General features: G+C 70.5%; 95 protein-coding genes, 2 tRNA genes and 3 pseudogenes (2 of these 100 running past the window's edge). 40 read left to right on the plus strand and 60 right to left on the minus strand.

Features of this window, described 5'->3' with window-relative positions; all coding sequences use genetic code 11:
- Together PXH83_RS11205 and PXH83_RS11210 are read right to left on the minus strand one after the other, a co-directional pair.
- Positions 1-106: the beginning of a hypothetical protein gene (locus tag PXH83_RS11205; RefSeq protein ID WP_274559384.1), read on the minus strand. Its footprint begins 473 nt before the window's first position; 106 of the gene's 579 nt are visible here — the first part of the coding sequence; its start codon is at positions 104-106; its stop codon lies beyond the left edge, outside the window.
- 183 nt (positions 107-289) lie between these two features.
- Positions 290-2,356 (minus strand): N-6 DNA methylase, encoded by a 2,067-nt coding sequence (locus PXH83_RS11210; RefSeq protein WP_274559387.1) that lies wholly within the window; start codon positions 2,354-2,356, stop codon positions 290-292.
- A gap of 195 nt (positions 2,357-2,551) precedes the next feature.
- Here PXH83_RS11210 and PXH83_RS11215 point away from each other — a divergent pair, with 195 nt between their 5' ends.
- Positions 2,552-3,355 (plus strand): DUF4190 domain-containing protein, encoded by an 804-nt coding sequence (locus PXH83_RS11215; RefSeq protein ID WP_274559389.1) that lies wholly within the window; start codon positions 2,552-2,554, stop codon positions 3,353-3,355.
- A gap of 72 nt (positions 3,356-3,427) precedes the next feature.
- On the opposite strand, the gene PXH83_RS11220 is transcribed toward PXH83_RS11215, so the two are convergent.
- Positions 3,428-4,186: an HNH endonuclease family protein gene (locus PXH83_RS11220; protein ID WP_274559391.1), complete on the minus strand. Its 759-nt coding sequence runs from the start codon at positions 4,184-4,186 to the stop codon at positions 3,428-3,430.
- Positions 4,187-4,335: 149 nt separating this feature from the next.
- Between PXH83_RS11220 and PXH83_RS11225 the strand changes: the two genes are divergently transcribed.
- Together PXH83_RS11225 and PXH83_RS11230 are read left to right on the plus strand one after the other, a co-directional pair.
- Positions 4,336-5,775, plus strand: a complete 1,440-nt coding sequence (locus PXH83_RS11225) for an ATP-binding protein (RefSeq protein WP_274559394.1) — start codon at positions 4,336-4,338, stop codon at positions 5,773-5,775.
- A 45-nt stretch (positions 5,776-5,820) separates the two neighbouring features.
- Positions 5,821-6,207: pseudogene (locus PXH83_RS11230) on the plus strand (GDSL-type esterase/lipase family protein); the annotation flags it as partial.
- 137 nt (positions 6,208-6,344) lie between these two features.
- On the opposite strand, the gene mfd reads toward PXH83_RS11230, so the two are convergent.
- The 3 genes from mfd to PXH83_RS11245 form a co-directional block, all read right to left on the minus strand.
- The gene (mfd, locus tag PXH83_RS11235; RefSeq protein ID WP_274559396.1) at positions 6,345-9,875 is read right to left on the minus strand and encodes a transcription-repair coupling factor; all 3,531 of its coding nucleotides are present in this window, start codon (positions 9,873-9,875) and stop codon (positions 6,345-6,347) included.
- A gap of 212 nt (positions 9,876-10,087) precedes the next feature.
- The gene (locus PXH83_RS11240; protein WP_274559398.1) at positions 10,088-12,679 is read right to left on the minus strand and encodes an ABC transporter permease; all 2,592 of its coding nucleotides are present in this window, start codon (positions 12,677-12,679) and stop codon (positions 10,088-10,090) included.
- Positions 12,676-13,482, minus strand: a complete 807-nt coding sequence (locus PXH83_RS11245) for an ABC transporter ATP-binding protein (protein ID WP_274559400.1) — start codon at positions 13,480-13,482, stop codon at positions 12,676-12,678. The genes PXH83_RS11240 and PXH83_RS11245 overlap by 4 nt, the downstream gene beginning before the upstream one ends.
- A 262-nt stretch (positions 13,483-13,744) precedes the next feature.
- Here PXH83_RS11245 and PXH83_RS11250 point away from each other — a divergent pair, with 262 nt between their 5' ends.
- The 3 genes from PXH83_RS11250 to PXH83_RS11260 all read left to right on the plus strand — a co-directional run bounded on the left by PXH83_RS11250 (position 13,745) and on the right by PXH83_RS11260 (position 17,575).
- Positions 13,745-15,364, plus strand: coding sequence for an MFS transporter (locus tag PXH83_RS11250; RefSeq protein ID WP_420803147.1), 1,620 nt, complete (start codon positions 13,745-13,747; stop codon positions 15,362-15,364).
- Between the two features lie 223 nt (positions 15,365-15,587).
- A complete protein-coding gene (locus tag PXH83_RS11255; protein WP_274559402.1) occupies positions 15,588-15,974 on the plus strand; it encodes a DUF485 domain-containing protein in 387 nt (128 codons plus the stop codon).
- Positions 15,971-17,575, plus strand: a complete 1,605-nt coding sequence (locus PXH83_RS11260; RefSeq protein ID WP_274559404.1) for a sodium/solute symporter — start codon at positions 15,971-15,973, stop codon at positions 17,573-17,575. The genes PXH83_RS11255 and PXH83_RS11260 overlap by 4 nt, the downstream gene beginning before the upstream one ends.
- Positions 17,576-17,747: 172 nt before the next feature.
- Here the strand turns inward: PXH83_RS11260 and PXH83_RS11265 are convergent, their stop codons facing one another.
- The 3 genes from PXH83_RS11265 to PXH83_RS11275 all read right to left on the minus strand — a co-directional run bounded on the left by PXH83_RS11265 (position 17,748) and on the right by PXH83_RS11275 (position 22,874).
- Entirely contained in the window at positions 17,748-18,641 is an 894-nt protein-coding gene (locus PXH83_RS11265; RefSeq protein WP_274559406.1) for a coiled-coil domain-containing protein, read from the minus strand.
- A gap of 238 nt (positions 18,642-18,879) precedes the next feature.
- Complete coding sequence (locus PXH83_RS11270) at positions 18,880-21,885, minus strand: SUKH-4 family immunity protein (RefSeq protein ID WP_274562777.1); 3,006 nt, start codon at positions 21,883-21,885, stop codon at positions 18,880-18,882.
- Positions 21,886-21,890: 5 nt separating this feature from the next.
- Positions 21,891-22,874 (minus strand): SMI1/KNR4 family protein, encoded by a 984-nt coding sequence (locus tag PXH83_RS11275; protein ID WP_274559408.1) that lies wholly within the window; start codon positions 22,872-22,874, stop codon positions 21,891-21,893.
- Between the two features lie 238 nt (positions 22,875-23,112).
- Between PXH83_RS11275 and PXH83_RS11280 the strand changes: the two genes are divergently transcribed.
- The gene (locus PXH83_RS11280) at positions 23,113-23,736 is read left to right on the plus strand and encodes a YwqJ-related putative deaminase (RefSeq protein ID WP_274559410.1); all 624 of its coding nucleotides are present in this window, start codon (positions 23,113-23,115) and stop codon (positions 23,734-23,736) included.
- Positions 23,737-23,746: 10 nt separating this feature from the next.
- On the plus strand, positions 23,747-24,262 hold the full coding sequence (locus PXH83_RS11285; protein ID WP_274559412.1) for an SUKH-3 domain-containing protein: 516 nt from the start codon (positions 23,747-23,749) through the stop codon (positions 24,260-24,262).
- A gap of 191 nt (positions 24,263-24,453) precedes the next feature.
- Here the strand turns inward: PXH83_RS11285 and PXH83_RS11290 are convergent, their stop codons facing one another.
- Positions 24,454-25,776, minus strand: coding sequence for a sensor histidine kinase (locus PXH83_RS11290; protein ID WP_274559414.1), 1,323 nt, complete (start codon positions 25,774-25,776; stop codon positions 24,454-24,456).
- 161 nt (positions 25,777-25,937) lie between these two features.
- On the opposite strand from PXH83_RS11290, the gene PXH83_RS11295 reads away from it, so the two are divergent.
- From PXH83_RS11295 to PXH83_RS11325, 7 genes are all read left to right on the plus strand, one after another.
- Positions 25,938-26,009 (plus strand) — tRNA-Gln (locus PXH83_RS11295).
- A 131-nt stretch (positions 26,010-26,140) separates the two neighbouring features.
- The gene (gene glmU / locus PXH83_RS11300) at positions 26,141-27,586 is read left to right on the plus strand and encodes a bifunctional UDP-N-acetylglucosamine diphosphorylase/glucosamine-1-phosphate N-acetyltransferase GlmU (protein ID WP_274559415.1); all 1,446 of its coding nucleotides are present in this window, start codon (positions 26,141-26,143) and stop codon (positions 27,584-27,586) included.
- A 121-nt stretch (positions 27,587-27,707) separates the two neighbouring features.
- Positions 27,708-28,685: a ribose-phosphate diphosphokinase gene (locus PXH83_RS11305; RefSeq protein ID WP_274559417.1), complete on the plus strand. Its 978-nt coding sequence runs from the start codon at positions 27,708-27,710 to the stop codon at positions 28,683-28,685.
- A gap of 192 nt (positions 28,686-28,877) precedes the next feature.
- Positions 28,878-29,462 carry a 50S ribosomal protein L25/general stress protein Ctc gene (locus PXH83_RS11310; protein WP_274559419.1) on the plus strand — a complete coding sequence of 195 codons (585 nt, stop codon included), beginning with the start codon at positions 28,878-28,880 and terminating at the stop codon, positions 29,460-29,462.
- A 121-nt stretch (positions 29,463-29,583) separates the two neighbouring features.
- Positions 29,584-30,174, plus strand: a complete 591-nt coding sequence (pth, locus tag PXH83_RS11315) for an aminoacyl-tRNA hydrolase (RefSeq protein WP_214919621.1) — start codon at positions 29,584-29,586, stop codon at positions 30,172-30,174.
- Between the two features lie 57 nt (positions 30,175-30,231).
- Positions 30,232-30,702, plus strand: a complete 471-nt coding sequence (locus tag PXH83_RS11320; protein ID WP_274559422.1) for a hypothetical protein — start codon at positions 30,232-30,234, stop codon at positions 30,700-30,702.
- A 171-nt stretch (positions 30,703-30,873) separates the two neighbouring features.
- Positions 30,874-31,572 carry an LPXTG cell wall anchor domain-containing protein gene (locus tag PXH83_RS11325; RefSeq protein WP_274559424.1) on the plus strand — a complete coding sequence of 233 codons (699 nt, stop codon included), beginning with the start codon at positions 30,874-30,876 and terminating at the stop codon, positions 31,570-31,572.
- Between the two features lie 76 nt (positions 31,573-31,648).
- On the opposite strand, the gene ppc is transcribed toward PXH83_RS11325, so the two are convergent.
- Entirely contained in the window at positions 31,649-34,375 is a 2,727-nt protein-coding gene (gene ppc / locus PXH83_RS11330; protein ID WP_274559426.1) for a phosphoenolpyruvate carboxylase, read from the minus strand.
- 212 nt (positions 34,376-34,587) lie between these two features.
- Between ppc and PXH83_RS11335 the strand changes: the two genes are divergently transcribed.
- Together PXH83_RS11335 and PXH83_RS11340 are read left to right on the plus strand one after the other, a co-directional pair.
- Positions 34,588-35,571, plus strand: a complete 984-nt coding sequence (locus PXH83_RS11335; RefSeq protein ID WP_274559428.1) for an acyl-CoA desaturase — start codon at positions 34,588-34,590, stop codon at positions 35,569-35,571.
- Positions 35,568-36,257, plus strand: a complete 690-nt coding sequence (locus PXH83_RS11340) for a TetR/AcrR family transcriptional regulator (protein WP_274559430.1) — start codon at positions 35,568-35,570, stop codon at positions 36,255-36,257. The genes PXH83_RS11335 and PXH83_RS11340 overlap by 4 nt, the downstream gene beginning before the upstream one ends.
- An 18-nt stretch (positions 36,258-36,275) precedes the next feature.
- Here PXH83_RS11340 and PXH83_RS11345 read toward each other — a convergent pair whose 3' ends face one another.
- From PXH83_RS11345 to PXH83_RS11370, 6 genes are all read right to left on the minus strand, one after another.
- Entirely contained in the window at positions 36,276-37,364 is a 1,089-nt protein-coding gene (locus PXH83_RS11345) for a serine hydrolase domain-containing protein (RefSeq protein ID WP_274559433.1), read from the minus strand.
- 5 nt (positions 37,365-37,369) lie between these two features.
- Positions 37,370-38,302, minus strand: a complete 933-nt coding sequence (locus PXH83_RS11350; protein WP_274559435.1) for a DUF6895 family protein — start codon at positions 38,300-38,302, stop codon at positions 37,370-37,372.
- The gene (locus PXH83_RS11355; protein WP_274559437.1) at positions 38,299-39,276 is read right to left on the minus strand and encodes a DUF6895 family protein; all 978 of its coding nucleotides are present in this window, start codon (positions 39,274-39,276) and stop codon (positions 38,299-38,301) included. Before PXH83_RS11355 ends, PXH83_RS11350 begins: the two co-directional genes overlap by 4 nt.
- Positions 39,273-39,935, minus strand: a complete 663-nt coding sequence (locus PXH83_RS11360; protein ID WP_420803217.1) for a hypothetical protein — start codon at positions 39,933-39,935, stop codon at positions 39,273-39,275. The genes PXH83_RS11355 and PXH83_RS11360 overlap by 4 nt, the downstream gene beginning before the upstream one ends.
- Positions 39,936-39,985: 50 nt before the next feature.
- Positions 39,986-40,171: a hypothetical protein gene (locus PXH83_RS11365; RefSeq protein ID WP_420803148.1), complete on the minus strand. Its 186-nt coding sequence runs from the start codon at positions 40,169-40,171 to the stop codon at positions 39,986-39,988.
- A 187-nt stretch (positions 40,172-40,358) separates the two neighbouring features.
- The gene (locus PXH83_RS11370) at positions 40,359-41,150 is read right to left on the minus strand and encodes a trans-aconitate 2-methyltransferase (RefSeq protein WP_274559442.1); all 792 of its coding nucleotides are present in this window, start codon (positions 41,148-41,150) and stop codon (positions 40,359-40,361) included.
- A gap of 89 nt (positions 41,151-41,239) precedes the next feature.
- Here PXH83_RS11370 and tamR point away from each other — a divergent pair, with 89 nt between their 5' ends.
- On the plus strand, positions 41,240-41,737 hold the full coding sequence (gene tamR / locus PXH83_RS11375) for a MarR family transcriptional regulator TamR (RefSeq protein WP_214919609.1): 498 nt from the start codon (positions 41,240-41,242) through the stop codon (positions 41,735-41,737).
- On the opposite strand, the gene PXH83_RS11380 is transcribed toward tamR, so the two are convergent.
- Complete coding sequence (locus PXH83_RS11380) at positions 41,696-42,469, minus strand: LuxR C-terminal-related transcriptional regulator (RefSeq protein WP_274562779.1); 774 nt, start codon at positions 42,467-42,469, stop codon at positions 41,696-41,698. The two genes, tamR and PXH83_RS11380, sit on opposite strands and share 42 nt — an antisense overlap.
- Positions 42,470-42,748: 279 nt before the next feature.
- On the opposite strand from PXH83_RS11380, the gene PXH83_RS11385 reads away from it, so the two are divergent.
- Positions 42,749-43,192: a GNAT family N-acetyltransferase gene (locus tag PXH83_RS11385; RefSeq protein ID WP_274559446.1), complete on the plus strand. Its 444-nt coding sequence runs from the start codon at positions 42,749-42,751 to the stop codon at positions 43,190-43,192.
- Between the two features lie 38 nt (positions 43,193-43,230).
- Here the strand turns inward: PXH83_RS11385 and galK are convergent, their stop codons facing one another.
- The 14 genes from galK to rsmI form a co-directional block, all read right to left on the minus strand.
- The gene (galK, locus tag PXH83_RS11390) at positions 43,231-44,385 is read right to left on the minus strand and encodes a galactokinase (protein ID WP_274559449.1); all 1,155 of its coding nucleotides are present in this window, start codon (positions 44,383-44,385) and stop codon (positions 43,231-43,233) included.
- Complete coding sequence (gene galE / locus PXH83_RS11395; RefSeq protein ID WP_274559451.1) at positions 44,382-45,365, minus strand: UDP-glucose 4-epimerase GalE; 984 nt, start codon at positions 45,363-45,365, stop codon at positions 44,382-44,384. The genes galK and galE overlap by 4 nt, the downstream gene beginning before the upstream one ends.
- On the minus strand, positions 45,362-46,414 hold the full coding sequence (gene galT, locus PXH83_RS11400; protein WP_274559454.1) for a galactose-1-phosphate uridylyltransferase: 1,053 nt from the start codon (positions 46,412-46,414) through the stop codon (positions 45,362-45,364). Before galT ends, galE begins: the two co-directional genes overlap by 4 nt.
- 122 nt (positions 46,415-46,536) lie before the next feature.
- Complete coding sequence (locus PXH83_RS11405; protein WP_274559456.1) at positions 46,537-47,220, minus strand: helix-turn-helix transcriptional regulator; 684 nt, start codon at positions 47,218-47,220, stop codon at positions 46,537-46,539.
- A gap of 242 nt (positions 47,221-47,462) precedes the next feature.
- On the minus strand, positions 47,463-49,253 hold the full coding sequence (locus PXH83_RS11410) for an outer membrane protein assembly factor BamB family protein (RefSeq protein WP_274559458.1): 1,791 nt from the start codon (positions 49,251-49,253) through the stop codon (positions 47,463-47,465).
- Between the two features lie 58 nt (positions 49,254-49,311).
- Entirely contained in the window at positions 49,312-51,135 is a 1,824-nt protein-coding gene (locus PXH83_RS11415; RefSeq protein WP_274559460.1) for an outer membrane protein assembly factor BamB family protein, read from the minus strand.
- A 228-nt stretch (positions 51,136-51,363) separates the two neighbouring features.
- Positions 51,364-53,160, minus strand: a complete 1,797-nt coding sequence (locus PXH83_RS11420) for an ABC-F family ATP-binding cassette domain-containing protein (protein ID WP_274559462.1) — start codon at positions 53,158-53,160, stop codon at positions 51,364-51,366.
- Positions 53,161-53,238: 78 nt separating this feature from the next.
- Complete coding sequence (locus tag PXH83_RS11425; protein ID WP_274559464.1) at positions 53,239-54,600, minus strand: acyltransferase family protein; 1,362 nt, start codon at positions 54,598-54,600, stop codon at positions 53,239-53,241.
- A 305-nt stretch (positions 54,601-54,905) separates the two neighbouring features.
- Entirely contained in the window at positions 54,906-55,826 is a 921-nt protein-coding gene (locus PXH83_RS11430) for a 4-(cytidine 5'-diphospho)-2-C-methyl-D-erythritol kinase (RefSeq protein ID WP_274559466.1), read from the minus strand.
- Entirely contained in the window at positions 55,823-56,719 is an 897-nt protein-coding gene (rsmA, locus tag PXH83_RS11435) for a 16S rRNA (adenine(1518)-N(6)/adenine(1519)-N(6))-dimethyltransferase RsmA (protein ID WP_274559468.1), read from the minus strand. The genes PXH83_RS11430 and rsmA overlap by 4 nt, the downstream gene beginning before the upstream one ends.
- A gap of 496 nt (positions 56,720-57,215) precedes the next feature.
- Positions 57,216-58,700, minus strand: a complete 1,485-nt coding sequence (locus tag PXH83_RS11440) for a ubiquitin-like domain-containing protein (protein ID WP_420803149.1) — start codon at positions 58,698-58,700, stop codon at positions 57,216-57,218.
- Between the two features lie 136 nt (positions 58,701-58,836).
- Positions 58,837-59,736: a TatD family hydrolase gene (locus PXH83_RS11445; protein WP_274559470.1), complete on the minus strand. Its 900-nt coding sequence runs from the start codon at positions 59,734-59,736 to the stop codon at positions 58,837-58,839.
- Positions 59,737-59,769: 33 nt separating this feature from the next.
- A complete protein-coding gene (locus tag PXH83_RS11450) occupies positions 59,770-60,174 on the minus strand; it encodes a hypothetical protein (protein ID WP_274559472.1) in 405 nt (134 codons plus the stop codon).
- A gap of 128 nt (positions 60,175-60,302) precedes the next feature.
- Positions 60,303-61,208 carry a 16S rRNA (cytidine(1402)-2'-O)-methyltransferase gene (gene rsmI / locus PXH83_RS11455; RefSeq protein ID WP_274559474.1) on the minus strand — a complete coding sequence of 302 codons (906 nt, stop codon included), beginning with the start codon at positions 61,206-61,208 and terminating at the stop codon, positions 60,303-60,305.
- 61 nt (positions 61,209-61,269) lie between these two features.
- Here rsmI and PXH83_RS11460 point away from each other — a divergent pair, with 61 nt between their 5' ends.
- From PXH83_RS11460 to PXH83_RS11470, 3 genes are all read left to right on the plus strand, one after another.
- A complete protein-coding gene (locus PXH83_RS11460) occupies positions 61,270-62,991 on the plus strand; it encodes a dolichyl-phosphate-mannose--protein mannosyltransferase (RefSeq protein WP_274559476.1) in 1,722 nt (573 codons plus the stop codon).
- A gap of 125 nt (positions 62,992-63,116) precedes the next feature.
- On the plus strand, positions 63,117-64,742 hold the full coding sequence (locus tag PXH83_RS11465; protein WP_274559479.1) for a penicillin-binding transpeptidase domain-containing protein: 1,626 nt from the start codon (positions 63,117-63,119) through the stop codon (positions 64,740-64,742).
- A gap of 84 nt (positions 64,743-64,826) precedes the next feature.
- Positions 64,827-65,672 (plus strand): DMT family transporter, encoded by an 846-nt coding sequence (locus PXH83_RS11470; protein ID WP_274559482.1) that lies wholly within the window; start codon positions 64,827-64,829, stop codon positions 65,670-65,672.
- 183 nt (positions 65,673-65,855) lie between these two features.
- On the opposite strand, the gene PXH83_RS11475 is transcribed toward PXH83_RS11470, so the two are convergent.
- From PXH83_RS11475 to PXH83_RS11490, 4 genes are all read right to left on the minus strand, one after another.
- The gene (locus PXH83_RS11475; protein ID WP_274559485.1) at positions 65,856-67,034 is read right to left on the minus strand and encodes a serine hydrolase domain-containing protein; all 1,179 of its coding nucleotides are present in this window, start codon (positions 67,032-67,034) and stop codon (positions 65,856-65,858) included.
- An 83-nt stretch (positions 67,035-67,117) separates the two neighbouring features.
- Positions 67,118-67,909 (minus strand): energy-coupling factor ABC transporter ATP-binding protein, encoded by a 792-nt coding sequence (locus tag PXH83_RS11480; RefSeq protein WP_420803150.1) that lies wholly within the window; start codon positions 67,907-67,909, stop codon positions 67,118-67,120.
- Positions 67,906-68,667 (minus strand): cobalt ECF transporter T component CbiQ, encoded by a 762-nt coding sequence (gene cbiQ / locus PXH83_RS11485; protein ID WP_274559487.1) that lies wholly within the window; start codon positions 68,665-68,667, stop codon positions 67,906-67,908. The genes PXH83_RS11480 and cbiQ overlap by 4 nt, the downstream gene beginning before the upstream one ends.
- Position 68,668: 1 nt before the next feature.
- Positions 68,669-69,733 (minus strand): energy-coupling factor ABC transporter permease, encoded by a 1,065-nt coding sequence (locus tag PXH83_RS11490; protein ID WP_274559489.1) that lies wholly within the window; start codon positions 69,731-69,733, stop codon positions 68,669-68,671.
- A gap of 157 nt (positions 69,734-69,890) precedes the next feature.
- Here PXH83_RS11490 and PXH83_RS11495 point away from each other — a divergent pair, with 157 nt between their 5' ends.
- Positions 69,891-70,262, plus strand: coding sequence for an SsgA family sporulation/cell division regulator (locus PXH83_RS11495; protein WP_274559491.1), 372 nt, complete (start codon positions 69,891-69,893; stop codon positions 70,260-70,262).
- Positions 70,263-70,343: 81 nt separating this feature from the next.
- Here PXH83_RS11495 and PXH83_RS11500 read toward each other — a convergent pair whose 3' ends face one another.
- Positions 70,344-72,542 carry an MMPL family transporter gene (locus PXH83_RS11500; RefSeq protein ID WP_274559493.1) on the minus strand — a complete coding sequence of 733 codons (2,199 nt, stop codon included), beginning with the start codon at positions 72,540-72,542 and terminating at the stop codon, positions 70,344-70,346.
- A 154-nt stretch (positions 72,543-72,696) separates the two neighbouring features.
- Positions 72,697-73,269 carry a TetR/AcrR family transcriptional regulator gene (locus tag PXH83_RS11505; RefSeq protein WP_274559495.1) on the minus strand — a complete coding sequence of 191 codons (573 nt, stop codon included), beginning with the start codon at positions 73,267-73,269 and terminating at the stop codon, positions 72,697-72,699.
- Between the two features lie 236 nt (positions 73,270-73,505).
- On the opposite strand from PXH83_RS11505, the gene PXH83_RS11510 reads away from it, so the two are divergent.
- Positions 73,506-76,781 (plus strand): S41 family peptidase, encoded by a 3,276-nt coding sequence (locus PXH83_RS11510; protein ID WP_274562783.1) that lies wholly within the window; start codon positions 73,506-73,508, stop codon positions 76,779-76,781.
- Positions 76,782-76,843: 62 nt separating this feature from the next.
- Here the strand turns inward: PXH83_RS11510 and PXH83_RS11515 are convergent, their stop codons facing one another.
- The 3 genes from PXH83_RS11515 to PXH83_RS11525 are packed head-to-tail and all read right to left on the minus strand — an operon-like array spanning position 76,844 to position 80,207.
- Positions 76,844-77,725: an SDR family oxidoreductase gene (locus tag PXH83_RS11515; protein WP_274559498.1), complete on the minus strand. Its 882-nt coding sequence runs from the start codon at positions 77,723-77,725 to the stop codon at positions 76,844-76,846.
- Positions 77,722-78,663: an alpha/beta fold hydrolase gene (locus PXH83_RS11520; protein ID WP_274559500.1), complete on the minus strand. Its 942-nt coding sequence runs from the start codon at positions 78,661-78,663 to the stop codon at positions 77,722-77,724. The genes PXH83_RS11515 and PXH83_RS11520 overlap by 4 nt, the downstream gene beginning before the upstream one ends.
- Entirely contained in the window at positions 78,660-80,207 is a 1,548-nt protein-coding gene (locus PXH83_RS11525; RefSeq protein WP_274559503.1) for a flavin-containing monooxygenase, read from the minus strand. The genes PXH83_RS11520 and PXH83_RS11525 overlap by 4 nt, the downstream gene beginning before the upstream one ends.
- 129 nt (positions 80,208-80,336) lie before the next feature.
- On the opposite strand from PXH83_RS11525, the gene PXH83_RS11530 reads away from it, so the two are divergent.
- A complete protein-coding gene (locus tag PXH83_RS11530; RefSeq protein WP_274559505.1) occupies positions 80,337-81,071 on the plus strand; it encodes a MerR family transcriptional regulator in 735 nt (244 codons plus the stop codon).
- 30 nt (positions 81,072-81,101) lie between these two features.
- Here PXH83_RS11530 and PXH83_RS11535 read toward each other — a convergent pair whose 3' ends face one another.
- Positions 81,102-81,899, minus strand: coding sequence for an exodeoxyribonuclease III (locus PXH83_RS11535; protein ID WP_274559508.1), 798 nt, complete (start codon positions 81,897-81,899; stop codon positions 81,102-81,104).
- A gap of 63 nt (positions 81,900-81,962) precedes the next feature.
- On the opposite strand from PXH83_RS11535, the gene PXH83_RS11540 reads away from it, so the two are divergent.
- On the plus strand, positions 81,963-82,454 hold the full coding sequence (locus PXH83_RS11540; RefSeq protein WP_274559510.1) for a GNAT family N-acetyltransferase: 492 nt from the start codon (positions 81,963-81,965) through the stop codon (positions 82,452-82,454).
- 134 nt (positions 82,455-82,588) lie between these two features.
- The gene (locus tag PXH83_RS11545) at positions 82,589-83,542 is read left to right on the plus strand and encodes a trypsin-like serine peptidase (RefSeq protein ID WP_274559512.1); all 954 of its coding nucleotides are present in this window, start codon (positions 82,589-82,591) and stop codon (positions 83,540-83,542) included.
- Positions 83,543-83,634: 92 nt separating this feature from the next.
- Here the strand turns inward: PXH83_RS11545 and PXH83_RS11550 are convergent.
- From PXH83_RS11550 to galU, 7 genes are all read right to left on the minus strand, one after another.
- A tRNA-Ala gene (locus tag PXH83_RS11550) sits at positions 83,635-83,708 on the minus strand.
- Between the two features lie 60 nt (positions 83,709-83,768).
- Positions 83,769-84,872, minus strand: coding sequence for a divisome protein SepX/GlpR (sepX, locus tag PXH83_RS11555; protein ID WP_274559514.1), 1,104 nt, complete (start codon positions 84,870-84,872; stop codon positions 83,769-83,771).
- Between the two features lie 162 nt (positions 84,873-85,034).
- Complete coding sequence (locus tag PXH83_RS11560) at positions 85,035-85,661, minus strand: GNAT family N-acetyltransferase (protein WP_274562785.1); 627 nt, start codon at positions 85,659-85,661, stop codon at positions 85,035-85,037.
- Entirely contained in the window at positions 85,658-86,251 is a 594-nt protein-coding gene (locus PXH83_RS11565; RefSeq protein WP_274559516.1) for a MogA/MoaB family molybdenum cofactor biosynthesis protein, read from the minus strand. Before PXH83_RS11565 ends, PXH83_RS11560 begins: the two co-directional genes overlap by 4 nt.
- Positions 86,248-86,727, minus strand: coding sequence for a cyclic pyranopterin monophosphate synthase MoaC (gene moaC, locus PXH83_RS11570; protein ID WP_214919570.1), 480 nt, complete (start codon positions 86,725-86,727; stop codon positions 86,248-86,250). Before moaC ends, PXH83_RS11565 begins: the two co-directional genes overlap by 4 nt.
- A gap of 62 nt (positions 86,728-86,789) precedes the next feature.
- Positions 86,790-88,091, minus strand: coding sequence for a molybdotransferase-like divisome protein Glp (gene glp / locus PXH83_RS11575; protein ID WP_274559520.1), 1,302 nt, complete (start codon positions 88,089-88,091; stop codon positions 86,790-86,792).
- Between the two features lie 4 nt (positions 88,092-88,095).
- The gene (galU, locus tag PXH83_RS11580) at positions 88,096-88,998 is read right to left on the minus strand and encodes a UTP--glucose-1-phosphate uridylyltransferase GalU (protein WP_274559524.1); all 903 of its coding nucleotides are present in this window, start codon (positions 88,996-88,998) and stop codon (positions 88,096-88,098) included.
- 83 nt (positions 88,999-89,081) lie between these two features.
- Here galU and PXH83_RS11585 point away from each other — a divergent pair, with 83 nt between their 5' ends.
- The gene (locus PXH83_RS11585; protein WP_274559526.1) at positions 89,082-89,675 is read left to right on the plus strand and encodes a 5-formyltetrahydrofolate cyclo-ligase; all 594 of its coding nucleotides are present in this window, start codon (positions 89,082-89,084) and stop codon (positions 89,673-89,675) included.
- On the opposite strand, the gene PXH83_RS11590 is transcribed toward PXH83_RS11585, so the two are convergent.
- Positions 89,665-92,466 (minus strand): penicillin acylase family protein, encoded by a 2,802-nt coding sequence (locus PXH83_RS11590; RefSeq protein WP_274559529.1) that lies wholly within the window; start codon positions 92,464-92,466, stop codon positions 89,665-89,667. The two genes, PXH83_RS11585 and PXH83_RS11590, sit on opposite strands and share 11 nt — an antisense overlap.
- 180 nt (positions 92,467-92,646) lie before the next feature.
- Between PXH83_RS11590 and PXH83_RS11595 the strand changes: the two genes are divergently transcribed.
- The 6 genes from PXH83_RS11595 to mscL all read left to right on the plus strand — a co-directional run bounded on the left by PXH83_RS11595 (position 92,647) and on the right by mscL (position 98,434).
- Positions 92,647-94,173: a potassium/proton antiporter gene (locus PXH83_RS11595; protein WP_274559531.1), complete on the plus strand. Its 1,527-nt coding sequence runs from the start codon at positions 92,647-92,649 to the stop codon at positions 94,171-94,173.
- A gap of 254 nt (positions 94,174-94,427) precedes the next feature.
- Positions 94,428-95,696 carry an MFS transporter gene (locus PXH83_RS11600; RefSeq protein WP_274559533.1) on the plus strand — a complete coding sequence of 423 codons (1,269 nt, stop codon included), beginning with the start codon at positions 94,428-94,430 and terminating at the stop codon, positions 95,694-95,696.
- A gap of 200 nt (positions 95,697-95,896) precedes the next feature.
- Complete coding sequence (locus tag PXH83_RS11605; protein WP_274559535.1) at positions 95,897-96,250, plus strand: FmdB family zinc ribbon protein; 354 nt, start codon at positions 95,897-95,899, stop codon at positions 96,248-96,250.
- A gap of 81 nt (positions 96,251-96,331) precedes the next feature.
- Positions 96,332-97,165, plus strand: a complete 834-nt coding sequence (locus PXH83_RS11610; protein ID WP_274559539.1) for an S-methyl-5'-thioadenosine phosphorylase — start codon at positions 96,332-96,334, stop codon at positions 97,163-97,165.
- Between the two features lie 222 nt (positions 97,166-97,387).
- Positions 97,388-97,840 (plus strand): hypothetical protein, encoded by a 453-nt coding sequence (locus PXH83_RS11615; protein ID WP_338054707.1) that lies wholly within the window; start codon positions 97,388-97,390, stop codon positions 97,838-97,840.
- A gap of 123 nt (positions 97,841-97,963) precedes the next feature.
- The gene (mscL, locus tag PXH83_RS11620; protein WP_274559544.1) at positions 97,964-98,434 is read left to right on the plus strand and encodes a large conductance mechanosensitive channel protein MscL; all 471 of its coding nucleotides are present in this window, start codon (positions 97,964-97,966) and stop codon (positions 98,432-98,434) included.
- 13 nt (positions 98,435-98,447) lie between these two features.
- Here mscL and PXH83_RS11625 read toward each other — a convergent pair whose 3' ends face one another.
- Positions 98,448-98,675: a hypothetical protein gene (locus tag PXH83_RS11625; protein WP_274559546.1), complete on the minus strand. Its 228-nt coding sequence runs from the start codon at positions 98,673-98,675 to the stop codon at positions 98,448-98,450.
- Between the two features lie 117 nt (positions 98,676-98,792).
- Here PXH83_RS11625 and PXH83_RS11630 point away from each other — a divergent pair, with 117 nt between their 5' ends.
- Entirely contained in the window at positions 98,793-99,875 is a 1,083-nt protein-coding gene (locus PXH83_RS11630; protein WP_274559547.1) for a P1 family peptidase, read from the plus strand.
- A 144-nt stretch (positions 99,876-100,019) separates the two neighbouring features.
- Positions 100,020-100,853: a DUF6227 family protein gene (locus tag PXH83_RS11635; protein ID WP_274559549.1), complete on the plus strand. Its 834-nt coding sequence runs from the start codon at positions 100,020-100,022 to the stop codon at positions 100,851-100,853.
- A gap of 95 nt (positions 100,854-100,948) precedes the next feature.
- On the opposite strand, the gene PXH83_RS11640 is transcribed toward PXH83_RS11635, so the two are convergent.
- The 4 genes and pseudogenes from PXH83_RS11640 to PXH83_RS11655 form a co-directional block, all read right to left on the minus strand.
- Positions 100,949-101,110, minus strand: a complete 162-nt coding sequence (locus PXH83_RS11640) for a hypothetical protein (RefSeq protein WP_274559551.1) — start codon at positions 101,108-101,110, stop codon at positions 100,949-100,951.
- Between the two features lie 103 nt (positions 101,111-101,213).
- Positions 101,214-101,955 (minus strand): annotated as a pseudogene (locus PXH83_RS11645) (1-phosphofructokinase family hexose kinase).
- Entirely contained in the window at positions 101,952-102,713 is a 762-nt protein-coding gene (locus PXH83_RS11650) for a DeoR/GlpR family DNA-binding transcription regulator (RefSeq protein ID WP_274559553.1), read from the minus strand. Before PXH83_RS11650 ends, PXH83_RS11645 begins: the two are co-directional and overlap by 4 nt.
- Positions 102,714-102,900: 187 nt before the next feature.
- Positions 102,901-104,427, minus strand: a complete 1,527-nt coding sequence (locus tag PXH83_RS11655) for an MFS transporter (protein ID WP_274559557.1) — start codon at positions 104,425-104,427, stop codon at positions 102,901-102,903.
- A gap of 63 nt (positions 104,428-104,490) precedes the next feature.
- On the opposite strand from PXH83_RS11655, the gene PXH83_RS11660 reads away from it, so the two are divergent.
- Positions 104,491-105,495 carry a helix-turn-helix transcriptional regulator gene (locus PXH83_RS11660; RefSeq protein WP_274559559.1) on the plus strand — a complete coding sequence of 335 codons (1,005 nt, stop codon included), beginning with the start codon at positions 104,491-104,493 and terminating at the stop codon, positions 105,493-105,495.
- Between the two features lie 120 nt (positions 105,496-105,615).
- Here the strand turns inward: PXH83_RS11660 and PXH83_RS11665 are convergent, their stop codons facing one another.
- Positions 105,616-106,614, minus strand: a complete 999-nt coding sequence (locus PXH83_RS11665) for a sigma-70 family RNA polymerase sigma factor (RefSeq protein ID WP_274559561.1) — start codon at positions 106,612-106,614, stop codon at positions 105,616-105,618.
- Between the two features lie 163 nt (positions 106,615-106,777).
- Here PXH83_RS11665 and PXH83_RS11670 point away from each other — a divergent pair.
- A pseudogene (locus PXH83_RS11670) lies at positions 106,778-107,293 on the plus strand (N-acetyltransferase family protein); the annotation flags it as partial.
- Positions 107,294-107,417: 124 nt separating this feature from the next.
- Here the strand turns inward: PXH83_RS11670 and PXH83_RS11675 are convergent.
- Complete coding sequence (locus PXH83_RS11675) at positions 107,418-108,179, minus strand: dioxygenase family protein (protein WP_274562787.1); 762 nt, start codon at positions 108,177-108,179, stop codon at positions 107,418-107,420.
- Positions 108,180-108,286: 107 nt separating this feature from the next.
- Here PXH83_RS11675 and PXH83_RS11680 point away from each other — a divergent pair, with 107 nt between their 5' ends.
- Positions 108,287-108,778 carry a MarR family winged helix-turn-helix transcriptional regulator gene (locus PXH83_RS11680; RefSeq protein WP_274559563.1) on the plus strand — a complete coding sequence of 164 codons (492 nt, stop codon included), beginning with the start codon at positions 108,287-108,289 and terminating at the stop codon, positions 108,776-108,778.
- Between the two features lie 44 nt (positions 108,779-108,822).
- On the opposite strand, the gene PXH83_RS11685 is transcribed toward PXH83_RS11680, so the two are convergent.
- Positions 108,823-110,364, minus strand: coding sequence for an MFS transporter (locus tag PXH83_RS11685; RefSeq protein WP_274559565.1), 1,542 nt, complete (start codon positions 110,362-110,364; stop codon positions 108,823-108,825).
- A 124-nt stretch (positions 110,365-110,488) separates the two neighbouring features.
- Positions 110,489-111,145 (minus strand): TetR/AcrR family transcriptional regulator, encoded by a 657-nt coding sequence (locus PXH83_RS11690; RefSeq protein ID WP_274559567.1) that lies wholly within the window; start codon positions 111,143-111,145, stop codon positions 110,489-110,491.
- 240 nt (positions 111,146-111,385) lie between these two features.
- Between PXH83_RS11690 and PXH83_RS11695 the strand changes: the two genes are divergently transcribed.
- The gene (locus tag PXH83_RS11695) at positions 111,386-112,687 is read left to right on the plus strand and encodes a M6 family metalloprotease domain-containing protein (RefSeq protein ID WP_274559569.1); all 1,302 of its coding nucleotides are present in this window, start codon (positions 111,386-111,388) and stop codon (positions 112,685-112,687) included.
- On the opposite strand, the gene PXH83_RS11700 is transcribed toward PXH83_RS11695, so the two are convergent.
- Positions 112,674-114,473: the 3' portion of a class I adenylate-forming enzyme family protein gene (locus tag PXH83_RS11700; RefSeq protein ID WP_274559572.1), read on the minus strand. The gene runs 3 nt beyond the window's last position; 1,800 of the gene's 1,803 nt are visible here — the last part of the coding sequence; the start codon falls outside the window, past its right edge; it ends in the stop codon at positions 112,674-112,676. The two genes, PXH83_RS11695 and PXH83_RS11700, sit on opposite strands and share 14 nt — an antisense overlap.

Below are 114,473 nucleotides of genomic sequence, written 5' to 3' on the forward strand. Positions count from 1 at the left end.
ACGACAACATGCCGCAGCTGAATACGGCGCCGACCGCGAACAGCACACGCATGGTGATGACGACGCCGTCGCTACGAACGGGCGGCGCGCTGCCGGAGCCGTGCATGGCTGCTCCTGAAAGCTGGTGGGACCCGCACATGGGGACGTGCACGGGGACAACGCGCGTCGTGGGGTACGCGCTTCGAGCGTATACACCGACACTGACAACGGTCTCCGGGTTGTACGGATCCGGTGTGGCGCACCTCACCCCGGACTCGCCGTCCCTCACTCGGGCCCCACGTCCCCCGGCTTACTCCGGTCGTACGGTCCCGTCCGTCAGCCCGTCGTACAGCCCCTGCACCAGCTGCTCGCCGAGGCGCCCGGCCATGCGCAGGGCGTCCTCGAAGGCGGCGAGTGTGCGGAAGCGTTCGCCGTAGAGCCGCTGGTCTTCGAGCGGCAGCCGGGGCAGCTGGAGGCGGCGTACATCGAGCCGGGTCGAGGTGGAGGCATAGCTGCTGGCCTGCCGGTTGTTGGCGGTGCCGCGCAGGAACCCGGCGAGGAACCAGGGGTCCAGTGCCTCCGGGTCCGGCCTGAGCAGCTGGAGGCTGCGGCCGAGGGCGGCGCCCGCCGTCGCCTCGTCGACGACGCGGACGACGGCGCCGCCGCCCAGTACGGGCACGACGATGTCGCCCGCCTCGACGAGTACGGGGTCTTCCGCCGGTCCTTCGGGAAGGGTGCCGGAGGGTGCACCTCCCGTGAGGACGTCCTGTTCGGTGAGGACGGTTTCTCCCGATCCGGCTCCCGCGCCGCCCGCGCGCAGTACCAGTGCCCCGGCCCTGGCGAGTTCGCCGACGGTGGTGGCGGGCCAGCGGACGGGCTGCGCGGACTCGACGGTGGAGGGCGTGAGTTCGGTGGTCATCCGCAGCGTGTCGGCCAGCTGCTCCCGTACGTCGGCGAGTTCGGCGGCGCCGCCGCCCGCGGCGGGGGGCGGGAGGTGGCGGGCGGGGGCGAGGTCGACGTCGTCGTCGAGGAGCTCGATGACGGACACGGCGCGGCTGACACCGGGGCGCTCCTCGACGGTGCCCCGGCGGTCGAAGGTCTGCCAGGTGTCGAGGACGGTGGTGTGCAGGGCCTGCCAGTCGAGCTTGTCGCGGCCGGCGGCGGAGAGGTCGGCGGTGTCGACGAGGAGGAGTTCGTGGGCGGGCCGGCCGTCGGCGGCGGGCTTGCGCAGCACCCACAGGTGCAGCGGGATGCCGTACGGGGGCGCGGCGCCGGCGGGCAGGGCGACGACGGCGCGCAGGGCGCCCCGGCGGAGCAGGTCGGCGCGGATGCGGCGGCCGGAGCGGCGGGAGGCGGCGGCGGGTGGCATCAGCAGGACGGCGGTGCCGCCGTCGCGCAGCCGGGCGAGTGCGTGCTGGACCCAGGCGAGTTCGGACTCCGTACGGGCCGGGAAGCCGTACTCCCAGCGTGGGTCGTACGCCAGCTCGTCATGGCCCCAGTTGCGTTCGTTGAACGGCGGGTGGCAGAGGACCGCGTCGGCGGCGAGGTGCGGGAAGGCGTCGGCGCGCAGCGAGTCGTCGGCGGCGATGCGTACTTCGACGGCGCCGTTCTCGGCGTGCAGGGCGAGGCGCAGGGCGGTGAGGGCGGCCAGGTCGGGGTCGGCCTCCTGACCGTGCAGGGCGGTGGCCGCGGGGCCTTCCGGGGCGGCAGGGGACTGCGACGCGACGGCGCGGAGCAGGGTGCCGGTGCCGCACGCCGGGTCCAGGACGCTGCGGGGGCTGCCGGCGAGGGCGGCCATCAGGGCGGCGGGGCCGGGCGGGGTGAGCGTGTACTGGCGCGGGTTGGCGTCGAGGTGGCGGCCGAGCAGGAACTCGTACGTCTGGCGCGCGCCGCCCAGCCCGGCTGCGAGTTCGGCGGTCGCGCGCAGCAGGGGGACGGAGGGGGTCAGTTCTGGCGTGCCCGGGGTGGGTACGGCGCGGTGCGCGCCGAAGCGCGGGGTGAGGATTTCCTCCAGGGCGGGCGGGAGGAGGTGTGCGAGCTTCTCGTCGGAGACGGCGGCCAGTTGGAGCCAGGCGGTGGGCCTGTCGCGTACGAGGAGGAGCACGCAGCCCGCGTGGATCAGGGCGGGGACGGCGCCTGCCGGGTGACCGGCGAGCTGCTGCCAGACGCGCTCGCGCAGCGGGACCTCTGCGATCTTCCCCTGGTCGCGCAGCCACTGCTCGACCTCGGCCAGGGCGAACGAGGGACTCGTCTCGGTGCCGCCGACCGGTCTGGGGAAGTCGGGGTGGCGACGGCGCCAGTTGCTGACGGCGGCGCGTCCGACCCCCGCGAGCCGGGCGATTCCTGCGGCGGTCACCTCTGCTGCGTTGTCCGACACCGGCCGGCTCCCCTCGTACACCTGCGCCTGCTTGTGCATCGAGCATACCCATGGACACAAGACGCCCCGATTCACGACGCGAACAGGCATGAATCTGTGAATCCTGTTGACTCGGTTCACAAGCTCTGCTGTGATTACCGCATCGCAGCACGGGGCGGCAGACAGTCCCGAACACACCTTGTCCGGAGGACATCCATGTCTCAGCACACGCAGCAGCCTCAGTTCCCGCAGGCACCGGTTCCTGCCGCGCAGGCCCGCAACGGCCTGGGCACTGCCGCCCTGATCCTCGGCATCATCGGCGCACTGTCGGGCCTGATCCCGTTCCTCTTCTGGCTCGCCGGCATCCTCGGCATCCTGGCCCTGATCATGGGCCTGGTCGGCCGTGGCCGCGCCAAGCGCGGCGTCGCCACCAACAAGGGCGTGGCCCTCACCGGCGCCATCCTGGGCCTGGTCTCCCTGATCATCTCGGTCGTCGGCGCGGTGATCCTGTTCAAGGCCGTGGGCGAGGCAGTCGACGAGATCGACAAGGCGACCAACGGCGCGTCCGCGTCGAAGAAGCCGGGCGACGACTCCGCCAAGGGCGGCGACAGCGGCGGCGACAAGGGCGGCGAAACCCTGGCTGCCGGCGACTCGGCCCTCTACCCCGACAAGCTGACGGTCACCGTCTCCGAGCCCAAGCCGTACACCCCCAGCGAGTTCGCGGTCGGTCACACCAAGGGCAACAAGGCCTACCAGGTCACGATCGTCGTCGAGAACGCCGGCAAGAAGGCGTTCGACGCCTCCCTCTTCACCACCGAGGCCCGCGCCGGCAAGGACGGGGTGAAGGCCGAGGGGGTCTACGACGACAAGGTCGGCGAGCCCCTCACCGGCAAGATCATGCCGGGCAAGAAGGTCACTCTGCAGCAGGCATTCGACGCCCCCGCCGACGCCAAGGGCCTCACCGTCGAGGTCTCCCCCGGCATCACGTACGACGCCTCGCAGTGGGACCTGAAGCTCTGATCACCAGCAGCACCGCGAGACCGGGCAGGCCGTCGGAGGGGACGGCCTGCCCAGTCCCATGTGTGTGTACGGCTAAGCCCCGCACTGCCTGAGCATCATGCTCTTGTCGGCCGCCGTCACCGGCATCTCGTACTTCAGGGCCACCTGCGCGAACCGCGTCACGTAGGAACAGCGGATCCTCTTGTTGGGCGGCAGCCAGGAAGCCGGCCCCGAGTCACTCTTGGAACCATTGGCCGGCCCCGACACAGGCAGAAGATTCAAGGGATCGTTGGCAAGCCGCTTCCGCTTGTCCTCGCCCCACCGGGCAGCGCCCATCTGCCAGCCGTAGGACAGCGGAATGACGTGATCGATCTGCACGGCGGTGGCCTTCTGCTTCCGCCATTCAATGGTGGTGGCGGTGTACGGGTCGTCCAGCGTCATCGCCACGACGACACAGTCGGAACCCGAGCGGTACATGAGGTCCTTCCCGTCCCTGGCCAGGAGGTCGTTCCTCGTGTCGCAACCATTGCGCGCCAAGGGCACGCCGTCCGCCGTATCCATCCAGGCGTACCCGAACTCGTCCCGGTCGTAGCCCGTCTTCGGCCCGCGCCCCTTGGTGGACACCGCGCCGATCAACTCCCGGGCAGCGGCCCTGCCCTTCTCGGAGCCGATCGGCCCCAGGCCCGCCCTCGTCCCATCGGGATTGTCCAGCGGGCGGGCACCACCGCCGACAACCGCGTCTCCCGACCCCCCACCACTCTCCGCACCCGAGGTACCCGGGGTACAGCCGCTGACGGCGAGGGCAACGGCAAGCGCCGTGGCGGGAAGGGCGGTGCGGAGCGCGCGTATCAAGGCATTCCGTCCTGACGGGTCGGGATTGAGCAGCCCAGAATCCCACAGGGGCCCTTCGCCTCTCCGCATTCGCCCGACTACCCTTCGAAACATACATAGAGGTATCATTCATCAATGTACGTTTCACCGGTGACGGCTAAGGGCGGGACATGGGTTTCTACGGACGTCAGCACACGCTCGATGACCTCGGACGACGCCTGGACCGCATCCGGGAGACCGGCACCGGCCAGATGCTCGCCGTCCGCGGCCGACGCCAGGTGGGCAAGTCCCGGCTGTTCACACGCTTCGTAGAAGAGTCGGGCCTGCCGTATCTGTACTTCTCGGCAGTCAAGAACGCACCACCATCGGCTCAGCTCCACACCCTCACCGCCGAACTGCACACCTCGACGACGCCGCTGAAGGACGCCGAGTCGCTCTTCTCGGCCCCTCCCGCCGACTGGCGTGACGCCCTGGGCCGGATCGCCGTCGCCTGTCGTGACACGCCTTCCGTCGTCGTGATCGACGAGTTCCCCTGGGCCGCCACAACAGATCCTTCGCTCGAAGGGCAGCTGCAGAACGCCTGGGACCGGCATCTGGAGAACACGCCCGTGCTCTTCGTGCTGATCGGTTCGGACGTCACCATGATGGAGCGGCTGACCGAACACGACAGGCCTCTGTACGGGCGCGCGAAGAACATGCCGGTCCAGCCCTTCAACCCCGCCGAGTGCGCGCAGGCGCTGGGTCGGGACGCTGATCCGCTCGCCGTCGTCGATGCCGCGCTCATCACGGGTGGCTACCCCCGGCTCGTACTCGACCTGGCCCGTGCGGGCAGCACCCACGACTTCGTTCACGAACAGCTCGGGGACGAGAACAGCGACCTCGTGGTCATGGGGCAGCGGTCCCTCGACGCCGAATTCCCCGATGCCCAGCAGGCGCGGCGCGTTCTTTCCGCGATCGGCGGCACGGATGTCGGCTTCAGTTCCTTCACCCAGGTCGTCGGCAGGCTTCCCGAAGAGGGGGCCACCGCGCAGACCGCGGTCACGCGGGCCATAAGAGTCCTTGCGGACAAGGGGGTTGTGGCCGTTGACGTTCCGGTGGGCGCCGGTACAGGCAGCAAGCTGCGCCGCTACCGGATCGGCGACCCCTATCTGCGTTTCTGGTTCCGCTTCATCGAGGAACAACAGGCACACATCGCGCGAGGCCGGCCCGACATCGCGCGCAACGCCTTCGACCACGGCTGGAGCAGTTGGCGGGGCAGGGCGGTCGAGCCGCTCGTCCAGGAGGCCGTCTCACGCCTCGGCCCCGATCTGCCCGCCCTCAAGGATGCGGGGAGAGCGGGCAGCTGGTGGAATCGCGACAACAGTCTTGAGTACGACGTCGTCGTCCCCGCCACGAGCGGCAAGAAGGTACTGCTCCTCGGCTCGGTGAAGTGGCGCGAGAACAAGAAGTTCAGCGACCGCGAACTCGCCCACCTCGCCGAGGCCCGCATCAACGTCCCCGGCGCGGCAGCGGCACCGCTCCTCGCGGTGTGCCCGGCGGGCATGGCCGTGGGAGTGGCACCGGACCTGACCCTCACCCCGGCCGACCTTCTGGCCGCTTGGCGAGCTTGAGGCCGGTGGTGGGCCGCGAGGAACCGATCACCCGGGCTCAGCGAGCCGGGCGTGCGCACGGTCATCGTGCTCGAAGGCCTCAACGACATCGGCGGCAACGGCTGGCAGGGGTTCCCTGGCGGTCCCACCCCCGAGGTGTCCGCCGACCAACTCATCGACGGCCACCGTTCGTTGATCCGCCAGGCGCACGCCAAGGGCATCAAGGTGGTCGGCGCGACCCTGACGCCCATCAAGGGCTCGTTCTACGACGATGCCGAGAAGGTCAACGAGGCCAAGCGCGACGCGGTCAACCACTGGATCCGTACCTCCGGCGAGTACGACGCCGTGGTTGACCTGGACCGCGCCCTAGCCGACCCCTCCGACCAGGACCGCATCGCCACCGCCTATGACTCGGGCGACCACCTGCACCCGAACGACGCCGGATACCGCGTGATGGCCGACGCCATGGACCTCGACGCGCTTAGACGGACCGGCCGGGCGTGCCCGGGGTCGCGCAGAGGCGACCCGGGCACTCCCCGGCTAGTACTGGCTAGTACTGGCTACGACTCGCTACGACTCGCTACGACTCGCTACGACCCCAGGATCGTCGTGAGGAACTCCCCGGTCCACCCCAACAGTTCGCGGCCCACCACCGGCTTCCCGCCGATCTGGCCCGTCGTCGGGCGCGGGACCAGGATCTGGTGCGTGGCCGGCTTCAGCACCGTGCGCGGATACAACCGCTTCAGCCTCAGCTCCTGCGACTCCCGCAGTTCCACCGGGCCGAAGCGGATGTTGGGGCCCGCGAGGGTGATGTCCGCAACGCCGCACGCCCGCGCGAGCATCCGCAGGCCGGCCACCAGCAGCAGGTTCTCGACGGGCTCGGGGAGCTTGCCGTAGCGGTCGGTCAGTTCCTCGCGTACCGCCTTGATGTCCTCCTCCGAGTTCGCCGAGGCGATCGCACGGTACGCCTGGAGGCGCAGGCGCTCGCCCGGGGCGTAGTCGTGCGGAACATGGGCGTCCACCGGGAGTTCGATCTTGACCTCCAGCGGCGGCTCCTCCTCCACGCCGCCCTCCACCGCCGCGCGGTAGTCGGCGACCGCCTCGCCCACCATGCGGATGTACAGGTCGAAGCCGACGCCCGCGATGTGGCCGGACTGCTCGCCGCCGAGCAGGTTGCCCGCGCCCCGGATTTCGAGGTCCTTCATGGCCACGTACATGCCCGCGCCCATCTCGGTGTGCTGGGCGATGGTCGCCAGGCGCTCGTGGGCGGTCTCGGTGAGCGGCTTCTCCGGCGGGTAGAGGAAGTACGCGTAGCCGCGGTCGCGGCCCCGGCCCACCCGGCCGCGGAGCTGGTGGAGCTGGGAGAGGCCGAAGTTGTCGCCGCGCTCGACGATCAGGGTGTTGGCGTTGGAGATGTCGATGCCCGACTCGACGATCGTCGTCGAGACGAGTACGTCGAACTTCTTCTCCCAGAAGTCGACGACGACCTGCTCCAGGGCGCTCTCCCCCATCTGGCCGTGGGCGGTCGCGATCCGCGCCTCGGGCACGATCTCGCGGAGCTTGGCGGCCGCTCTGTCGATGGACTCGACCCGGTTGTGGATGTAGAAGACCTGGCCCTCGCGGAGGAGTTCGCGGCGGATCGCGGCGCCGATCTGCTTCTGCTCGTACGGGCCCACAAAGGTGAGGACCGGGTGGCGCTCCTCCGGCGGGGTCGTGATCGTCGACATCTCGCGGATGCCGGTCACGGCCATTTCGAGCGTACGGGGGATGGGGGTGGCGGACATCGTCAGTACGTCGACGTTGGCGCGGAGCTTCTTCAGCTGCTCCTTGTGCTCCACACCGAAACGCTGCTCCTCGTCGACGATGACCAGGCCCAGGTCCTTGAATTTCGTCTCGGAGGAGAAGAGCCGGTGCGTGCCGATGACGAGGTCGACCGAGCCCTCCTTGAGTCCTTCGAGGGTCGCCTTCGCCTCGGTGTCCGACTGGAAGCGGGAAAGGGCCTTCACTACGACCGGGAACTGGGCGTACCGCTCCGAGAACGTCCCGAAATGCTGCTGGACCAGCAGCGTCGTCGGGACCAGGACCGCCACCTGCTTGCCGTCCTGGACCGCCTTGAACGCCGCGCGGACCGCGATCTCCGTCTTGCCGTAGCCGACGTCGCCGCAGACCAGGCGGTCCATGGGGATCGACTTCTCCATGTCCTCCTTCACCTCGGCGATGGTGGACAGCTGGTCGGGCGTCTCGACGTACGGGAACGCGTCCTCCAGCTCCCGCTGCCACGGGGTGTCCGGGCCGAAGGTGTAGCCAGGGGCTGCCATGCGCGCCGAGTAGAGCTTGATCAGGTCGGCGGCGATCTCCTTGACCGCCTTCTTCGCGCGCGCCTTGGTCTTGGTCCAGTCGGCGCCGCCCAGGCGGTGGAGGGTCGGGGCCTCGCCGCCCACGTACTTGGTGACCTGTTCGAGCTGGTCGGTGGGGATGTAGAGACGGTCGCCGGGCTGGCCTCGCTTGGCCGGGGCGTACTCGACCAAGAGGTACTCGCGGGTCGCGCCCTGGACCGTGCGCTGGATCATCTCGACGTAGCGGCCCACGCCGTGCTGCTCGTGGACGATGTAGTCGCCCGCCTGGAGCGTCAGCGGGTCGATGGTCTTGCGCCGGCGGGCCGGCATCCGGCCCAGTTCCTTGGTGGCGGTGCGCTGGCCGGTGAGGTCGGTCTCGGTCAGGACGGCCAGCTTGAGCGCCGGGTCCACGAAGCCATAGTCGATCGAGCCGCATGCGACGTGGACGAGGGACGGCTCGACCGCCGACAGGTCCGCTTCGAGGCGGGCCGGGATTCCCTCGCCGCCGAGGACCTCCACGGTGCGCGCCGCCGGGCCGTGGCCCTCCGTGACGTACACCGTGCGCCAGCCGTCGGCCAGCCAGCCCTTGGTGTCGGCCAGCGCCCGCGCGGTGTCGCCGCGGTACGCCTCCGGGGCGTGCATGCCCAGCTTGAGGGTGTCGGCGGAGAGCTCTTCGTCCGCCGCGAAGGGTGCGACGGACCACCACATCATGTCCAGCTCGCGGGCCCGCTCCCGTACGTCCGCGATCCCGCGCAGCGACGCCGCGCCCACGTCGATCGGGGCCTCGCCTCCGCCCGCCGTGGCCGCCCACGACGCCTGGAGGAACTCCTGCGAGGTCGCCACCAGGTCGGCCGCCCGGGTCCGTACCCGCTCCGGGTCGCACACCAGCGCCATGGAGCCCTTGGGCAGGACGTCCAGCAGCAGCTCCATGTCGTCGACGAGGACGGGGGCCAGGGACTCCATGCCCTCCACGGCGATGCCCTCGGCGAGCTTGCCGAGCAGCTCGCCGAGCTCCGGGTGCGCCTCGGCGAGGGCGGCTGCCCGCGCCTTCACGCTGTCGGTCAGCAGCAGCTCGCGACAGGGCGGCGCCCACAGGCCGTGCTCGGCGACCTCCAGGGAGCGCTGGTCGGCGACCTTGAAGTAACGGATCTCCTCGACGTCGTCGCCCCAGAACTCCACCCGGAGCGGGTGCTCCTCGGTCGGCGGGAAGACGTCGAGGATCCCCCCGCGTACCGCGAACTCACCGCGCTTCTCGACCAGTTCGACCCGGGAGTACGCCGCTGCCGCGAGCGCCGCCGTGATGTCGCCCAGATCCGCGCTCTGCCCGGTCCGCAGCGCCACCGGCTCCAGGTCGCCCAGCCCCTTGACCTGCGGCTGAAGTACGGACCGTACGGGCGCCACGATCACGCTCACCGGACCTGCGGATGGGTCGTCGGCGCGGGGGTGCGCGAGGCGGCGCAGGACGGCGAGGCGGCGGCCCATCGTGTCGCTGCGCGGCGACAGGCGCTCGTGCGGCAGCGTCTCCCACGCCGGGAACTCGACGACCCGGTCCTCGGGCAGCAGCGTGCGCAGCGCGGCGGCCAGGTCCTCGGCCTCGCGGCCGGTCGCGGTCACGGCGAGCACGGTCCTGCCGGTCTCGCGGGCCAGCGCGGCCACAGCGAAGGGGCGCGCGGCGGGCGGGCCGACCAGGTCGATGTGCATGCGGTTGCCGTCGGCGGCGGCCGTCACCGCTTCGGCGAGCGCCGTGTCTCGTACAACGGCATCCAGCAGACCGTGCAGGCTCATGAAGGGCTTCCGTCCGGGTAAGCGGTGTGGGTGTGGGCAACGCGAAGGACCCGACACGTGGAACGGGCCGGGGTTCTTCCAGACTACGGCTCGCTGCTGACAACCGCGTCCGCTATCCACACCCGCACAAACAGCCCGGCCCGGCGTGTTCCTCGGAACACCCCGGGCCGGGCCCGCCCCCGTACCGCCCCCCCGTACCCCGTTCCGCCCCGCTAATCCGTGGCGATCGCGTTCAGTACGTTCATCCGCCCCGCCCGGAACGCCGGGACCAGCGCCGCGAACAGGCCCACGAAGGCCGAGGCCACGAAGACCGTGATGATCGTCGGCCACGGGATGTCCAGGATGCCCAGGCCCTCCAGGGCCAGCAGCTTCTGCGCCGACGTGCCCCAGCCCATGCCCAGGCCGAGGCCCAGCAGGGCGCCGAACAGGGCGATGACCACCGACTCCAGGCGGATCATGCGGCGCAGCTGGCGGCGCGAGAGGCCGATGGCCCGCATCAGGCCGATCTCTCTGGTCCGCTCGACGACCGACAGGGCCAGCGTGTTCACCACGCCCAGCACCGCGACGATGATCGCGAGGGCCAGCAGGCCGTAGACGATGTTGAGCAGCTGGCCGACCTGGTCCTTGAGGTCCTGCTTGAAGTCGGCCTGGTTCTGCACCTTGTACTGCGGGTACTCGGACAGCGTGTCCTTGAGCGCGGCGTACGCGGCTTCCTCCTTGCCTTCCACCGCCTTCGCATACATGACCGGGTTCAGCGGCATCCTGTCGGCCGACAGGTACTGAGCGGCGGTCGTGATGTTGGTGTACATCGCGCCCTCGTCGACGTCCGTGTCGTCCGAGGTGATCGCCGCGATCTTGAGCTTCGCGGTCTCGCCGCCCTTGAAGGCGACCGTCATCTCGTCGCCGACCTTGATGCCGTGCTTCTTGGCGTACGTGTCGCCGACGGACATGGCGTTCTTGCCGTACGCCGCCGACAGTTCACCGGCGACGGTCTCGCGCCGCAGGTCGCTGGTGTACGTCGGGTCGGCGGCGGCCAGCTCCGTCTCCTCCGACGTGCCGTCGGGGGCGGTCAGCTCGGCCTCGATGCCCTTGTAGCTGGTGAAGTGCTCGATGCCGGGGACGGCGCGCAGCGCCTTTTCCGCCTCGGGCACGATCGGCCCGCTGGGGCCGCTGCGGACGATGAAGTCCGCGCCGACCGACTTGTCGAGCTGGTCCGTCGCCGACGCGACCATCGAGGAGCCGACCACCGACAGGCACGCCACCAGCGCGAGGCCGATCATCAGGGCCGCGCCGGTCGCTCCCGTACGCCGGGGGTTGCGCAGGGCGTTGCGTTCGGCCATCCGGCCGACGGGGCCGAACATCCGCAGCACGAGGGCGCTGAGTACCCGCACCACACCGCCGGCGAGCAGCGGTCCGACAACGATGAAGCCGATGAGAGTGAGTACGACACCGCCGCCGAGGAGCAGCGCGCCGACGCTCGCCTTGTCCGCCTGCGCCGTCAGGTAGAGCAGCACGCCACCCGTACCGGTCAGGACCAGGCCGATCCCGGCCCGTATCCACCCTGCCTTGGCGTCCGCCGGAGTCCCGGCGTCGCGGAGCGCGGCCATCGGGGAGACCTTGCCGGCCCGGCGGGCGGGGATGTAGGCGGCGACGACGGTGACGACGATGCCGAGCGCGAGTCCGACGGCCGGGGTCGTCCAGGCCACGGTCAGGTCCTCGGTGGACAGCTCCATGCCCATGGAGCCCATGAGCTTCATGAGGCCGACGGCGAGACCGACACCGGCGCCGACACCGGCGACCGAACCGACGATGCCCAGCAGCAGCGCCTCCACCAGCACGGACCTGTTGATCTGCTTGCGGCTGGAGCCGATGGCCCGCATCAGGCCGATCTCGCGGGTGCGCTGGGCGACCAGCATCGAGAAGGTGTTGACGATCAGGAAGATGCCGACGAGGAAGGCGATTCCGGCGAAGCCGAGCATCGCGTACTTCATCACGTCGAGGAAGGAGCCGACGTCCTCACGGCCCGAGTCGGCGGCCTCCTTCGCGGTCTGGAGCTTGTACGCCGCCGAGTCTCCGGGCGCACCGAGCGCGCTCGCGACGTCCTGCTTCAACTGGGTGTCGCTGACGCCTTGTTCGGCGGTGACCGCGATGTGCGTGAAGGTGTCCGGCGTGCCCAGCAGCTTCTGCTGCGAGGTGGCGGTGTCGAAGTACACGACGGTCGCGCCCGGGTTGGTCACCTTGAAGGAGGCGATGCCGGAGATCTTGGCAGTGAAGTCGCCGGTGACGGCTATGGTCCGCAGCTCGTCGCCCAGCTTCAGGCCGTGCTTGTCCGCGGTGTCGGAGTCGACCATCACCTCGGTGGGCCCGCGCGGGGCGTGTCCCGAGGTGATCTCCATGGCCTTGAGGTCGTTCTGCGTCCAGTTGCCGGCGATCGTCGGGGCGCCGGTGTCGGAGCCCATGTTCTTGTTGTCGCTGTTGACGACGGTCACGGACATGCTGGTCACGGCGCCTTCGGCGGACTTCACTCCGTCCGCCTTCGCCACCTGCCGGACTACGGAAGCGGGCAGCGCCTCGGGCCTGCCGGTCCGCGGGCCCTCGTCGTCGCCGACCTCGGCGGACTTGGGGCTGACGGTGACATCGGCCGCGGTCGCGGCGAAGAGCTTGTCGAACGTCGTGTTCATGGTGTCGGTGAAGACGAGCGTGCCGCACACGAACGCCACCGAGAGGAGGACCGCGACGGCGGAGAGCGCCATCCGTCCCTTGTGCGCGACGAAGTTGCGCATGGAGGTCCTGAGGACGGTCATGACGTCCGCCCGCGCGCGTCGAAGTCGGGGGTCTGGGGGCGTCCCCCAGAAAAGCACCGCATCCTGTCGAGGACCTGCTCGGCGGTCGGGGAGAACATCTCGTCGACGATCCGGCCGTCCGCGAGATACAGCACCCGGTCCGCGTACGAAGCGGCGACCGGGTCATGGGTGACCATCACGATGGTCTGGCCCAGCTCGTCGACCGACGTGCGCAGGAAGTCCAGCACCTCCGCTCCCGCCCGGGAGTCGAGGTTTCCGGTCGGCTCGTCGCCGAAGATGATCTCGGGGCGGGCGGCGAGGGCCCGCGCCACGGCCACTCGCTGCTGCTGGCCGCCGGACAGCTGCGTCGGCCGGTGCTTGAGGCGGTCCCCGAGACCGACCGTCTCCACCACCCTGTTCAGCCACGCTGCGTCCGGCTTGCGGCCCGCGATGTCCATCGGCAGCGTGATGTTCTCCAGGGCGTTGAGAGTCGGCAGCAGGTTGAAGGCCTGGAATATGAAGCCGATCCGGTCCCTGCGCAGCTGCGTGAGCTTCTTGTCCTTGAGCTTGGTGATCTCGGTTTCGTCGAGATGGATCTCGCCCGACGTCACGGTGTCCAGGCCGGCCAGGCAGTGCATCAGCGTCGACTTGCCGGAGCCGGACGGGCCCATGATGGCGGTGAACTGCCCCCGGTTGATGTCCACATCGACGTTGTCGAGCGCGACGACGCGGGTCTCCCCCGCCCCGTACGCCTTGACGACCTGCCGCGCCCTCGCGGCAACGGCCGTACGCCCGCCGGCGCCCTCTTGCCTGCTCATGGTCATGGCCGTTGTCACGGTAGGTCTCCTAGGTCGTCGATCGAGCACGTCGAGTCTGCGAACAGCCGTAGGAACAAGCTAAGGAGCGGACCCCGCCCTCCTCGTCCTCCACCGGGACGAACGCCCCCTGGCCAGAAGTAAGGAGATCCCCCTAGGGGCTCTCCACCCTCAGGTGGACCCGCACTCGGGGACGACGGACCCTCCCGCTGCGCGACCTGCGGGTGAGAAGGTGTCGAGAGCCAGATACGTGCACGGTGAAGGGATCTTGGTGAGCGGCGCAAGCGGCACTGCGGGCACTACCGGCAGCACGGGCGGCACGGGCGGCGCCGGCAGTCCGGACGGCACGGGCGGCACGGACAGCACCGGCCCGCTACGCACCGCCCGTCGCGGCCCGGTCGTCGCCGCGCTCATGCTCGGCATGGCACTGGCCGCCCTCGACGGCACGATCGTCTCCACCGCCGTCCCCCAGATCGTCGGCGACCTGGGCGGATTCGCCATCTTCTCCTGGCTGTTCTCCGGCTATCTCCTCGCCGTGACCGTCACCCTCCCGGTGTACGGAAAGCTCTCCGACACCTTCGGCCGCAAGCCCGTCCTGATCGCGGGCATAGCCCTGTTCCTCCTCGGCTCGCTCCTCTGCGCCTGCGCCTGGAACATGGGCAGCCTGATCGCTTTCCGTATCGTCCAGGGCCTGGGCGGCGGCGCCATCCAGGGCACCGTCCAGACCATCGCCGCCGACCTCTACCCCCTCAAGGAACGCCCGAAGATCCAGGCGAAGCTGTCGACCGTGTGGGCCGTGTCGGCCGTCGCGGGCCCGGCGCTCGGCGGGCTGCTCGCCGCCTACGCCGACTGGCGCTGGATCTTCCTCGTCAACCTGCCGGTCGGCGGCGTCGCCCTCTGGCTCATCGCCCGCCACCTGCACGAGGGCGCCCGTACGGCGTCGCGTACGGCCACCCGCCCCCGTATCGACTGGGCGGGCGCCCTGGCCGTGTTCGCCTGCGGCGGCCTGCTGCTCTTCGCCCTCGTCCAGGGCGGCGTCGCCTGGCCCTGGCTCTCCGCGCCCTCCCTGGCCCTGTTCGGCGGGAGCGCGCTTCTCGCCGCCGCGACCGTCGTCATAGAACGCCGCGCAGCCGAGCCGATCATCCCGGGGTGGGTGTGGCGCAGGCGCACCATCGCTGCCGTCAATCTCGCCCTCGGCGCGCTCGGCCTCCTCATGGTCGCGCCGACCGTGTTCCTGCCCACCTACGCCCAGTCGGTCCTCGGTCTCGGCCCGATCGCCGCCGGTTTCGTTCTATCGATCATGACGCTGAGCTGGCCGGTCTCCGCCGCGCTGAGCCAGCACGCGTACAACCGCATCGGCTTCCGGCTGACCGCGATCATCGGCATCGGCTGCTCGACGCTGATCCTGCTCGCCTTCCCGCTGCTGCCGTTCCCGGGCGCCGCGTGGCAGCCCGCCCTGATCATGCTGCTGCTCGGCGCGGCGCTCGGTCTCTTCCAGCTGCCCCTGATCGTCGGCGTCCAGTCGACGGTGGGCTGGTCGGAGCGCGGCACGACGACCGCGTCGGTCCTCTTCTGCCGGCAGGTGGGCCAGTCCGTCGGCGCGGCCCTCTTCGGCGCGATCGCCAATGCCACCCTCGCTTCAAAGCTCGCCGCCGCGCCCGACGGGATACACAACGGGCTGCCAGACGACCTCGATTCCGTCTCGCACGCGCTGGGCGATCCGGACTCGCTCACCGCAGAGGCCGCCGACTATCTGCGGCGGGCCGTGGACACCGCCGTCGACCATGTCTACGTGGGCGCGGCGATCGCGGCGGGCGTCGCTCTGCTCGTGCTCGTCTTTGTCGCGCCGCGCCGCTTTCCTGTCCTGGGAGAAGACAAACCGGTCGACTGAAACGGGCCTCCTCGACCCGTTACCACCAGTAAGGTTTCGGGAGCGTCTCATTACCCGAGGTAACTGCCTGATTCCCGGCGCCAGTTCGTACGAAAGGCTCGCCGGGGCGACTACCCCTGGGTAACGTACGCGACCCCACAGCGCCCCGCCGCCGCTCCCGGCCCCGGTCGCGCTCCTCCCTGCACCCCGCTCGGGTACCAGCCGCGCAAGGAGAAGCCCGTACATGCCGCACTACCCGGAATACCTGTACCCCTGGCAAAGCTCCAAGCCTGTCCCACCCGTACCGCCGCAGCCCGTCCCCGCACACCCCGGCATGCCCGGCCACCACAGCGACCTGCGCCAACTGCGTTCGGCGTACCGCCGCCTGCGCCGCGTCGCCACCCTCACCGCCCTCGGCTACTTCACGCTCTTCCTGATCCTCTCCGGCTACGCGCCCGACCTGATGGGCAGCGAGCTGCCGGGCGGCCTCAACACCGGTCTGCTGCTCGGCCTCTGCCAGCTCCCCGTCACGCTCGTGGCCATAACGGTGTACGAGAAGTCCGCCCGCCGCAGAGTCGACCCGCTCTCCGAGAACCTCCGCAATCAAGCGTCGCGGGGAGCGGCCCGGTGACCGGATTCAGCGACTCCACGCAGGAAATCTCTCTGGTCGCCTTCATCGCGGTGGCCACAGTGACGCTGCTGATGTGCGTGATGACCGGGCCCGACCGCGACGACCTCGCCGAGTTCTACACGGGCTACCGCTCCCTCTCCCCCATGCGCAACGGCCTCGCCATAGCGGGCGATTACATCTCGGCGGCCACCGTCCTCGGCACGATCGGCGTCATCTCACTCACCGGCTACGACGGCGTCGTACTGGCCCTGAGCACGGCAGTCTCCCTCGTACTCCTGATGTTTCTGCTGGCCGAACCCCTGCGCAACGCGGGCCGGTTCACCATGGGCGACGCCCTCGCCCGCCGCGCGCCGAGCCGCGCCGTACGCATCACGGCCAGCGCCGTCACGCTCGCCGCGCTGCTCCCCCTGATGGTCGTACAGCTCGCCGGCGCCGGTCACTTGCTCTCCTTCATCCTGGGCTTCGAGGGCTCGGGATTCAGGACCAGCTGCATCGTCCTCCTGGGCGTACTGATGATCAGCTACGCCGCCATCGGGGGCATGAAGGGCACCGCCCTCATCCAGATCATCAAAACCGTCTTCCTGCTGGGCGCGGGCGTTGCGGTCGCCGTCCTCGTCCTCAATCACTTCGACTGGAGCGCAGGGGGACTGCTGGGCGCGGCCAGGGACGGCAGCGGCGCGGGCGACGCCTACCTGAGGTCGGGGCTCCAGTTCGGCGGCAACGAACTCGACATGATCAGCTCGGAGTTGACGGTCGTCCTGGGCGCCGCCTGCCTCCCCCACATCACGATGCGCATGTACAGCTCGCGCAACGCACTCGCCGTACGCCGCTCGATGTCCTGGGCGGTCTCGGTCGTCGTCTTCTTCTGCCTGCTCATCACGGTGATCGGCTTCGGCGCGGCGGCGCTCGTCGGCCGCCCGACGATCACTACGCACGACCCGCAGGGCAACACCTCGATCCTGCTGGTCACTCAGGCCCTGGTGGGCACCGACGCGTCCGCCCTCGAAACCCTGATCTTCACGTCCGTGACCACCGCGATCTTCCTCACCCTCCTCGCCTCGGTCGCGGGCATGATCCTGGCGTGCGCGAACTCGCTGGCCCACGACCTCTTCGTCCACGGCGTCCGCACATCCCTCGTGCGGGACGCGACCGAGATGGGCGTGGCCAGGGCGGCTGCGGTCGGAGTCGGCCTCCCCGCGATCGTCCTCGCGGTCCTGGCCCGCCACTGGAACGTACAGCCGCTCGTCGCTCTCTCCTTCTGCATCGGCGCATCCGCCCTCGCCCCCGCCCTGGTCTACAGCCTCTTCTGGCGCCGCTTCACGCGCACCGGCCTGATGTGCACCCTCATCGGCGGCACGCTGTGCGTCTTCGTCCTGATCACGGGCACCAACCTGGTCTCGGGATCACCCCATTCGGTGTTCCCCGCCCAGGACTTCAACTGGTACCCGTTCACCACGACGGGCCTGGTCTCGATCCCGTTCGGCTTCTTCATGGGCTGGCTGGGTACGTTCCTGAGCCGCCGCACATCCGGCGATCAGCGGCGCCAGTACGAGGCGGTGGAGGCGTGGATCCTGGCCGGGGCGGGGGGCGGCAGCCGGTGACGACTCCGGGCGGCCCTGGGGCGTGTCCGGCGGATCATGCCTGGGCCGCGGGGCTTGGCACGCACATCTGCGCTGAGATGGCGCCGCACCCTGAAGCCGGCCTGATCCGCCGGACACGCCCTGGTCGGACCTCGTCGGACCAGGGCCGCCGCCCCCTCCTCGTCGGACCTGGTCACCCCTCTGCCGTCGCCCGGCCCGTCAGAGTGGCCAGGCTGGTGCGTACATGGGTCATGTGGGCCTGCATCTCCTCGCCGGCCTCCTCGTGCTCGCGCAGGATGCGTTCCGTCTCGCGTGCGATGCGCTCCTCGCTCACCCGGGCCTGCGCCAGCAGTTCCGCCGCCTGCGCCTCCGCGTCCTCCTGGCCGTGGCGGGCCGCCTCCTCAGCCTCGGCCAGGGCACGCTTGGCATCCGCCAGAACGCCCTCGGCGTGCGCCGTCAGCTCGGCGTGACGGGCGTCGAACAGGGCCTGGTGACCCGCGAGTTCGCGGCCCACGGCCTCCCACCGCTCGGCGTGTTCCTCGCGCTGGGCGGCGAGCAGGGCGGCCGTACGCTGCCGGGTTTCCTTCAGCGTCCCGACCGCCTCGCTCCGCAGCTCCTTCACGTACCGGCGTGCGCCGATCCGGGCCTCGTCGGCGGTGGCCTGTGCGGCGTTGAGGAGCTGCTGGGCGCAGGCCTCGGCGTCCGCCAGCACCTTGTCGGCGTACGCACGCGCCGCGTCCCGGATCTTGGCGGCCTCCGTCTCGGCCGCGTCGTGCAGCGCCTGCGCGTCGTCGCGTGCGGCGACGGCCACCGCCGCGACTTCCTCCTCGACCACCGCGAGGAGGTTCTGGGCGCCCTCGCCAAGGCTCTCGTACGTCTGCGGGGCGAGCCCTGCCGCCCGCTGGCCGACCTCGGCCGCCTCGGCCTCCATGTCCCTTGCGAGGACGGTGAGGCGCGCTGCGCGCTCCCACGCGGCGTCGCGGTCCCGGGAGAGCCGGGCGACTTGGCGTTCCACCTGTTCCTGGCGGTAGCCGCGGCCTCGTACGACGACGAAGCCGTGAGGTGACGGTGAAACCGATGCATTCATCCTTGAAGCCTCTCTCCGACACACAACGCAGTCCGCGCAATCTTGACGGATCAAGATGAAGTGCTCATAACGCGACACTCCGCCCGACTCATCCGGTCAAGGGTGCGTGATTTGTTGTCAGAAATCGGAAAGGGATGGCTTGATCGGATCGTGGGTTGCAATTGACCGAGGCGCCCGACCCATTCCGCGGGGGTCGAGCGCCTCAGTCGTACGTACACACCTCAGCCGGGTCGGCCGGTCAGATCAGGCCGTCCCACATCTGCTCCAGCAGCACCGACCACCAGCTCTCCGGCGACGACAGCGCCGCCGGGTCCAGCGCGGCGAGCTGCGCCTGGAAGTCGACCGTCCAGCGGCCCGCCTGTTCCGGCGTGAGCCCGAAGCGCAGTCGCCACATCCGGCCGAGCAGGGCCAGCGAGCGCGCGAACTCGGGCAGCCCGGTGTTCACGAACTGCGGCGGTACGGGCCGGCCGCCGGGGCCCGCCTCCACCGGTACGGCGACGATGTTCGCCGTACCGTACTGAACGCAGATCGCGCGTCCGAAGTCGCTGCCCATGACGAGGTACGAGCCCGCGTCCGAGGCCGGCTGCACCCCGCGCTGGGCGGCGAGTTCGGCCAGCGTCGGGACCGGCTGCCCCGGCACCGCCTGCGCCCAGAAGAACGGCCCGAAGTCGATCGGCAGGCCCGCCCAGACGAGCGTGCGCCCCACGATCTCCGGTACGCCCTGACGCGATACGGCGGCCTGGTCGAAGCGGAAGATGCCCTGCGGTCCGAAGGCCCCCGCCAGCTCGTGCGCGACCCCCTCGGGCGGGATCGGCGGCGCCTGCATCAGCTGGCCGGGGTGCGGCAGCGGCACCCGTACCGGCGCGGGTCGCGCCGGGCCGTCCGCGACCTGGTGCAACTCGCCCTGGTGGGTGAGGAGATGCTGCATGCCCTGCTGGCGGCTGGCGTGATCGGTGCCGTACGGCGCGACGCTCGTGATCCGCACCTGGGGCCAGGTCTCGCGGATCATACGGGCGCAGTAACCGCCGGGCAGCTCGCACGACTCCAGCTCGGTGTGCAGTTCGAGCACCTGCTGCGGCGGCACGTTCATGGCGCGCAGCTCGTGCAGGATCTGCCACTCGGGGTGCGGCGTACCGGGCGCGGAGCGGCGGATGAGCTGCTGCTCGCTGCCGTCCTGCGCGCGGTAGCGCAGTACGGCCTGGTAGCCGGGGCCGACGGTCGGCACACCGGTGGGCGCGGGCGGCTGCGGGTAGCCGTACGCCTGGGGCTGCGGAGCCTGGGGGGCATGCGGCTGCTGGGGCATGGGTGCCTGAGCCATGGGCGGCTGGGGCGCGGCGCCGGGCGGTGTCCCGGGCGCACCGGGCGGACCCGGGGGCCGGGGAGCACCCGGCGGCGGCCCGACCTGGCCGGGCCCGGCCAGCATGGTCGCCGCGTGATGCACACCACCGCCGGGAGGGCCGGGAGGCTGGGGGGCACCCGGAACACCGGGAGGGCCGGGGGGCTGCGGAGCACCGGGCGTACCGGGCGCGCGGGGAGGACCGGGCGGGCCGGGAGGCTGCGGAGCCCCGGGCATGCCGCCGCCCTGGCTCGGGTCGGCAAACATCGTCGCCGCCTGGTGAACGCCCCCACCCGGAGGCGGCGTAGGCGCACCAGGAGGACCGGGGGGCTGCGGAGCCCCCGGCATGCCACCGCCCTGGCTCGGGTCGGCAAACATCGTCGCCGCCTGGTGGACACCGCCACCCGGAGGCGGCGTGGGCGCACCGGGCGCACCCGGCGGCTTCGGCCCGTCGGGGTCGAGCGCCGATACGAGCTGGGTCGGTACGTACCCACCTGCCGGGGCACCGGGCGTACCCGGCCCCGACGGCGGCGGAACCGCACCCGGCCGCGCACCCGGCGTACCGGGGGCGCCGGGCGGCGGCGGAGTCGTAGAACCGCCGCCCCGAGGACCGCGCGGCGGCATGGCGGCCTTGCTGGTCGCGGCGTCGGCGATGTCCCGGGCCTCGGCCGACCCCGCGGGCGACTGGGGCAACGAGGGCGAGGCGGGCGACGCGGGCGGCTGCGCACCCGGAACGGCCGGGGCGATCGCAGTCGAGGGCAACTGGCTCCCACCCGACATCAGCGCCGTCTTGGCCTCCGGCGCCACGCCGGGCGGCGGGGTGTCGTCATCGTCGGAGCCGGAGAGCGGCGGCGCGAAAACGGTGGCCGGAAGCGGAACTGACATGTCGTCCCCGGCCCCGTTGGTGTCCGTACCGGCCCAGGGGGTGGCCCCGGCGGGCACGTCTGCGGAGGCGCTGGGGTCGTAGCCGCCCTGCGAGCCTCCTGCGGTGGGCCAGGGAGTCCCCCCGGACCCGTGCTCGGCCTGCGAAGCGTTCTCACTCCCACCCGAGCCTGCCCCGGCACCTGCCCAGCCGTCACCGGAGGACGCCGGACCCACGGAGCCTGCAAGGGGCCAGTCGCCATCGGCGGACGGCGAACCAGCGCTGCCCTGCGGGTCGTTGGCACCGGGCCCAGCTCCGGCCGAGGAGGAACCCGCAGCGCCGACGCCGTAAGATCCGTCAGCCGCCACGCCACCGGCCCAGCTACCACCGCCCGAAGACGAACCGGCGCTTGCCTGCGGCGCGTTGACCCCAGCCCCGCCGGACGAAGACGGGCCTGCGGCACCGGCACCGGCACCGGCCGACGCGTCAGTGCCAATGCCTGCGCGGCCGCCCGCCGAAGGCGAAGCCGCGCCCCCGCTGACGGAGTCCGCCCAACTACCGCCCGCCGCAGGCGGAAGCGAACCCGCAGGCACGCCCGTACCCGTACCCGCACCGACACCGGAGTCGGCCTCATCCGCACCCGCATCCCCGCGCCGGTGGTCCGGAATGCCCATCTTGTCTGCCGCGTCCTGGAGCCACTCCGGCGGCGTCAGCAGGAACGACGTCTGTTCCAGGTCTATCCGCTGCGCCGGCGGCGGGCCCGCGTCGTCCGCCGGTGACGTATCCGGCGTCCCGTACTCCTCCTCGTACCGGCGGATCACCTCACCCACCGGCAGGCCGGGCCACAGGGTGGCCTCGCCGCTGTCCCGGGCGATGACGAGGCGCTGGCGCCCGCCGTCCGAGGTCGGGCCGTCCGCGCGGTCCTCCGCCCAGACCACGAAGCCGAGTTCGAACTCGCGCACCCGCACCTCACGGTGCGACGGCGCAGGTACGTCCCCGTTGACCCACTCTTCCGCGCGCTCCTGCGCCTGCGCGAACGTCACCATCGCGCTCACCCCTCGTTCGGTACGGGGACGGCGCGCGCGAAGCCGCCGTCCACCATCAGGTTCGCCACGGTCTCCAGCTCCGGCGGGTTGCCCGCGAGCCGCTGCAAAAACGCGTCGAAGTCGTCGCCGCACGGCAGCAGCAGCCGCTCCACGCGCTCGTGCACCGTCCAGCCGTCGCGGTCCCGCGCGTCGTCGTACGCGACGAACCACACCGAGCCGGTTCCGCCGCCCCTGACCTTCACCGCCAGCAGGCCGCCCTGCACGAAGGCGACGCCCAGGTAGTCCTTCGTCATGTGGTCGCGCAGGCACTTGTTGACGTACACCAGGTCATTGACCGCCGCCTCGTCGCGCACCGTGAAGAACGGCTGGTCGACCAGCAGCCCCAGCTCCGCGTCCAGCGCCGCACCCACCGGTGCGCAGCCGCCCGCCGCCTTCAGGAACGAGCGGTACGCGCCGGGCAGCCGATATCCGAGGTCTTCCTCCACGCCCAGGATCTGCTGCTCGCTCACCGATACGGAACCCTTCGGCAGTCCGAAATGGACCGGCCGGGTCTCCGGCAACGGGCGCGTGCCGCGCTTGTCCTGGTCCACGGCGGCCGTCGTGAGCCCGCCGTGGTGACGCAGCAACGCCTTCACCTCGACCGGTACCAACTCCATGCGCCGCGTGCCCGGTACGTGGTGCCAGGTCCAGCCGTGCGGGGTCGCGACCGCCGGGACGGTGTCCCACAGCTCGTGGCCGTCGGCGGCCAGCGCCGCATTGGCGGACACGTAATCGGTGACGCGCAGTTCGTCCACGCCGAAGCCCTCCGGGGGCTCCGCGATCTCCGCGGCGGCACGTGCGTACGGCGAGAAAACCGGGTAGCCGTCCTCGTCCACGCGCACACCCTTGGGGTGGCGGGAGGCCCGGACGGGGTCCGGGAAGTGCACGACCTGCCCGGCGTAGGCCGCGTTCGGTGGCGCGGCTTGCTGCCCGAGCCGACCTGTCGTCATGGCGGTTGCCCCCTGCTGCATCTGGCTGGTTCGCACAGCCTATGCGGTGGGACAACGAGGGGTCCCGCCCCTCGCCTTGCGTAACGAACCGTCACGCCCGCGTCACCACTGGGCGACGTCCGCGCACGGTTCACCGCCCCAGCTTCCGCACCACTGGTCACATTTGGCAGGCTGTCCCAGCAACGCGGGGGCGTGCACACCGGCGGCCAGCGCCGCGGGCACGGAGGGGAGCACCACCATGCACACGGCACAAAAGGACATCACCGTCACTTCACACACGTCGGAGCCGAGCACACCGGGCACGCAGCGCCCGCCGGGCACACACGGCACACCGGGCACGTCCGGCACGCCGGGCCCCGGAGCGCACCCGTCCGGCGACCCCCGCCTCAGCTGGAGCAGCACCGAGGCCGCCCGCCCGCCGATGCTGCTCCACCGCCGCGACGGCATCCTGCCGACGGTCGCCGCAGCGCTCTCCGTGCGTGGCGCCGACACCCTCACCTGTACGGCGGGCAAGGGGGACCAGCCGCCCGCGCTGCACCCGCTTGTCCAGGACTTCCTCGACACGCTCACCAGCGGCCAGCGCGAACGCTTCACCGGCCGCTGCCCCGAGGCCATCCTCCTCTCTCGGCACATCACCGCCGCCGAGGCGTCCCGCTCCAAGCGCGCCTCCCGCAAGCCGCTCACGCCCGGCGACGCCCGGCGCTCGCTCAAGCACTCGAAGCTCACCGCGCGCCACATCCGCGAGGACGGCGACCCGCTGCACGGCAGTTACGCCCCGCCCTGCCGCTCCTGTACGCCGATGCTCGCCCATTTCGGCGTACGCCCCGTAGACCCCACCGTGACCATCGCAGAGAAGGGCTGACCCGCCGCCGATGCCGGGACCCAACCTCAACACCAACACCACGCGCTTTCCCGTGGCCGTCGACGCCGCCCTGCGTGCCGCCGGCTGGCAGCCGGGGCGGTGGGACATAAGGCAGGCGGAGCACTGGGCGGACACCCTGCGCGCGCACCTGTCCCCGGCCGGCCACCAGCACAGCGTCTTCCCCGCGGCGGTCGAGGCGTGGGCCGAATTCGGCGGACTGTACATCGCGGCGCCGGGCCCCGGCCGCCAGATCGCGCCGACGCCGGTACGTCTCGACCCGCTCGGGGGGCTGCACCACGCCCGTACGTTCGCCGACCTCGGGCGCGCGCTGGGCACGGAGGTGTGCCCGCTCGGCACGGAGCTCGGCAGCGAAGGGGGTGACGGGCAGGCGGTGCTCGCCATCGATTCGGCGGGGCGGGTCTACGCCTTGGACCACACGGGCGACTGGTACCTGGGCGCCGACCTGGACCAGGCCCTGTCGACCCTGGTAACCGGCACCCAGCCGAGCCGACTGGCCCCGGCGTAGGGGTGCGGGACGCCTGCGGCGCTTCCCCTACCCGCCCCTTCCCGAACTGGGGCTCCGCCCCAGACCCCGCTCCTCAAACGCCGGAGAGGCTGAAAGTGCCCGGGGGTCTGAGGGCTTGCTCCCTCACGCGGCGGCAGCCGCAAATGTCACAGCCGGGAAGGGGCGGGCAGGGGAAGAACCACCCCGCACCCCTAGCCCCGCGCCGGGAGCACTGCCGACACCCGGAAGCCGCCCGCATCCGTCGGCCCGGACACGAATACGCCTCCCAGTGCCGTCACCCGCTCCCGCATCCCCACCAGACCGTTCCCACCGCTCGGCAGGCCCGCGTCGGCCGTGCCGCCGTCGGAGGGGCCGTTCTCGACCTGCATGGCCACCTCGGAGCCGCGGTGCGCGAGCCGCACCCATGTCTTCGCGCCCGCCGCGTGCTTGTGCACATTCGTCAGGGCCTCCTGCACCACGCGGTACGCCGTCTGCTCGACCCGAGCCCCGTACGGAACGGGGTCGCCCTCCACCGTGAGTTCCACCACCATCCCGGCCTGCCGGGACTGCCCGACCAGGGCGTCCAGTTCGGCCAGGCACGGCCCGTCCTCCACCGCCTCGGCGGAGGACGACGCGGCCGCCGCAGCCGCCGCGCCGACCGACGCAAGCGGGACCGCCGTGTTCACCGGCTTCGCACGGTCGCCGGACCGCAGCACCCCGAGCATCTCGCGCAGCTCCGTCAGCGCCTGGCGGCCCATGTCACCGACCAGCGCCGCGTTCTTGACTGCCTTCGCGGGGTCCTTCAGCGCCACCGCCTGAAGCGCCGCCGAGTGCACCACCATCAGGCTCACCCGGTGCGCGACGACGTCGTGCATCTCCCGCGCGATACGGGTCCGCTCCTCCGTACGCGCCCATTCGGCCCGCTCCTCCGCCCGGTCGGCGAGCAGCGACAGCTCCCTCTCCAGCGAATCCGCACGCTCCCTCAGGCTCTCCATCAGCCGCCGCCGGGCCCCTATATAGAGCCCGAAGAGCACCGGCGGGCCGGTCAGTCCGAGCGAAAGGAAGAGCGACACCACCGGCACGTACCAGGGCCCGGGATCGAAGTCCCCGTCCGTGGCGTTCGCGACGTCCTGCTGGGTCCGTACGTACGTCACGATCAGCGTCCCTGCGAGGGACATCCCCGCCAGCACCACGGTGATCCGGCGCGGCACCTCCGAAGCGGCCAGCGTGTACAGCGACACGATGCCCATCAGGAAGGCCATCTCGGCCGGTGTCACGGCGATGGACACCAGGACCACGGCGATCGGCCAGCGCCGCCGTACGAGCAGCACGGAGCCCGCGGCCACCCCGAAGGCGACCCCCAGCGGGACCGGCAGTCCCGCGTTCCCCGCGAACCTCACACCTTCCAGCGCACACTCCAGCGCCGAAAGCAGCGCCAGCCCCACATCCAGCACGACGCTGCGGCGCCGCTCCCACCACCAGTAGCGCCGGGCGGTCATGCCCGTGGCCTCCTGGTCTGCCCCCGTTGCGGTCATGCCATCCACCCTACGGGCGGGCGCCACTCAATATCCGGATACCGGGCGAGCACGGTCGGGCCGGGAGCCCGTCGCATTGAAGGCCGGTGTTACGGCATAGTGTTTGCAGCCAAGCCGTCGGCCTGACACATCGTCCGTTTTGGGTCGCCCGGCCGCCTTATTCCCCTGTGGTGTAATTGGCAGCACTGAGGCTTTTGGTGCCTTATGTCCGGGTTCGAGTCCTGGCAGGGGAGCTCACCGAGAGGTGATCGACAGCTCATCGATACGGGTCCTGACCACACCGGTCAGGACCCGCGCGCGTTTCGGTCCTGAGGCCCCCCGGTATCCTGCGGGTGTCCACCACCCGAAGCCGAAGGGCATCACCGTGAGCGCCAATCCGGCCGCCGTCGTCGTCCTCGCAGCGGGTGAGGGCACCCGCATGAAGTCGGCCACCCCCAAGGTTCTGCACGAGATCAGCGGGCGCTCGCTCGTCGGGCACGTCGTCGCCGCCTCCCGCGAACTGAACCCCGAGCACCTCGTCGTGGTCGTCGGCCACGCCCGCGAGCAGGTCGCTGCGCACCTCGGCGAGATCGACCCCGAGGCCCGTACCGCCGTGCAGGAGCAGCAGAAGGGCACCGGACACGCCGTCCGGATGGGCCTGGAGCAGCTCGGCGGCGGGATCCACGGGACCGTGGTCGTCGTCTGCGGCGACACGCCGCTGCTGACCGGCGAGACCCTCACCGAGCTCGCGCGCACGCACGCCGCCGACGGCAACGCCTGCACCGTGCTGACCGCCGAGGTCCCCGACTCCACGGGGTACGGCCGGATCGTACGGGACGAGGCCACCGGCGCCGTCACCGCGATCGTCGAGCACAAGGACGCGACCGAGACGCAGCGCGCGATCAGCGAGATCAACTCGGGCGTCTTCGCCTTCGACGGCCGGCTGCTGGCCGACGCGCTCGGCAAGGTCCGTACGGACAACAGCCAGGGCGAGGAGTACCTCACGGACGTCCTCGGCATCCTGCGCGAGGCCGGGCACCGGGTGGGCGCGGCGGTCGCCGCCGACCACCGGGAGATCCTGGGCATCAACAACCGCGTGCAGCTCGCCGAGGCGCGCAGGCTGCTCAACGTCCGGCTTCTCCAGCGCGCGATGCTCAGCGGCGTGACGGTGATCGACCCGGCGTCGACGTTCATCGACGTGACGGTGACGTTCGACCAGGACTCGGTCGTCCACCCCGGCACCCAGCTGCTCGGTGCGACCCACCTCGGCGAGGGCTGCGAGGTCGGCCCCAACACCCGCCTCAAGGACACGGTCGTCGGCAAGGACGCCCGCGTCGACAACACGGTGGCGGACCGCGCGGAGGTCGGCGAGGGGGCGACGGTCGGCCCGTACACGTATCTGCGGCCCGGCACCATGCTCGGTCCGAAGTCCAAGGCCGGTGCGTACGTGGAGATGAAGAGCGCCGTGATCGGCGAGGGCACGAAGGTGCCGCACCTCTCGTACGTCGGGGACGCGACCATCGGCGACCACACGAACATCGGCGCCGCGAGCGTCTTCGTGAACTACGACGGCGAGACCAAGCACCACACCACGATCGGCTCCCACTGCCGGACGGGCTCGGACAACATGTTTGTGGCGCCTGTCACGGTCGGGGACGGCGCGTACACCGCCGCCGGCTCCGTCATCACCAAGGATGTGCCGCCCGGCTCGCTCGCCGTTGCCCGTGGGCAGCAACGGAATATCGAGGGCTGGGTGGCTCGCAAGCGTCCGGGAAGCGCTGCCGCACAGGCGGCTCAGGCGGCGGCCGACGAGGCCGAAGCCGACAGCTGACCGGAAACAGGTGCGCCCCCGACGGCGTACCGTGATAGGTGCACACAATTCGGCTGGCTCGTATGCGATTCCAAGGCGTGCGGGCGCAGCAGCAATGAATCACGTCTGAGGAGACAGTGCTGTGACCGGGATCAAGACGACCGGCGAGAAGAAGCTGATGCTCTTCTCCGGCCGCGCCCACCCCGAGCTGGCCGAGGAGGTTGCGCACCAGTTGGGTGTCGGCCTCGTGCCGACGAAGGCTTTCGACTTCGCCAATGGTGAGATCTACGTCCGTTTCCAGGAGTCGGCGCGCGGCGCCGACTGCTTCCTGATCCAGAGCCACACGGCCCCCATCAATAAGTGGATCATGGAACAGCTGATCATGATCGACGCTCTGAAGCGGGCCTCCGCCCGGAGCATCACCGTGATCATCCCGTCGTACGGCTATGCCCGGCAGGACAAGAAGCACCGTGGCCGCGAGCCCATCTCGGCCCGCCTGATCGCCGACATGCTGAAGTGCGCGGGCGCCGATCGCATCCTCACGGTCGACCTGCACACCGACCAGATCCAGGGCTTCTTCGACGGCCCGGTGGACCACCTCTCCGCTCTGCCGGTGCTGGCGGACTACGTGGGCGCGAAGGTCGACAGGAACAAGCTGACGATCGTCTCCCCGGACGCCGGCCGTGTGCGCGTCGCCGACCGCTGGTGCGACCGGCTGGACGCGCCGCTGGCGATCGTCCACAAGCGCCGCGACAAGGACGTCGCCAACCAGGTGACCGTCCACGAGGTCGTCGGTGAGGTCAAGGGCCGCGTGTGCGTCCTGGTCGACGACATGATCGACACGGGCGGCACGATCTGCGCGGCGGCGGAGGCGCTGTTCGCCAACGGCGCGGAGGACGTCATCGTCACCGCGACGCACGGCATCCTCTCGGGTCCGGCGGCGGACCGGCTGAAGAACTCCAAGGTCAGCGAGTTCGTACTGACGAACACGCTGCCGACGCCGGGCGAGCTGGAGCTCGACAAGATCACGGTGCTCTCGATGGCGCCGACGATCGCCCGCGCGGTGCGCGAGGTCTTCGAGGACGGTTCGGTCACGAGCCTCTTCGAGGAGCAGTCGTAGCAGCTCCGGGCCGGTCCTGAGCTAGATCGATTTCTGGTACGGCCTCCCCGCCGGGTAGACTCCCTGAGTTGCTCGGCGAGGGAGGCCGTACTCATTCAGTACGGCGCATCCGTTATCGACGCGCTCTTCGTAGCAGGCCGTTTCGTGGCCGGGTGACCCATCCGTTTTTCGTCACCTGCGAGGAGTGCAGCCATGGCTGAGATCAAGATCGCCGCTGAAGTCCGTACCGAGTTCGGCAAGGGCGCTGCCCGTCAGACCCGCCGCGCCAACAAGGTTCCGGGCGTCATCTACGGCCACGGCGCCGAGCCCGTACACGTCACGCTGCCGGGTCACGAGCTGATGATGGCGCTCAAGACCAGCAACGCGCTCCTGAGCCTCGACGTGGACGGCAAGACCGAGCTCGTCATCCCCAAGGCCGTCCAGCGTGACGCCATCAAGCGCACCATCACCCACGTCGACCTGCTCGCGGTCAAGCTGGGCGAGAAGGTCACGGTCGAGGTCGCCGTGCACACCGAGGGCGAGCTGGCCCCGGGCGGCAACCTCCTTGAGAACGTGCTGAACACGCTGTCGGTCGAGACCGAGGCCACGCACATCCCCGAGTCGGTCACGGTCTCCATCGCGGGCCTTGAGGCCGGTGCCTCGATCCACGCCAAGGACGTTCCGCTGCCCGAGGGCACCACCCTGGTCACCGACCCGGAGGCCATCGTCATCCAGGTCCTGGCCCCGCAGGCCGAGGAGGCCCCGGCCGAGGGTGCCGCCGAGGGCGCCGAGGCCTGAGCCTCGGTCTGAACCCCGCTGTTCCCCGGACATCGCTGTACCCCCGGGCCCAGCACCGTCCAGCCGCCGTCCCGCGCCGCAGCGCGCGGGACGGCGGCTGGCGTATGAAGGAGATATGCAGATGACGGACGCAGCCGACCCCTGGCTCATTGTGGGTCTGGGCAATCCGGGGCCGGACTACGCGGCCAACCGCCACAACGTCGGCTTCATGGTCGCCGACCTCCTCGCCGACCGGATGCGGGCGAAGTTCAAGGCGCACAAGGCCCGCGCCCAGGTCGTCGAGGGCCGCATCGGCCCGCCCGGCCCCGGCAACCGCCGTGTGGTGCTGGCCAAGCCGATGTCGTACATGAATCTGTCCGGCGGTCCCGTCACCGCGCTGCGCGACTTCTACAAGGTGCCGACGGCGAACATCGTCGCGATCCACGACGAGCTGGACATCGACTACGGCACGCTGCGGCTGAAGCTGGGCGGCGGCGACAACGGGCACAACGGTCTGAAGTCGATGACCAAGGCGATGGGCCCCGACTACCACCGTGTGCGGTTCGGCATCGGCCGTCCGCCGGGTCGTATGCAGGTGGCCGACTTCGTCCTGAAGGACTTCTCCTCGACGGAGCGCAAGGAGCTGGACTACCTGGTGGACCGGGCGGCGGACGCGGTGGAGTGCCTGGTCATCGACGGCCTCGAACGCGCGCAGTCCACGTACAACTCCTGACACGATCCATGGCCAGAGGTTGACCGAGCGCGGTCGGATGGCCAAGGATCGCCCTCCATGGCCACGAAGCGGACTCAAGCGCTCCTGTACGCCCGACGTGCGGCGATGGCCGGCGTCGCCCTGTTGCTGCTCGTCGCCGGCGTCCGCTCCTCCTGGGGCGCCGCCCAGCACGTCATGCTCTCCAAGGGCCGCGAGCACGGCACGCTGACGGTCGCCAAGTGCGGCGACGAGACGTGCACGGGCCCGTACGTCCCGGCGGACCCTGCGGCGGCCGACCGCTCCCCCGTCACCATCGACAGGTCGGTCGGCACCAAGAAGGGCGCGAAGTTCCCGGTGGTCCTGAAGCCGGGCACGTCCGAAGCGGTACGCGCCGGAGCCCCCGGCATCCTCCACGCCTGGATCCCGCTGGGCGGCGCCCTGCTCCTCGCGGCCCTGGTGATCGCGGGCGGCCTGCGCCTGACGCGGCTGGCGTGGGGCGCGGCGCTGGCGGGCGGGGCGCTGCTGACGGCGTCGTTCTTCGCGCTCTGACTCCGGCTCCTCAAACGGAGTTTCGCATTCACCCGATCGTTACCGAGGACTAGCGGGGCAAGTGGTCGTTCTCGGTACGGATGCGTCACAACTCACCTTGACGGTCCCGTGCGTTCACAGGATGCTGAGCCGCCCCCCACGGCACCCCTCCCCTCTCACGATGGACTGCCCATGCGCACTCGTATTTCCATCGGCGCTGTGGTGACGGCAGCGGCCTTCTCCCTGCTGGCCGCTCCCTCCGCGTTCGCCACCCCGCCCGGCGACAACGGCACCGTGAAAATCCACGATGCCGAGACCGGCGAAGAACTCCGCAAGAACGAGCCGCACGTCTGCACCTTCTACCTCGACGCGTTCGGTTTTGACGCCGGGCAGCAGGTCGAGTGGCGCATCGAGGCGTGGGCCCCGACCGCCGACGTCAAGGGCGTGCAGGTCAAGGCCGGTTCGCTGACGCTCGACGCCGACGGTCACGAGCGCACCGTGGACCTCACGCTCCCCGACGGCCACTACAAGCTGTTCTGGAACTTCGACGGCGAGCACGGCAAGGCCAAGCACAAGGTCTTCTGGACCGACTGCCCGGGCGACGACGTCAAGCCGGGCGAGGAGCCGGGCCAGAAGCCGGGCGAGAAGCCCGGCGAGGACGCTTCGGGCGCGCCGACCGCCGAGCCCTCCGAGGCGACCCCGGACAAGCCCGGCGCCGCTGCTCCGACCTCGACCGCGAACCCCGCTCCGGCCCCGTCCAGCAATGGCGGCGGCGACCTGGCCGAGACCGGCAGCGGTGCGCCCGTCGGCATGCTCTCGGCGATCGCGGCCGCTCTGGTCGCCGGCGGCGGCTACCTGCTGGCACGACGCCGCACGGCCCGCAACCACTGAATCCGGTAAACGAGCACGCGAACGGCGGTGGTCCGAAAGGACCACCGCCGTTCTGCGTCTGCATCGCCGGCTGGGCTCAGCCCGTGTTGCGCAGGCCCGCCGCCACGCCGTTGACCGTGAGCAGCAGCGCCCTGGCCAGCAGCGGATCGGCCTCCTCGTTCCGCTCGGCCGCCGCGCGCTGGCGGGCCAGCAGCGAGACCTGGAGGTAGGAGATCGGGTCCAGGTAGGCGTCGCGGATCGCGAACGTCTGCTGGAGCACCGGGTTGGAGTCGAGCAGCTGCTTGCCGCCCGTGATGCGCAGGACCTCGGCCACCGTCAGCTCGTGCTCGGCGCGGATCGTCTCGAAGACGTGCTTCAGGTCGTCCGGGACGAGCGTGTCGACGTAGTGACCGGCGATGCGCAGGTCGGTCTTCGCGAGCGTCATCTCCACGTTGGAGAGGAAGTTCTGGAAGAAGTGCCAGCGCTCGTGCATCTCGTCCAGGACCGTGTCCAGGCCCGCCTCGCGCAGCGCCTTGAGGCCCGACCCGACGCCGAACCAGCCCGGCACGATCTGCCGCGACTGCGTCCACCCGAAGACCCACGGGATCGCCCGGAGCCCGTCCAGGCCCGCACCGCTGTCCGGGCGGCGCGAGGGGCGCGAGCCCAGGTGCAGGTCGGCGAGCTGGTCCACCGGGGTGGCCGCGAAGAAGTACGCGGGCAGGTCCGGGTCCTCGACGAGCCGCCGGTACGCCGTGTGGGCCGCGTCGGACACCGTGTCCATTGCCGCGTCCCAGCGCGCGAGCGCCTCGTCGGACTGGCGGGGCGAGGTGTGCAGCGCGGACGCCTGGAGCGTGGCGGCGACCGTCAGCTCCAGGTTCTCCCTGGCCAGGGACGGCACCAGGTACTTGTCGGAGATGACCTCGCCCTGCTCGGTCACCTTGATCTCGCCCTCCAGCGTGCCCCACGGCTGCGCGAGGATCGCGTCGTGCGAGGGGCCGCCGCCGCGGCCGACGGTGCCGCCGCGGCCGTGGAAGAGCCGCAGGCGTACGCCGTACCGGTGCGCGACGTCACGCAGGCGGCGCTGGGCGCGGTGGATCTCCCACTGCGAGGTCGTGATGCCGCCGAACTTCGACGAGTCGGAGTACCCGAGCATGACTTCCTGAACGTCGCCGCGCAGCGAGACCAGCCGCCGGTACGACGGGTCGGCGAGCATCTCGTCGAGGATCACATCGGCGGCGCGCAGCTCGTCCGTGGTCTCCAGGAGCGGCACGATGCCGATCTTCGCCCAGCCCGCGTGCAGGTCGACGAGACCCGCCTCGCGCGCCAGCACAGCGGCGGCGAAAACGTCGTCGGCGCCCTGGCACATCGAGATGATGTACGACTCGACGACCTCGGGCCCGAAGCGCTCCAGCGCCTCCCTGATCGTGCTGAACACGCCGAGCGTCTTGTCCCCGGCCGCGTCCAGCGGCGCAGGCGTCGGCGCCAGCGGACGCCTCGACCGCAGCTCCTTCGCGAGCAGCTTCTGCCGGTAGTCGCGCGGCATGTCGGCGTACCGCCAGGACTCCTCGCCCAGCCGGTCGAAGAGCTGGCCGAGCGCGTGGTGGTGCGCGTCGGCGTGCTCGCGTACGTCCATCGTCGCGAGCTGCAGCCCGAAGGCGGCGAGCGTACGGATCGTACGGTCCATGCGGCCGTCGGCGAAGAGGCCGCAACGGTGCTCGCGCAGCGACGTCTGGATGAGCGCCAGGTCGTCGATGAGCTCGCCGGTGCCGAGGTAGTCGATGCCGGGCTGGTGCGGGGTGCCCTTGGCGAGGCGCTCGCGCGTGTTGACGAGCTTCTGGCGGATGCAGGTGGCCTTGAGCCGGTACGGCTCCTCGGCGTTCAGCCGCTTGTAGCGGGGGCTGATGGGCAGCCGCTCCAGGTCGGCCTGGAGCGAGGACAGCAGCTCCTCGGTGGCGCCGGTGTAGCGGATGGAGTTCGACAGCTGTCCGCGCAGCTGGTCGACGAGCTCCAGGGCGTCGGTGATCCCGTGCTCGTGCTGGAGGATCAGCACTTCCCAGGTGACGGCGGGCGTCACATTCGGGTTCCCGTCGCGGTCGCCGCCGATCCAGGTGCCGAAGGTCAGCGGCCGCGTTTCGGCGGGCAGCTCGACGCCGACACGCTCAAGCTCGGCGGCGAGATCCTCCAGGACGTCGCCGACGGCGCCGGCGTGCAGCTCGTCCAGGTAGTAGATGGCGTTGCGCGCCTCGTCGGCGGGCTCCGGGCGTACGACGCGGAGCTCGTCCGTCTGCCAGATGAGGTCGATCGACTCGGCCAGACGGAGGTCGTGCCGACGCCGGTCGGAGGCGATGACCGGGGTTTCGAGCAGCTCGGCGATGCGACGCAGCTTGTTCAGTACGGACCGGCGCGCAGCCTCGGTCGGGTGCGCCGTGAAGACGGGCCTGACGTTGAGGTTCTTGACCGTGGAGCGCAGGTGCTCGGGATCGGCGTCCTTGAGCCTGTCCGCCGTACGGGCAAGAAGGCCGCCCTCTTCCGCGCGCTTCACCCGCAGCTCACGCCCGCGATGCACCTGCTCGGTGACGTTGGCAAGATGGAAATAAGTGGAGAAGGCGCGCACCAGCCGGGCGGCGGTCTCCAGGTCGGTGTCGCCGAGCAGTTCGGCGGCGGCCTCGCCGTCGGTGCGCGTCAGTGCACGCACCCGCTCGACCAGTTCGAGGAGCTCGGGCCCTTCCTGCCGGACGAGCGTTTCGCCCAGCAGATCGCCGAGTCGGCGAATGTCGGCACGCAGCTCCGCGCTGGTGTTGGAGTTCTGGTCGGCACTGCTCACAGGTGCGGCTCCTTGCAGTGTTTGAGCACGTCTGGAGGTTTGTGGACCACGCTGTCCGACGACACCCAGGATAGGCGGCACGGGCGAACCCGTTACCGGCGGCCTCTTGCCGCCGGGCAAAGCGCTGCCATACTTACGACGCCGTAGGTTACGCAACCGTAGCCTGGCATGAGACCCACACAGACACACACCCTCACCCCACAGGGGACCCCATGACCACAAGTCCCGACGTGCTCGAAGACGCCCCGAATGCGGCGACCGACGCATCGGCCCCCTTGGCCACCCGCGGTGGCGAGTCCAAGCGCTCCATCGAGCAGCTGGCTCTCCTCCTCTTCATCACCGTTCCGTTCGTAGCCCTTCTGGCGGCCGTGCCGCTCGCCTGGGGATGGGGAGTGAGCTGGCTCGACCTGGGCCTGCTGGTCTTCATGTACTACCTGGGCTGCCACGGCATCACGATCGGCTTCCACCGCTACTTCACGCACGGCTCCTTCAAGGCGAAGCGGCCGCTGCGCATCGCGCTCGCGATCATGGGCTCGATGGCGGTCGAGGGACCCCTCGTCCGCTGGGTCGCCGACCATCGCAAGCACCACAAGTTCTCCGACGCGGAGGGCGACCCCCACTCGCCCTGGCGGTTCGGCGAGACGCTCCCCGCGCTGATGAAGGGCCTGTGGTGGGCCCATATCGCATGGATGTTCGACGAGGAGCAGACGTCGCAGGAGAAGTACGCGCCGGACCTGATCAAGGACCCGGCGATCCGCCGCGTCTCGCGCGACTTCGTCTACTGGACGATCCTCTCCCTGGCCCTGCCCCCTCTCGTCGGCGGTCTGGTCACGATGTCCTGGTGGGGCGCGTTCACGGCGTTCTTCTGGGGCTCTCTGGTCCGGGTGGCCCTGCTGCACCACGTGACGTGGTCGATCAACTCCATCTGCCACGCGGTCGGCAAGCGCCCCTTCAAGTCGCGCGACAAGTCGGGCAACGTGTGGTGGCTGGCCGTGCTCTCCTGCGGCGAGTCCTGGCACAACCTGCACCACGCCGACCCCACCTCGGCGCGGCACGGTGTGATGAGGGGCCAGATCGATTCCAGTGCGCGGCTGATCCGCTGGTTCGAGAAGGCGGGCTGGGCGTACGACGTCCGCTGGCCGAGCGCGGACCGTATCGACTCCCGGCGCAAGAGTGAGCCCTCCGAAGCGGCATGATTGGCGACGTGGCGATCGACGGCAGTAGTACGAACAGCGAGAAGAACCGGCCCACCCCCAGCCGACGGGCGCGCCGCGTCCGCATGACCGGCAAGGAGCGCCGCGAACAACTGCTCGACATCGGCCGCACGCTCTTCGCGGAGAAGGGGTTCGAAGGCACGTCGGTGGAGGAGATCGCGGCGAAGGCCGGCGTTTCCAAGCCTGTCGTGTACGAACACTTCGGCGGCAAGGAGGGCCTGTACGCCGTCGTGGTCGACCGGGAGATGCGGCGCCTGCTCGACATGGTCACGGGTGCCCTTACGGCCGGTCACCCCCGCGAACTCCTCGAACAGGCCGCGTTCGCCCTCCTGGACTACATCGAGACGTACACGGACGGCTTCCGCATTCTGGTCCGCGACTCACCGGTGGCCCAGTCGACGGGCTCGTTCGCATCCCTGATCAGCGATATCGCCACGCAGGTCGAGGACATCCTGGGGCTGGAGTTCAAGGCCCGCGGCTTCGACCCGAAGCTGGCCCCGCTGTACGCCCAGGCCCTGGTCGGGATGGTCGCGCTGACGGGCCAGTGGTGGCTGGACGTCCGTAAGCCGAAGAAGGCGGAGGTCGCGGCGCATCTGGTGAACCTGTGCTGGCACGGCCTGGAGAACCTGGAGCCCAAACCGCGCCTCATAGGCCACCGCAAGAACTGAGGCGCCCCGGCAGGGGTCTCAATGTGCGGGGTCGGCGGCGAGCGCGTACAGCAGCTCGTAGGCGGTGCCCAACAGGCGGCGGAATTCGCCTCGGCGCGTCGCGAACGCGGCCAGCGCGGTTCCGGTTGCCGGGTGGAAGCCGAGGAATGCCTTCTGGCCGAAGGTCGCCCCGGCGTGGAAGAGCAGCGGGCCGCCCGGCGCCGGGTGCTGGTACCAGGTCAGGGTGTGCGTTTCGCGGCGCCGAAGACCGCGACGCAATTGCGGGACCTGGACGTCGCGCAGCGCGTGGCGCAGCGGCGTGGCCTCGGGCGCGAGGTGCGCTTCGAGGTAGCTGAGCGCGTCGCCGGGGGTGGAGCGTACGCCGGCCGCGGCGGTGAAGGCGCCCCCTTCGATGCCGGGGACCGGTGTGCTGCCGTTTCTGCGGTGCCCGGTGGCGTTGGTGCGCGTGTCGCCGCTCTGGTTCAGGGTCGTGTCGGTCAGCCCCAGCGGGCTCAGCACATGGTCGGCCAGCAGCTCGGCGTAGTCGGCGCCCGTGGCTCCGGACATCGCGCAGGCCAGCAGGGCCAGCCCGAAGTTGGAGTAGTGCCAGCGGGTGCCGGGGCGGTGGCGGGGCCGGGTGCGGGCGAAGGCGCGCAGCAGGCGTTCGGTGCCGTACCCGGCGTAGCCGTTGGCGTTCGGGTGCATCACGGCGCCGGGCACCAGATCGCGGGGGATGCGGGGCAGTCCCGCCGTATGGGTGGCCAGATGGCGGAGCGTGATCCGGCGTGAGGCGGGGTGGCGCAGCGGCAGCCCGCCCGGCAGGTGGGCGGTGAGCGGATCGTCGAGGGACAGGGCGCCCGAACGGGCCAGGGCGGCCAACAGCAGCACGCTGTAGGTCTTGCTGATCGAGCCGAGTTCATAGCGCAGCGCGTCGCGCGGTACGGCGGGCCGTTCGGCGGGCGATACGGCGGGCGCGAGGGCGGTTCCGCCGGTGGCGAGGGTCCGCCGGCCGTGGCGGGTGACGGCGAGCACGACGTCCGGGGCGTCGATCGCGGCGAGTGCGTCGGCGAGGCGGCCCGCGAGGCGGTCCTCCCGAGCGGTGGTGGGGGCGGTCGCGAGGGAGCTCATCGGGCTCAGCCGGCCGACAGGGCGCGGGAGATGGCCATCGCGGAGGCGAACGCGGCCACCAGGGTGGGGTGGTGAACGACATCGAAGACCTCCGCCGCATCGCCGTCCGGCATCCCGTGCCGTGCGGGCATCGCGCCGGATTCGGACTGGGCGGCGGCGTACCGCTCCCATGTCTGCGCGTCCAGCGTGGGCCTCGGCAGGCACGCGTCGACGACGAGGAGTTCGCCGAGCAGGTCCCAGTGTTCGAGGTTCGCCCAGTCCTCCATCCAGGCGGGCAGATACAGCGCGAGGTAGGAGGCGATCTCCGAGGGGATACCGTCCGGCGCAGCGCCCCAGTTGGTGAGGTGGAAGACGGTGTGCGTGACGTCGTACGCGATGTGGAACTGCGCCGTCCACGGCTCGGGCAGCCTGCCCAGCCACGTACCGCTCACGGCAGCGTCGAAGTCGGAGCTGGGCGCCAGGCCCATTTTGCGTTCGGCGTTGAGCACGCCGAGGCGTCGGCTGGGGACCATGTCCAGCGCCGGCCATGTGAGGGTGCGGCGGCTGACCTCCACGGCCGACTCCAGTGCCGGATGGCGCAGACCCAGCTCGTGGAAGGTCGCGTAGATCTCCAGGGGTACGGGGGAGAACGGTTCGTCGTGCTGGAGCTCGGCCAGCACATTGCCGCCGTCCAGCAGTTCCCGCCAGGTGAAGTCCAGCAGTTGCCCGGCGCGCGCGTGCTGGCGGGAGCCCGCCACGCCCTCCCGGAAGAGCACCTGCATATTGATGGCCAACTCCCCGATCGGCTTGAGCCGTTCCCCGACGGCTCTGCCGGTGGCACGGTCGTCAGGGGTCAGCCTGAAGTACTCGCGGTGCTCGTCGAGCCAGGTCAGAGCCCGGTCCCCGACACTGTGCAGCAGCGCGGGGGGAGCGGCTGCGGATGTGGCTGCGGCTGTCACGGGGCCACCTCGCTTTCGTACTCGGCTTCCGCTTCAGGTCCCGGTGCTGATCCCGCCCCGGCCCCGGCCTCGTCCGAGGCGATGCGTGCCAGCGTCCCCGCGAAGGCCGTCACCAGCGTGGAGTGGTAGCAGGCGGTGAAGGCTTCGGCGCCGTCTCCGGGGGGCGGCGCCGTGCCCATCTCGGGCACGCTGCCGTCGTCCGCCTGCGCGTCCGCCAGCCGCTGCCAGGCCACCGGATCGTACGGGGCCGAGGGCAGGCAGGCCGTCACGGCGAGCAACTCGCCTACCAGATCCCACAGTTGTTCCTCCAGCCAGGCCTCCAGCCAGGAGGGCAACCAGAGCCGCAGGTAGTCGGCGTACGCCTGCGGCAATCGTCGGCGGGCGCGACCCCAGTCGGTGAGGTGGAAGACGTCATGAGTCATGCCGTACGCCGCCTTGCGGTCCAGCGCCCACGGCTCCGGCAGCAGGCCCAGGCCGGTCAGCTCCAGCACACCGTCGAAGTCGGCGTGTTGGAGCAGGCCGATCCGCCGCTCGGCGTTGAGCACTCCGAGCGTACGGGTGTGATCCTCGCGCGCCACCCGCCAACTGCGCAGCCCTGTCGTAGCGGACAACAGCTCCTCCACAGCGGCGTTGCGCAGTCCTGCCTGTGCGAAGACCCCGTACATTTCCACCGGATACGTCGCATGGGGTTCGCCACGGATCAGCTCCGCGAACAGCTCACCGCCCCGTGTCTCGTTCCAGGCGAACGCGAACAGCCCGTCCGCCACCTCCCGGATGTCACGGCGGGGGTTCGATGTCCTGACGAACTGGGTCAGTTCCGCCAGTTCGCCGAGGGGTTTGAGGGTCCGGTTGGGATCGGCGTCCGTCGTCACGTTCGGGGGCAGGGTGAAGCGGGCCCGCGCCTCTTCGAGCCACCCCAGGCTGTCGCCGACCATACGGTCGAGCAGGGCCGGGGCGCCCCGGCCACCGGTCACCAACCCCGTCCGTAGAACTGCCGTGCGGCCACGACATGCAGCGCCACCCGGGCGTCGCCTTCGCTCATCCGGCGGACGAACGCCAGCCCGTTGTCGAGCCCCAGCGACGGCGGCACGTCCGGCAGCCGGGCCAGCCAGCGACCGAGACCGGCGGCCTGCAGCCAGTCCCTGCGGCGTACCGCCCGGACGAAACCGCGGGCCAGGTCGTCCGTACGGGCCGCCAGCTCGTCGGCCAGGCCCGGCGCGAGTCCGGGGAGGGCGAGCGCGGCCAGTTGTGACGCCCGATGAGAAAGCTTTGGCCATGGGTCTTCTGTGACCCAGGCGGCTCCGGCCTGCGGCACCTGCGGCAAGCGGTCGACGCCACCCGGCAGGAAGGTGTGCGAGGCCTCGACCAGCCCGCGGTAGCTCCACACGGACACATCGGAGGCGTCAACCCCCGGCGGGTATGCGGTAAGTACCTGCCGCACTACCGCCTGGTCGTCCTCGCCGCCGGGTCCTGCGCGGTGGTCCAGCGCGTACGGCGCGAGCGCATCGGCGCCCAGCACCCGGATCGCGGCCAGCGCCAGCGCGTCACCCTGGCGGACAATGCGGGAGAGCGCATACGGATCGCCCTCACCCTGAAGGGCAAGGGCGACGCCGTTTGCGGCATCAGCGATCACAGCGCTCAGCGGCACTGCTCCCTGCGCCTGTTCAGCCAACGCAAACCCCTTTACCGGGTTTCCGTCTTCGGACGGGGCGTGGGCGGCGAGAGCAGCAGGAGCGCGCCGAGCAGGAGGAGACCCCCGCACTCACGCGTGTCGCGGAAGACGCCTTCAGGTTCGGCGGAGTCCAGCAAGCCCTCCACCTGTGTGGTCAGTGCGGCCGTCTCGACCGGGGAAGTGCGGTCCATGATCATGGGACCCTCCTTGGATTGCGGCTGTGGCTCCAGACTGGCACGAGCCGCAATTGCCCGCAAACCGGACAGGCAATCCGCGCATTTCCCCAGCAAGGAGGCGTGTCGGCGGCGGCAGTTCAAGACTTGACGATGCGTCGACCCGGCGCTCACGCGACGCTCGGCTCCAGGAACTCCAGCCGGTTGCCCGTCAGATTGCCGTCCCCTTCCGCGCCGCGGCGAAGATGCGGCGGAATGGGAACACCGTGCCGTGCGGCCCGGCAGGGTATGCGGCGCGCAGGGCGGTGGCGTATTCGGTGATGAAGGCGTCGCGGGCCTTGGGGTCGTCGGCGAGTGCCGTGAGGACCGGGCGCAGCGCGGTGCCCTTCACCCAGTCCAGGACCGGATCCTCGCCCTGGAGGATCTGAAGGTATGTCGTCTCCCATACGTCGGCCGCGCAGCCGAGCGCGGTGAGCCGGTTCAGGTAGTCCTCCGGTTCCAGGACGGCGCCTGCCCGGTCACCCACACCGCGCAGCCGGTCACGCCATCGGGGGGATTCACGCAGGTCCGCCAGGATGGTGTGGCTGGGGGCGGTGAAGTTTCCGGGCACCTGGAAGGCGAAGACGCCGCCGGGAGTGAGGGCGTCGAGCCAGACCGGGAAGCGGTCGGCATGGCCCGGCACCCACTGGAGCAGGGCGTTGGAGACGATGAGGTCGTACGTCTCCTCGGGCGTCCAGGTGGCAGCGTCGGCGTACGCGAAGTCCAGCCGCGGCCCCGCGTACCGCTCGGCCTGCTCCAGCATCTGCGGGGAGTTGTCGTAGCCGGTGATACGGGCGGTGGGCCAGCGGTCGGCGAGCAGCGCGGTGACATTGCCGGCGCCGCAGCCGAGGTCGGCGATGCGGGCGGGTTCGGCGTCGATACGGGTGAGCAGGTCGACGAAGGGCCGGGTGCGGTGACCGGCGTGACGGAGGTACTGCTGCGGGTCCCAGGTCGGTGAGGTCATGCGCAACAGCTTCCCGACCAAGGTCTCTCGATGTCAAGAAACTCGACGCCAAGAGACTTCATGTCGACAGACCCCCTACACTGATCACCATGGAGGACGAGGTCGACCGACTGGTCGCAGCATGGCGCCGCGAGCGCCCCGACCTCGACGTGGAACCGCTCGAGGTCCTCAGCCGTGTCTCCAGGCTGGCCCGCCACCTCGACCGCGCCCGCCGGATCGCGTTCTCCGAGCATCAGCTGGAGCCGTGGGAGTTCGACGTACTGACGTCACTGCGGCGCGCGGGCGATCCGTATCAGCTCTCGCCGGGCCAGTTGCTGACCCAGACGCTGGTCACTTCGGGCACCATGACCAACCGCATCGACCGGCTCGCGAAGAAGGGCCTCGTCGAGCGGCTGCCGGACCCCAGCGACCGCCGTGGTGTTCTCGTGCGGCTCACCGCGGAGGGCCGTGACCGTGCCGACGAGGCACTGGCCGGTCTGCTCGCGCAGGAGCGGGCGATCCTCGGCGAGCTGTCGCGCGCGCAGCGCGGCGAACTGGCCGGGCTGCTACGCCAGTTGACCGCCCCGTTCGACAATATCCCCGGCTAGGTCGGCCGGGCCCACGCCCGCGCGCCTTGCCAGGGCGACCGCGGCAAGGGTGGAGTGCACGCCCAGCTTCCCCAGCACGTTCTGCATGTGCGTGCGGACGGTGTGCGGGGAGAGGAAGAGCCGCTCGGCTACCGCTTTGCGGCCGAGCCCGGCCACCATGCAGCGCAGTACCTCCCGCTCGCGCGGCGTCAGCGACTCGACGAGCCGCTCGCTCTCGGTGCGGTGCTTGCGGGCTGCGGTCAACTCCCGTAGCACGCCGGTCAGAAGCGCGGGCGGCAGGTGCGTCTCATCCCGCAGTACGCCGCGGATGACGGCCAGCAGCCGCTGCAGCGAGCAGTCCTTGGCGACCCAGCCCGAGGCCCCTGCCTGGAGGGCTAGGGCGGCGCGGCGCGGATCGTCCTTTTCGGCGAGTACGACCGTACGGACGGACGACCATCCCGAACGGACGCCCGCCACCAGCGAGATGCCGTCGACGAGGCCTTCCTCGCCCGGTTCGGGCAGATGGACGGCGCGGGCCACAAGCCCGGTTGTGCTGCTGCCGCCGAGGTCGGCATCGATGAGCATGACGTCGAATCTGCGGCTTTCCGCCGCCGCCCGCTCCAGGCAGCGCAGCGCTGCCGGGCCGCTGCCCGCCGCGGACACGTCCACGTCGGGCTCTGCGGCGAGGGCCGCGGCGAGCGACTCGGCGAAGATGCGGTGATCGTCCACCACCAGTACCCGGATACGAACCACAGACACCCCCAGGCTGCGTTGTCCGGAGGATCCCCCCGGACCCCCGGCGGGGAGCGACCATAGCGGGCACGCCGCCCGGAGAAGAGGTCATCGCAGTCACGACGCCGCCGCCGCCGCACACTGACTGCTGCTGCCCCAACCCGGGCGACGTACCCGACTGCCTCGCCCCCTGATCAGAGCACCGGCCCCCACCGGCGCTCCGCTTCAGCGTACGGGCGGGGGCGGCAAGCGGAAGGTAATTCGCAGAACTGATTGGCCGAGGTGTTTAAGGTGTGCCTCATGTTTCGCATTGAGACAGAAGTCGACAAAGAACGACGCTCTGTATTGGAGGAACGACTCGAAGCCACGAACACGGGCCGTTCCCCGGCGATGGCCGCACTGAACGGAACCCCGGCCGAGGACGAAATCCCGCTCCAGCTCTGGGCGTTGGACGACAGCGACGAACTGGTGGCCGGCCTCGACGGCTTCACCTGGGGCCACTGGCTCCACATCGGCCTGCTGTGGGTGGCCGACGAACACCGCGGAACGGGCCTGGGCTCGCGCCTGCTGAGGCAGGCGGAGCGAACGGCACAGGACGACCGGGACTGCCGGTACGCCCGTGTGGAAACGTGGGACTTCCAGGCGCCGGACTTCTACCGGAAGTTGGGCTACGAGATAACCGGCCGGATCGACAACTACCCGCCAGGCGTTACGGAGTTCACCCTGGCGAAGCGGCTGGCTTAAGTCGGGGGTCGGCCACCCCCAGCCTGCGGCTGCGCCCGTCACGCGATGCGGTGCGCTCCCCCGGACGGGATCGCCCCGAAAATTCGGGGTGGTGTGCGCGATGCCGTCGCGAACGACGTTTCGATCGACTTCGTGATCGTGTCCGTGAGGGACGCCTCCGCCAGGACGATCGCCGAGCCGCCGAAGCCTCCGCCCGTCATCCGCGCCCCCAGCGCGCCCGCCGCGTTCGCGGCCTCGACCACCAGGTCCAGTTCCGCGCAGGACACGCGGAGGTCGTCGCGCAGTGAGGCGTGGCCCTCGGTCAGGACAGGGCCCACCGCGCGCGGGTCGGAGGCGTCCAGGAGGGCGATCACCCGGTCCACGCGGTTGTTTTCGCTCACCACGTGGCGTACGTAGCGGCGGATCCTCTCGTCGGGGAGCGAGGCGAGCGCCACAGAAAGGGACGCGTACGGGACGTCGCGCAGCGCCCGCACCGACAGAGCTCGCGCGCCCGCCTCGCAGCCCTCCCGGCGTTCCGCGTACGCACCGTCGCCCAGGGCGTGCTTGACGCGGGTGTCGACGACCAGGAGTGCGAGGTCGTGGGCGGCCAGGTCGAAGGGGACCTGGCGGCGCGACAGGTCCCGGGTGTCCAGGTGCAGCGCGTGGCCCTCCGTACAGCACGCCGACGCCGTCTGGTCCATGATCCCGCAGGGCACGCCCACGAACGCGTTCTCGGCGCGCTGCGCGATCACAGCCAGTTGGGGGGCGGACAGGCCCAGGTCGTACAGGTCGTTCAGGGCCAGCGCGGTGACCACCTCCAGCGCCGCCGACGACGAAAGGCCCGCGCCCGTCGGAACCGTCGACGTCACGTGGATGTCGGCGCCCGCGATCGCGTGCCCCGCCTCCCGCAGCGCCCAGACGACCCCCGCCGGGTACGCCGCCCAGCCCCCGTGGGCGAGCGGAGTGAGCGGCGCGAGCTCGTCCGTGCGCAACTGGACGACGCCGCCGTCGACGTCCGCCGAGTGCAGCCGCAGCACGCCGTCGTCCCGGCGCGAAACCGCCGCCAGGGCCGTGTGCGGCAGCGCCAGCGGCATTACGAAGCCGTCGTTGAAGTCGGTGTACTCGCCGATGAGGTTGACCCGGCCGGGCGCCGCCCACACCCCGTCCGGCTCGGCTCCGTACAACTCCCCGAAGGCGGCGGCTATTCGGCTCATACCTGCGTATCTCCCCGCCTCGCGAACGCCCACGCGTCCTCGACGATCCCCGCGAGGTCCGCGCGGGACGGCTTCCAGCCGAGCGCCTCGCGCGCCCGGTCGGCCGATGCGACCAGGACCGCCGGATCGCCGGCCCGGCGTGGGGCGGTGATCTCGGGGATCGGGTGGCCGGTGACCTTGCGTACGGTCTCGACGACTTCGCGGACCGAGAACCCGTTGCCGTTGCCGAGGTTGCAGATCAGGTGCGTGCCGGGTGCGGCGGCGCCCAGGGCCAGCAGGTGCGCCTCGGCGAGGTCGGCGACGTGGATGTAGTCGCGGACGCAGGTGCCGTCGGGGGTCGGGTAGTCGTCTCCGTAGACGGAGATCGCCTCGCGCCTGCCCTGGGCGACCTGGAGGACGAGCGGGATGAGGTGCGATTCGGGGTCGTGCCTCTCGCCGTACGTGACACCGGAAAGCGCCCCGTACGCCCCCGCGACGTTGAAGTAGCGCAGCGACACCGCCGCCAGCCCGTGCGCGACGCACTCGCCGCCGATCATGTGGTCGACGGCGAGCTTGGAAGCGCCGTACGGATTGGTCGGCGCGGTGGCCGCCGCCTCCGTGATGGGCGTGGCGACCGGCTCCCCGTACGTCGCGGCGGTGGACGAGAAGACCAGCTTGCGCACCCCCGCCGTGCGCATCGCGGCGAGCAGCGCCATCGTCCCGGCGACGTTGTTCGTCCAGTACTTCTCGGGGTCGACGACGGACTCGCCGACCTGTGAGAAGGCGGCGAAGTGCAGCACGCCGTCGTACGAGGAGTCCAGCCATTCGGCGGCATCCTGGATTCGGCCCTCGACGAAGGCGGCGCCCGCGGGGACCCCCTCCCGGAACCCCGTGGAGAGGTCGTCGAGGACGGTGACCTCGTGGCCGGCCTCCAGCAGATGGGCCGCGACCACGCTGCCGACGTACCCCGCACCGCCCGTGACCATGTACTTCTGACTCACTCGCTCGCTACCTCTCGCAGTCGCGCCGCTGCGGCCTCCGGCGGCACATCGTTGATGAACACACTCATGCCGGATTCGGAACCCGCGAGAAACTTCAGCTTGCCCGAAGTGCGTCGGATGGTGAAAAGCTCGAGGTGGAGCCCGAACTCGTGTCGGTCGAAACCGTCCACGTGGCCGAACGGCGCCTGGTGCCAGGCGGCGATGTACGGCGTGGGCGGCTCACCCGGGCCGAAGATCCGGTCGAACCTGCGCAACAGTTCCAGATAGATCTGTGGGAACTCTGTGCGCGGCCCCTCGTCGAGCGCCCGCAGGTCCGGCACCCGCAGCTTCGGGTAGAGGTGCACCTCGTACGGCCAGTGCGCGGCGTACGGCACGAAGGCCACCCAGTGCTCGCCCTCCAGCACCACCCGCGCGCCCTCCGCGAGCTCGCCCGCGACGACGTCGTCGAAGAGGTTGCGGCCGGTTTTCTCCAGGTGCGCGTCCACGGAGCGCAGCATCTGCGCCGTGCGCGGCGTGATGAAGGGGTAACCGTAGATCTGGCCGTGCGGATGGCCGAGGGTGACGCCTATTTCCGCGCCCCGGTTCTCAAAACAGAACACCTGCCGCACCTGGGGCAGCTCGGCCAGCTCCGCCGTCCTGTCGGTCCAGGCCTCCAGGACCAGGCCCGCCTGTTCCTCGGTGAGATCGGCGAAGGACGCGTCGTGGTCGGAGGTGAAACAGACGACCTCGCAGCGTCCGGAGTCCCCGGCCAGTGAGGGGAAACGATTCTCGAAGACGGCTACGTCGTAGTCGGCGGCCGGGATCTCGCTGTCGCGGCCGTCGCGGGACGGGCACAGCGGGCATTCGTCGGCAGGTGGATGGTAGGTGCGCGCCTGGCGGTGCGAGGCGACGGCGACGGCGTCGCCGAGCAGGGGGTCGTGGCGGACCTGCGAGGTGGTGGCGACCGGTTCGAGGGGCCGCGGGTCGGCGGCCTCGCGCACGACGTCGTCGCGGGAGTCGTAGTAGAGCAGCTCACGACCGTCGGCGAGCCGGGTCGACGTCTTCTTCACGCGCAGGCTCCTCGTCACACCTACCCAACATAACCGCACACAAGAAACCACGAGCGAACACGCTCGTCAATGGGCGGATCTGTTCAGTGGTGTGATGCGGGAGCAAGAAGCAAGGAAGAAGGTCAGTCCGCCGGCCCGCCGCTCACCCCCGCCCGGTCGAGCAGGCCCGTCCGCGCGGCGAGCGCCGCCGCCTCCAGCCGCGAGCCGACGCCCAGCTTCATCAGGACCCGCTGGACGTGCGTACGGGCCGTACTCGGCGCGATTCCCATGCCGGCCGCGATCAGCCGGGTGTCCTCGCCGTCCGCGACCCGCATCAGGACCTCGACCTCGCGCGGGGTGAGCATCTGGAGCAGCCGCTGCCCCTCGTCGTCCGGCTGTGCGGCCGGGTTGAGGAGCTCGGCGAAGGCCCCGTGCAACAGCTGCGGCGCCACCGCCGCCTCCCCCGCACGCGCCTTCACCATGGCGCGCTCGACGCCCTCTATGCGCTCGTCGTGGCGTACGTAACCGGACGCGCCGGCGGCGAAGGCCGCGGCGATCCCGCGCGGGTTCGGCACCGGGCCGAGTACGACGACCGCGATCTGCGGGCGTTCGCGCTTGATGCGTACGATCGGGTCGAAAACCCCTGGTCCGGCGGGTGTTGCCGTACCGAACAGGCACACCTCGGGTGCTCTGCTGACGACCAGTTCCGCCGCTCCCGACGTCGGCGCGGCCGCCGCGAGCACGCGGTGCCCGCGCAACTTGAGCGCCGAGGCGAGCGCCTCGGCGAGCAATCGGTGGTCATCGACCACCATGAGCCGCACGCCCATCGAGCAACCCCCCATACACCCCTGGAGCTGGCCCCCCGGCCCTCCTGCCCCGGCAAGCTACACGCTTGTTCGACGTTGCGCGCCCCTTACTGGTGAGAAGCCGCCCGGATTGCCGAATTCCCCGCGTTTCAGGACTACTTACCACGGTCCGGGGGACATGGGACGGCCCCGGCAGTGGAGGTGAACCACTGCCGGGGCCGTTGTTGCCAGATGGGCCTGGCGGGTCAATCGGGGTCAGCGTGTCAGTGCGTGCCGAACCCGAGCGCCAGGTAGCGCTTGTAGCTTCCGTTCGGCTTGCTCATGAGCTCCGACCCCATGAACAGGCGGCCGTCGGCGTACCGGTACTCGGTGCCGTCCTTGGTGAAGCTGGACGTCGCGCTGTTGAAGCCGCCGACCGGGTTCTCCAGCAGCACCGTCTGCTTCATGGAACCGCCGTTGATGCTCACGATCTGACCGCCCTTGTCGTACGGCGGCCACTTGTACGCGATGATGTCGCCGCCGTCCATGCGCAGCGGGTGCATCGTGTAGCGCTCACCCGCGTCGGCGCGGTCGGAGGTGGGCTTGCCGGTCGCGAGATCGAAGGAGACGATCTCGTTCGTACGGGCGCCGCCCCCGCCGCTGCCCTCGTGCTCCTCGGTCGGCAGGTAGATCCTGCCGTTGCCGACGACGACCTTGGTGCAGCCCTCGGTGTCGCGGCACCTCGGCTCGTACTTCTCGGCGTCGGCCGCGATCCTGGCCTTCAGCTTGCCGGTCTTCTCGTCGATCGAGAAGAAGTCGGTGACACCACTGCCGTCGCCCGCCGTCTTTCCGACGTCGGCGGCCGCGACCAGCGGCTTGGTGGAGACGATGCTCGCGTTCTCGACGCCGGTGGGCATCTTGAACTTGGCGAGCGGCGTGCCGTCCTTCGGGTTCAGGTACTCGATGGAGAGCTGGGGGTCGCTGGCCGAACCGCAGCTGCGCACCGTGGCGAGCGCCTCGCCGCCGGCGTAGCCGACGTCGCGGCACTGCTCGGCGTTGGCCTTCGGCTGCCAGCGGACCTTGCCGGTGGCGACGTCGAACGCGGCGCCGCCGCTGAAGCCGCCGGCCCCGACCGCGTCGCCGCCGATCGTGATCTCCTGGAAGGTGATCTTCTCGTCACCCTCCTTGACCGACTTCTGCCACAGCAGCTTGCCCTCGTCGAGGTCGATCACCCCGACCTCGGTGCACTGCGCGTACGTCTGGCCGGACTGCTTCGGCCCCGCGAAGGCGATCGCCGTCTTGTTGTCCTTGGTGACGTGACGGGACGCCGCGCAGACCTCGCCCGAGAGCGGGATCGACCACAGCTCCGCGCCCTTGTCGAAGTCGTGCGCCACGACCTCGCTGAGGCCGCTCTTGACGTACGCCTTGTCGGTGATCCAAGAACCCTTGACGCTGGCGACCGACTCCTTCACCACCGGGGCGGGGAGTTCGAAGAGGACCTTGGCCGCGACATCGGCGGGCTTCTGCTCCTTGCCCGCGCCGTCGGGTGCGGGCTTCTCGTCACCGCCGCCTCCGCCGCCGGTCGTGCCGGCGGACGAGCCCTTGGTCTCGTCGCCCTTGCCGGTGTCGTCGCCGCTGGAGGCGTACCAGATGCCGCCGATGATCAGCACCAGTGCGACGGCTGCCGCGATGATGACGACCGTCGTGGTGTTGAGCTTGCCGCCGCCACCACCCTGCGGGGGCATGCCCTGGGGGTAGGTGTACGGCTGCTGCTGACCGTACGGCGCCTGCTGTCCGTACGGCGGAGGCTGCTGCCCGTAGGCCTGCTGCTGGCCATAGGGGTCGGGCTGGCCGGGCTGGCCCGGCTGACCCGGGTAGCCGTAACCGGGCTGCTGACCCGGCTGGCCCGGCGGCATCTGCGGGGACTGAGGGGCCTGCGGGTAGCCGTAGCCGGGCTGCGGCTGGTCGGCGGGCGGGGGCGTGGGGGCGCCGAAGCCGCCGGCGGGCGGCGGCACCGGAGCGCCGAACCCGCCCTGCGGAGGCTCGTTGGGCGGCGGGGGCGGTGGCTGTGTCATGGCGTACGTACCTCTGGGGAAGGGGACTTGAAAACGACTCGGGACTCAGTCACTGCCGTCACTTGCCGAAGACCATCATGGTCTTCGTCTCCTTCTCCTCTTCGTCGTTGGGCGCGCTGACGCGACCACTGACGATGTACAGCAGGCCATCCACGTAGGCAACCTTCTGCGAGAAGAAGCCGTTCTCGATCTCGGCCGTCGAGGCCGGGTTCTGGAGGATCACCTTCGGCTTGCCGCCCGACGGCGAAATGCTCGCGAGCGCGCCGCCCTTGTCGTACGACGCCTTCATGTGGACCAGGACGTCGCCGCCCTCCATCCGCAGCGGCATCATCGTGCGGTCGGCGCCCGCCGCGGAACGCCACTTGGGCTTGCCGGTGCCGAGGTCGAAGGCGACGACCTCGTTGGTGCGCTCGGTGCCGCTCGTCTTGTCCTCGGTCGCCATGTAGAAGCTGTCGGCGTCGGCGGCGACGCCGGTGCAGCCTTCGAGGTTCCTGCCGAAGATGACGAAGGAGCCGCCGCACTGCGGCTGGAACTTGTCCTTGCCGCCGTCGATCTGCGAGCGCAGCTTGCCCTTGTCCGTCAGGGCGATGACGCTCCAGCTCTTCTTCTCGCGATTCGTCGCGGAAACGACCAGCGGCGAGACGGAGTAGACCTTGTCGACGTCCCAGCCCTGGGCGAGCGGGTAGGACCACTTGACCTTGCCGGTGGCCGGGTCGTGCTCCTGGATCCGCTGGTGCACCTTGGCGGCCTCACCGGTGGAGCAGGCCGCGGCGGCGATCATCTTTTCGCTGCTGGTGAAGGCGTACGGCTGGCAGTTGCCCTCCAGCTTGCCCCACAGCTGCTTGCCGTCCTTGAGGCTGAAGGCGGTGGAGTGGCCGGTGCGGCCCGCGGTGACGACGTCACCGCTGATGGCCACGGTGATGTCGGTGAGGAAGTCGAACGCCCCCTCCTTCTTCACCTCGTTCTTCCAGCCCGCCTTGCCGGTGTTGAGGTCGATCATCTGGAGCTGGCTGCACTTGGCCTTGTCGGTGGTGCCGTCCTTGACACCGATGACGATCTTGCCGTCGTCCGCGGCCTTGACGGGCGCCGCGCAGATCTCGGTGTCGAGCGGGAGGTTCCACTTCTCCTTGCCGTCGGCGGTGTTGTACGCCGCGACCTTCTTGTACATGGCCTTGACGACGAGGTCGCCGGTGAACCACGGCCCGTACACGTCGGAGCCGTTGCGCGGCACGTCGACGTCGTTCTTCTGCAGCCACATGACCTTGGCCTCGCCCGCCTGACGGCCGGCGTTGAGGTCGTCGTCGGCGTCGCGGCCGCCGGCGGAGTCGTCGCCCGAGTCGGTGGAGGGGCCGCCGGTGGGCTTGTTGTCGTTGCTGGGGCCGGCGACGGGCTCCTTCTTGCCGCTGTCGTCACCGCTGGTGGCGAACCAGACGCCGCCGCCGATCACGAGTACCGCTGCGAGTGCCGCGCCGATGATGACGGCGGGCTTGCCCTTGAAGGGGCTGCCGCCGCCGTTGCCGCCCGGGGCGGGTGCGCCGGGGTAGCCGCCGTACGGCGCCTGCTGCCCGTAAGGCTGCTGCTGGGCGTACGGGTTGGGCTGGCCGGGCTGCTGACCGTACGGACCGGGCTGTTGACCGGGCTGGCCCGGCTGCCCCGGGTAGCCGTACCCCGGCTGCGGTGCCTGCTGCGGCGGTGCCTGCGGGTAGCCGTACCCGGGCTGCGGCTGGCCGGGCTGCGCCTGCGGCTGCTGGGGCGGCGTCGGCGGACCGGGCGGAGCCGGCGGCATCTGCGGAGGCTGGGCAGGCGGCTGAGGGACTCCCTGCCGGGGGTCCTGGGGGGCTCCGAAGCCGCCCTGCGGCGGCTGGTTGGGCGGCTGAGACATCAGCACTTACCTCTTCACACGGGACCGCCGCCCGTTCGGTCTCCCCCGCAATTCCGGCGGCGTAATCCCCCCAGAAAGGAGCGAATCGGGCTTGAGCCCCGCAGATCTACGTCAGTCGAGCGGGGCTTCTTTCTATCACTTGAGCCCCTTCGAACGAGGGGCCGGTCCGCCCCTGTTCCCAAGGGAGGACCGGCCTGTGATGCGCTCGTTATTCGACTTGGCGCATTGCTACGCGTCTTCCGCGAGCTCCATCCAGCGCGTCTCCAGCTCATCGCGCGTACCGGCGAGTTCGCGCAGTTCGGCATCGAGGAGAGCGACCTTCTCGAAGTCCGTGGCGTTGTCGGCGATTTGGGTGTGCAGCTTCGCCTCCTTCTCGGAGATTTTTCCGAGTTGGCGCTCGATCTTCTGCATTTCCTTCTGGGCGGCGCGGGTGTCTCCCGACGCCTTCTTCTTGACCGGGGCGGCGGCGGGAGCCGGGACCGCGGCCTCGATCATCCGCTGCCTGCGCTCCAGGTACTCGTCGAGTCCGCGCGGCAGGTTCCGCAGCGTGAAGTCGCCCAGCAGGGCGTACACCTTGTCGGTCGTACGCTCGATGAAGAACCGGTCGTGCGAGATGACGACCATCGAGCCGGGCCACCCGTCCAGCAGGTCCTCCAGCTGCGTGAGCGTCTCGATGTCGAGGTCGTTGGTCGGCTCGTCGAGGAACAGCACATTCGGCTCGTCCATCAGCAGCCGCAGGATCTGCAGCCGCCGCCGCTCGCCACCGGACAGGTCGCCGACCGGCGTCCACTGCTTCTCCTTGGTGAACCCGAACTGCTCGCACAGCTGGCCCGCCGTCATCTCGCGGCCCCTGCCCAGGTCCACGCGGTCACGTACGCGCTGAACGGCCTCAAGCACCCGCAGATTCGGGTCGAGTTCACCGACCTCCTGGGAGAGGTACGCGAGCTTGACGGTCTTGCCGACGACGACCTTGCCGCCGGCGGGCTGGGCGTCGCCCTGCGTACGGGCCGCCTCGGCCAGCGCCCGCAGCAGCGAGGTCTTGCCTGCGCCGTTCACGCCGACCAGACCGACGCGGTCGCCGGGGCCGAGCTGCCAGGTCAGATGCTTCAGCAGCACCTTCGGCCCGGCCTGGACAGTCACGTCCTCCAGGTCGAAGACGGTCTTGCCGAGCCGGGCGTTGGCGAACTTCATCAGCTCGGAGGTGTCGCGCGGCGGCGGCACGTCGGCGATCAGCTCGTTGGCGGCCTCGATGCGGTAGCGCGGCTTGGAGGTACGGGCGGGGGCGCCGCGCCGCAGCCAGGCCAGCTCCTTGCGCACCAGGTTCTGCCGCTTGGACTCCTCCGTCGCCGCGATGCGCTCGCGCTCGGCGCGCGCGAAGACGTAGTCGCTGTATCCGCCCTCGTAATCGTGCACCGCACCGCGCTGGACGTCCCACATCCGCGTACAGACCTGGTCGAGGAACCACCGGTCGTGGGTGACGCAGACGAGCGCCGAGCGGCGGGCCTGCAGGTGCTTCGCCAGCCAGGCGATGCCCTCCACGTCGAGGTGGTTGGTGGGCTCGTCGAGGACGATCAGGTCCTGCTCGGCGATGAGCAGCTTGGCGAGCGCGATCCGGCGGCGCTCACCGCCGGAGAGCGGTCCGACGACCGTGTCGAGGCCCTGTTCGAAGCCCGGCAGATGCAGGTCGCCGAAGAGCCCGGTCAGTACGTCGCGGATCTTGGCGTTGCCCGCCCACTCGTGGTCGGCCATGTCGCCGATGACCTCGTGCCGGACGGTGGCCGCGGGGTCGAGGGAGTCGTGCTGGGTGAGCACACCGAGGCGCAGGCCGCCGCTCTGGGTGACCCGGCCCGAGTCGGGTTCCTCCAGCTTGGCGAGCATCCGGATGAGGGTCGTCTTGCCGTCTCCGTTGCGGCCGACGACACCGATGCGGTCCCCCTCGGAGACGCCGAGGGACACGCCGTCGAGCAGGGCACGGGTTCCGTACACCTTGCTGACTGCCTCGACATTGACCAGGTTGACGGCCATTGGTGCGCGCTCCAGGGACGGGAAAGGGATAGACGCTCCAGCGTAGTCGCCCTCCGCCCCCTGCCGACGACCCGGTCGTCAGAGGGCCGGGGTACGGGCCCGGAGCCGTGCGGGGCCCCGGCCCGCGGTCTCGACGAGGAGCCAGCCCGCCAGGGCCATCAGGACTGCGGCGGGGGCACTGATACGTACGGCTATGAGCATCGCCGTACGCCCTTCGAGGAGGTCGCCGAAGCCGACCATCGAGAGGCCGAGTATGCCGAGGAGGCAGAGCGTGATGCCGATGGCGGCGGCCGGCCCCGCCAGGCGGCCCGGCCGTGGGGCGAGGGCCTGTGCGGGGGTGATGGGCTTCGGGCGCTCGAAGGTCCGGAAGGCCGCCACGAAGAGCGCGGTGAGAGCAGCTGCAGCGGCGAACCGGAGCGGCACCTGCGCCCACCAGGCGGCGCTCGCCGGTACGGGCAGGGGCACGTCCAGGGCGAGCATGGCGCCGTACACACCGAGCATCGCGGTGAGGTGCCAGAGGAACGCGGTCATCGCGACCCCGTTGGCGGCGACGACCGCACGCCAGGCGCGGGGGCGCGCGACGAGGCGTGCGCCGGGGGCGCGCAGCAGCTCTACAGCGCCGACCAGCCAGAGGCCGTGCGCGAGGAGCGCGAGGGTGGGCGGGGCCATGTTGCTGACCTTCTCGCCGGGCATCCCGACCATGCTCAGCGGGTACGGCCCGAAGGCGACCAGGGCCGCGGCGCCGGCCAGGCCGGTCAGCGCGAGGGCCGAGGGCATCCGGATGCGGCCGTCGGCGCGCAGGAAGCCGAGCTGGTGCACGGCGAGCCAGACGAAGGCGAAGTTGAGGAACTCGACGTAGGGCACGTCGAGCGCGAAGCGCAGGACGTCGACGGTGGCGGCGGCGCCGGCCAGCGCCACGAAGGCGCCCCATCCGTACCTCTCGTGGAGCTTCAGCAGCGGCGGGGTGAACGCCACCATGGCGAGGTAGATCCCGATGAACCAGAGCGGCTGCGCGACGAGCCGTAGCGCGACCCCGGTCAAACCGCTTCCGCTCCCGAGCAGTTGGAGCGCGAGTGCGGCGGCGCCCCAGAGGAGGATGAAGGCCATGGTGGGGCGCAGGAGGCGCTGGAGGCGGGCGCGGAGGAAGAGGGAATACACCGAAGTCCCTGCGGGGTGCTTGCGGCGCAGGGAGCGGTAGGACAGGGCGTGCGAGAAGCCACCGACGAAGAAGAAGACGGGCATGACCTGCAAGGCCCAGGTGATGAGCTGGAGCTCGGGCACGACGGCGAGGAGATTGCCGACGTTGCCGTCGGCGGTGACGGCGGCCATGAGCCAGTGGCCGGCGACGACGGTGCCGAGTGAGGCGACGCGGAGGAGGTCTGTGTACCGGTCGCGCCCGGCGGGCGTCTGGTCGGCGAGCTCGCGAACGCTGTTTCCCATGCGCGTACGTTCTCGCCGACGCGGCGTCGCCCGGCAGCGCTGCGGTACTCATTTTCCGGCTGAGTACGTCAGGCGAAGCGGGCGCGCTCCCGGTGGGCGGCGGGACGCCGTGGGCGGGTGCGGCCCGGTGGGTGCTCCCCCGGCGCTGCGCGCCGGGCCTGCCCCACCCCGCCCACCCGTTGAGGGGGAGCTACAGGTCTCCGGTGGACGGCCGACCGGCGTCGGCGGCCGCCGCCCGGAGGGCCGGTCCCGGCGGACTGGTCCCGGCGGGCTCGTCCCGGCAGGCTCGTCGCGCGTCGCGCCCCTTACCCCGCCTCGATCACCGTCGCGCCCGGCGCCGGGGACCCCGCCACCCGGGCCGTGCGGCACGTGCCCGAGGACAGCAGGGCTGCGGCCACCGACTCCGCCGTGTCCGCGTCCTTCGTCAGGAATGCCGTCGTCGGGCCCGAGCCCGAGACAAGGGCTGCCAGGGCTCCCGCAGCCGTGCCTGCTGCCAGGGTGGCGGACAGGGAAGGGCGCAGGGAGAGCGCTGCGGGCTGGAGGTCGTTGACCAGGGCGTCTGCCAGGGCCGTCGGGTCGCCGGTGCGCAAGGCGTCCAGGAGAGCCGGGGACGCCGCCGGGGGCGGGACTTCGGTGCCCGCCGTCAGGCGGTCGAACTCGCCGTACACCGCCGGGGTCGACAGCCCGCCGTCCGCCACCGCGAACACCCAGTGGAAGGCGCCGCCGACGGGGAGGACGGTGAGCTGTTCGCCCCGCCCCGTGCCCAGCGCCGCCCCGCCCACCAGGCTGAACGGAACGTCACTGCCCAGCTCCGCGCACATGGCAAGCAGCTCCGAGCGAGGCGTATTCGTGCCCCACAGCGTGTCGCACGCCAGCAGCGCTCCCGCGCCGTCCGCGCTGCCGCCCGCCATGCCCCCCGCCACCGGGATGTCCTTGGTGATGTGGATGTGCACGTCGGGCGAGAGGCCGTGGCGTTCGGCGAGGGCGATCGCTGCCCGCGCCGCCAGGTTCGTACGGTCCAGGGGGACCTGGTCCGCGTCCGGGCCGGAGCACGTGATGCGCAGCGCGTCGGAGGGCGTGACCGTGACCTCGTCGTAGAGGCCGACCGCCAGGAAGACGTTCGCCAGGTCGTGGAAGCCGTCGGGGCGCGCGCCGCCCACCGCCAGCTGGACGTTGACCTTCGCCGGAACCCGCACCGTGACCGTGGTGCCCGTGGTCTCCGTCATGCGCCCGCCCCCTTGTTCTCCGCGATACGGGCGAACTCCTCCACCGTCAGCGATTCGCCGCGCGCCTGGGGCGAAACGCCCGCCGCGACCAGTGCCGCCTCCGCCGCCGGCGCCGAACCCGCCCATCCCGACAGCGCCGCGCGCAGCGTTTTGCGCCGCTGCGCGAACGCCGCGTCGACCACCGCGAAGACCTCCGCCTTGGTCGCCGTGGTCTTGATCGGTTCGGTGCGGCGGACCAGGGAGACGAGGCCGGAGTCGACGTTCGGGGCGGGCCAGAAGACGTTCCGGCCGATCGACCCCGCCCGCTTGACCTCGGCGTACCAGTTCGCCTTCACGGAAGGCACTCCGTACACCTTGTTGCCCGGCCTGGCGGCGAGCCGGTCCGCGACCTCCGCCTGGACCATGACCAGCGTCCGCTCGATGGTCGGGAAGCGCTCCAGCATGGTGAGCAGGACGGGGACGGCGACGTTGTACGGGAGGTTCGCGACCAGCGCCGTGGGGGGCGGGCCCGGGAGCTCCGTGACGTGCATCGCGTCGGAGTGGACGAGCGCGAAGCGGTCGGCCCGTGCGGGCATCCGTGCGGCGATCGTCGAGGGCAGTGCGCCCGCCAGTACGTCGTCGATCTCGACGGCGACGACACGGTCCGCGGTCTCCAGCAGCGCGAGCGTCAGTGAGCCCAGGCCGGGACCGACCTCGACGACGACGTCGTCCGGCCGCACCCCGGCCGTCCGTACGATCCGGCGGACCGTGTTGGCGTCGATGACGAAGTTCTGGCCGCGCTGCTTGGTCGGGCGTACGCCGAGCGCCGCCGCGAGTTCCCGGATGTCGGCGGGACCCAGCAGGTCGTGCAGGGGCGGCTCGGGAGGCGTCTCAGAAGGCTCAGTGGTGCTCACCGCTCAAGCGTAAAGGCCCCCGGCACCCACCTCGCCCACCCGGACGCGGTCCCCCGGTCTCGCCCGCCGAGGTGCGGGAGGGGACGTGCAGGGGCGCTCCCCGCAGGGCGTCGAACACAGCGTGGGCGGCGTACACATGCGACCCCCCGCCCGTTCGACACCCGAGGAGACGCCCCGGAACGGCACCGACCCGAACGCACCGCACCACGCTGCCCACGCCCGAGTGCCCGTGGGAACGCACGCCGACGGGCCCCACGCCGCGGCGCGCACCGAGCTGCCGGAGGGGACGTGCAGGGGCGCTCCCCGCAGGGCGTCGAACACAGCGTGGGCGGCGTACACATGCGACCCCCCGCCCGTTCGGCACCCGAGGAGACGCCCCGGAACGGCACCGACCCGAAGGCACCGCACCGCACCGCACCCCGCCCCGCCCCAGCACGGCACCGCCCCCGAAGGCACCGCACCCCGCACCCGCGTCCACCACGCCCCCGCCCCTCCCTCAGCCTCGCAGCCTCCCGCCGCAGTGCGGCCACGGGCTGGCTCCCCGCTGCACGTACAGCTTCTTCGCCCGGTACGTCTGCTCGCTCGCGCTCGCCTCCTGCGGGCGCCCGCTGCCGCCGAGCGACTGCCAGGTCTGGGCGTCGAACTGGTACAGGCCGCCGTAGTTGCCCGTCGGGTCGACCGCGCCGGGGCGGCCGCCCGACTCGCACTGGGCGAGCCCTCCCCAGTTCAGCCCCTCCGCGCCCTCCACCGACGTCGGCATCGGCTTCGTGCCAACCTTCACGCGCCGGGTGACCGGCTCCCGCGCGACGTGCTCGGCGATCTTCCTCGGGCGCTGCTTGACGCCGTTGACGGTCCGCAGCGCGTACGTGACCCGCCTCGACCCCTGTGCGCCCGCCTGTACGACGACTTCGGTGCCCTTGAAGAGCGACGCGTCCTCCGTCCGCTCGATCTCGAACGGGATCGGTTCCTCCCGCACCTCCTTCGAGCCCTTGATCCGCATCACGGTGACCATCTGACCGTCGCGCGGGAAGCTGTCGGCCGGCACGGAGGTGGTGTCCTCGCCGCGCAGGCTGATGCCCGCCTCGGCCAGCGCCTCCCCCACGGTCGCGACGTTCGTACGGATGGTGCGCTCGCGCCCGTCGGCCATGAAGGTCACGGCCCGCTCGGTACGGACGTCCAGTGCGAGGCCGCTGCGCCCGATTTCGGAGGAGCGCGAAACGGAGAGGTACGCGCCCTCCACGCGCACCCCGAGCTGGCGCAGTGCGCCGTCGACCGTACGGGCGGTGGTCCACACCCGGCGCCGCTGCCCGTCCAGGGTCAGCGCCACGGGGCGGCCGTAACGGACGACGACCTCGTCACCGCTGGCCAGTTCCGCGCCGGGGGCGGGCGCGACCACGTCGTGCGCCCCCAGCTCGACGCCCTGGTCCTCAAGGAGCTCGGTGACGTCGTCGGCGAACGTGTGCATGGTGCTGGGTACGCCGTCGACGCTGAGCTTTACCGCCTTGTCACTGGCGACGAACGCCGACGTACCGCCCGCCAGGAACGCGACCACCAGCGCCTGCGGGACGAGCCGGCGCAGCGTGTCGGGCCGCTCGGCGTCCTTGCGGCGCCTGGCGGCCCGCCGCGCCTCGGCCCTGCCCCCGCCGCCTTCGACCACCGGCGCGGGACGGGCGCTCTGGCGGGGCAGCAGCGGCTCCTTGAGCTCGTACGCCGGCGCATACGTGTCGTACGTGGACGGCGGCTGTGGCGCGTACCCGCCGCGTTCGCGCCCGTAACCGGCATACGCGGCATACGCGGCGTACGCAGCCTCCTCGGCGCATTCCACGCACCCGTCGTACCCCCCGTACCCCCTGTACTCCCCGTACTCGCCGTGGCCGTACTCGCCATACTCGCCGTACTCGACTGGCTCCGCCGTCCCGGCCGCCAGGCCATGGCCGCCGCCTCCCCGCACCTTGCGGTGACTGCCCTGCGAATTGCTCACGACGCTCCAGAGGTCCGGTCCGCTCCACTCTTGATGACGCTGCGGGCCGGGACACTAGCGGAGCCTTGGTCACTCTCCAAAGCAACTCGGCTACGCAGTGTCGCGAAGTCGCCTTCCGCCGGACTCGGTACCGGACTCAGTAATCGAACGCGCGTGCCGTATTCACAGCGAGCGCCGCCGCCAGGACGTCCTCCCCGATGCCCCGCACCGCCGCCATCGCGCGCACCGTGACCGGAATGAGATACGGAGCGTTAGGCCGTCCGCGGTACGGAGCGGGGGTCAGGAAGGGAGCATCGGTCTCGACGAGTACGAGATCGAGCGGCGCGACGGCGAGCGCGTCCCGCAGCGGCTGGGCGTTCTTGAAGGTCACGTTTCCGGCGAAGGACATGAAGTAGCCCTTGCGGGCGCAGATTTCGGCCATCGCGGCGTCGCCGGAGTAGCAGTGGAAGACGGTGCGCTCGGGTGCGCCTTCCTCGTCGAGGACGCGCAGCACATCATCGTGCGCCTCGCGATCGTGGATGACGAGCGCCTTGCCGTGCCGCTTGGCGATTTCGATGTGGGCGCGGAAGGACCGCTCCTGGGCTGCCATGCCGTCGGGCCCCGTACGGAAGTAGTCGAGCCCGGTCTCGCCGACGCCCCGCACGTACGGCAGCGCGGCCAGCCTGTCGATCTCGGTGAGCGCCTCGTCGAGCGCGGCGTCCCCGCCCGCGGGCCGCCCGCCCTGCCGCGACCCCCCTCCCCCAGCCCCAGGAGGCTGGGAGGTGCCCCCAGGGTCGCCGAGGACGATGCGCGGAGCCTCATTGGGGTGCAGAGCAACAGCGGCGTGCACGTTGTCGTACGCCGCCGCCGTCTCGGCCGCCCAGCGGGAGCCCTTGACGTCGCAGCCCACCTGGACGACGGCGGTGACTCCGACCGCCGCGGCCTTCGTCAGGGCCTCGTCGACCGTGCCGTCCTGCATGTCCAGATGGGTGTGCGAATCGGCGACCGCCGCCCGGAGCGGCTCGGGCAGCGGTGGAGGTGCGTCTTTGGGGCTCATGGTCACGATCGTACGAAAACCGCGACCCGTCCCTTACTTGCGGTGCTGGAAGGGATGCAGCAGATCCGAGAGGTGCCAGTGGTGCTGAATGCGTACCGGCCCCGGGGGTTCTTCGGCCGGTCCCGCGGGCCCCACGAGGGGTCCCGCCAGCGGAGCGTCCACCACGGCCGCCCGCACCATGTCCCGGATCGACTGGATCTTCCCCGGCCGCATGATCCGCACGACGTGATAACCACAGTTCGCGCACTTCGGCTTGGACAGCGGCGAGGGGACCCGTTCCCCGTCGGCCGTGTAGACCACGTATTCGTGGCCCGCGCCGTCGACGTGGTGGTGGATCTCGTAATCCTGCTCCCAGCCGTGCCCGCACCGCATACAGGCAAAGGCGTAAGCCTCGTGAGCGGTGGTTCCTGTGCCGGCGGTGTCAGCGATCTCGCTCATGCCAGCTCCTTTCCACTGGTCCAGTGGACGCCTTTTACGGCGGGAGCGCATCGGGTCCTGTCGAGTTATGGAACGGTCTTGGCCTTTCCATGGAGAAAGGCCCGGTGCACGCTCAGTACTTTGACTTTTTACGATAGTCCTTTACCGCCCGCGGAGCCCGTCCGTGCCGCATTCTTTGCCGCCACGACGGCATCGAACACCTCGCGCTTGGGCAGGCCCGCCTCCGCGGCGACCGCCGCGATGGCCTCCTTGCGCCGCTCCCCCGCCTCCTCGCGCACCTGCACCCTGCGCACCAGTTCCGCCGGGTCGAGATTCTGCGGCCCGGCTTCCGGGGCTCCTTCGACGACGACGGTGATTTCTCCCCGTACGCCCTCGGCGGCCCATTCGGCGAGCGCCTTCAGCGGGCCGCGCTTCACCTCTTCGTACGTCTTGGTCAGCTCACGGCAGACCGCCGCGCGCCGCTCGTCGCCGAAGACCTCGGCCATGGCGGCGAGGGTGTCGTCGAGGCGGTGCGGGGCCTCGAAGAACACCAGCGTCCTGCGCTCGTCGGCGACCTCACGGAGCTTGCCGAGCCGCTCGCCCGCCTTGCGCGGCAGGAAGCCCTCGAAGCAGAAGCGGTCGACGGGCAGGCCGGACAGGGCGAGTGCGGTCAGTACGGCCGAGGGGCCCGGCACGGCGGTGACCTTGATGTCCTTCTCGACGGCGGCGGCGACCAGCCGGTAGCCGGGGTCGGAGACCGACGGCATCCCCGCATCGGTGACCAGCAGCACCCGGGCGCCGCCCTCCAGCGCCTCCACCAGTTCCGGCGTACGGGCGGACTCGTTGCCCTCGAAGTACGACACGACACGCCCCGTCGTCTGCACCCCGAGCGCCTGCGTCAGGCGGCGCAGCCGCCGGGTGTCCTCGGCGGCGACGACGTCGGCCCTCTCCAGTTCCGAGGCGAGGCGGGGGGGTGCGTCGGCGACATCGCCGATGGGGGTCCCCGCGAGTACGAGCGTTCCGGTCGTTCCAGTCGTTCCAGTCGTTCCAGTCACAAGAGCCATCCTCCCAGGGCGGACGGACGACGTGCACAGAAGCGTTCCCTACGATGGCGCGGTGACCAGTACTGCGTCAGAAGCCCAGCAGGGCAGGGCCCCCGGGGAGCAGCCGCCGTCGTGGCAGCAACGGCTGCGTCGATTCGGCTACGTGCCCAGGCCGGTCATCGGTCTGCACGGGCGGCTCGTGCCGCCGTACAGCAAGCCGGGCACCCATCTGTGGAGAGTGCTCGGAGTGCCGCCGGTACTGGCCGGGCACCTGGTGCGGTGGGCGGCCTGGGGCGGTCCGCTGCTGATCGCGCTCGTCGCCGGGCTGCTGCGCTTCTGGCATCTGGGCGAGCCCGAGGCGGTGATATTCGACGAGACGTATTACGCGAAGGACGCCTGGGCGCTCATCAACCAGGGGTACGAGGGCCAGTGGCCCAAGGACATCGACGAGCGCGTTCTCGACGACCCGTCGGGGGTGGCCGTCCCGACGGACCCCGGTTATGTGGTGCATCCGCCGGTCGGCAAGTGGGTCATCGGAGTCGGCGAGGCGATGTTCGGGTTCACGCCCTTCGGCTGGCGCTTCATGGTGTTCGTACTCGGCACGCTGTCGGTGCTGATGCTGTGCCGGATCGGGCGCCGCCTCTTCCGCTCGACCTTCCTGGGCTGCCTGGCGGGGGCGCTCCTGGCGGTGGACGGCCTGCACTTCGTGATGAGCCGTACGGCGCTGCTCGACCTGGTGCTGATGTTCTTCGTCCTCGGCGCTTTCGGCTGCCTGCTGATCGACAGGGACTGGGCGCGGCGAAAACTGGCGGCGGCTCTCCCGTACGACGACGAGGGCGTCCTGCGCCCGGACTCCGAGGTCGCGGAGCGGCTGCGCCTCGGCTGGCGGCCGTGGCGGATCGCGGCGGGCGTGTGCCTGGGCCTGGCGTTCGGCACGAAGTGGAACGGGCTGTACATCCTGGCGGCGTTCGGTCTGATGACGGTCCTGTGGGACGTGGGCGCGCGCCGGACGGCGGGCGCGGTGCGGCCGTACGTCGCGGTACTGAAGCGGGACGTCACCCCCGCTTTCTTCGCGACGGTCGTGGTCACCTTCGTGACGTATGTCGCCTCCTGGACGGGCTGGATCGTCACCAAGGAGGGCTACTACCGGAACTGGGCCGAGGCCGAGGGCAAGGGCGGCAACTGGACCTGGCTGCCCGACTGGCTGCGCAGCCTGTGGCACTACGAGACCGAGGTCTACAACTTCCACGTCAATCTGACGTCCGGTCACACGTACGAGTCGAACCCATGGAGCTGGATCGTCCTGGGCCGCCCGGTCTCGTACTTCTACGAGTCCCCGAAGCCCGGCAAGGAAGGCTGCCCGGCGACCGAGGCCCGCGAATGCGCCCAGGAGGTCCTGGCGCTCGGCACCCCCCTCCTGTGGTGGGCGTCGTGTTTCGCGGTGCTGTACGTGCTGTGGCGATGGGCGTTCCGGCGCGACTGGCGGGCGGGTGCGATCGCGTGCGGGATCGCGGCCGGCTGGGTGCCCTGGTTCTTCTACCAGGAGCGGACGATCTTCCTCTTCTACGCCGTCGTGTTCGTGCCGTTCCTGTGCCTGGCGGTGGCGATGATGATCGGCGCACTGCTGGGCCCACCGGGTTCGGACGAGCGGCGCCGCGCGGTCGGCGCGGTCGGCTCAGGGGTCCTCGTACTCCTCATCATCTGGAACTTCATCTACTTCTGGCCGATCTACACCGGCCAGACGCTCCCGATGGACGAGTGGCGCGATCGCATCTGGCTGGACACGTGGGTGTGACGCGGGCGACCGTCCCGTTCCCATAACGCTCACCCCGCGTGTCACTGCCGTCCCGTAGGGTGCGATACAGCAACTTCTTGAACATGTTCAGTTCAAGGGGACTCCTGGGGAGGGGACTGCACGTCATGCGCAGTGGAGCGAAAGTCGCCGTCGTCGGCGGGGTGTTTCTGGTCGTGGCCGGGGGCGTGGGCTACGGCGCGTACTCCATGGTGAGTGAAGAGACCGGTGGCGGTACGGAGATCAAGAGCGCCTCGGCGCCGAAGAAGACCGGGCCGCCGAGCGCGGACGAGGTCGCGCAGACCTCGAAGGACTTCTTCGCCGCCTGGTCGAAGGGCGAGGCCGACGCCGCGGCCGCCCTCACCAACAACACGGTGGCAGCCAAGCCCGCGCTCCTCGCGTACCGCGACGAGGCGCACATCAGCAAGGTGAGGCTGACGCCGGGGACGGCGGCCGGTGCGAAGGTGCCGTTCACAGCCGAGGCGACGGTGACATACGGAGACAAGAGCAAGCCGCTCTCGTACGAGTCGGAGCTGACCGTCGTACGCGGCCTGACCACGGGCAAGGCCCTGGTCGACTGGAAATCGTCCGTCGTCCACCCGGAGCTGAAGGACGGCGAGACGCTGAAGACGGGCGAGGCCTCCGCGCCGCCCATCAAGGCGGTCGACCGCAACGGCGCCGAGCTGACGAAGGAGAAGTACCCGTCGCTCGGCCCGGTCCTGGACACGCTGCGGGAGAAGTACGGCGAGAAGGCGGGCGGCAAGCCCGGCATCGAGCTGGCGATCGAGGGGGCAGACAGCGAAGCGCCCGCCCGGACCCTCCTCACCCTCACCAAGGGCAAGCCGGGCAAGCTGCCGACGACGCTCGACGCGGGCGTACAGGCGGCCGCCGAGAGGGCGGTCAAGCAGTACGGCGAGGCATCGGTCGCCGCGGTCAAGCCGAGCACGGGCGAGATACTCGCCGTCGCCAACAACCGCACCGACGGCTACAACGCGGCGGTCCTCGGCAAGCAGGCACCCGGCTCCACGATGAAGATCGTGACGGCGGCGATGCTGCTGGAGAAGGGCCTGGCCGGGGCGGACCGCAAGGCCGAGTGCCCGAAGACGGCGATGTACCAGGGCCGGACCTTCCACAACCTGGACCACTTCGACATCCCCAGCGGCAACTTCACCACCAGTTTCGCCCGCTCCTGCAACACCGCCTTCATCAAGCTCATCGACGACACCAAGGACGACGCCGCGCTGCCGAAGACCGCGCGTGAGGTCTTCGGCCTGGGCCTCGACTGGCAGACCGGCATCGTCACGGCCGACGGTTCGGTACCGGAGGCGACGGGCGGCGAGGCGGCGGCCCAGTACATCGGGCAGGGCACCGTACAGATGAACGCCCTCAACATGGCGTCCGTCACCGCCACCGCCAAGGCCGGCACCTTCCACCAGCCGGTCATCGTGCCGCGCTCGCTGGACGACCGTCAGCTGGCCACCGCCTCTCGCTCCCTCTCCCCGACCGTGCACAGCCAACTCGTCGGCATGATGCGGCAGACGGCCTCCTGGGGCACGGCCGCAAAGGCGATGGCGTCGGTCGGCGGCGACAGGGGCGCCAAGACCGGTTCGGCGGAGGTCGCCGGCCAGGGCAAGTCCAACAGCTGGTTCACCGGCTTCAGCAACGACGTGGCAGCCGCGGCATCCGTCGAATCGGGCGGCCACGGCGGCGACGCGGCGGGCCCGCTCGTGGCGTCGGTACTGCGGGCCGGCTGACGGCAGGCGGGGTCGCATGGCCCGTACAGCTACCGCTAGCGTGCGGGCCATGACCGCTCCCGAAGGCATACGCGAGCACAGGGCGTGACCCCGACAGTCGCCGCGGCTGTCCTCATCGCCGCGATTACGCACGCGAGTTGGAACGCGATCGCGCACCACATAAAAGACCAGCTGCTCTCCTTCACGCTCATCTCCGGCGGCGGAGCCCTGCTCGGCCTGGCCGTCGCACCGTTCGTGCCCTTCCCCGCGCCGGCCGCCTGGCCCTACCTGGTCACCTCGGCCATCGTCCACGTCGGGTACATGGCGCTGCTCATGCGGTCGTTCACGCTGGGCGACTTCGGCCAGATGTATCCGATCGCGCGCGGTACGGCGCCGCTGGTGGTGACCGTGCTGGCCGCGGTCTTCGTGGGCGAGCGCCCGGACGGCTGGCAGACGGCGGGCGTCGCGGTGGCGTGCGCCGGCCTGGTCGGAGTCGCGCTCTGGGGCATCAGAGGCTCCCGCCCGCAGTACCCGGCCCTGCTGGCGGCGCTCGCGACCGGCCTGGCGATCGCGGCGTACACGGTCGTGGACGGTGTGGGTGTACGCGCGTCGGGCACCCCGCTCGGCTACATCGCGTGGCTGATGATCATGCAGGGCCTGGCCATCCCGGCGTACACCTTCTACCGCCGCCGCACCGAACTCCTCACCCAGATGCGCCCCCTGGCCGCCCGGGGCCTGCTCGGAGCGGTCCTCTCGATCTCGGCGTACGCCCTGGTGCTGTGGGCCCAGACCCGCGCGCCACTGGCGCCGATCGCCGCGCTGCGGGAGTCGTCGATCATCGTGGGGGCGGCGATAGGTGCGCTGTTCTTCAAGGAACGCTTCGGTGCCCCGAGAATCGCGGCCGCGAGCCTGATGGTGGTCGGCATCGGCCTGATGCTGCGTACGAGTTGACGCGATGCGTGAGGGGACGTGCCGGGGCGCTCCCCGCAGGGCGTCGAACACAGCACTGCCGCACGAGCCGACCCCCCGCCCGTTCGGCGCCCGAGGAGACGTCCCGGCGCGGCACCGACCCCGAAGGCACCGCACCACGCCCTGCGCCACCGCGTCCATCAGCGACCCGAAGCCCCCGCCGCCCTACGCGGTGGCGGACCGCACCGCCCTGACCAACGCCTGGGCGCGCGGGTCGGCGGTGACCCCCTTCTGGAGGCCGTTCGTCACGTACCCGAAGGCGATTCCCGACTCCGGGTCGGCGAAGCCGAGCGAGCCGCCCCGGCCCGGGTGCCCGAACGACCCCGGAGCCAGCAGCGGCGCACCGGAGCCGTGCAGCATGAAGCCCAGCCCGAAGCGGGTGTTGACGACCAGCACGCGGTCCGGGCCCGCCGACTCCTCCGTCCGCGCGAGCGTGAGCGTCGCCGGGGCGAACAGCCGGTGCCCGTCGACCGGCCCGATCATCGCCGCGTAGCAGCGCGCCAGCGCCCGCGCGGTGGATATCCCGGCGGACGCGGGGAGTTCGGCCGCGCGGTACGCCGGGTCGTTCTCGTCCGCGAGCGGATCGATCGCACCGAACGCACGCCGGGTCAGCGACGCCGGATCCCGGTACGCCTCGCTCACGCTCCGCTTGGGCCGCACCCGCAGCGCACCGCCGTCGAGCGGCGGCGCCTCCACGGGACCGACGCGGCCCACCCGGTGCGCCTCGTCGGCCGGGAGCCCGACCCAGAAATCCAGCCCCAGCGGCCGAGCGATCTCCTCGGCGATCCACCGCCCGACGGTCCGCCCCGTCACCCGCTTCACGAGCTCGCCGACCAGCCAGCTGTACGTCTGCGCGTGGTAGCCGTGATCGGTGCCGGGCTCCCACGCCGGCGCCTGGTCGGCGACGGCGAGCGGCCCGGAGATCCCGTCGGCCGCCTCGGCGGGGGTCAGCGGCCGGTCGAGCACAGGCACGCCCGCGCGATGCGAGAGGAGATGCCGTACGAGTGCCCGCTCCTTGCCGTTCGCCTTGAACTCCGGCCAGTACGTGGCAACAGGTGCGTCCAGGTCGATCTGCCCGCGCTGGTGCAGGAGCAGCGGCACGGCGGCGGCGACGCCCTTGGTCGCGGACCGCACGACCTGTGCGGTGTCGACGGCCCACGGCTCGGTGCCGTCGACGTCGCGCGTACCGGCCCACAGGTCGGCGACCTTGCGGCCGTGCCGGTACACGGCGACGGCGGCGCCGCGTTCGCCGCGCTGTTCGAAGTTGCGCACGAAGGCGTCCTTGACCGCTTCGAATCCGGCCGCGACCGTTCCTTGCACCTCTACCGCTGGGCTCCCGCTCATGCCCCCCATGGTGCAATGCCGCTGGGCGACGGGATGGCGGGGGGTCATTTCCCCACCCCCTGTCCCGAACGGTGGAGCCCCGGTTACGCCTCCACCCGTACCGAACCCGGGTCGAAGCCGAACGGGAGCTCCAGGCGGTGCGCCCGCATCACCGCCTCGTCGGAGAGCAGCTCCTGCGTACGCCCGTCCGCCACAATCGCGCCCTCGCTCAGGATCACCGACCTGGCGCACAGCTCCAGGGCGTACGGAAGGTCATGCGTCACCATCAGCACCGTGACGTCCAACGACCGCAGAATGTCGGCCAGTTCGCGCCGCGAGGCCGGGTCCAGGTTGGACGACGGCTCGTCCAGGACCAGGATTTCCGGCTCCATGGCCAGCACCGTGGCGACGGCGACCCGGCGCCGCTGCCCGAAGGACAGGTGGTGCGGCGGGCGGTCCGCGTACTCCGCCATGCCGACCCGGGTCAGCGCGGTACGTACCCGCTCCTCCAGCTCCGCGCCCCGCATCCCCGCCGCGGCCGGCCCGAACGCCACGTCCTCGCGTACGGTCGGCATGAAGAGCTGGTCGTCGGGGTCCTGGAAGACGATGCCGACCCGGCGGCGGATCTCCGCGAGGTGCTGCTTGCCGACGGGCAGCCCGGCCACCGTCACCGTGCCGGCGCCCGCGGTGAGGATGCCGTTGAGGTGCAGCACGAGCGTGGTCTTGCCCGCACCGTTCGGCCCGAGCAGCGCGACCCGCTCGCCGCGTCCAACGGCCAGATCGACGCCGAAGAGGGCCTGGTGCCCGTCGGGATAGGCGTAGGCGAGCCCACTGACCTCAAGAGACATCGCGGGCATGGCAGGCGTGGTCGTCATGGCGTCCGTCCCAGTCGTCATAGCGTCCATCCCAGCAGACAGACCCCGAGCGCCGAAACCGGCAGCGCGGCCGCCCGCGCCCACTGCGCCCGCGACGCCGTCACCTCGTCGATCACCGGCATGGTTCCGGTGTAACCCCTGCTGACCATCGCCAGATGCACGCGCTCACCCCTCTCGTACGAGCGGATGAAGAGCGCACCCGCGGTCTTGCCCAGCACACCCCAGTGCCGCACGCCCCGCGCCTCGAACCCGCGCGAGCGCCGCGCGATGGACATACGGCGCATCTCGTCCGTAATCACATCGCCGTAACGGATCATGAACGACGCGATCTGCACGAGCATCGGCGGCAGCTTCAGCCGCTGCAGCCCGAGCAGCAGGGAGCGCAGTTCAGTGGTGGAGGCGAGCAGAACGGAGGCGGCGACGCCGAGCGTTCCCTTGGCGAGGACGTTCCACGCGCCCCACAGACCCGAGACGCTCAGCGACATGCCGAGCACCTCCACCCGCTCGCCCTGCGCCACGAACGGCATCAGCACGGCGAAGGCGACGAAGGGCACTTCGATGAGCAGCCGCTTGAGCAGATACCCGGCGGGGACGCGGGCCGCGTACGCGACCACGCCCAGCAGCACGGCGTAGAGCCCAAAAGCCCACATCGCCTCGCGCGGCGTGGACACGACGACCAGCACGAAGCAGAAGACGGCGGCGAGCTTGCAGTGCGGCGGCAGGGCGTGGACGGGGCTGTGTCCGTGCCGGTAGAGCTTGTGGGCGTGGCCCGCGCCCATCTCAGACCGTTTCCTGTGCGCGTACGTCGGCCTGCTGCCGCTCACTGTCGCGCCGGCGCCGCAGCGTCCAGAAGACGCCGCTGCCGACGACGACGGTCGCGCTCACGCCGATCACGCCCGCGAGGCCGCCGGAGACACGGCCGTTGCTGATGTCCTCGATGCCGTAGTCGGCGAGCGGGGAGTCCGCGGCGGCGTGCTCCTCGACCTTCCGGTCGATTCCCTGGTCGGCGGCGACCTTCTCCAGGCCGTCCGGGCTCGCGGAGGCGTAGAACGACACGAACCCGGCGAGGACAAGGGCGGTGACCAGACCCGCGCCCCACACCCGGCGGGTCGAGCGCGCGGCGACCGGCGCAGCGGCCGGAGCCTGGGCGGGCGCCGCGTCCACCAGCTCGCCGCCGACGCGCAGCTTGAGGGGGGCCGAGAGCCCGCGCGCGCCGTGCACCAGGTCGGGGCGTACGGCAATGACGGCGCCCACGGTCAGCGCGGTGATCGCGGCTTCGCCGATGCCGATGAGGACGTGTACGCCGACCATCGCGGTCAGGACCTTGCCGAGCGGTACGTCGGTCGTGCCCCCGACGGCGTAGATCAGCGTGAAGGCGGCGGCAGCGGCGGGCACGGACACCAGCGCGGCGACGAAGGCCGACGCGGTGACCGAGCGGCGGCTGCGCGGCAGGATCTTGACCAGGCCGCGGAAGAGCGCGTACGCCACAACGACCGTGACGACGCCCATGACGGTGATGTTCACGCCGAGCGCGGTGAGCCCGCCGTCCGCGAAGAGGATGCCCTGCATCAGCAGCACGACGGAGATGCAGAGGACGCCGGTGAAGGGCCCGACGAGGATCGCGGCGAGTGCTCCGCCGAGCAGATGCCCGCTTGTACCGGCTGCGACGGGGAAGTTGAGCATCTGTACCGCAAAAATGAACGCGGCGACGAGCCCGGCCAGTGGAGCGGTCAGTTCGTCGAGTTCGCGGCGCGCACCGCGCAGGCTGACGGCGACGGCGCCCACCGCTGCGACACCTGCCACAGCCGAAACAGGTGTGTTGATGAATCCGTCGGGGACATGCATGGTGGGGCTCCGCTTCCTGCGGGTTGGTTAACCGTTCGATGATAGGGCCCACCTGCAAAGAGCTCGCAAGAGCGCACGGGTCACAAATAGAGCGGTGCACGCGCCGCAAAATATGGGACATTAGAGGACAAAAGGCTTGATTTTGAGGAGGCGGCCAATGCAGCTCGCAATCGAGGACCGCGCACGGGCCCACCTCATCACGGACGCCCCGCAGAACCGCTCCGTCCCTGTGGCCCTCCGTTACGACCCGTCGGTGGACCCACTCGCCGTACGCCTCGTCATTCCGCCGGACGTCTCCCCCAGCAGCACCGAGACCGAGTGGGTCTTCGCGCGCAGCCTTCTGGAGAAGGGCCTGAGCCGTCCCACCGCGACCGAGAGCGGCGATGTCAGGGTGTGGCCGTGCGGCCGGGTGCAGGCGGTGCTGGAACTGCACTCGCCACAGGGCGTGGCCGTGATGCAGTTCGACAGTGCGGCGCTGCTCCGCTTCCTCCACCACACGCACGAGAGCGAGACCACACCCACGCACTGAACGCAGAAAAAGAGGTAAGGCCCCCCGGTCGTAAGGACCGGGGGGCCCACCTCTTCACCACTTCACCGGAGCCAGCGACGCCTACGCACGCACCAGCTCCCGCTCCCCCTCCGACGAGGCGTCGCCGTCACCGCGGCCGTCGCCGTCACCCAGCTCCTTACGCAGCTGCTCGCCCTCCACGTCCACATTGGGCAGCGCCTTGTCCAGCCAGCGCGGCAGCCACCAGGCGGACTTGCCGAGCAGCGCGAGAACCGCGGGCACGATGGCCATACGCACCACGAACGCGTCGAAGAAGACGGCGATCGCGAGCCCGAAGCCGATCATCTTGATCATCGACTCGCTCGACCCGATGAAGCCGCCGAAGACGGCGATCATGATGACGGCTGCGGCGACCACGACCCGCGCACCGTGCTTGAACCCGGTGACGATCGCCTGGCCCGGACGCTCCCCGTGGACGTACGCCTCACGCATGCGCGTGACCAGGAACACCTCGTAATCCATGGCGAGACCGAAGACCACACCCACCATGAAGATCGGCATCATCGACATCACCGGCCCGGTCTGCTCGACGCCGAACACGTCCGCGAGCCAGCCCCACTGGAAGACCGCGACGACCGCGCCCAGCGCGGCGACCACGGACAGCAGGAAGCCGAGCGCCGCCTTGAGCGGAACCAGCACCGACCGGAAGACGACCATCAGCAGCAGGAAGGCGAGGCCGACGACGAGCGCGAGGTAGGGCAGCAGCGCGTCGTTCATCTTCTGCGAGAAGTCGATGTTCATGGCGGTGGCGCCGGTGACCAGCACGTTGTCGCCGCTGGAGTCCCGGATGGAGTGGACGAGGTCCTCGGTCCCGGCCGAGGACGGCCGGTCCTTGGGCACAACCGTGATCACCGCGGTGTCGCCGGCCTTGTTGGGGGTCGGCGGGGTGACGGCCGCGACGCCGTCCATGCCCTGGACCTGCTTGACGGTGGCATCGGCGGCGGCCTCGTCCCCGTCAACGACCACCATCAGCGGCCCGTTGAAGCCGGGGCCGAACCCGTCGGAGAGCAGGTCGTACGCCTTGCGCTGAGTGGTGCTGACCGGCTGCGAGCCGTCGTCGGGCAGGCCCATCTCCAGCGATCCGGCCGGTACGGCGATGATGCCGAGCCCGACCACACCGGCGAGCAGCACGGCGACGGGACGGCGCAGCACGAAGCGGGCCCAGCGCGTACCCATGTTGGGCTTCGCGTCCGCGTCCTGGGACGCACTCTCCATCCGCTTGCGCGCCTTGCGGCCGACGACCTTCGCGCCCGCGAAACCGAGCAGTGCCGGGACGAGGGTGAGCGCGATGAGGACGGCGATGACGACGGTTCCGGCGGCGGCGAAGCCCATCTTGCTGAGCATCGGGATGTTCACCACAGCAAGCCCGACCAGCGCGATCACGACTGTCAGACCGGCGAACACGACCGCCGACCCGGCCGTGCCGACCGCGCGGCCCGCCGCGTCCTCGCGCTCGCGGCCCTCGGCGAGTTCGGCGCGGTAGCGGGAGACGATGAAGAGCGCGTAGTCGATGCCGACCGCGAGCCCGATCATCATCGCCAGCGTCGAGGTCGTGGACCCCAGGTCCAGCACATTGGCGAGCGCGGCAATGGTGGACACACCGATACCGACGCCGATGATCGCGGTGAGCAGCGGCAGCCCGGCGGCGATCAGCGACCCGAAGGTGATCACCAGCACGATCGCGGCAACGACAACACCCACGATTTCGCTGGATCCGGTCTCGGGCACGGCCTGCAGCGCGTCACCGCCGATCTCGACGGTGAGCCCGGCGTCCCGCGCCTCGTCACCGGCCTCGGTGAGCGCCTCGCGGGTCTCCTCGGTCAGCTCCATGCCGCTGACCTTGTACGTCACCTGGGTGTACGCCGTACTGCCGTCGCGGCTGACGGCCTTGCCCCGGTACGGATCGACAACCGAGGCAACCTGGTCGGACGAGTCGCCGAGCTCGGCGACAACCTTCTTGACCTCGGCCTTGTGCGCGGCGTCGGTCATCTTCTGGCCGTCGGGGGCCTTGAAGACCACCCGGGCGGTGGCCCCGTCCGCGCTGCCGCCGGGGAAGCGTTCTTCGAGCAGGTCGAAGGCCTTCTGGGCCTCCGTACCCGGTATGGAGAAGGAACTTGAGGTCGCGGTGGACGCGGAGGCGGCGCCGAAACCGGCGAGCGCCAGCAGCACCACCCAGGCGAGGGCGACGAAGGCACGGCGGCGGAAGGCGAACCGGCCCATTTTGTAGAGGAACGTGGCCACGAGGGCGTACTCCCGGTCAGGTCGTTGGATACGAACAGGGCGTGGGAAATCAGCCCGACGACGAGAGCGGTGCGCGTCAGGTGGAGCGTTTGGGGAGAGTTACGGACGCCGGTGGCGGGGAGAACCACCGATGGGGATCAGGCACCCGGCAAAGTCAGGCGCCCAAAGCCGGCAAGACCACGGCGTCGAGATAGTCGGCGAGAAAGGCACGGTCGGGCGACCGGTCCTCGATCAGCTGCTGGGCGACGAAGGCGCCGACCAGCATGTGCGGGACGTACCGCAGGGCGGGCGTCGAAGCGGGAATCTCACCCCGGTCCACGGCACGCCGCAGCATGACGTCGAGCCCGGTGAGCTCGGGCGCGATCAGCAGCTCCCGCAGCGCCTCATGGAGATCGGGATTTCCGTGAACGGCCTGGGCGAGACCACGCATCAGCGCGGAGTCCCTCTCCAGCTGGCAGTCGTCGGTCCGCTCCACCAGGGCGTGGAAGTCGCCGCGCAGCGTGCCGGTGTCGATATCGGCAACGCTGACCGGCTTGTTGTGGCGCAGTGCCCTGGCGACCAGCTCCGGCTTGCTCCCCCACTGGCGGTAGAGGGTGGCCTTGCTGGACCGGGTGCGGGTGGACACGGCGTCCATGGTGAGGCCGTCGTAACCCACCTCGCGGAGCAGGTCGAGCACGGCTTCGTACAGCTCGCTCTCGCGCTCGGGCGTGAGTCGTGTGCGCGCCATGCTCTCCTCCTCACGGGAACGAAACGGTTTCGTACACCACGACCTTACGACGCCCCTTCACCGAAACGAAACCGTTTCGATGGTGTTCTGCGCCACAAGTTGCCGCGCCCCCTCGCTGCGGAAAGCATTGGGGGGTGAGCGACGCACCCGGGGCCGTCGGCCCGCACGAGAAGACCGCCACCGAGCAGCCCCCGGCCGCGCGGCGCGAGCGCCACGCGGCGCCCCCGCAAACCGCCCTGCCCCGCTCCTACCTCCGCTTCCCCCACCTCCACGGCGACCTCCTCTGCTTCGCCGCCGAGGACGACCTCTGGCTGGCACCGATCGTCCCCGCCGGTCAGCAGCCCGACCGGGCCTGGCGGCTCACCGTCGACCGGACCAGGGTCAGCCACCCCCGCTTCTCCCCCGACGGCCGGGACATCGCGTTCACCACATGGCGCAGCCTCGACCCCGAGGTCCACCTCACCCCGGTCGACGGCGGGCAGCCCGCCCGCAGGCTCAGCCACTGGGGCTCGCTCGACACCCGCGTCTGCGGGTGGACGCCCGAATCGAGCGACAGCGAGCCGCACATCCTCGCCGTCGCCTCGCACGGCCAGCCGTTCTCGCACTACTCCTGGGCGTACAGCCTGGCCACCGACGGCAGCCCCGGCGCCCAGCTGCCCTGGGGCCCGGTCTCCGACATCGCCGTCGCGGACATCGACGGCGAGCGCCGTACGCTCCTGCTCACCGGCAAGCCGCCGCACGAGCCCGCCTCGTGGAAGCGCTACCGGGGCGGCGCCACCGGGCGGCTCTGGCTGCACGGCAAGCGCCTGCTCCCGGACATCGGCGGGCACCTGGACTGTCCGATGTTCGTGGGCGGACGTATCGCCTTCCTCTCCGACCACGAAGGCATCGGCAACCTCTACTCCTGCCAGTACGACGGCACCGACCTCCGCCGCCACACCGACCACGACGCCTTCTACGCACGACACGCGTCCAGCGACGGCACCCGCGTCGTCTACCAGTGCGCGGGCGACCTGTGGCTGGTCGACGACCTCTCCCCCGGCGCCGTACCGCGCAGGCTGGACATCCGTCTCGGCGGCCCCCGCGCCGGCCGCCGCCACTACCAGGTCCCGGCCGCCAACCACGTCGACGGACTGTCCGTCGACCCAACGGGCCGTGCGAGCGCGGTAGTCGTACGCGGCAGCCTGTACTGGCTCACGCACCGCGACGGCCCGGCCCGCACCATCACGGACACCCCGGGCGTACGGGCCCGCCTCCCCGAAATGCTCGGCACCGGCATGCAGGTCGCGTACATCACGGACGCGGAGGGCGAGGACGCCATCGAGATCGCGTACCTGCCGCGAGCGAGCGGCGCACGCGAGCCGCGCCGTATCGCATCGGGCAGGCTCGGGCGCGTACAGGAACTCACCTCGGACCCCGAAGGCGAACGCATCGCCATCGCCGCGCACGACGGCAGGCTCCTCCTCGTCGACGTGAGCGAGGAGTCGAGCGGCGAGGTCACCGAACTGGCCCGCTCCGCCAACGGCCCCGTGCGCGACCTCGCGTTCTCCCCCGACGGGGCGTGGCTGACCTGGTCGCACCCGGGCGTCGGCCGGTCCCTGCGCCAGATCAAGCTGGCCAGGATCAAGGACCGCCACATCATCGACGTCACCAACGGCCGCTTCGAGGACGAGAACCCGGTCTTCACGAGCGACGGCCGCTACCTCGCCTTCCTCTCCTGGCGCGGCTTCGACCCGGTGTACGACGTGCACACCGGCGACCTGTCCTTCCCGCTGGGCTGCCGCCCGTACCTGGTCCCGCTGTCCTCCGCGACCCCGTCCCCCTTCGCGCTGCTGCCGGACGGCCGCCCGGCGGCGGGCGGCCTCGACCCGGTGGAGGCCGAAGAGGCGGGGGAGGGCGACGGCACGGTCACGGTGGAGGTCGAGGGCCTCCCCAACCGGGTGACCCCCTTCCCGGTGGCCGCGTCCAAGTACTCCGCCCTGCGCGCGGTCACGGGCGGCGGCCTGGTGTGGCTGCGCTGGCCGATCTCGGGCGCGCTCGGCGAGACCTTCGCCAACCCGGCCGACATGTCCGGCCGCCCCACCCTGGAGCACTTCAACCTCACCAAGGCCCGCAAGACCGAACTCGTGGACCACCTGGACTGGTTCGCGGTGAGCGGCGACGGCTCGCGCCTGGTGGTGATGGACGAGGGCGACCTGCGCGCCGTCCCCGCCACCGAAACCGGCGACAGCGACACGACGGTCTTCCTGGACCTGCGCCGCATCCTGCACACCGTGGACCCGGAGGCGGAGTGGCGGCAGGCGTACGCCGAGGCGGGCCGCATCATCCGGGCGTACTTCTGGGAGCCGCAGATGTGCGGCGTCGACTGGGAGGCGGTGCTGGACCAGTACCGCCCGCTGGTCGAACGGGTCGCCACCCCGGACGAGTTCGCGGACCTGCTCCGCGAAGTCCTGGGCGAGCTGGGCACCTCGCACGCGTACGTCGCCCCCGCGCGCCGCAACGAGGGCCCGCCGCACTACCAGCGGGCGATGGGCCTGCTGGGCGCCAACTTCGTGTGCCGGGACGGAAAGTGGCTGGTACGCCGCATCCTCCTCGGCGACTCGTCCGACTCCAAGGCGCGGTCGCCGCTGGCCGGTACGGGGATCCGGCCAGGGGCGGTCCTCACCCACGTGGACGGCCGGCCGGTGGACCCGGTGGCAGGCCCGTACCCGCTGCTGTCCGCCGCCGGCGGCACGACGGTCGAGCTGACGTTCCAGCCGGCGGAGGGCGAGGGCCCGCCCCGCCGGGTCGCGATCGTCCCCCTGATCGACGAGCGCCCTCTCCGCTACCAGGACTGGGTGGCCAAACGCCGTGAAGTGGTACGGGAGTTGAGCGACGGCAAGTGCGGCTATCTGCACATCCCCGACATGGGGGGCTCGGGCTGGGCCCAGTTCAACCGCGATGTCCGGATGGAAGTCTCGCTCCCTGCGCTGATCGTCGACGTACGCGGCAACGCGGGCGGCCACATCAGCGAGCTGGTCGTGGAGAAGCTCACCCGCGTCATCATCGGCTGGGACCTGACGCGGGACGCCCAGCCGGTGTCGTACGCGTCCAACGCGCCCCGGGGGCCGGTGGTGGCCCTCGCCGACGAGGCGACGTCGTCCGACGGCGACATGATCACGGCGGCGTTCAAGCTCCTGAAACTGGGACCGGTGGTGGGCCAGCGGACGTGGGGCGGGGTGGTGGGCATGACCGGCCGCCACACGCTGGGGGACGGCACGGTGATCACGGTGCCGATGAATGCGGCGTGGTTCGACGCGTACGGGTGGTCGGTGGAGAACCAGGGCGTGCCCCCGGACATCGAGGCCCTGCGTACGCCGCTCGACTGGGCGGAGGGCCGCCACGCGCAGCTGGCCGACGCGGTGGAGGTGGCGCTGAGCCTGCTCGCGGAACGCCCGGCGGCAACGCCCCCGACGTACACGAACGTCCCGGACAAGACCCGCCCGAAGCTGCCGCCGAGGGACGGGGCGTAGCGGGGGAGGGCGCAACAAGTGGCCCCCGGCCCTGCGCCACCCCGCCGCCAGAGCCCCGCCCCCTACCCCCGCTCCCCCCGCGCCTTCTCGTCCGCCTCTCCCCCCGCCCCCACAAGCCCCTTCCCCACACCCGCGAGCCGCGGCTCGAAGCGCTTCATCTCGCGCTGCCCCACCGCCCCGATGAGCGAAGGCAGGTAACCGCGCACCGACTGCATCCCCCGCAGCCACCACTGCGCGTACACGTGGGAGGACCGCCGCTCGATGCCGGCGACGATCCGGTCCACCGCCGGGCCCAGCGGATACGTCCGGTTCGAAGGCCACGGCAGCCTCTGCCGCAACTCCCGCATCACGTCGTCCTGATCCGCGCCCCGCACCATGTCCGTGTCGGTCCACGACAGATACCCGACGCCGACCCGCACCCCCCGGTAGCCGACCTCCGCCCGCAGCGAATGCGCGAACGCCTCCACGCCCGACTTCGACGCGCAGTACGCCGTCATCATCGGCGCCGGCGTGATCGCGGCCAGCGACGCGATCTGGAGGAAGTAACCCCGGCTCTCCATGAGCACCGGCAGGAACGCCCGCGCCGTCACCGCCCCACCGATCAGGTTGACCTCGATGACCCGCCGCCACGCGTCAGGGTCGGAGTCCATGAAGGGGCCGCCCGAAGCTACGCCCGCGTTGGCGACGACGATGTCGATCTTCCCGAAGCGTTCCTTCACCTCGCGCGCGACCTGCGCCATCGCCGCGTGGTCGGTGACATCGGCGTACCACCAGTCCGCCTGCGCGTGCAGCCGCGCCGTCACCTGCTTCAGCGCGTCCGGCTCCAGGCCGACCAGCGCCACCTTCGCCCCGCGCGCCGACAGCTTGCGGGCCAGCAGTTCTCCGACGCCGCGGGCCGCGCCCGTGACGACAGCGACCTGCCCTTCCAGGCTCTGCCTGCTCATACGGCCTCCTCCTCAAGTGCACTGCTCGCGCCGACGACGTACGTGGTGACAAGTTCGCGGAGTTTCGCCGTGACGGCCTCCGGCGCCTCCACCGGGGTCATGTGCCCGATGCCGGTGAGCTCGACGAGCCCCAGCGAATCCGGCAGCGCGGCCGCAACGGCGCGAGCGCCCGCAAGCGGCGTGAGCCGGTCGGCCGTCCCCGCGATGAAAGCGGTGGGCACCGCCAATTCCCGTACGCCCGCGTCGAGATCGAGCTCCGCGAGCACGTGCGACCACGCCACCCGCACCGCCCGAGGGCAGGCGTGCACGATACGAGCACACTCGGCCACCCGCTCCGGCGGCGAACCGGGGCCCATCGTCGCGTACTTGAGAATCTTCTTCGACAGGGGCGTGACCGGCCCCAGAGGGGCGCGCGCACCCAGGACCGCGCGGGTGATTCGCGTCCGAACGCGCCCGGCGCGCATCGGCAGCACGAGCGACTCCGCAACCAACCGCGAGCTCCCCGTACTGCACAGCAGAACGGCCGCCGCATGCTCGCGGAACCCGCGCCGCCCCGCAGCGGCCATCATCGTCATGCCACCCATGGAGTGCCCGGCCAGTACGGCCTTCTCGCCCGGTTCGAGCGCGGCGGCGAGCACCGCTTCGAGGTCGTCGGCGAGGGCGTCCGTGCTGTAGCCGCCGCGCCCCACGGCAGGGGACCGCCCGTGACCCCGCTGGTCGTACACAACGACCCGGTAATCACCTGCGAGTTCACGGATCTGCGCCGCCCAGAACTCCGTGGAGCACGTCCACCCGTGTGCCAGCACCAGCGCGGGCGCGTCTTCGGCGCCGTACACCTCGACATGCAGCCGCGACCCGTCGGCGGACACGGCGGTCAGCTCGCGCGAGGCGACGAGGGGGTCAGCACCACCGCCACCGCGCTTCATCAACCGGCTCATGCGACGGTCTCCTTGGCTGCGACGCTTTCCTCGGCCGCGACGCTTTCCTCGGCCTCGGCCCGTACTCCAGCCCGCACCACCCGCATCACCTCGTACTCGGCGAGATTCACGTCCCGCGTCGCCCGCCGGAACTCGCTCGGCGTCCCCGGCCACACCGTCGTATTGCGCCCATTCGCGTCCAGGTACCAGCTGTCGCAGCCGCCCGTGTTCCAGACGGTCCGCTTCATGCGCTCCTGCACGCGCCGGTTCCAGGCATTGACGGCCGACGGCCGCACGGCCAGCGCCGCCCTGCCGCCGAGGACGTTCAACTGCCGCATGAAGTCCGCCATGTAGTTCAGCTGGGACTCGATCATCAGGATCATCGAGCTGTTCCCGAGGCCCGTGTTGGGGCCGATGATCGTCATCCAGTTGGGGAAGCCCGCCGCCGTCGCACCGCGCAGCGACTGCATCCCGTCCTTCCACGCCTCGGCGAGTGTGATGCCGTCGGCGCCCACCACCCGCTCGGCGATCGGCATGTCGGTGACGTGGAAGCCCGTACCGAAGATGATCGCGTCGACCTCGGCCTCGCTCCCGTCGGCTGCGACGACCGTCGAGCCGCGCACCTCCTTCAGGCCGGACGCCACGACGTCCACGTTGTGCTGGGCGAGCGCCGGATAGTACGAGCTGGACAGCAGGATGCGCTTGCAGCCGATCCGGTACGACGGCGTCAGCTTGGCCCGCAGCGCCGGGTCCTTGATCGCCTTGGCCATGTTGGCCTTGGCGAGCGACTCGATCATCCCCAGCTGATTGGGGTGCTTGGTGAACGCCGTGACCTGCAATTCCCGTACTCCGAAGAGGATTCCGCGCCGCGCCTTCCCCGTGAAGGGAAGCTGCCGGTGCAGCCACCGCTCGGCCCCCGTGATCGCCCGGTCCATGCGCGGCATCACCCACGGCGGCGTTCGCTGGAAGAGCGTCAGCTTCTCCACGTCGGGCTGGATCGAAGGCACGATCTGGATGGCCGAGGCGCCCGTCCCGATCATCGCGACGCGCTTGCCGCGCAGGTCGTAGTCGTGGTCCCACCGCGCCGAGTGGAAGACCTTGCCGGGGAAGCCGTCGAGGCCCGGCACCGCGGGGATCTTCGGGTCGGACAGCGGACCGGTCGCGGAGACCACCACATCGGCCGTCAGCGTCCCCTGCGCGGTGTCGATCTCCCAGCGCAGCTCGTCGCCGTCCCAGCGCATCATCTTCACTTCGTGGTCGAGCCTGATGTGCGGCCGCAGCCCGAAGGTGTCCGTGACGTGCTCCAGGTACGCCCTGATGTGCTCCTGGCCGGAGAAGGTGCGGGGCCAGTCCGGGTTGGGCGCGAAGGAGAAGGAGTACAGATGGGACGGTACGTCGCACGCACAGCCCGGGTAGCTGTTGTCCCGCCAGGTGCCGCCGACCGAATCGGCGCGCTCCAGGACGACGAAGTCGGTGATCCCCTCGCGGCGCAGCCGGACGGCCGCCCCGAGGCCACCGAATCCGGATCCGATCACCGCCACTCGTACGTGCTCGTGCTCGGCCATGCCGACGCCTCCCGCGCTTCCGCGACACTGCCAGCAATCACTGGCACGATTGGGAGAGTAGAGCAGCGGCGTACTCATGGGTAGAGGTACGACGCACAAGTTACCGGCGGTACAACATAGGCTTCCCACGTGGACAATGGCGCAGAGGCACGCGAATACCGCACGGAGGAGCTGGCCAGGGCGGCCGGCATCACCGTACGCACCCTGCGCTTCTACCGTGAGCGCAAGCTGCTCCCACCGCCGCGCCGCGAGGGCCGCATCGCCTGGTACGACTCCCGCCACCTCGCCCGGCTGCGCACCATCACCGCCCTCCTGGAACGCGGCCACACCCTGACCGGCATCGCGGACCTCGCCAGCACCTTCGAGAGCGGCCGCGACGTCGGCGAACTCCTCGGCCTCGGCGAGGACTCCGCCCCCGCCACCTGGACCGAGGAGACCCCGGTCCGCCTCACCCCCGAGGACCTCGCCGACTACTTCGCGGGCGAGGTCACCCCGGAGAATTTCGCCGCGGCGCTCGAACTCGGCTATCTGGCAACGGACGGCGAAGAAATCGTCCACGTCAGCCGCCGCCTGCTCGACGTGTCGGCGGCCCTGGTGCGCGAAGGCGTCCCGCTGGCGGCCGTACTCAAGGCGGGCCGCGAAGTCAGGAAGCACACAACGGCGATGGCCGAGATCTTCACGGACATGGTCCGCACGCACATGAGCGGGGCCGCGACCGACGACGCACTCGGGGACGCGACCGACGACGCGACCGAAGACCCCGCCGCATCCCTGGAGCGCCTGCGCCCGCTCGCGAAGAGCGTCGTCGAGGCCGAGCTGTCGATGGCGCTGGACCGCATCATGAGAGCGGAAAAGGACGCCTAGCCCTGCCCCCGGGGCCCCACACGCTGTCCGCTACCGCTCAAATACGGCCGTCACCGGCGCATGGTCCGACCAGCGCAGGTCATAGCTGGCGGCCCGCTCGACGTACGCCTTGACCGCCCGGGCGGCCAGCCCCGGCGTCGCCACCGCGTAGTCGATGCGCCATCCCGAATCGTTGTCGAAGGCCTTCCCGCGGTACGACCACCACGAGTACGGCCCCTCCTGCTCCGGATGCAGCGCCCGCACCACGTCGACGTACTCCGCCTCGTCGAACACCCGCGTGAGCCACGCCCGCTCCTCGGGCAGGAACCCGGAGCTCTTGCGGTTCGCCTTCCAGTTCTTGAGGTCGGCCTCCTGGTGGGCGATGTTCCAGTCGCCGCACACCAGCACTTCGCGCCCGCCCGCCGCCGCACGCTCCTTCAGCTCCTTCAGGTACGGCAGGAACTCGCCCATGAAGCGCACCTTCTCGTCCTGCCGCTCCGTACCGACCTCACCGGAGGGCAGATACAGACTCGCGACAGTGACTCCCGGCAGGTCCGCCTCGACGTAACGCCCGCTCCCGTCGAACTCCGAGCTGCCGAATCCGACCTGCACCCGCTCCGGCGCCCGGCGCGTGTAGAGCGAGACGCCCGCACGCCCCTTGGCGGCCGCCGGAGCGTGTACGACATGCCAGCCCTCGGGCTCGCGCACATCCTCGGGGAGCTGCTGCGGCTCGGCCCGTACCTCCTGGAGGCACAAGACATCGGCGGAGGTCCCGGCCAGCCACGGCACGAAGCCCTTCTTGGCGGCGGCACGCAGCCCGTTAACATTCACGGTCGTCACAGTGAGCATCCCGGCACCATACCGACCGGAAAAGCGTTCCCGCCGACACTGCATACCCGTACGCTGATACGCATGAATATCCAGACGCGCCCTTACGACCACCAGGACGCCCTCAAACTCGAAGCCGAAGTACAGCAGGAGTACATCGAGCTCTACGGCGGCGAGGGCGACACCACGCCTCTCGACCCCACGATGTTCGCGCCACCGAGTGGCCTGTATCTCATCGCGTACGACGAACAGGACCGCCCCGTCGCCACCGGCGGCTGGCGCAGCCAGGACAGGAACGGCGAGGGCTACGCCGACGGCGACGCCGAGCTCAAGCGGATGTACGTGATCCCCGAGTGCCGCGGCCTCGGCCTGGCCCGCCGCATCCTCGCCGCCCTGGAGGCGGACGCCCGCGCGGCCGGGCGGATACGCATGGTCCTGGAGACCGGCAACCAGCAGCGCGAGGCAATCGCCCTTTACATGTCGGCCGGTTACGCCCCCGCGGCGAAGTTCGGCCACTTCCGCGAGTACGAGACCAGCCGCTGCTTCGCCAAGCCGCTGACACACACTTCGCCTTGACCCGGTCCTGACAAAGAGTCAATCCCGTGGCACTCTGCCTGACGTAGACGTACGCGTACGCCGATCCGCACCGTCCAGCTTCCCCCCACCTGCCCGTGCGACACCACGCGCGGGCACGGCAGAAGGAGACATGCGTGAGACGCCATGGACGCCACCGCACCGCAGCCGGGATCCTCTTAGCCGTCGGCACCCTGCTGGCCGGAGCCCTCTCGGCCACCGCCGCCGGCGCCGCACCGGCCCCCACATCCTTCAAGCAGCAGCAGTCCCCGGGCTTCTGGACCGCGGAACGCATGCGCGGCGCCATCCCGCTGGACCTGCTCGCCGACACCCGCGGCGCCCTCAAGTCCCGCAAAGCCGTCAAAGCGCCCAAGTCGGGCGCCGCATCGACCACCGTCGCCCCCACCGCGTTTCCCCAGGCCGGTGGCGCCTGGGCCGGTGGCGGCGCCGTGGTGAAGACCTCGGGCCGGGTGTTCTTCACCTTCCAGGGCCGTACGGCCTCCTGCTCCGGCAACGCGGTCACCAGCCAGAACGCCAGCACGGTGATCACAGCAGGGCACTGCGTCAAGTACCAGGGCAGCTGGCACACCAACTGGGTCTTCGTCCCCGCGTACAACAACGGCCAGGCGCCGTACGGACAGTGGAGCGCCAGCAAGACGTTCGCCACCGACCAGTGGGCGGCGAGCGAGGACATCAACTACGACGTCGGCGCCGCCGTCGTCGCCCCGCTGAACGGCAAGAAGCTGACCGAGACGGTCGGCGCACAGGGCCTGCAGTTCAACGGCGGCTACAACAAGCCGATGTACGCCTTCGGCTTCCCGGCCGCATCGCCGTACGACGGCACGAAGCTCATCTACTGCAGCGGGAACACCTCGAAGGACTTCCTCTTCTCCAAGGACCACAGCCTGGCCTGCAACATGACGGGCGGCTCCAGCGGCGGCCCCTGGTTCGCCTCGTTCAACGAGACCACCGGCACCGGCCTGCAGACGTCGGTGAACAGCTTCGGCTACACATTCCTGCCCAACCGGATGTTCGGCCCGTACTTCGGCAACGAGGCGAAGGCCGTCTACGACAAGGCGCAGATCGCCTGATCGCACACACCCACAACACGCACCACAACACACACCCACAACGACGAGATCCCGCCCGATCTGAACGATCGGGCGGGATCTCGTGTGTGCGGTGGACCTGTGGGGATTTGAACCCCAGACCCCCTCGATGCGAACGAGGTGCGCTACCAGACTGCGCCACAGGCCCTTGCAACGAGTGAAACTTTAGCACCCCGATCGGGGTGCTTGGAAATCCGTTCCTCGCAGGTCACTCGTTGACCGCGCGGGGCCGGTCCTCGTCCGCGTACTGGTCGAAGAGCGGCGTGCGGCCACTGTCGCGGCCGCGGCGCGAGGGGGCCGTGCGCTGGTGCGGTGCCGTGTCGGTCGCGGGCGGGGGTTCGGGAGCGGGCGTCGGCTCGGCAGTGCTGGAGCGTGCCGAGCTCCAGGTGCCCGGGTCGCCGAAGTCCACGCTGCCCGTGGCGCGCGGGGCGACAGGCGCCGTGACGTACGTCGGCAGCGGGACCGGAACCGGGTCCCAGCTCTCGCCCCGGGCCGAGCCGCGCTCACGCTCGCGCTGCTGATCGACCCACTCGGCGTGATCCGTCTGCTCCACCAGCGCACGTCGGCCCGCCTCCTGGGGCGACACCGCGGGCGCCGGTTCCGGCTCCGGCCGTACGACGGGCTCCTCGTCGAGCTCGACCGCCACCGGGCGGCGTCCCTGCGGCCGTCGCTCGCGCAACCGCTGCGCCGCGACCTCCGCCCTGCGCCGGTCCATGGTGAAGGCGAAGCGCCGCCGCTCCGTCGTCCGCAGATGCACGATGTACGTGCTCAGCAGTACGGCGGGAACGGCGGGCGCCCACAGGAACTGGAGGCCGCCGACCGCCGCGACGATCGCGCCCAGGGTGAAGGCCAGGAAGAGGACCACGGTGGTGCGCCGACGGCGCGCGAGGACCTTCGAGCGCCGGGCGCGTTCGGCGGCGGCACTCGTGGTGCGCGCACGCCGTTCCTCCCTGGCATCCTCCTGCTCCTTCCCCTCCTTCCCCCGCGCCTGCTCCCGTACTTCCTCACGGGCGGCGGGGTGCTCGGGCTGCGTCGGGGGCACGGCGAAGGCCCGGACGTCGACGGAACTCAATCGGTCCGTGACTGCGTCCGGGTCCACGTCGGACTCCGCCTCACTGGCGCCGCGATCCTGAAGCTCCTTGGCGTATCGGCGCTCCATGGCCGCCCGTCCGGACAGCAGCCGGATGGCGGTGCTGAAGCGTTCCGTCGGACGGGCTTCATTGAGCTCGTCCTGCCTGCGGAGCCACATCGGCACCAAGTAGGCGGCCCAGGCCCCGACGATGACTGCGTAAATGAGGCCGCTGCTGCTCACGCCCCACACCGTAGAGGGATTCGCGCAAGGCCATCCGCCAATTGCGCCGGTGTGTCGCACGATCTGGCTGATAAGTCGAACTTTTTTTGTGACTGATCGGATCAACAGACCGCTATGTGGGTCCTTTTACGATCAGGAGTCGATCGATTTCGAACACTTATTTCATTTCCGCGGCGTCCCGGGTTGCGCCTGGTGCCAGCGGGTGAGCAGACCCTCGGACACCTCTTCCGCCGTGAGCGCGAAGACAAGATGGTCACGCCATCCACCGTCAATGTGAAGATAACGTGGACGGAGTCCTTCCTCGCGGAATCCGAGTTTCTCGACAACTCTGCGACTCGGCCCGTTCTCGGGGCGAATGCAGATCTCGACGCGGTGCAGCCCGACCGTACGGAAGCAGTGGTCGACGGCGAGCGCGACGGCCGTCGGCATCACGCCCCGGCCCGCGACCTCTCGGTCGACCCAGTAGCCGACGTGCCCCGAGCACATCGAGCCCCAGGTGATCCCGGCGACCGTCAACTGGCCCACCAGCTGCCCCCGGTACTCGATGACGAAGGGCAGCATCCGGCCGGCGTTGGCCTCGGCGCGCAGGTGGCGGACCATCTGACGGTAAGTGGGGCGCTGGGCGACCGGGCCTGCCGGGGCGGGCGGCGGAATGGTCGCCTCCCAGGGGCGCAGCCAGTCGCGGTTGCGCCGGTTGACCTCGCGCCAGCTCCGCTGGTCGCGCAGCCTTATCGGACGGAGGGCGACATCGCCGTCCGTCAGCACGACGGGCCATGGCGAAACGTTCAGGTCGGGCTCCCCGGCCGGGGATGGTCGCCGCCTCGGATCTGGTCGACGGCGTGCAGGAGCAGGCGGTCCAGGACCGCGAGTCCGTCGCGTACGCCGCCGGTGGATCCGGGGAGGTTGACGATCAGGGTTCGGCCCGCGACGCCGGCGAGGCCGCGGGAGAGTGCGGCGGTCGGAACCTTCACCAGGCCCTCGGCACGGATCGCCTCGGGGATGCCGGGGATCTCGTAGTCCAGGACGCGGCGGGTGGCGTCGGGGGTGCGGTCGGTCGGCGAGATGCCGGTGCCGCCGGTGGTGACGATCACGTCGCACGCGGCGCCGACGCCCTCGCGCAGGGCCGCCTCCACGGGATCACCGTCGGGCACGACCACGGGTCCTTCGACCTCGAAGCCGAGGGCGGCCAGGGCCTCGGCGATCAGTGGGCCGCCCCGGTCGGCGTAGACACCGGCGGAGGCGCGGTTGGACGCCGTCACGACGAGTGCCTTGAGTGCGGCGCGGGGTGACGGCTGCGGCGTGGTGGCGGCCGGTGCCGGCACGGCCGCCGGCTCGTGGCTGTGGCTGTACACCTCTCCGGCGCGGGGGGCGGGACTCATGCCCGGCTCCAGTCTCCGGACTTGCCGCCCGTCTTCTCCTCGACCCGTACGTCGGTGATGACCGCGCCCTTGTCGACCGCCTTCACCATGTCGATCACGGTGAGCGCGGCGACCGTGACGGCCGTCAGGGCCTCCATCTCGACGCCCGTACGGTCCGTCGTACGCACCGTGGCGGCGATCTCCACGGCGTCGTCGGCGACCGACAGGTCCAGCTTCACGCCGGAAACCGCGAGCGGGTGGCAGAGCGGGATCAGGTCGGGCGTGCGCTTCGCGCCCATGATGCCCGCGATACGGGCGGTGGCAAGGGCGTCGCCCTTGGGGACACCCTCGCCCCGCAGCAGCTCGACGACACGCGGCGCGACGAGGACGCGCCCCGTCGCGCGGGCGGTGCGCGAGGTGACGTCCTTGTCCGATACGTCGACCATGCGGGCTGCACCCGCCTCGTCGATGTGCGTGAGCCGTTGGTGCGTACTCATTACGTGTGGCGCTCCCGGTCAGGGCCTGTGAGGGCAGACACGGTACCCCCACCGGGCCCCGGTCAGCCGAGCAGTACCACGACGACCTCAGTGCCGGGCTCGGCCGTGGTGGCGTCCTCCGGGACGGTGATCAGCGCGTTGGCCCGGGCGAGGGCCGCGACCAGGTGGGATCCGGCGCCGCCGACGGGGGTGACGGTGCCTGATTCCTCATCGTACGTACCCCTCAGGAACTGGCGCTTCCCGGCAGGCGAGCTGAGCGGTTTGTCGGCGCTCAGGGTGGCGCGGACCGTCGGGCGGTGGACGTCCTTCAGGCCCATGAGGGCGCGGATCGCGGGGCGCACGAACAGTTCGAAGGAGACGTACGACGAGACCGGGTTCCCGGGGAGGGCGAGCAGCGGGGTGTGCTCGGGGCCGATGGAGCCGAAGCCCTGGGGCTTGCCCGGCTGCATGGCCAGCTTGCGGAAATCGATACCGCTGCCCGGTACGTCCTCGTCGCCGACGGAGGACAGGGCTTCCTTGACGACGTCGTACGCCCCGACGCTGACGCCGCCGGTGGTTACGATCATGTCGGCGCGGATCAGCTGGTCCTCGATGGTGGCGCGGAGCGTCTCGGCGTTGTCGGTGACCGCGCCGACACGGTAGGCGATGGCTCCCGCGTCGCGGGCGGCGGCGGTGAGGGCGAAGCTGTTGGAGTCGTAGATCTGTCCTGCCGCCAACTCCTCGCCGGGCTGAACCAGTTCGCTGCCGGTCGACAGGACGACGACTCTGGGCCGCGGGCGGACCTTCACGGTGGCGCGGCCGATGGCGGCGAGGAGTCCGATCTGCGGCGGGCCGACGACCGTACCGGCTTCCAGGGCGAGGTCGCCGACCTGAACGTCGCTGCCGCGCGCGCGGACGTGGGCGCGGGCCTCGACGGGCCGGTGGACGCGGACTTCGCCGGACGCCCCCTCGGGGGCGGCGCTGTGCGCGCGCATGGCGGCGGCCGGGCCGCCGCCCGTACCCCCGTCGGTCCACTCGACCGGGACGACGGCCTCGGCGCCGGGCGGCAGCGGGGCGCCGGTCATGATGCGGGCGGCCTGGCCGGGGCCGACGGTGAGCGTTTCGCCGCTGCCCGCCGCCACGTCACCGATGACGGTGAGGACGGCGGGGAACTCCTCGCTGGCGCCCGTCACATCGGCCGTACGGACCGCGTACCCGTCCATCGAGCTGTTGTCGAACGGCGGCAGGGCGATCTGGACCGTGACGTCCTCGACGAGGACACAGCCCTGTGCGTCGGGGAGTTGCAGCTCGATGGGTTCGAGCGGCTTCACCGCGGCGAGGATGTCCTCCAGGTGGTCGTCGACCGACCAGATCGTGCTGCTCAAGGTGCTACATCTCCTCGGTGACGTAACTGCGAAGCCAGGCCCGGAAGTCCGGGCCCAGGTCTTCACGTTCGCACGCGAGTCTGACAATGGCACGCAGATAGTCGCCCCGGTCCCCGGTGTCATAGCGGCGGCCCTTGAAAACGACGCCGTGCACGGGGCCGCCGACCTTCTCGTCCTCGGCCAGGAGCTGGAGGGCGTCGGTGAGCTGGATCTCGCCGCCGCGGCCCGGCTCGGTCTTGCGAAGTATGTCGAAAACGGCAGGGTTCAGGACATAGCGGCCGATGATCGCGAGGTTGCTGGGCGCCTCGGCCGGGTCGGGCTTCTCGACCAGTCCGGTGACCCGTACGACATCGCTCTCGGCGGTCGGATCGACGGCCGCGCAGCCGTAGAGGTGGATCTGGGCGGGGTCGACCTCCATGAGTGCGACGACGCTGCCGCCGTGCTGCTCCTGGATGTCGATCATCCGGGACAGCAGCGGGTCGCGCGGGTCGATCAGGTCGTCGCCGAGGAGGACGGCGAAGGGCTGGTCGCCGACGTGCGGCGCGGCGCACAGGACGGCGTGGCCGAGGCCCTTGGGGTCGCCCTGGCGGACGTAGTGCATGGTGGCGAGGTCGCTCGACTCCTGCACCCGGGCCAGGCGTTCGGCGTCGCCCTTGCGGCCGAGGGCCGACTCCAGCTCGTAGTTGCGGTCGAAGTGGTCCTCGAGCGGGCGCTTGTTGCGGCCGGTGACCATGAGGACGTCGGAGAGGCCCGCGGTCACGGCCTCCTCGACCACGTACTGGATGGCGGGCTTGTCGACGACGGGCAGCATCTCTTTGGGAGTGGCCTTCGTCGCCGGCAGGAACCGGGTACCGAGACCAGCGGCGGGGATGACAGCCTTGCTGATCCTGGGGTGCGACTGAGTCATGGTCAGAACGATATCCGTTGCGTATGGGCGGAAGATTAGGCTCCGGTCAATAAATTCTCATACGAGGGGTTTGTGGAGCCGCTGTGTTGTGTGACGAGCCTGACAAGGCCGGGTTGCGAAGAGAACTCCTGGACATGAGGAACCGGTTGACCAGGGATGACGCGCAGAAGGCGGCCACGGTTCTGGCCCGCAGGGCATTGGAGCTTCCGGAGCTCACAGAGGCCCGGACAGTGGCCGCATACGTAGCGTTCGGGAGCGAACCGGGCACCCGCGCGCTGCTCGACGCGCTGCGCGCGCGGGGCGTGCGGGTGCTGCTGCCCGTGCTCCTGCCGGACAACGATCTGGACTGGGGCGAGTACGAGGGCGCCGAGAATCTCGTACGGGCCAGGCTCGGCCTCCTCCAGCCCGGTGGCACGCCACTCGGCGTGGACGCGATCCTCGAAGCCGATGCGGTGCTGCTGCCCGGCCTGGCCGTGGACAGCCGCGGGACGCGGCTCGGGCGGGGCGGCGGCTCGTACGACCGGGCCCTCGCCAGGCTGGAAGCGGCGGACGCCCGTCCGCACCTGGTGGTGCTGCTGTACGACGACGAGGTGGTCGCGCGGGTCCCGAAGGAACCGCACGACCACCCCGTGACCGCCGTCGTGACGCCGAGTGGAGTCAGGCGCTTTACGGCCTGAGCACCAGCTTGTCGGCCGTGCTCTTCTCGACCGCCTCGTCGCTGAAGGCCCAGTCGAGCAGCTCGCCCCTCGCCCACTTGTCCGTCTGGTCGGTGTAGTGCGCGCTGTACGCGTGGCCCGAGGCGCCGGTGAGGTTGATCCAGCGGGACTTGTCGAGGTCGTTCAGGTTCACGACCATCCGCATGGACGGCACCCAGGTGACCTCGTAGCCGCCCGCCGCGTTCCAGCCGGTGGCGTTGACGGCGGCCTCGCCGCCGCCCAGGTTCCACGGGCCCCGGTTGAGCAGCCACTGGACGGCGCCGGGGCCCTCGGTGCCGAGGGTCTGATTCTTCAGCGTCAGCTGGTGCAGGCGGCCCCAGCTCCAGCCGTCGACGTCCTTGCCGAGCTTGGCCGTGAGCTCCCAGCGGGCGTCCTTGAGCGCGCGGGCGAGCAGGTCTTCACGGGTTTTGGTGGGCTTGTCGAGGCGCGTGCTCGGCGACTGCCACCATTCGTTGTTCTCGTCCTTCAGCATCTTGCGGACGACCTCGTACCAGCGGTCGCCGCCGTCCGGCTGGGCCGAGTCCTTGTCGCGCTGGCCGCACTCGCGGACCCGCTCGTCGAGGTCGTCGACGGGGCCCGTGCTGTCGGCGGGACGGACGATGAGGCACTGGCCCTTGACCCGGAGTTCCTTGGGCAGCTTGTTGCCGAAGGCGAGCTTGAGGACGTTGCGCCACACCGCGTTGAAGTACGCGGCGGCGGCGGAGTCAGGCTCCTGCGTGTAGTCCCAGCCTTCGAGGAGCTTCTGCGCCTCCCGGACGTTCGGGTCCGAGACATCGGTCTTCAGCAGGTGGGGCGTGAGCAGCTTCGCGATCTCGCTGCTGTTGTCCGTCTGCATGGTGCGCATGTCGTCGGTCGAGATCTTCCCGCCGTCCTTGATCTTCGACTCGATGAGGTCGTTGATCCGCTGGCTGCGGGCGCCGTAGCCCCAGTCCTCGGTGAGGAGGTAGGGGTACTTCTTCTTGTCGATCACCGCCTGGTTGGCGGTGACGATGTAGCCGCGCTCGGGGTTGTACTCGTACGGCAGCTCGTCCTGCGGGATGAACTTGGTCCAGCGGTAGCGGGAGTCCCATCCGGGGGCCGGCAGTGTGCCGTTGCCCGCGCCGCGGACCGGGATGCGGCCGGGGGCCTGGTATCCGATGTGGCCCTTGGTGTCGGCGTAGATCAGGTTCTGCGAGGGGACCTCGAAGTGGGCGGCCGCCGCGCGGAACGTCTTGAAGTCCTTGGCCCTGTTGAGCTCGAAGACGGCGTCCATGGACTTGCCGGGCATGAGGGCGGTCCACTTGAGGGCGATCCCGTAGCCGTTGCCCCGGTCGGGGGCGGCGTTGGTGACGGGGGCCTTCTCGCCGACCTTCTCCAGCTCGCTGCTGCGGTCGGAGACCAGCGGGCCGTTGTTGGTGGAGCGGACGGTGATCTTCTTCGGCTTGCCGCCGGCGACCTTGATGGTCTCCTCGCGGGTCGTGAAGGCCTTCTCCCGGCCGTCGTAGAGGTAGGTCTCGCCGGAGACCTTCTCCAGATAGAGGTCGGTGACGTCGGCGCCGAGGTTGGTGAAGCCCCAGGCAATGTCCTGGTTGTGACCGATTATTACGCCGGGCATGCCGGAGAAGGTGTAGCCGGCGGCGTCGTACTGGCACTTGGCGGAGACGCTGCGGCAGTGCAGGCCCATCTGGTACCAGAGCGAAGGCAGCTGCGGGGCGAGGTGCGGGTCGTTGGCGAGGAGCGGCTTGCTGGTGGTCGTGTACCTGCCGGAGACGACCCAGGAGTTGGAGCCGATGCCGCTGCCGTTCGGGCCGAGGAGGGCGGGGATCTCGTCGAGGGCGTCGGAGATGCCGGCGAGCTGGGACTGGAAGCCCTGGGTGGCGTCGGTCGCGTTGTTCGCGATGCCGTTGCCGTTGCCTGTACCGGTGCCCGTACCCGTACCGGTGCCGGATCCAGTGCCCGTACCTGTGCCTGTGCCTGTGCCTGTGCCGTTCGACGTGGCCGAGGCGGTCGGGTCGTACTTCTTCGTGTCCTGGTTGAGCGCGCCCTCCCCGACGACCGGCTTGTTCCGGTCGTACGGATAGGCCGGATACAGGTCCTTGATCTGCTTCGCCGTCAGCCGGCTCGTCATCAGCGACCGGTCGATCTCGTCCTGCATGTTGCCGCGCAGGTCCCAGGCCATGGCCTTGAGCCAGGCCACCGAGTCGACGGGCGTCCACTTCTCGGGCTTGTAGTCGTTCGTGAAGCCGAGAGCCGCGTACTCGACGGAGATGTCCTTGCCGTCGCGTCCTTCGAGGTAGGAGTTGACGCCCGCGGCGTACGCCTGGAGGTACTTCTTGGTCTCCGGCGTCAGCTTGGTGTCGTACTCCTGCTGCGCGACCCGGCGCCAGCCGAGCGTGCGCAGGAAGGCATCCGTCTCGACCTGGCCCGAACCGAACATCTCCGAGAGACGGCCCGACGTCATGTGACGGCGTACGTCCATCTCGTAGAAGCGGTCCTGTGCCTGGACGAAGCCCTGGGCGCGGAAGAGGTCCTCGTCGGTGTCCGCGTAGATCTGGGGAATGCCGTAGCTGTCGCGCTTGACGTCGACGATGCCCGAAAGGCCGTCGAGTTCGAGTGATCCCGTGGTCTGCGGGAAGGAGGCGCGCACAGTGCTGACGCTCCAGTACGTGCCGTAGCCGACACCCGTGACGAGGGCCAACACCAGCACGATCACGATCAGGCGGGCGCGACGCCCCTTCTTCTTGCCGGAAGAGGCGGTTGTGTTGGCGGGCATCGCTGTCCTTCGAGGGGCAGGGTGGTCCTGGAGTGCTGGAGCAACCATAGGCGCAGCACTCTTGGGCTCCGGACTCGGTGCCTGTTTGAGCGGTTGTACGGACGATCAGGAGCGTCAAGAAGGCGTTAAAGATTAGGTAAGGTAACGAAGTACTGGCCAACGGAGGAACCGCCGGCGGGCGTGCGAGGGAAGGAACGGCCACTGACTGTCCACGAGCTCAACGAACTCCTGCTCATCTGCTCGCTCGTCCTGCTCATCGCCGTCGCGGCGGTTCGCATCTCGTCCCGGAGCGGGCTCCCCAGCCTGCTGCTGTATCTCGGGATCGGCGTTGCCATAGGGCAGGACGGCATCTTCGCCGTCAAGTTCGACAACGCCGAACTGACGCAGGTGATCGGCTATGCCGCGCTTGTGGTGATCCTGGCCGAGGGTGGCCTGGGTACGAAGTGGAAGCAGGTCAAGCCCGCGTTGCCCGCCGCGGTCGTGCTGTCGACCGTCGGCGTCGCGGTGAGCGTGGGCGTTACGGCGGCCGGTGCGCACTATCTCGTCGGCCTCGACTGGCGGCAGGCGCTGATCATCGGCGCGGTCGTCTCGTCGACGGACGCCGCCGCGGTCTTCTCCGTACTGCGCAAGGTTCCGCTGCCGGCCCGGATCACAGGTGTGCTGGAGGCGGAGTCGGGCTTCAACGACGCCCCTGTCGTGATCCTGGTGGTCGCCTTCTCGACGGCCGGGCCGGTGGACGACTGGTACTTCCTGGTCGGCAAGATCGTTCTGGAGCTGGCGATCGGCGCAAGCATCGGTCTCGCGGTGGGCTGGCTCGGAGCGTTCGGACTGCGTCATGTGGCACTGCCCGCTTCCGGCCTGTATCCGATCGCGGTCATGGCCATCGCGGTGTCTGCGTACGCCGCCGGAGCCATCGCGCACGGCAGTGGATTCCTCGCCGTCTACCTGGCCGCCATGGTGCTGGGAAACTCCAAGCTGCCGCACTGGCCGGCCACGCGCGGATTCGCGGACGGTCTCGGCTGGATCGCACAGATCGGCATGTTCGTCCTGCTCGGCCTGCTGGTTACGCCGCACGAGCTGGTGGCCGACTTCTGGCCCGCTGTCGTCGTGGGTCTGGTGCTCACGATGGTGGCGCGGCCGCTGGAGGTCCTCGTCAGCCTGCTGCCGTTCCGTATCCCGTGGCGGGAGCAGGCCCTGATGTCCTGGGCCGGGCTGCGCGGTGCGGTGCCCATCATTCTGGCGACCATTCCCCTGGTCACGGAGATCGAGGGCAGCGACCGGGTCTTCAACATCGTCTTCGTCCTCGTCGTTGTCTACACCCTCGTACAGGGGCCGACGCTGCCCTGGCTGGCGAAGCGGCTGCGGCTCGGCGTCGACCCGTCGGAGGCCGCCGACCTGGGCATCGAGTCGGCGCCGCTGGAGCGGCTGCGCGGACACCTGCTGTCGGTCGCGATCCCCGAGAAGTCGAAGATGCACGGCGTGGAGGTGGCCGAGCTGCGACTGCCGCACGGGGCCGCCGTGACCTTGGTCGTACGGGACGGCACCAGCTTCGTACCGCTGCCGACGACTGTGCTGCGGCGGGGCGACGAGCTGCTGGTCGTGGCCACCGATCCGGTGCGGGACGCGGCCGAGAAGCGGCTGCGGGCGGTCGGGCAGGGCGGAAAGCTGGCTGGATGGCTGGGAACCGGCGGCACAACGTCCGATTGATCACAGGCAGTGTGACGGATTCCTTAGGCATTTACAGGCGTCACCCCAGGGACACCCTGTAACATGAAGGTCTACTGATCGACCAACTCTGCCTGACGCAGAGCTGGCGCGACCGTACGGCGGCCGGCCCCCTCTCGGTGGGTGTCCTGGTATCTACCGCCGGTCCTGCGCAAGAGGACAGCTCTCGGCGGCTCCCGCACGCCCACCACCGCGTGCACAGGGGAGCGTCACCAGGCGGCAGAAAGGCAAGGACCGTGTCCAACACGGTCACCACCCCGCGCCCTGGTTACGGCCGGCTGCTCCGCACCCCTGGAGCATGGACGTACCTGTTGCCCGGATTCCTGGCACGGCAGCCCTTCGCGATGCTGACGATCGGCATCGTGCTGCTGGTGCAGCACACCACTGGTTCGTACGGAAGCGCGGGCGCTGTAGCCGCAGTAACCGGCGTTTCCATGGCACTGTTCGCGCCGCAGAGCGGCAAACTGGCCGACCGTTTCGGACAGAGCGCTGTTCTGATTCCGGGCGTCCTTGTACACACCGCTTCCGTCGTCACACTGACGGCGCTCGCGCTCGCGGACGCCCCCATGTGGGCACTGTTCGTCGCGGCCGTCCCTACCGGTGCTTCCGTACCGCAGATCGGCCCGATGGTGCGGGCCCGCTGGGCCGCCAAGCTGGAGGGCTCGCCGCTGATGTCGACGGCGGCCGCCTTCGAGTCCGTGACGGACGAGTTCACCTTCGTCGTCGGCCCGGTGCTCGCGACCGCGCTGTGCACCGGTGTGCACCCGGCGGCCGGTCTGGCCGCAGAGGCGGCGCTGACGCTGGTCGGCGGCCTGTTCTTCGCGATGCAGCGGCGTACCCAGCCGCAGGCCGGACGCCTGACCGTGTCCGAAGGACGCCGGGCCTCCGCCCTCTCCGTGCCGGGCGTACGCGTCCTCGCGATGGCCTTCCTGGGCATCGGAGCGGTCTTCGGCGGAATGCAGGTCTCGCTGACCGCCTTCTCCGAGGAGATCGGCAACCCCGGCGTCAACGGGCTGCTGTACGGCACCTTCGCCGCGGGCAACATGCTCGCGGGCATCGCATGCGGCGCGATCGCCTGGAAGGTCGGCCCCCGCCGCCGGCTGATGGTCGGGTACGCCGCCCTGACCCTGGCCGCCTCCGGACTGTGGGCGGTGCACTCCGTGCCACTGCTCGCCGGGCTGGGGCTGCTGGTCGGCCTGTGCATCGCGCCCGCGCTGATCACCGGCTACACGATGGTCGAGACCCTGGTGCCGGCTTCGGCCCGTACCGAGGCCTTCACCTGGCTGACCGGCGCCGTTGCGCTCGGCCAGGCCGCGGCCGTCACTGTCGCCGGCCGACTGGCGGACGCGAACGGGGCCAGCGCCGGGTTCCTGGTGCCGCTGGGCGGTACGGCGCTTGCGCTGATCACGCTCGTGGCGCTGCGCTCGCGGCTGACGCCGGGCCGCGCGACCCGAGTGGTCACGCGCGGCTCGGTCCACCGCGATCCTGTCGCGGTCGGTGAATGACGCAGCGGAATACGTCACTGTGACTCCTCCACCACATGAAATGCGGCGGCTTCTCACTTGAGTCCGAGGACCCTCATGACGGCCAAGCCCTGACCGCTGCCCGCAGGCAGGTGACAGACGTTACTCCAGTCAGCCGCGCGTAACAGCTACTATGGACGATTGTTAGCACTCAACGAGCGAGAGTGCCAGGAGGAAGACAAGTGCCGACCTACCAGTACCAGTGCACCGAGTGCCGCGAAGGCCTCGAGGCGGTGCAGAAGTTCACCGATGACGCACTGACCGTGTGCCCGAGCTGCCAGGGACGCCTCAAGAAGGTGTTCTCCGCGGTCGGCATCGTCTTCAAGGGTTCCGGGTTCTACCGGAACGACAGCCGCGGCTCCTCGTCGAGCAGCACGCCGGCCACGTCGTCCGCGAAGACCGCCGCGTCGTCTTCTTCGTCGTCCTCGTCTTCGGGGTCCTCGGGGTCTTCGTCCGACTCGAAGCCTGCCGCGTCGTCGAGCACCAGTGGCTCTTCGGGTTCGTCGAGCTCTTCCAGCAGCACCTCGGCCGCGTAGCGCGCCACATGCCGTAACAGGACCCCGCCGTATCGGACGGCGGGGTCTTCGGCATGTCCGTGCCCGGCTACTGTGGCGGCCATGTTGAACGCACAGATCGGCGTGATAGGCGGCTCGGGCTTCTACTCCTTCCTGGAGGACGTGACCGAGGTACAGGTGGACACCCCCTACGGGAAGCCGAGCGACTCCCTCTTCCTCGGTGAGATCGCCGGGCGGCGGGTCGCCTTCCTCCCCCGCCACGGTCGCGGTCACCACCTGCCGCCGCACCGCATCAACTACCGCGCCAACCTGTGGGCGCTGCGTTCCGTCGGCGCGCGCCAGGTGCTCGGGCCGTGCGCGGTGGGCGGGCTGCTCGCCGAGTACGGGCCGGGGACGCTGCTCGTACCGGATCAGCTGGTGGACCGTACGAAGGCGCGTACGCAGACCTTCTACGACGGTGAGACGCCGGTCGACGGGAAGCTGCCGAAGGTGGTGCACCTGAGCTTCGCCGACCCGTACTGCCCCGAGGGGCGCAAGGCTGCGGTCGCGGCGGCACGCGGGCGTGACTGGGAGCCGGTGGACGGCGGGACCCTGGTCGTCATAGAGGGGCCGCGTTTCTCCACGCGGGCCGAGTCGCGGTGGCATGCGGCGATGGGCTGGTCGGTGGTCGGCATGACCGGGCACCCGGAGGCTGTACTCGCCCGGGAGCTCGGGCTCTGCTACACGTCGCTGGCGCTGGTGACGGACCTGGACGCCGGGGCCGAGACGGGCGAGGGCGTCTCCCACGAGGAGGTGCTCAAGGTCTTCGCCGCGAATGTCGACCGGCTGCGCTCCGTGCTCTTCGACGCGGTGGCCGGGCTGCCGGCGGACGAGGCGCGCGACTGCCTGTGCGCGCACGCGCTCGACGGGCTGGACACGGGGATCGAACTGCCCTAGCGGGTGAGCGAGTTTTCCACAGACCGGGGGTGGTCCACAGGCTCCGGCGGGATCCGGGCAGAGCGTGGATCGTGAGGAGCGTTCAGCCGAATCTCCTCGCGGCAGGCGGTGGTTTCCGTGTCCCCCTCGTCCTCTACGTCCCCCACTTACTCTCTTCCCGCGCGTCCGGCCCCGCCTCCCTGCGGTGTGCCCGGGTTCGCCCCTGTTCGGGTGCGTGGCGGCATGCGCTTCCTGCGGCGCGCGGTGCGGCGCAGGAAGCGGGCGATGGCGGGCGCACTCGCCATGGCAGCCGCCGCGCTGGCCGCTTCGGGCGTGTACGACACGGGTCGTACGGGAGCCGGGCCGGCGGCGGCCGTCGCCGCGCCGCAGCGTGAGCGGAAGCCGGTGGAGATGGTGTCCGCGCCGGTACGTATCGCTGATGCCGCGACCGTGCGGCTGCTGCGGCGGGGCGACCGCGTCGATGTGATCGCCGCCGCCAACGCGTCGGCGGGCGGCGCGAGATCCGGTGCGCGGGTGGTGGCCGCGGGTGCCCGGGTGGCCGAAGTACCGAAGGCGGCGGCCGGGACTTTCGGAGACGACAGCGGGGCGCTGGTGGTCCTGTCCGTCCCCCGGAACACGGCCGCGGAACTGGCCGGTGCGGGGACGACGTCGCAGCTGGCGGTGACGTTGTGCTGACTAGAACTGGCGCGCCCGCATGTCACTGGTTCGTGGGCCGCGACTGGACAGGCCCGTCACGTGCTGACGTAGGTTGCGGAACGGTTTGCTCCGTCCCCGGTAAATGCGAAAAGAGGCTCATTCGTGAGCGAGCAGAAGCAGAGCGTCCTGGAGGGCTTCAAGGTCTTCCTGATGCGCGGCAATGTGATCGACCTTGCCGTCGCGGTGGTCATCGGCGCCGCGTTCACGAACATCGTGAACGCCGTGGTGAAGGGGATCATCAGCCCCCTGGTCGGGGCGATCGGCACGAAGAACCTGGACGTCTACTCCTCCTGCCTGAAGGACCCCTGCGGCATCGACGCGAAGGGGGAGCCCACCGGCGTCAACATCCTCTGGGGCTCGGTCCTGAACGCGACGCTCTCCTTCTTGATCACCGCTGCGGTCGTCTACTTCCTCATGGTGCTGCCCATGTCCAAGTACCTGGCCAGGCAGGCGAAGCGGAAGAAGGAGAAGGAGGCCACGGTGGAAGTCATGGAAGCCACCGAGGTCGAGCTGCTGAAGGAGATCAGGGACGCCCTGGTGGCGCAGCGCGGCTCGGGTCACGACAACCCGTAGCCACTGCTGCTGCTCAGAGGTGGTGCGGCGGCTTTTCGTCCAGGAAGCGGGCGAGGGCGGCCGCGCTGCCGGAGGACTCGCCTGGAGCCCGCTCACCCCACCCTCGGTCCGTATCGTCCGCCGATTGCTGGTCGAGCGGATCTCCGAAGTCCAGTGCCGGCTTGGGCCGTGGCTTTCGCTCCGGCTGCTGCTCGGGCTCGTGCTCCGGATCGCGCGGTCCGTGGGCGGGGGCGGTGCTCATACCTCAAGGGTACGGCGATCCGGCAGAGCTGACCTCTCGCGACGGACCTCTCGCGACGGGCCTTTCGCGACGGGCCTTTCGCGCCGCGGCAGCCAACCCCCGTGATACCTACAAACCATGGGACAGATCACGAGAGCAGACGCACTGACGGACGTGGCCGGTCTGCGCGTAGGGCATGCCCGAGTGCCTGGCGACCGCGCGCTGAGCGGCACCACCGTTGTCCTGGCCCCGGAGGGCGGGGCCGTCGCCGCCGTTGATGTACGGGGCGGGGGACCCGGCACGCGCGATACGGACGCCCTCGACCCGCGCAATCTCGTGCAGCGCATCGACGCCGTAGTGCTCACGGGCGGCAGCGGGTACGGCCTCGATGCCGTGTCCGGGGTGATGGCGTGGCTGGAGGAGCAGGGGCGCGGCTTCCGGGTCGGACCCGACCCGGCGCAGGTCGTGCCGGTCGTCCCGGCCGCCTGCCTCTTCGACCTGGGGCGCGGCGGCGACTGGCGGGCCAGGCCGGACGCCGCGACAGGACGTGCGGCCGCCGAGGACGCCGCCCGTACGGAAGCCGGGGCACCGGTCGCCCAGGGCGGTGTGGGCGCTGGGACGGGCGCGGTCGTGGGCGCGCTGAAGGGCGGAGTCGGCTCGGCGAGCGTCGTCCTCGACTCGGGCATCACGGTGGGCGCGCTCGCGGTCGTCAACGCCGTCGGCTCGGCGCTCGATCCGCTGACGGGCGTGCTGTACGGGAGCTATTTCGGGGGCCGGGTCGATTACCCGGCGGCGGAGGTGCACGAGGCGGCGCAGCGCCGCCTCGACGAAGCGCGAAGAGAAACCGAGCGGCGCTCGGCGGGCTTCGCACGCCCGCCGCTGAACACCACCCTCGCGGTCGTCGCCACCGACGCCGAACTCACCCGCGCCCAGGCGCAGAAGCTCGCGGGCACGGCGCACGACGGCCTCGCGCGTGCAGTACGTCCCGTACATCTGCTCACCGACGGAGACACCGTCTTCGCTCTCTCCACGGGCACGAGGCCGCTGCTGACCGAGACGCCGGAGCCCGTCTTCGCGGCGCACGCGGGCGCAACCGCCCTGAATGAGGTGCTGGCCGCCGGCGCCGACGTGTTGACTCGCGCGGTGGTGAAAGCCGTACTGGCGGCGGACGGGTTCGACGGACCGGGTGGCGCTTACCCGGCGTACCGGGATCTCTACTGACGTAGAGACGCGCCGAGTTGACCGGGGCGCGCGGGAACCACTCGTGCGCCCCCTTCGTTTTCCTCAACCCCGGAGACGTTGTCAGACCCAGGGGCTACGTTGAGCACTCGGCAAGTAACAAGCGGCGACGGCCTGGAGACACCCTTGAGCGATCCGTACGAGACAACCGAGGAGCACCTCGAGCGACTCCTGGGGCGCGCACTCAACTCGTTCGACCTGCCCGACCCGATCGTCGAGCGGCTCGAATCGGCGTTGGCACACAGCACATCCCTGCACTCCTCGCACCACACCGCGGGACTGCACCGGGAGACGTTCAAACACGAGTTCCTGCTCTCCGACGCGGCCTCTCTCACGCTGTGGGAGCTGGCGCACAACGCGGGCCGCGACGGCACCACGCAGTACGAGGTCTATACGGAGGCGGCCGAGGTCCGGCTGGCCGCGTCCAGGCTGCCGCGCCCGAACGGGACGGAGGCGTACGGCTTCCCCGATCCGGCCGCCGGTTCCGGCTCGGCCGAAGGGCGTGACGCGGACGCCTTCAACGCGGGCTTCAACGCGGACGGCTTCGACGAGGACGCCCGTGACGCGGACCTCGACGCCGACCTCGAAATCCTTGCCACGCTGATGGCCAAGCGCCCGGCTGCCCCACGCATCTACGTCCCGGACAATTCCGCCGACCACGCGCGCCGGGTGCTCCGCCGCGCCGAGAACGCCGACAAGCCCGGTCAGGACACCGCACGCCGCCTGGCCGGTGCCCTCGCCCACCAGATCACCCAGGCCTTCGGCCGCCAGTGCAGTGTCGAGGGCCGGGACGCCGGCTTCACGCTGTACGAGCACGCGTTCCTGCTGCTCGACGGCAGCGAGGCCAGCCTCTGGGAGGTCGAGCACACGGCGACGCCCGACGGCCGGCACATGTGCGAGGTGTACGAGACGGAGCACACCGCGCGCGAAGCGATGGAGCACCGCGCGCGGGTGCGGTGACGTCGGCGTGGCGCAGGTGCGCGGAGAGCGTGACGTGGTGCGCGGAGTGCGTCGCGTGGATCAAGCGGATCACGCGGGTCGCGTGGGTCCGTGGATCAGGCTGCAACAGTGACCTTGGCTTGCGTGGACGGCTCCGGCTTCGCCGGTTCCGCCGTCCCGCGCATCCCCTTGAGGAGGATGACCAGGCCCGCGCTGACCGCCGTACCGGCCAGGACGGCGAGCAGGTAGAGGAACGGGTTGCCGATCAGCGGGACCACGACGGCTTCGCGATCGGCGGTCGCTCGGCGAGCGAACGCGCCGCCTCTTCCTTCGTCCGGGCGGCCAGGTCGAGATCGACCAGGTCCGCGGTGATCATCTGGCTCATCGCGGGCTCCTTACGCTCGCAAGGGGGAGATCCTGCTCCGCCAGTGGGCGGTCGAGTGGGATGTCCGCGGTCACCGTGACCGCGGAGAGGGCCACGTCGCCCGGCTTCGGCATCGCGCTGCCAGGCAGTTGTACCGCCGCCGCGCCGTGCGCGACCGCCGTTGCCAGTGCGTCCGGGCCTTCGCCGCCCGCCGCCAGGAAACCGGCGAGCGACGCGTCGCCCGCGCCGACGTTGCTGCGTACGGCGGCGACCTTCGCGGCGCCGTAGTACGTGCCCGAGTCGGCCACGAGGAGTTGCCCGTCGGCGCCCAGGCTGGCCAGTACCGTACGGGCGCCCGCGTCCCGGAGTTCCCGCGCCGGTCGAGCGGGTGCGTACGGTCTCCAGGATCGAGTCGGCCTCGGCGGTGGTGAGTTGGGGGCCCGGTGCGTTGATTTTCGTGAGGGTGCCGTCGGGTTCCACTACGGAGATGTTGGAGCGGGTGTCGCCCGCGACCGGCACCGGCGCGACCTCGATGCCCTCCGCGCCGAGGAGTTGGGCGACGAGCGCACCCGGCGCTCCGCCGAGCGGCATGACGGCTACGGTGCGGTGTCCGGCGGCGGCGACGGCGCGCGAGACGTTGACGCCCTTGCCGCCCGGGTCCATCCGGTCGGCGGTGGCGCGCAGGACTTCGCCGCGATCGAGAGCGGGGACCTCTTACGTACGGTCCAGGCTCGGGTTGGGCGTGACGGTGAGGATCATGCGCGTACGACCTCCGTTCCGGCGGCCTCGATGGCGGCGGCGTCCTCCGGGCTGAGGCCGGTGTCGGTGATGAGCAGGTCGACGTCGGTGAGGTCGCCGAAGCGGGCGAAGTGTTCCTGCCCGTATTTGGCGGAGTCGGCCAGCAGCACCACGCGGCGGGCGGCCGCGACGACGGCCCGCTTCACGGCGGCCTCGGCGAGGTCGGGGGTGGTGAGGCCGCTGTCGGGCGCGAAGCCGTTGGTGGCGATGAAGGCGACGTCGGCGCGGATCTCCCCGTACGCCCGCAACGCCCACGCATCGACGGCGGCCCGCGTACGGTGCCGGACGCGCCCGCCGACCAGGTGCAGGTCGATGCCGGGGTGGTCGGCCAGACGGGCGGCGACCGGCAGCGCGTGGGTGACGACGGTCAGGCCGGACTCCAGGGGCACATCGGCGGCCAGCCGTCCGATGGTCGACCCGGCGTCGAGAACGACGCTGCCCTGGGCAGGCAGTTCGGCGAGGGCCGCACGCGCGATGCGGTCCTTTTCGTCGGCGGCGGTGGACTCGCGCTCGGCGCGGTCGGGCTCGAAGTCGAGGCTGCCGGCCGGGATGGCGCCGCCGTGCACCCGGCGGACGAGCCCGGCGCGGTCCAGGGCCCTGAGATCGCGACGGACAGTCTCGGCGGTGACCTGGAAAGTCTGGGCAAGGGAGAGCACGTCCACCCGCCCGCTCTCGCGTGCGAGGCGGAGGATCTCCTGCTGACGCTCCGGTGCGTACATGTGGGTTTACATCCGTTCGATGCCCGAACCTGTGGTTTTTCGGGGAGCGTATGTCCCAAATTCCGGGTTGTAAACAGACTCGGGCATTGAGCGGGCGCGGGCGGGCCCAGGCGGGCACAAAAAGCCGACAGCGCCCGTGCCTGATGAAGGCAAACGGGCGCCGTCGGCGCGAGCGGTCAGGCACCGGTCACGGCGTGAGCACCGGCTCCTTGACCACCGGAGCGACGGCAGCGGGCTCGTCCGCGCCTTCCATCCCCACCCGCGGCCGGGCCGGCAGCGCGAACATCAGGCAGAAGATGACCACCAGCACGGCCGTCGCCCACCACAGCGCGTTCTGGAACGCGTCCACGAATGCGACGCCCACCGCCTCCGGCGCGAGCTTGTCGTCGATGACTCCGAAGAAGACGACCGAGACGAGGCCGAGCCCCAGCGCGTTGCCCATCTGCGTCATCGTGTTGATCAGGCCGGACGCCGAGCCGGAGTGCTCGCGCGGCACCTCGGACAGCACCGCGTCCGTCAGCGGCGCCACGATCAGGCCCATGCCGAGCCCCATCACCACGAGCGGCAGCGCCATCTGCCAGGAGTGGATGGCCGTGCCGTACCGGTCGGCCTCCCAGATGTAGAGCAGCAGACCGGCCGCCATCGTCAGCGCGCCCGCCTGGAGGACCTTCCGGCCGAAGCGCGGGACGAGCTTCTGTACGGAAAGACCTGCCGCCAGCGATACGGCGATGGAGAACGGGATGCCCGTCGTGCCCGCGCGCAGCGCACTCCAGCCGAGCCCGATCTGCATGTACAGCGTCCAGACCAGGAAGAAGATGCCGAGGGACACACCGAAGGTCAGCTGCACCGCGATACCGGCGGCGAAGCTCTTCACCTTGAACAGCGAGAGCTCGACGAGGGGCGAGCCGTCCTTGCGGGTCTTGTAGCGCTCGAATACGACGAAGAGTGCGAAGACGGCCAGGCTGCCGACCATGGAGAGGTGACCCCACAGCGGCCAGTCCAGCTCCTCGCCGCGCGTGAGCGGGTAGATCAGCATGAGCAGGCCGAGCGTCACGAGCAGGACGCCGATCAGGTCGAGGCGCAGCGCCTTCGGGGCCTTGGACTCGCTGATGAAGCGACTGCCGAGGATCAGGCCCGCGATGCCGACCGGCAGGTTGATGAGGAAGATGGGCCGCCATTCCAGGCCGAACAGGTTCCACTCGGTGAGCAGCGCGCCGAGCATGGGGCCCGACACCGCGCCGAGGCCGACGATCGCGCCGAAGAGGCCGAAGACCTTGCCGCGCTCGTGCGCGGGGAAGGTGGCGTGGACGATCGACAGGACCTGCGGGACCATCAGCGCCGCCATCGCGCCCTGGAGGATGCGGGAGGCGACGAGCATCTCCGGGTTCGCGGCGAATCCGCAGAGCGCGGAGGCCAGCGTGAAGCCGCCGATGCCGACGAGGAAGAGACGCTTGCGGCCGTAGATGTCACCGAGCCTGCCGCCCGTGATCAGCCCGGCGGCGAACGCCAGGGCGTACCCCGCGGTGATCCACTGGATCGAGCTGAAGGTGGCGCCCAGGTGCTCCTGAATGCTGGGGATGGCTATGTTGACGATCGTGACGTCGACCAGGTCCATGAAGGCCGCGGTCATCACGATGGCGAGCGCGAACCACCGGCGGCGGTCGGGCGCACCGGCCTCGTCGGTCTGCTCGGACGGCAGTGGTGTGGAAGTCATGGGAGCGACCGTAGGCGGTTTATAGGACAGATTTCGTCCTAATTAACGGGCATCCTGGAAAACATGACGACAGACACCCCGGCAAGGCTGCTGCAACTGCTGTCGCTCCTCCAGACGCCCCGCGAATGGCCGGGCAGTGAGCTCGCCGAGCGCCTGCGGGTCAGCCGCCGCACCGTACGGCGCGACATCGACCGGCTGCGCGAGCTCGGCTATCCGGTGCAGGCGACGCTGGGCGCGGACGGCGGCTACCGGCTCGTGGCAGGCAAGGCGATGCCGCCGCTGGTCCTCGACGACGAGGAAGCCGTGGCCATCGCCGTCGGGCTGCGGGCCGGCGCCGGGCACGCGGTCGAGGGCATCGAGGAGGCGTCCGTACGGGCGCTGGCGAAGCTGGAGCAGGTGCTGCCGTCCCGGCTGCGGCACCAGGTCTCCACCCTCCAGGCCGCCACCATCCCGCTGACCAGCGGCGACGGCGCGTCCATCGACCCGCATACGCTCACCGTGATGGCGGGCGCGGCCACCGGGCAAGAGCGGCTGCGCTTCGCCTACCGGGCGGGGGACGGCTCCGCGAGCAAGCGGCTCGTCGAGCCGCACCGCCTGGTGAGCACGGGCAGGCGCTGGTACTTGGTGGCGTACGACCTGGACCGGGACGCCTGGCGGACGTTCCGCGTGGACCGGGTCAGCGAGCCGTTCGCCACGGGGGCGCGCTTCACGCCGCGCGGGCTGCCGACCGGGAACGCCGCCGAATTCATCAAGCAGTCGCTGCAGAGGTTCCAGCCGGAGTACCGGGCCGTGGCGGAGTACCGCGTCGTGGCAGCCTTCGATGCTCCCGCCGCTTTTGTGGCGGCCCGGCTGCCGCGCTCGCTGGGTACTCCGGAGCCCGTCGACGAGAACAGCTGCCGTCTCGACGTCAGGTCCACCGACTCGGTGGAGTGGCTGGCTCTGCGACTCGCCCTGGTGGACTGCGAGTTCACGGTGTCGCAGCCGCAGGAGCTGGTCACGTACCTCGCTGAGCTGGGCGGCAGGATCGACCGGGCGGTCGCCCGGCCTGACGGCACGTCGGACCGCTGAGACGAGGACGTGCAGAAGCGGAACGGGTGCGGTTGTTGCGGGGAACCCCGGCGCCGGGGGGTGCGCCGGGGTTCATCCCTGGGAAGACACGTACCTCGATGCGGACCTTGGCGCCCCTGCTTACGCCGCCGCCTCGAAGCCCGTGTCGCGAGCCATGCGCTTCAGCTCCAGCAGCGCGTGCTTCTCGATCTGCCGGATCCGCTCGCGCGTCAGTCCGTGCTCCCTGCCCACTTCGGTCAGCGTCCGCTCACGGCCGTCCTCGATGCCGTACCGCATACGGATGATCGAGGCAGTGCGCTCGTCGAGCTGCCCTATGAGGCCTTCGAGTTCCTCGCTGCGGAGCAGCGAAAGCACCGACTGCTCGGGCGAAACCGCCGAAGTGTCCTCCAGCAGGTCGCCGAACTGCGTCTCGCCCGCGTCGTCGACCGGCATGTTGAGCGAGACCGGGTCGCGCGCCCAGTCGAGCACGTCGCTGACGCGCGCGGGCTTGGCATCCAGCTCGGCGGCGATCTCCGCGTGCTCGGGATCGCGCCCGTGCTCACGGTTGAACTCGCGCTGCACGCGCCGGATCCGGCCGAGCTCCTCCACAAGGTGGACGGGGAGCCGGATGGTGCGGGACTGGTCGGCTATGGACCGGGTGATGGCCTGCCGGATCCACCAGGTCGCGTACGTCGAGAACTTGAAGCCCTTGGCGTAGTCGAACTTCTCGACCGCCCTCACCAGGCCCGCGTTCCCCTCCTGGATCAGGTCGAGGAGGGGCAGGCCGCTGCGCGGATAACGGCGCGCGACGGCGACGACAAGACGGAGGTTGGACCGGATGAACAGGTCCTTGGCGCGCTCGCCCTCGGCGACCAGCGCTTCCAGTTCCTCGCGTGAAGCGCCGCCCGCCTCGCTCTCCACCTCTTTGTCGAGGATCTGCTGCGCGTAGACGCCTGCCTCGATGGTCTGCGAAAGGTGAACTTCCTTGGCGGCATCGAGCAGCGGCGTCCGTGCGATCTCGTCGAGGTACATGCCGACCAGGTCGCGGTCGGCGATCTCCCCGCCTGCGGCGCGAACGCTGCGTACCCCGCCGGACCCACGGGTGGGGGTCTGACTACGGGCGACGGCACGGGTTGCCATGCGTGCTCCCTTGCGTATGTAGGTCGCGATTGGGTGGCTGCCTGACGCCCTTCGGGTGCCCTGCCTCCGATGGAAACAACGACTGGAATCCGGACAGAATTCCCACGCCGTGCATTCATTTTCGTGATCTTGCAGTACCCTGTCCGCCGCCGAGGGGAGACGGATGCCGCACGAACACTCAGAGGTGCAGGTCAGGCCGGGCACGGAGGCCGACCTCAGCGCCCTCACGGACATCTACAACCACTACGTGCGCGAGACGGCGATCACCTTTGACACAGCCGCCTTCACGTCCGAGCAGCGGCGCCCGTGGCTGCACTCTCACCCTGAAGACGGCCCGCACCGCCTTCTGGTTGCTCGCGATGTCCGTTCCGCCCGGATTCTGGGTTACGCGACGAGCGGCCCCTTCCGTCCGAAGGCCGCGTACGCCACCTCCGTGGAGGTCAGCGTCTACTGCGCGCCCGACGCGGGAGGCCGCGGCATCGGCACGCTCCGCTACGAGGCCCTCTTCGAAGCCCTGGCGAAGGAAGACCTCCACCGCGCCTACGCCGGCGTCACCCAGCCCAACGAAGCGTCCGTCCGCCTCCATACCCGCTTCGGCTTCCGCCACACCGGCACGCACCACGAGGTGGGCCGGAAGTTCGGCCGCTACTGGGACGTGGCGTGGTACGAGAAGGACCTCGGCGTACGAGACGTGCCTCGGCCCCGGCAGCATCGAGCTCAGGAGCCGCTGACCCGAACCCAGAACCCTGAGCCACTAAAAAGAGCCCTGAGCCACTAAAAATCCTGAGCCCTTCAGCGGCGGCTCAGCCGAACTGCACGGACCGCTTCGCCAGCCCCATCCAGAAGCCGTCGATCACATGGCGCTGCGTCTCCAGCTCGCCCTCGGACGCCCCCAGCGTCACGAACAGCGGCGCGAAGTGCTCGGTGCGCGGGTGGGCGAGGCGGCCGGCCGGGGACTTGTGCTCGAAGTCCAGCAGCGCGTCCACGTCCGTCGCCGCCAGCGCCTCGCGCCCCCATGCGTCGAACTCCGCCGACCAGCCGGGCACTCCACCGCCCTGGTGGCGCAGTGCGGCCAGGTTGTGGGTGAAGAAGCCGCTGCCGACGACCAGTACGCCCTCGTCGCGCAGCGGCGCGAGCTTGCGCCCGATGTCCATCAGCTTCTGCGGGTCGAGGGTGGGCATGGAGATCTGGAGTACGGGGATGTCGGCCGCCGGGAACATCTCGACCAGCGGGACGTACGCCCCGTGGTCGAGCCCCCGGTCCGGGACGTCCTGTACGGGCACACCGGCGCCGCGCAGCAACTTCCGTAGGGATTCCGCCAGTTCGGGTGCACCGGGCGCGGTGTACGTCACCCGGTAGTAGTGCTCCGGGAAGCCCCAGAAGTCGTACACCAGCGGCACGGTCTCGGTCGCGCCGAGTGCGAGCGGGGCCTCCTCCCAGTGGGCGGAGACCATCAGGATCGCCCGGGGGCGCGGCAGCCCGGCCGACCAGGCGGCGAGCTGGCCGGGCCAGACCGGGTCGTCGGCCAGCGGTGGGGCGCCATGGCTCAGGTAGAGGGCGGGCATGCGCTCCACGACGACCACATCCTTCCTTGAAGATTCAAGTTGTTCCCTGCTCCAGACCCTAACTCCACTTAGTTCAAGTTTCAAGAATAGGGTCGTAGAGTGGATGTATGACGACGGCACCACGCTGGCTCAGCGACGAGGAACAGCGCACCTGGCGTGCATACCTCCAGGCCACCACACTCCTGGAGGACCACCTCGACCGCCAGTTGCAGCGTGACGCCGGGATGCCGCACGTCTACTACGGGCTGCTCGTGCAGCTCGCACAGGCGCCGGGCCGGCGGCTCCGGATGACCGAGCTCGCCATCACCGCGAAGATCACCCGCTCCCGGCTCTCGCACGCCGTCGCCCGCCTCGAACGCAACGGCTGGGTGCGCCGCGAGGACTGCGCGGACGACCGGCGCGGGCAGAACGCCGTACTCACGGACGAGGGCTTCGAGGTCCTGAAGCAGACGGCGCCGGGGCATGTCGAGACCGTCCGGCAGGCGATGTTCGACCGGCTGACCCCGGAACAGGTCGGGCAGCTCGGCGAGATCATGAGGGTCGTCGCCGACGGCCTCCAGCCGAAGACCACGGACGCAGACCTGCCCTGGCTCCGCTGAGGCAGAACCAGGGCAGGAAGTAAGGCGGGCGGGACCCAGAGGCCTCAGTGTGCGACGACGGGGATCTTCAGCTCGTCCTCCGCTGCGCCCTCACCGCCGCCCGACGCGACCGTCGTCGCGCTCGGACGACCCGTGTTGATCAGCGTCAGAGCGATCACCGCCGAGACGACCAGGATGCCGACCGCCCACCAGATGGCGCTCGCATAGCCGTGCACCATGGCCTGTGCCTGGAGCAGCTGCTCGTTGGTGGCACCGGCCGCGTGCGAGGCGACGTACGCCGTGGTGGCGCTCGCCGCGATGGTGTTCAGCAGCGCCGTACCGATGGCACCGCCCACCTGCTGCGACGTGTTGACCATGGCCGATGCCACGCCCGCGTCGCGTGGCTCGATGCCGTGCGTCGACAGGGACATGGCCGGCATGAAGGCCGTACCCATGCCGAGACCCAGCAGCAGCTGCGCGGGCAGGATCAGTCCGGCGTACGACGAACCAACTTCCAGCTGCGTCAGCAGCAGCATGCCGAGCGCCGCGACCAGGAAGCCGGGGCCCATCAGGAGGCGGGGCGGTACCCGCGTCATCAGGCGGGCGCCGATCTGGGTCGAGCCCGTGATCATGCCCGCGATCATCGGCAGGAAGGCGAAGCCGGTCTTGACCGGCGAGAAGCCCTTCACGATCTGGAGGTAGTACGTCAGGAAGAGGAAGAGCCCGAACATCGAGATGACGGCGAGGCCCAGCGACAGGTACACACCGCCGCGGTTGCGCTCGCTCAGGACGCGCAGCGGCAGCAGCGGGTGCTTGACCTTCGACTCGACGGCCACGAAGGCGACGAGCAGCACGGCCGAGGCCACGAACAGGCCGATCGTTGCACCGGACGCCCAGCCGTCCGACTCGGCGCGCGTGAAGCCGTAGACCAGCGCGACCAGGCCCAGGGTCGAGAGCACCACGCCGGGGATGTCGAGCGGCGAGCGGTTGCGGCCGCCGGCTGGCTCACGGATGACGAAGTACGCGCCGGCCGCGGCGACGACGGCGAAGGGGATGTTGACGAAGAACGTCCAGCGCCAGTTCAGGTACTCGGTGAGGAAGCCGCCCAGGATCAGGCCGACCGCGCCACCGCCGCCCGCGATCGCGCCGTAGATGCCGAAGGCCTTGGCCCGCTCCTTCACGTCGGTGAACATCACCGCGAGCAGCGAGAGCGCGGCCGGCGCGAGCAGCGCGCCGAAGGCGCCCTGGAGGGCGCGCGAGCCCAGCATCATGGCCTCGTTGGTGGCGGCGCCGCCGAGCGCGGAGGCCGCGGCGAAGCCGAGGAGGCCGACGACGAAGGTGCGCTTGCGGCCCCACAGGTCGGCGATGCGGCCGCCGAAGAGCAGCAGGCCGCCGAAGGCCAGGGCGTAGGCGGTGATGACCCATTGGCGGTTGGCGTCGGAGATGCCGAGGTCGTGCTGGGCCGACGGCAGGGCGATGTTCACGATCGTCGCGTCCAGCACCACCATCAGCTGGGCGAGCGCGATGAAGACCAGCGCTTTCCATCGGCTGGGATCCGGTGCCAGTCGGTCCGGTATGAGAGGAGTGGTGTCGGCTGTTTTTGGCATGGGTGTGGCCACCTAGGGGTGCGAAGAGGCGAAAACGGGCGTAACCGCGTGGTCAGGGGCGGGAGTCGAGGGAGCCGGAGGGATTCAGCAGGAATCAGCAGGGATCAGCAGGGATCAGCAGGAGTTACGACTCCCGGCGCAGGTCCTCCAAGGTCGCGGGAGAGCCAGGGAGAACGGAGCGCGCCGGCGCCTCCAGGCCATCGAGGAAAAGCTGCAGGTGCCGGTGCACGAACTGATCGAAGTTCAGGCACGCGCTGCCCGGCAGTGGTCGGGTGAGCTGGGAGAGGGCGACCATCAGGTCGCCGACAGCCACGTCGTCACGGAGCCGTCCCGCCTGCCGCGCACGCCCCATGAGGCCTTCCACGGCCTGTTCGAGGCGGTCGCGCTCGGCGAGCAGCTCCGGGTGGTCCTTGTCGAAGCCTTCCGAGAGCATCGGGCACAGCGCCCCGATCCGTTCGTCGGCGGCCGCGTGGACGAAGCGGCGCAGCGCGTCGAACGGGTCGGCCTCCTCGGTGGCCGCGGTCTGCGCCTGGTCCGTGGTGCGGGACATGACGGAGACGACCACGTGGTGGATCAGTTCGGCCCGGTCCGGGAAGTGCCGGTAGAGCGTCGCGTTGCCGACGCCCGCACGGCGGGCGATCTCGTCGAGCGGCACGTCGGGCCCGAACTCGACGAACATCTCGCGCGCGGCCGTGACGATCCGCTCCCGGTTGCGCAGAGCATCGGCCCGCGGGCGCGGGGCGCGGCGCTGTGCGGTCCGGTTGCAGGTGTCGGTGGTCACGGCGCTCCCTCTCTTTCGTAACCGGGGATGCAGTCCCCGGTTCGTTCGGACACAGGCGTAAACGGGGAGCTCGTCCCCGGTTATTTCCGCAAGTACCACATGTGACCCGGATCACAACCTGGGCGGGCAGAAACCGCACGATCGGCCCACCCAGCGGGCGCCCGCGCATCCCCCGACACAGGGTGTTCGAACGAGGGCAGTCAGGGACGGCCAGGCTGCCGCGGACCCCGAAGGCGTTCTATGCAGCAGACCCGCCCCCGGATACGCAGACCCCGCCGCGTCATAGGCGCCGCCTTCCTCACCGGCCTGGCCCTGACGTCCGTGACCTCGGCCGATTCCCCGACGCTCGACGGAACCAGGGCATCGGCCGGCCCGTCGGCCCTCGCCGAGCGGGCGTCGGCCCTGGCCAGCGAGGCCGCGGTGGGGCCCTGCCGACTCGCGGGCACGCTGGGCGTACAGATGTCGGAAGGCATCCCTACACCGCCGGGGTTCTCGCGTTCCACGGGCGACATCCGCGCACTCACCCTCATGATCGACTTCCCGGACGCGGAGGGCGAGGGCCCGGCGCTGGACCGGTTCAGGGAGTTCTTCCCGCAGACGCCGAAGTGGTTCGAGACGAGCTCGTACGGCCGCCTGCGCTACCGGCCCGCCGTGCCGTTCACCGACTGGCTGCGCATGCCGCTGCCGTTCGAGGCGTACGGGATCGAGCGCGGTTCACCGTACGAGCCGGGCTACCGCAGTCTCGTCGCGGACATCATCAGCGCGGCCGACGCCCGGGTGGACTTCGCGGCGTACGACCTGGTCAACATCCTCGTCACGCCCAATGCCGGGCCTTCGGCGCTGGACACCGTCCTGTCCGTCACCTTCTCCGGCAACGACGACGCGCCGCCGGCCGACGGCGTCCCGCTCTCCAACACGTCGTTCGTCTACAGCCGTCAGGACGACGGATCGGGTTCGTACGGCGAGACGGGCTTCCGGGTGCTGCCGCACGAGAACGGCCACGTCTTCGGCCTGCCGGACCTCTACACGGCGGACGGCGGCGGGTCGGTCGGGCACTGGGACATCATGTCCGAGGACTGGGGGGCCAACAACGATCTGCTGGGCTGGCACAAGTGGAAGCTCGGCTGGCTGGACACCACCCAGGTCCGCTGCGCGTCCGAGCCGGGCACCACCGAACACGTCCTGGCGCCGCTCGCATCGCCGGGCGGCGACCCGAAGCTGGCGTTCATACCGCTCACGGCGAAGACGGGTTACGCGGTGGAGGTGCGCACGCAGGCCGGCAACGACGAGGCGGTCTGCAAGCCCGGCGTACTGATCTACCGGGTCGATGCGGACGTCGACACCGGGCAGGGCCCCATCACTGTCGCGGACAGCGAAGGGGACAGCGGCGGGTGCACACAGCGGCCCAATGTCCACGCGGAACTGTCGGACGCGCCGTTCGACGAGGGCCAGACGTTCAAGGACCGGCAGTACGGGGTCCGCATATCGGTGATGGAGAAGGACGCGGGAGGCAATTACCGGGTCCGCATCACGCGCCAGTGACGACTTGCCCGCCCAGGGACTCCCGCAGCTCCCTCAGGGACTCCCGCAGCTCCCTCTTGAGCACCTTCCCGGTGGCATTGCGCGGCAGGGGATCGTCCCGTACGAGCACATGGGCGGGCACCTTGAACGCGGCGAGCCGCTTCCCGACGTACGCCCGAAGCTCCTCCACGCCGGCCACAGCGCCCGCCCTCAACTGCACGACGGCGGCGACTTCCTCGCCGAGGAGGGGATGCGGAACGCCGAGCACGGCGGCGTCGAGCACGGCGGGATGGCTGTGCAGCACGTTCTCCACCTCGACGCAGTAGACGTTCTCGCCGCCCCGGACGACCATGTCCTTGATGCGGTCGACGACTGTGACGCGCCCGTTGTGGACGGTCGCGAGGTCCCCGGTCCTGAACCACCCGTCGGCGGTGAAGGCTTCGGCGGTCGCCATCTCGTCCCGCCAGTACCCGCGCACGAGGGACTGCCCGCGCAGCCACAGTTCGCCGACCTCGCCGTCGGCCGCGTCGTCACCGTCGGCCGCGTCGTCACCGTCGGCCGCGTCGTCACCGTCGGCCGCGTCGTCACCGTCGGCCGCGTCGTCACCGTCGGCCGCGTCGTCACCGTCGGCCGCGTCCTCACCGCCGCAGGACCGTGCGATCCGTATCTCGGTCACCGGAGTGGGAAACCCGGCGCTGTGCGGGTCCGCGCGGTACGCCGCGCCGAAGTTGGCCAGCACTCCGCCGCTGGTCTCGGTCAGCCCGTAGCCGTTGCGCGGCTCGATGCGCTCGCCGTACGCGGCGGTGAGCCGTGCGACGAGGCCGGGCGGGGCGGCGGCTCCGCCGGTGTTGAGCATGGTAAGCGTCTCCAGCCGGTCGCCCGCGGCCTCCGCCGCGTCCAGCAACTGGAGGGCGGTGGTGGGGACTCCGCCGTAGTGGGTGACGCGGTGCTCGCGGATCAGCTCCAGCGCGCGCCGGGCGTCCCACTTGCGCATCATCACGAGGGCGCCGCCGGCCGACATGACGGCGTAGAAGGAGGTGAAGGCGGCGACGTGGAAGAAGGGGAAGGTGGTCAGCGACACGGGCGCGGGCCCCTGCCCCGGAATGACCCCTCGCCCGAGGGCGGAGGCGGCGGCGTAGAACCTCGGGTTCATCGCGGCCCCGGCCTGGGCGAGATGCGTGGCGACGGCGCCCTTGGGCCGCCCGGTGGTGCCGGACGTATAGATGATGGTGGCGTCGTCCTCGGGCCGTACGTCGACGTCGGGGGGCCCGAGGGCGGGGTCGGCGGCGGGCAGGTCGTCGTACGACTCGAACCCGTCCTCGGCCGCCCCGTGAAAGACGATCCCGGGCACGCCTTCCCGCCCGGCCCATCCCCGTACTCGCGCGACCCGCTCGCCGTCCACGAGGAGGACGCCGGGACGGCAGTCGTCGAGGGCGTACGTGAACTCGTCCTCGGTCCACCATGCGTTGAGGGGCACGGCGACGAGCCCCGCCAACTGGGCGGCCCAGAAGGCGATATGCCACTCGGGGTGATTGCGCATGGCGACGACGGCGCGATCGCCGGGCCGCAGCCGGTAAGTCCCCTTCTCGTCGACGAGCCGACGGGCGAGAGCGCAGGCGGCGGCGAAGAACTCGCCGTAGGTGTAGCTGCGGCTGTCGGCGACGAGGAAGGGCCGCTCGCCGTAGGCCCAGGTGACCTCGACGAACTCGCGCAGCGTCCGTGGCCCGGCGGCGTACACACCGTCCTCGACGGCGAAGGGCGCACCGGGCGCGGTCAGCCGGTCCACGGCACGGCTCTCGGCGTGCGG

The organism is Streptomyces spiramyceticus, assembly GCF_028807635.1.
Classification (GTDB): Bacteria; Actinomycetota; Actinomycetes; order Streptomycetales; family Streptomycetaceae; genus Streptomyces; species Streptomyces spiramyceticus.

Excerpts from the sequence above, each read along its gene's own strand:
- PXH83_RS11415 (WP_274559460.1), bottom strand. The coding sequence starts at position 51,135 with ATGTCTCAGCCGCCCAACCAGCCGCCGCAGGGCGGCTTCGGAGCCCCC.
- PXH83_RS11450 (WP_274559472.1), bottom strand. The coding sequence starts at position 60,174 with ATGAGCGAGATCGCTGACACCGCCGGCACAGGAACCACCGCTCACGAG.
- PXH83_RS11465 (WP_274559479.1), top strand. The coding sequence starts at position 63,117 with ATGCGCAGTGGAGCGAAAGTCGCCGTCGTCGGCGGGGTGTTTCTGGTC.
- PXH83_RS11370 (WP_274559442.1), bottom strand. The coding sequence starts at position 41,150 with ATGACCTCACCGACCTGGGACCCGCAGCAGTACCTCCGTCACGCCGGT.
- PXH83_RS11270 (WP_274562777.1), bottom strand. The coding sequence starts at position 21,885 with ATGGTGACGTTCGCGCAGGCGCAGGAGCGCGCGGAAGAGTGGGTCAAC.
- PXH83_RS11410 (WP_274559458.1), bottom strand. The coding sequence starts at position 49,253 with ATGACACAGCCACCGCCCCCGCCGCCCAACGAGCCTCCGCAGGGCGGG.
- tamR (WP_214919609.1), top strand. The coding sequence starts at position 41,240 with ATGGAGGACGAGGTCGACCGACTGGTCGCAGCATGGCGCCGCGAGCGC.
- PXH83_RS11275 (WP_274559408.1), bottom strand. The coding sequence starts at position 22,874 with ATGACGACAGGTCGGCTCGGGCAGCAAGCCGCGCCACCGAACGCGGCC.
- PXH83_RS11340 (WP_274559430.1), top strand. The coding sequence starts at position 35,568 with ATGATTGGCGACGTGGCGATCGACGGCAGTAGTACGAACAGCGAGAAG.
- moaC (WP_214919570.1), bottom strand. The coding sequence starts at position 86,727 with ATGAGTACGCACCAACGGCTCACGCACATCGACGAGGCGGGTGCAGCC.
- PXH83_RS11650 (WP_274559553.1), bottom strand. The coding sequence starts at position 102,713 with ATGTACGCACCGGAGCGTCAGCAGGAGATCCTCCGCCTCGCACGCGAG.
- PXH83_RS11345 (WP_274559433.1), bottom strand. The coding sequence starts at position 37,364 with ATGAGCTCCCTCGCGACCGCCCCCACCACCGCTCGGGAGGACCGCCTC.
- PXH83_RS11240 (WP_274559398.1), bottom strand. The coding sequence starts at position 12,679 with ATGACCGTCCTCAGGACCTCCATGCGCAACTTCGTCGCGCACAAGGGA.
- PXH83_RS11475 (WP_274559485.1), bottom strand. The coding sequence starts at position 67,034 with ATGAGCGGGAGCCCAGCGGTAGAGGTGCAAGGAACGGTCGCGGCCGGA.
- PXH83_RS11325 (WP_274559424.1), top strand. The coding sequence starts at position 30,874 with ATGCGCACTCGTATTTCCATCGGCGCTGTGGTGACGGCAGCGGCCTTC.
- cbiQ (WP_274559487.1), bottom strand. The coding sequence starts at position 68,667 with ATGGGCGCGGGCCACGCCCACAAGCTCTACCGGCACGGACACAGCCCC.
- PXH83_RS11630 (WP_274559547.1), top strand. The coding sequence starts at position 98,793 with ATGGGACAGATCACGAGAGCAGACGCACTGACGGACGTGGCCGGTCTG.
- PXH83_RS11365 (WP_420803148.1), bottom strand. The coding sequence starts at position 40,171 with ATGATCATGGACCGCACTTCCCCGGTCGAGACGGCCGCACTGACCACA.
- PXH83_RS11225 (WP_274559394.1), top strand. The coding sequence starts at position 4,336 with ATGGGTTTCTACGGACGTCAGCACACGCTCGATGACCTCGGACGACGC.
- PXH83_RS11445 (WP_274559470.1), bottom strand. The coding sequence starts at position 59,736 with ATGAGCCCCAAAGACGCACCTCCACCGCTGCCCGAGCCGCTCCGGGCG.
- PXH83_RS11680 (WP_274559563.1), top strand. The coding sequence starts at position 108,287 with ATGACGACGGCACCACGCTGGCTCAGCGACGAGGAACAGCGCACCTGG.
- pth (WP_214919621.1), top strand. The coding sequence starts at position 29,584 with ATGACGGACGCAGCCGACCCCTGGCTCATTGTGGGTCTGGGCAATCCG.
- PXH83_RS11495 (WP_274559491.1), top strand. The coding sequence starts at position 69,891 with ATGCAGCTCGCAATCGAGGACCGCGCACGGGCCCACCTCATCACGGAC.
- PXH83_RS11490 (WP_274559489.1), bottom strand. The coding sequence starts at position 69,733 with ATGCATGTCCCCGACGGATTCATCAACACACCTGTTTCGGCTGTGGCA.
- PXH83_RS11665 (WP_274559561.1), bottom strand. The coding sequence starts at position 106,614 with ATGGCAACCCGTGCCGTCGCCCGTAGTCAGACCCCCACCCGTGGGTCC.
- PXH83_RS11335 (WP_274559428.1), top strand. The coding sequence starts at position 34,588 with ATGACCACAAGTCCCGACGTGCTCGAAGACGCCCCGAATGCGGCGACC.
- PXH83_RS11695 (WP_274559569.1), top strand. The coding sequence starts at position 111,386 with ATGCAGCAGACCCGCCCCCGGATACGCAGACCCCGCCGCGTCATAGGC.
- PXH83_RS11535 (WP_274559508.1), bottom strand. The coding sequence starts at position 81,899 with ATGCTCACTGTGACGACCGTGAATGTTAACGGGCTGCGTGCCGCCGCC.
- galK (WP_274559449.1), bottom strand. The coding sequence starts at position 44,385 with ATGAGCCGAATAGCCGCCGCCTTCGGGGAGTTGTACGGAGCCGAGCCG.
- PXH83_RS11280 (WP_274559410.1), top strand. The coding sequence starts at position 23,113 with ATGCACACGGCACAAAAGGACATCACCGTCACTTCACACACGTCGGAG.
- PXH83_RS11215 (WP_274559389.1), top strand. The coding sequence starts at position 2,552 with ATGTCTCAGCACACGCAGCAGCCTCAGTTCCCGCAGGCACCGGTTCCT.
- PXH83_RS11285 (WP_274559412.1), top strand. The coding sequence starts at position 23,747 with ATGCCGGGACCCAACCTCAACACCAACACCACGCGCTTTCCCGTGGCC.
- PXH83_RS11655 (WP_274559557.1), bottom strand. The coding sequence starts at position 104,427 with ATGACTTCCACACCACTGCCGTCCGAGCAGACCGACGAGGCCGGTGCG.
- PXH83_RS11385 (WP_274559446.1), top strand. The coding sequence starts at position 42,749 with ATGTTTCGCATTGAGACAGAAGTCGACAAAGAACGACGCTCTGTATTG.
- PXH83_RS11265 (WP_274559406.1), bottom strand. The coding sequence starts at position 18,641 with ATGAATGCATCGGTTTCACCGTCACCTCACGGCTTCGTCGTCGTACGA.
- PXH83_RS11625 (WP_274559546.1), bottom strand. The coding sequence starts at position 98,675 with ATGAGCACCGCCCCCGCCCACGGACCGCGCGATCCGGAGCACGAGCCC.
- PXH83_RS11610 (WP_274559539.1), top strand. The coding sequence starts at position 96,332 with ATGTTGAACGCACAGATCGGCGTGATAGGCGGCTCGGGCTTCTACTCC.
- PXH83_RS11660 (WP_274559559.1), top strand. The coding sequence starts at position 104,491 with ATGACGACAGACACCCCGGCAAGGCTGCTGCAACTGCTGTCGCTCCTC.
- PXH83_RS11515 (WP_274559498.1), bottom strand. The coding sequence starts at position 77,725 with ATGAGCAGGCAGAGCCTGGAAGGGCAGGTCGCTGTCGTCACGGGCGCG.
- PXH83_RS11480 (WP_420803150.1), bottom strand. The coding sequence starts at position 67,909 with ATGACGACTGGGACGGACGCCATGACGACCACGCCTGCCATGCCCGCG.
- PXH83_RS11685 (WP_274559565.1), bottom strand. The coding sequence starts at position 110,364 with ATGCCAAAAACAGCCGACACCACTCCTCTCATACCGGACCGACTGGCA.
- PXH83_RS11420 (WP_274559462.1), bottom strand. The coding sequence starts at position 53,160 with ATGGCCGTCAACCTGGTCAATGTCGAGGCAGTCAGCAAGGTGTACGGA.
- PXH83_RS11255 (WP_274559402.1), top strand. The coding sequence starts at position 15,588 with ATGCCGCACTACCCGGAATACCTGTACCCCTGGCAAAGCTCCAAGCCT.
- PXH83_RS11520 (WP_274559500.1), bottom strand. The coding sequence starts at position 78,663 with ATGAGCCGGTTGATGAAGCGCGGTGGCGGTGGTGCTGACCCCCTCGTC.
- PXH83_RS11245 (WP_274559400.1), bottom strand. The coding sequence starts at position 13,482 with ATGACCATGAGCAGGCAAGAGGGCGCCGGCGGGCGTACGGCCGTTGCC.
- PXH83_RS11425 (WP_274559464.1), bottom strand. The coding sequence starts at position 54,600 with ATGGGAAACAGCGTTCGCGAGCTCGCCGACCAGACGCCCGCCGGGCGC.
- PXH83_RS11590 (WP_274559529.1), bottom strand. The coding sequence starts at position 92,466 with ATGCCCGCCAACACAACCGCCTCTTCCGGCAAGAAGAAGGGGCGTCGC.
- PXH83_RS11290 (WP_274559414.1), bottom strand. The coding sequence starts at position 25,776 with ATGACCGCAACGGGGGCAGACCAGGAGGCCACGGGCATGACCGCCCGG.
- PXH83_RS11430 (WP_274559466.1), bottom strand. The coding sequence starts at position 55,826 with ATGACGGAGACCACGGGCACCACGGTCACGGTGCGGGTTCCGGCGAAG.
- PXH83_RS11505 (WP_274559495.1), bottom strand. The coding sequence starts at position 73,269 with ATGGCGCGCACACGACTCACGCCCGAGCGCGAGAGCGAGCTGTACGAA.
- PXH83_RS11615 (WP_338054707.1), top strand. The coding sequence starts at position 97,388 with ATGCGCTTCCTGCGGCGCGCGGTGCGGCGCAGGAAGCGGGCGATGGCG.
- mfd (WP_274559396.1), bottom strand. The coding sequence starts at position 9,875 with ATGAGCCTGCACGGTCTGCTGGATGCCGTTGTACGAGACACGGCGCTC.
- galU (WP_274559524.1), bottom strand. The coding sequence starts at position 88,998 with ATGACTCAGTCGCACCCCAGGATCAGCAAGGCTGTCATCCCCGCCGCT.
- PXH83_RS11320 (WP_274559422.1), top strand. The coding sequence starts at position 30,232 with ATGGCCACGAAGCGGACTCAAGCGCTCCTGTACGCCCGACGTGCGGCG.
- PXH83_RS11525 (WP_274559503.1), bottom strand. The coding sequence starts at position 80,207 with ATGGCCGAGCACGAGCACGTACGAGTGGCGGTGATCGGATCCGGATTC.
- PXH83_RS11405 (WP_274559456.1), bottom strand. The coding sequence starts at position 47,220 with ATGGGCGTGCGGCTCATGGTGGTCGATGACCACCGATTGCTCGCCGAG.
- PXH83_RS11565 (WP_274559516.1), bottom strand. The coding sequence starts at position 86,251 with ATGAGTCCCGCCCCCCGCGCCGGAGAGGTGTACAGCCACAGCCACGAG.
- PXH83_RS11675 (WP_274562787.1), bottom strand. The coding sequence starts at position 108,179 with ATGCCCGCCCTCTACCTGAGCCATGGCGCCCCACCGCTGGCCGACGAC.
- PXH83_RS11310 (WP_274559419.1), top strand. The coding sequence starts at position 28,878 with ATGGCTGAGATCAAGATCGCCGCTGAAGTCCGTACCGAGTTCGGCAAG.
- PXH83_RS11540 (WP_274559510.1), top strand. The coding sequence starts at position 81,963 with ATGAATATCCAGACGCGCCCTTACGACCACCAGGACGCCCTCAAACTC.